The following is a 115,343-nucleotide window of genomic DNA, read 5'->3' as shown; positions in this document are numbered from 1 at the left end:
AAATAAGAAAAGGCTTTCCTACTGCGTAGGAAAGCCTTGTATGCAAGTTATTACAGAATAACATATGCTACATCACTTTAAGTAACTCCCTACGCTGGCATTATCCAGATCAGGTTGAGGGTCGATGTTTACTTACATCCTCTCAGCCAATTGGCTCCCCGGTCCTTAATTCGTTTTCATTGTAGCATGATTTATTTTATTGAACAAACAAAAGCATGCATAATCATTTCATTATTTTTGGAAAATAACCAACTTTTTCACCATGAGCTAATAACTGCTGTATAAATTCTTTATTAATTGCTGGTACTATCAATTCTTTTTTCTTAATCCATTCATTCGTTCTACGCGTACCCATTACAATTTCAGATTGCTGTGCTCCATCTCCTGCAACTTGAGAAGCAATTAACTCTGCTATTACTTCATTTCCCTTCGCTAATGCAAGTCCGATATTTACATATTCTGAAAGTGGAACCATTTCAAGATTGTATCCACACTCTCCAATTAGCTGTATAAATTGTTCAAACTCAATTTGATGTGGATGACAAATATGTAACGTCTCTCCTACAATTTGCGCATCTTGTAAATACGATACAATTGATTTACTAGCAAAATCAATTGGTGTGAAATCAACTTTCCACTTCACATTTGGTGCTTTCCCAATTAATAGCATTGTTTTAATAAGACGATAAAATGCGTTTCCTTCAATATTTTGTTGGAACGAACCTGTTTCTGAATGACATGCTAAATTACCTGCACGATAAATATTTCCGCGCAAACCATTTTTCATTGCTTCACGAACAATGTTTTCCGCTTGTAGTTTACTATTTGAATATACATTCTCTAAGTCTACACTGTAATTAAAATCACCAGTTTTCATGTATGTATCCCATTGATCTACCGCTAATTCTAACGGGATACCAATTGTAGAAATAAAATGGAATGTAGCACCTTTCTCCGCTAATGCTAGCATCCGGCTAGTTCCTTGGACATTTATATTTTCAAATTGTTTTACATCTCCAAAATGTCTTACATCTGCACCGCAATGAATTATCGTATCCATCTTAGAACTGATGAACATAAATTCTTCTTCACTCATCCCAAGATACTCTTCTCCCAGATCACCAGCTACGGCCTGTATACGGTGTAACCATTCTTCACATACATCATTAAAGTAGCCTGTTAATGTATTTATAATTCTTTGCTGCACATCTTTGGTTGGTCTTACTAAACAATAAATAGTAGCAGATGTATCTCTCAACAATTCATATAATATGTGTGATCCTAAATAACCAGTAGCTCCTGTTAAAAAGACATTTGAAATCTGGGTTTCTTCCAAAACGTTTGCATACGTGATAGTATCTGGTTCGTGAATCACTTTATATTCACGAAATACTTCTTCTTTCTCTACTTTTACTTCTCGCTCAATTCGAGCTAATCCATATATCGTTCTTTCTTTAAAGAAATCTTGAATTGTTAAATGTGAGAAATCTTCTTTTAACAATGTTAAGACTCGTAATACTTTTAATGAATGTCCACCAATTGTAAAGAAATCATCATGCACTCCAACTTTTGAAATTCCTAATACTTCCGCCCAGGCGTTCGCGATTTGTTTTTCTGCTTTATTAGAAGGTGCAACATATTCTTGTAGCCGAACCGGTTCATACTTTTCTTCTAACTGAGCTAACTTCTTAACATCAATCTTTTTATTAGGTGTAAGTGGTAATTCATTAATATAAATTAGTTTAGATGGCACCATATAATCTGGTAATTGCTCTTGTAACTGATAAACTAATTCTGGTATTTCTTTTTTATTTAAAGTTGTATAGAACGCGATTAAATATTGGCTACCTTCCTTACTCTTCTTAGCAAAAACAGCATTTTCTTTTATATTATGATTTTGAGAAATTTTACTTTGGATTTCTCCTAGTTCAATACGATGTCCTCTAATTTTTACTTGATCATCTTTCCGATGTAAAAACTCTATATTTCCATCCTCTAGCAACTTAACGATATCACCTGTTTTGTATATATTAACTATAGGATTAAAAGGGTTCGGAATAAAAGCTTCAATTGTTTTATTAGGCTTATTAAAATACCCTTTTGCTAATCCCACTGAATCTATATATAATTCACCAGGTACACCAATTGGACAAAGATTCATATTCTCATCCAAAATCATAACTTGATAATTAGCACATGGTTTACCAATGGGAATACTCGCAACATCCTCATTTAACTGACTAGGTATTTTATAGGTTGTCGTCACTACAGTACATTCTGTCGGTCCGTATACATTATAAATTTCAACATTTGTACCTATTCTTTCTCTCCACAATTTAATAACCTCTACAGGCAACATTTCACCGCCAATCGCAATTCTTTTTAGGGAAGCTAGCTTATATATATCTTCTTCTGCTAAATAAGTTGCTACTTGTCGAACAAAAATTGTTGCTAATGCCAAGATTGAAGTTGCTTTCACTTTATAGATTGCATTTGCAAATGCTTCTACAGACAATCGCTCTTCCTCTAATAGTACATACAAGTTTCCTCCGCAGAATAAAGAAGCAAATGACTCCCATACAGAAGCATCGAAACTAAAGGAAGGAAATTGAGCAAATACATCCTCTTCTGTCAATTCATATTGCTTTTTCATCCAAGTGTACAGATTAACAACGCCTCTATGTGCTAACATCGTTCCCTTTGGATTCCCTGTTGAACCCGATGTATAAATCATATAAGCTACATCATCACAATGAATAGACAACTTTACATCTATATCTTCATAAGTTTCACTATCATACAATGAAACTGTTTGAACCCCATCACATGTTATAGGCGTCTCTTTCATCAATATAACTTTCGCTTGGCTATCTTGAATAATGTACTGTATTCTACTTTCCGGATAATCTGGATCAATCGGAACATACGCTGCACCAGCTTTTAATATAGCTACCATACTTACTACTGTGTCTATGCTACGTTTCATAAATATTCCAACATAGTCTCCTAATTGGACGCCGTTTTTAATTAACATATGAGCTATTTGATTACTTTTTTTATTTAGCTCCTCATAAGTTAAAGTACCTTCCCTTGAAGATAAAGCTATACGATTTGGAAATTGAGTAACAGTATTATAGAACATATCGACGATACTTTTCTCAGGATATACTGCTGTTGTATCATTCACTTGACTATAAAGTGCCATCTCGGCCTCTGTAATAATATTAAAATGTTTTATATACTTATTAGTATTTTGTGATATATCAACTAAAACACCTTGTATTTGTTGTGCATAACGAGTAATCGTTGTCTCTTTCCAATTAACACTATTAAATATTATTTCTACACTTTGCATATTTTTACTAAATACAAATTGTAATGTATTCGTGTCTTTTAGCTCATAATATGTTTCACCAATAATAATAGGTGACATTTCATATAATGTATCACCGTTTTGAAACTCTTCTATTTCTTCCTCATTCATTTCTTTAATTTGCTCCAGTTGCTCTTCAATTTGTAAATTTAAACTTTCATAGGAGAGAAAATTAGAAACTTCAATAGTAATTGGAAATAAATTTCCTCTTACATGATAAAGCACGACAATATGTTTTTCTTTAGAAATATGATATAACCACGTTGCAGTCGCTCCTATTAAATCTACAATGTGAGTCAAATTTGAAAACAGTTCCGTTTTCCTTTTTATCCTAAGTTCTGTTCCTGGCACATCTTTAGGTATTTTAATACTTCCTTCTACTTTTCCTAAAAATTCTTTTACCATCTCATTATAAGAAATTGCTAATTTCATATTTATGTAAATTCCTCTCTTAAATATAATAAAGGTGTGAAAATTCACACCTTTTTCATCCCTTATTAAAGGGCAGATTCGTTCAATTCATAATCAGTAGCGGAGATACCCCCTTGATTAGAATTGAACTTTCTCCTTATTCGCTTTTAAACTCACCAATAAGCTCTTGTAATTCCTGAGAAAGCCAACTTAAAGAAGTCGCTAATTCTGCAATATCTTGTACTGATATTTCTTGCTCTTTCATGCTTTCTTCAACATTACTACTGCTGTTGGCATAAGTATTTGCAATATGTGATAATTCATTTACGACTTGAACAATATTCTGGCTATTTTGTAAAATGTCACTCGAATTACCGGAAACAGCTTTTACTTGATCTGTAACAGATTGCGCTGATTTTGAGATTTTTTCAAAGAAATCTCCACTACTTTGAACAAGCGAAATTCCAGTTTCTACTTCTTTTGAACCTTTTTGCATGGAAACTACAGCATCTTCTGTCTCAGCTTGTGTTTCACCAATCAATTTCGCTATATCTTTTGCAGACGCTTCCGTTTGTTCTGCTAATTTTCGTACTTCATCAGCAACAACTGCAAACCCTCTTCCAGCTGCTCCAGCACGTGAAGCCTCAATAGAAGCATTTAAAGCTAATAAATTTGTTTGATTTGAAATACCTGTAATTACAGTTACGATATCACTAATTTCTTTTGACCTTGTTTCTAACGAATAAATGATGGAAGATAAATCTTGTACTGCATTTTGGATTAAACTCATTTGATTAATAATTTGTCCAATCACTTCATTACCTTCAATTGAATGTTGTTCCATACCTTCAGAAGCAACCGCAACTTGTTTTGCAGCCCCAGTTATTTCTTCTACCTTATCTTCCATTCCATGTACAATTCCTAAACATTGTTGTACTGAAGTTTTTTGAGACTGTGCCCCTACTCTTAAACCTTCAATAGAACTTGCAATCTCTTGAACTGCCATGCTGTTTTCCTCTGTACTCGCCGACAATTCTTGTGAAGAAGAAGAAACTTGCTCAGCAGTTTGCCTTACTTTATCTATAATCCCTTTAAATTTTTCAATCGTGTTATTGAAATAAACATTAATAATTCCAATATCATCTGGTCTTTCTTTTAATTTAATACTTAAGTCACCTTCACCAATTTTACGTAACCCTTCTCGTAAATCTTTTAATGGAGCTAGCGAGTGACGCACGATAAAGAATTGAGTAATAGTCGCAATTGCTAATGAAATAATGATGAAGAGTAAGCCCTGTATCATAAACTTCTCTTTTGTAATAGGAACAATGGAAGCATCTAAGTCAGCCGCAATAATTGCAACAATATTGTTTTCTCCATCTGTAATTGGTTCTAATATTGTCACCCACGAACCTATTTCATCTTCATATACTTCTGTCATTTGAGCCTTTTTCGTATCAATCACTTTATCGTATGCCTTCATCCAATGAGCGGGTTGTTCATAATAATCTCCCGGCTTTATAGGAAACGCATTTGTTAACTCTGTAGTCAAACCAACGAGTTGTAATTCTCGCTTTTCATTCGGCTTTGCTCCTGTAACATACGTTTGTCCAACGCTTTTCAATTCTTTTGATACTTCATCTAATTTCTCTGTTAACTTTTCTTTTTTCACTTTTTCGGCTGTAGGATCTTTCGCCATGTCTCTAACTAATTCTACATCCAGTTTTTTCAATACTATTTCTCCTGTTTCAATAGACTGCCTTTCAAATAAAGACATCATACTATTTTGAAACATGTTGAAACTTAATGCACCCATACTTCCAACAAGTGTCAAAATAACTAATACGGTTAATAAGACGTTCTTTTGAAGGAACGATAACTTATGCCAATATTTTTTCATTAATATCCACCTTCCTTAATCAACATAAACAAAAAAACAAAATATATGAATATTTTGTTTGAAAATGTTTCTCAATATGTTCGAGAATAAAAAAAAGCCAATGTAAAAGCATTGGCCAAGACCAACCCTATCCGTCCGGTAACTGGCTAGCGTAGCCTTTCGACCTTAGCTCCTGTAGTTTTGCGTCCTCATGTTTCCATCAGTTTGCCTTTCTCGCTGAACGAGTTGAACGATATGGGAGTTCTATGAGAATTAATTTATTCTCTTTCAAAGATTACAACATATAAATCAAAATGTCTACTTATTTAGAGATATAAATACAAATTTTCAATGCATTGCTTTTTCAAAATAATTTCAAAAAGTACGTGAATGTTACTTTTTTTATGTTATATAATAAAAAATGTATAAATAACAAGGATTTCTTCGGGTATTTATTTAATTTTCAATCAAATTAAACTATTCGAATATATCTTAACTAATGAATTTCGGAGGTAGTTTATCATGTTTTGGCTACAATTTCTTACCTTGTTACTCTGTATTTTTATTGGTGCACGCCTAGGCGGAGTTGGTTTAGGAGTAATGGGTGGAGTTGGTATGGCAATACTCGTTTTTGTCTTCCACTTACAACCAACGGCGCCTCCTATCGATGTAATGCTTATGATTTTGGCAGTAATTACAGCTGCTGGTGCTTTGCAAGCCGCTGGAGGAATGGACTACCTTGTTCATCTAGCTGAAAAGGCATTACGAAAAAATCCAAAACGCATTACATTCTTTGCTCCAATTGTTACTTATTTATTTACACTTTGTGCAGGAACTGGTCACGTTGCTTATTCTGTACTTCCTGTTATCGCTGAAGTCTCTCGCGAATCCGGAATTAGACCAGAACGACCAATGTCAATTGCCGTAATTGCTTCCCAACAAGCAATTACAGCTAGTCCTATATCAGCTGCAACAGTTGCACTTTTAGCAATGTTAGCTGACTATAAAATCACCTTATTAGATATTTTAAAAGTAAGTATCCCTTCTACTTTCATCGCTTGTATGATAGCTGCATTTGTTGCTAGTAAGATGGGAAAAGAATTAAATGAAGACCCTGAATACTTAAAACGATTAAAAGAAGGATTAATTCCTAAGCTTGAAGAGAAAAAAGAATTTGTAGGTGTAAAGGGCGCAAAATTATCAGTTATCCTTTTCCTTGTAGGAACCTTCCTTGTTGTACTTCTTGGTTCATTTGAAGCACTTCGTCCAGGATGGATAGTTGATGGGAAGTTAGCCCGTCTTTCCATGCCGAACACAATTGAGATGGTTATGTTAACTATCGCGGCTCTTATTATTATTTTCTGTAAACCAAATGTAGAAAGCATTGTATCTGGTAACGTCTTTAAAGCAGGAGCAACAGCAGTTGTTGCTATTTTCGGTATCGCTTGGATGGGAGATACTTTCTTTAATGGAAACTTAAATATGATTCAAGGATCGATTCAGCATTTAGTAACAAGTGCACCTTGGCTATTTGCTATCGCACTATTCATTCTATCTATTTTACTGTACAGCCAAGCAGCAACAGTTCGTGCCTTAATGCCACTTGGACTATCTCTTGGTATTCCACCAGCGCTACTGATTGCGATGTTCCCTGCAGTAAATGGATATTTCTTCATTCCAAACTATGGAACAATCGTTGCTGCCATTAACTTTGACCGTACTGGTACAACAGGTATCGGTAAATACGTATTAAATCATAGTTTTATGATTCCGGGCCTAATTGCAACATTTACTTCTATCGGAATTGGAATGCTCTTAATTTCAATTATGTTTTAAAGAAAAAGCACAAACCTTTATTTAAAAAGGTTTGTGCTTTTTTAATCAAATATTTGTTTAAATTTTGGGCAGTCTATTTCTTCATGTAGCACTTAAAATACTACACTTCCTTCCCTACAAACTTCTCTTTACTTCTTCAACTAATTTTTTCGTACTTTCATACGCAGATTCCGCTAAACTAATTGCTGAAATAACTGAAACACCGTCCGCACCCGCCTCTATAACTGCCGCTGTATTTTCAATTGTAATCCCACCAATACCAACGATTGGCACTGTAATTCCTTGTTCTCTAAAATAAGCTAATCCTTTCGTTCCTTGAACCGCTTTCGTATCTTTTTTCGTACTCGTTGGGAAAATAGGACCAACACCTAAATAATCCGCTCCATTTTCGATTGCAAAACGTGCTTCTTCAATTGTATGAGCAGATACGCCGATAATTTTATCTCCCATTTTTTCACGAACAGATGTAATTCCTTCATCATCTTGTCCAACATGAACACCATCTGCATCTAATTCAATGGCTAATTCTACATCATCATTTACAATGAAAGGAACACTATATTCCTTACAAAGCGTCTGCAATTCTTTTGCAAAGCGCACTCTATCTTCTCCGATTAAAGAACCTTCCCCCTTCTCGCGAAACTGAAAAAGTGTCACTCCACCATCTAACGCTTCTTTCAATACAGCTAAAGGATCCCTCGTGCAGTTATTACTTCCCATAATAAAATACACTTGCAATAGCTTAGACATTTTATCTATTTCAATGCGTGCCATTTCTTTCACTCCCTCTTACTCTAACTCCACAATCTTCCCATACTTCTCAATATCACCTGAAGTTGTATTCGCTAATTGATTTAAAAATTCAATTTGGAAACTACCAGGCCCTTTTTCTACCGCCTTAGCAGCTGCCAGTTCCGAAGCTACACCATAAAACGTTAATGCGGCTACTGCTGCTTTTACATAATCTTTTTCCACTGCTACAAATGCTCCTATTACAGAAGTTAGTAAACAACCTGTTCCCGTAACTTTCGTTAAAATAGGGTGACCATTTCGAATAACAATAGTTCTCTCTCCATCTGTAACAACATCTTCTTTTCCAGTAATGACCGCAACTGTATTTAGTTCATCTGCTGCCTGCCTTGCAATACTTACAACATTGCCATTTCCAGTACCAGCGTCTACCCCTTTAATTTCCCATTTCTCATTAATAACATTTGCTATTTCAGCCGCATTTCCGCGGATAATTGCTAAATCTATTTCGGCTGGAATATGTCTCGCAACTTCTGTTCGATACGAAGTTGCTCCTGCACCAACTGGGTCAAATAGTACTGGCACATTGTTCGCATTTGCTGATTTACCCGCGAGTAACATCGCTTCTACTTCTTCAGGACGAAGTGTCCCCATATTTAATACTAACGCTCCAGCAATGCTAGCCATTTCTGCTACTTCTTCTTTTGCATACGCCATTACAGGCGATGCTCCAAGTGCCAACAAACCGTTAGCAGTAAAATTTGTTACAACAACATTTGTAATATTATGAACGAGCGGATTAGATTCTCTCACCAAATCCACTACTTTACTAATTTCTTTCATATTCATCCTTTTCATCTCCTAACTATAATGATGGGAGATACACAAAAAGACACTTTGCGCGTACGCAAAGTGCCTGAACATGTGCTTTTACACTCTCCCTACGCTGGCATTATCCAACAGGTTCAAATGGTCAATGACGGACTAGTCATACTCTCAGTTTGCATCCACAAACTCCCATGTGCTTATTATTCATCTACTTCAAAGTCTACTCTTATTCTACTAAAATAACAAGTTCTTTACTTTTCTATTTAATATAGAAGCAACCTATATAACAATAAACATAATCAAGTGAAACTTTAATCAGTGAGTGTTTTGTTCATCCCACTAAAAACCGATCAAATATGGAGCGAAACTGAATCTCAAGAAGATGTATGCTATATTTAACTTATGGAAATTTGAAAGGATGTTTTTAATATGTCAAAAAGCGTTGTAATCGCTGAAAAACCTTCCGTTGCACGAGATATTGCTCGTGTACTTAAGTGCGATAAAAAAGGAAATGGCTACCTTGAAGGTAGTAAATATATTGTAACTTGGGCTTTAGGTCATCTCGTTACATTAGCAGATCCAGAAAGTTATGATGTGAAATATAAAAAGTGGAATTTAGAAGATTTACCGATGCTACCTGAGCGTTTGAAATTAACGGTTATTAAACAAACTGGTAAACAATTTAATGCTGTAAAAAGTCAGCTACTTAGAAAAGATGTAAATGAAATTATTGTAGCAACAGACGCTGGACGTGAAGGGGAATTAGTCGCACGCTGGATTATCGATAAAGTTAAGCTAAATAAACCAATCAAACGTTTATGGATTTCTTCTGTAACCGATAAAGCAATTAAAGATGGTTTTGCAAATTTAAAACCAGGTAAGGCATATGACAATTTATATGCTTCAGCAGTTGCACGTTCAGAAGCTGACTGGTATATCGGTCTTAATGCAACTCGTGCTTTAACGACTCGCTTTAATGCCCAGTTAAATTGCGGCCGTGTACAAACCCCTACTGTTGCTATGATTGCTAGTCGTGAGGATGAAATAAAGAACTTCAAAGCTCAAACTTACTACGGCATCGAAGCTCAAACAATGGAGAAGCTCAAACTTACTTGGCAAGATGCAAATGGCAATAGCCGTAGTTTTAATAAAGAAAAAATCGATGGTATTGTAAAAAGTTTAGATAAACAAAATGCTACTGTTGTGGAAATTGATAAGAAACAGAAGAAGTCATTCTCTCCTGGTCTTTACGATTTAACTGAATTGCAACGTGATGCAAATAAAAAGTTCGGTTACTCTGCTAAAGAAACATTAAATATTATGCAAAAATTGTATGAACAGCATAAAGTACTAACGTACCCTCGTACAGATTCACGCTACATTTCATCTGATATCGTTGGAACACTTCCAGAACGTCTAAAAGCATGTGGTGTTGGAGAATACCGTCCCTTCGCACATAAAGTATTACAAAAGCCTATCAAACCTAACAAATCATTTGTTGATGATAGTAAAGTAAGCGATCATCATGCGATTATTCCAACAGAAGGATACGTTAACTTCGCAGCATTCACAGATAAAGAACGCAAAATTTATGATTTAGTTGTAAAACGTTTCTTAGCTGTTTTATTCCCAGCATTCGAATACGAACAACTAACGTTACGCACAAAGGTCGGCAATGAAACATTCATTGCACGCGGAAAAACGATTTTACATGCTGGTTGGAAGGAAGTATACGAAAATCGATTTGAAGACGATGATGTAACTGATGACGTAAAAGAGCAGATTCTACCTCACATTGAAAAGGGCGATACATTAACTGTAAAGTTACTTATGCAAACATCAGGTCAAACGAAAGCACCTGCACGCTTTAATGAAGCAACTTTACTTTCAGCAATGGAGAATCCTACAAAATATATGGATACGCAAAATAAACAACTTGCTGATACGTTAAAATCGACTGGTGGATTAGGTACTGTAGCGACACGTGCAGATATTATCGACAAACTTTTCAATTCTTTCTTAATTGAAAAACGTGGTAAAGATATTCACATTACATCAAAAGGTCGTCAATTACTTGATTTAGTACCAGAAGAATTAAAATCACCTACACTAACTGGTGAGTGGGAACAAAAACTTGAAGCAATTGCAAAAGGAAAATTAAAGAAAGAAGTATTCATTTCGGAAATGAAGAACTATACGAAAGAAATTGTTGCTGAAATTAAATCGAGTGATAAGAAATATAAACATGACAACATTTCAACGAAGTCTTGTCCAGATTGCGGTAAACCAATGCTGGAAGTAAATGGAAAAAAGGGGAAAATGCTCGTATGCCAAGACCGTGAATGTGGTCATCGTAAAAATGTATCTCGTACAACAAATGCTCGCTGTCCGCAATGTAAAAAGAAACTAGAATTACGTGGTGAGGGTGCAGGCCAAATTTTCGCATGTAAATGTGGCTATCGCGAGAAATTATCAACATTCCAAGAGCGACGTAAAAAAGAATCTGGAAACAAAGCCGATAAACGCGACGTTCAAAAATATATGAAACAACAGAAAAAAGAAGAAGAACCATTAAATAACCCATTCGCGGAAGCATTAAAAAAATTAAAATTTGATTAAACAAAAAGGTTCCTACCTCTATCGGTAGGAACCTTTTATTTTAGTGAATGATTTTACTTCCTTTTGCATTCTCAACAAATTTTTCACTTGATTTGTTAATTGGTGTTTTCAGTAATAACGCAGCAACAATCATAACTACTACGAAAGCACTTAACACAAGTAAATCTCGCGTTACGATATCCCAAAGCATTCCACCAACTGTTTCACGAATTGCGCTAATTGCGTATGTGAATGGTAAGAACGGATAAATCGCTTGGAAGAACGCTGGTGTCATTTGGATTGGGAATGTTCCGCCCGATCCTGCTACTTGTAGTACAAGTAAAATAATCGCCATCGATTTCCCAACGTTTCCGAAAATAGAAACGAGTGAGTATACGATACAAACGAAGACTCCACCAATAAATAAACTAAATAACACAAACCAGAACTTATCGACTACGTACGTACCGAGTAAGAATATATCTCCCATCGATACGATAAACGCTTGTGAAAGACCTATCGTTAAGAATGTTAATAAACGTCCGAAGTAAATTTCATGGCTCTTATAATTCGCGCCCTCTTCGTGTACTTCTACCGTTAATAATGAAACCATTAATAATGCGCCTACCCATAATGCAAGCACTGTATAGAATGGTGACATCGCTGAACCGTAGTTCGGCATCGCAAATAATTTATTTTCTTTTAAATTTACTGGATTCGCAAAGTAATCACTTTGCTTTTCAACATCATTTTTCAATAAGCGTATAATGTCTTTTAAATCCTCTTCAGATTCAAAATCACGAATTTTATCTGCTAATTCTTTAATCTTTTTCTCAGTAGCTGGCATTTCAGCTTTAATGTCTGCTAATTTCTTTTTACCATCTACTAAACCTTTTGATGAATCTTCTAGTAATTTTTTAACATCTGGAAGCTTTTTGTCTGCCTCTTTTAAAATTTGAGATGTATTTTTAGACATCTCTTTTGTGCGAGCAATTGCTGCATTGAAATTTGGAGTGATTTCTGAGTCATATTTAGCTAAAATGTCACCAATTTGGCCCGAAACACTTTTAGACACTTGATTAATACTTTCAATAACATCAGCTGCTGGTTTTTGACCTTTATTAATAGCGTCAATTCCTTTATCAGTTAAATCCATTCCTTTTTGCAAACCATCTTTTGCTTTATTTAACTTAGAAATTGTACCATTAAGGTTTTTATCACTATTCACATCAGCTAACACTTTATTTGTACTTTCCAGAACTGGAATCATGTCATTAACTAAATTCCAACTTGCTTTGAACTGCCCATTCAAATCATTTAAGGCTACTTTTGTAGAATCTAATCCGTTAACACCTTTGTTACTTAAGTCTTCTCTTGCTTTTTCAAGCTCCGTTTTTAATCTACTGTAATCATTTACAGCTTTATCATATTTCTCTCTACCATTGTTTAATATCTCATTAGCCTTATTTATATCTTGATTTAAATTGCCTCTAAGCTGCTGTGCATTTTCTTGCGCATTTTCAGCCTTACTTTTCAGTTGCTCAGCTGTACTTACTGCTTTTTCAAAATCAGCTACAAACGTTGCATTATAATCCTTTTCAGCTTGATTTACTAAATTATTTACTGCATCTAATTTTTGATTTACAGCATCTCGCACATCTTGTTTAACTTCTTGTCCGGAACTAATTAAATCTCCTACATGCTTAACCCTATTGTTAGCATCCACCATAGAATTTTTAAGCACCGTTAAACTTTCCACTCTGTTTCCAAAGAACTGTTTACCGAATTCCGTGGAAGCTGATTCCTTGAAAGCTGTAAAGAAATCAATCAAATATGAAACACTATCGATACGCTCTTGGAGGAGCTTTGAAGCATCCTGCACATTTTTCTGTGCTACAGCTGGATCCACGCCTTTATTTTGAAGGCCATCCATAACACTCTTTACATATGCCGTTCCAACACGAGTAGAATTGAAAACAGTGTTTACAGTTTGATCAATATTTTTAGCAATATTTTTATACCCTTCACCATTCACTTGTGGTAATGCTGGAATCTCTGGTATTTGTGGAATAGTTATATTAGGTAAGACTGGTAATTTAGCTGGATCTGGCAATGTCAGATTAAAGTCAAATGCCGGATTTTTTAAGTAATCCGTAATTTTCGCTGCAGCATCCAATCCCTGCTGCATTACAGTTAAATTATTTTTAATAGTTCCCGGAGCGCGATTCAATGTTTCATCATTTCTCGCAAAGAATTTATCTAAATTCCCTAACGCTTCTTGCCCATCATTCATAACACTCTCTACAACCGGCAACTCTTTTTGCGCTACTTTCACAACATCTTCTGCTCGAGTTGCATCATCTAACGCCTTATCCATGAGTGTATTCATTTCTGGGAACTGCGCTTCTAGCTTAAAGACAAGATCTTTTACTTTCTCGATACTTGGTAAGTTTGTTTCTAAATCGATTCCAAGGTCATTGAAAATTTTAAAAATCTCACCGTTTGCTGTTTTAACAAAGTTTTTACTAATTTCTTCTGTAATACCTGATGCACCTTTTGCTGTAATCTTCGGTGCAATCGCGTTTACTTTCTCATTTACATAGTAATCCAGTTCTGGTTTTTTCGGATTTTCATCCAGAACAGTTGCGATTTTTTCAGAGAAGTCTTTTGGAATCGTAATACTTGCATAATAATCCCCACGCTCAACTCCGTAAATTGCTTGTTTTTCATCTACAAATTTCCAGCCAAGATTTTTGTTTTTCTTAAGGGAGTCTACAATCTCTTTCCCGATATTAATATCTTTCCCTCTTAAATTAGAACCTGCATCTTGGTTGGAAACTGCAATGGGAACCTCTTTTGTATTTCCATACGGATCCCAAGAAGCTTTAATGTTAAACCATGCATATAACGATGGTAAAATCATTAATCCTAAAACAATAACAATTGCAGCCCAATGTTTGGCTACATTCCGTAAATCTGTCTTATAAATACGCCAAATTTGTTTCATAGAAGTTATCACCTAATTATATATTTTTCCTTCTTTAGAAAATGATACATACATTTTGCAATTATATCACTTTCTACATCGTGTATTAACCAAAAACGTACTATTTTTTCCCATTAACTTTCACTTACTTCATTATATAACGAAGTGAGTCAAAGTATGAATACAAAATGACCAAATCGGTTTTACATTCAATAATAACAAATATATATGAAATGTCATAAAAAATACAAGTATTTTCTCTTGGAAATACTTGTATTCCTAAAAAAAATCCTCACAGCTTTTATTCTCTGTGAGGATTTCTTCTATTATATATCCAATTGAACCTCTACACCGAAATGATCTGAAATTACATTTCTGTTTGTACCATTGAAAATAACTTTTGAAGAATGAACTTTTTTACTTTGGTTACACAATATTAGATCGATTCGCAAATTATGTTTATTTTCATCCCAACCAGCAATCTCACCTTGGACAGTCGTTCCTTCATCCTTCTCTATTGCTAATTCATATGTGTCATACAACCCTTTTTGCATCATATACTCATAACCTTCGCCTTCCAACCAAGCATTGTTATTAAAATCCCCCATTAAGAAGGCGAGCTTATTGCTATCTACACGCTCCATCAAACGATCAACTTGACCTTTGAATGACTCTTCTTCATCATTCCACCAACCGAGATGGCAAGAGTAAAACGTTATATCCTTACCATTATAAGCAATTGTTGTACTTACAATTTTACGTGTTTTCCAATACGTTGTATCCTCGTTTTTTGAAATGAAGAACGTATCTTCTTTTATAATATTATGCTTCGTTATAATCGCTAATCCTTCTTCATACACGTCATAACCAATATGAGAGAGATCCCAAGTAATATTGTAATCTTTTACATGTAGCGCTTTTAACTCTTCTAATAGTAAAAGTCCAAAATTATCTTCTTTCTTGTTACCGCATACATTTTCAGCTTGTATGGACTGACTTACTTCTTGCAATGCGATGACATCGTACTCTTCTTCTTGAATTACTTTAGCAAGGTATTGTATCTTTTCTATTTGATTCTCTTCTTGCCAAGAATGACAGTTTAAAGTTAGCAATTTCATATTATTACGCACCTAACATATCTTGAATGTCTGACTTTAATACGTCAGCTTTCGGACCATATACCGCTTGTACACCTTTATCTTTTACAATAAGCCCTAGAGCACCATTTTGTTTCCACTGTGCTTCTGGTGCAACAACATCTAAATCTTTTACTGTTACACGTAAGCGCGTCATACAAGCGTCTACGTCAGCAATATTTTCTTTTCCACCTAATAAATCGATAACTTTTGTTGCTAATGAACCGTCTTGTACATTTCCTGTTCCTTCTGATGCCTCATCTTCATTATCAATATAGTTACCTGCACGCCCTGGTGTTGGTAAGTTGAATTTTTTAATTAAGAAATTAAATAGTGTAAAGTTAAGACCGAAGAACACTAATGAAACAATAACAAAGTTGATTAAGTCTCTTGTTAAACCTGCGTTAACCATCATTGGTGTACGAGTAATTAACTCAATAAATCCAAATGCATGAACACGTAAGTTAATTAAATCAGCTAGCGCGAATGCAAGTCCTGTTGTAATAGCATATACAACATATAATACTGGAGCAATAAACATGAACATGAATTCAATTGGTTCTGTTACACCTGTTAAGAATACTGCTAATGCTGCTGATAAAAACATTGGTTTATATTTTGCACGCTTTTCTTTATCCACGTTACGGAACATCGCAAATGCAATCCCCATTAACGCTGCTGTTGAGCCGATAACTTGTCCAGCTTTGAAACGAGCTGGTACAACGTTATTTAATAAATCGTTATATGCCTTCGTATCTCCATTTGCTAGTAAATTATTTAAATCTGTAATCCATGCAAGCCATAATGGATCTTGTCCTGCTACAACTTGTCCAACTTTTGAACCAGTTAACATCGTATATGTTCCGCCTAGCTCTGTATAGTTCATCGGAATCGTTAACATATGGTGTAAACCAAATGGTAATAATAAACGCTCTAACGTTCCATATACAAACGGTGCAACAACTGGTGCGCTATCTTTTGAAGCTGCAATCCAGCGACCAAATTCATTTAACCCACTTTGGATGAATGGCCATAGAAGTGATAATACAATCGCAGTAACTGTAGACCAAAGAATTACAACGAATGGTACAAATCGTTTTCCATTAAAGAATGCTAATGCCTGTGGCAGTTTATTATAGTTATAATATTTGTTATATAAAGTAGCTCCTAAGAAACCTGTGATGATCCCTACGAACACTCCCATGTTTAATGCAGGTGCACCAAGTACAGAAGTAAAGTAATCTTTTACAATTAAATCTCCCGCTATTACTGAAGAAACTTTCGCTTTTGAATCCGCTAACATTTCAGTGTTTACGCCAAATATAGCTCCTGTAATTCGGTTTGTTAAGACGAATGCTAATAGCGCTGCAAATGCACCACCCGCGCGATCTTTCGCCCAAGATCCCCCAATTGCTACTGCGAATAAGATGTGTAGATTTGTAATGATTGCCCAACCGATGTCTTCCATTACGCGAGCGATTGTATGAACTGCGTTAACATCCCCAGCAGACATACCAATTAACTTACCGATGGAAATCATTAAACCAGCTGCTGGCATTACGGCTACAACAACTAATAAAGCTTTCCCGAACTTTTGCCAAAAATCAAAAGACGTAATTTTCATCTGTTCTTCCTCCCCTTTATTTATAACAACATAATGATTTAAATTATAATTTCTGTCCCTTTTATGAAAACGATTCCTCATATCATTTTTCTTTTTTTACGCAACCGTTTTCATAAATCTATTTTAATAAAAGCGTTTTCACTTTGCAATAGAAATTTATTTTTTTTCATAAAAAAAGATGCTCAAAGAGCATCCTTTTTTATTATGAAATGCGATAAACCCTTGTTTCATAAGGTTTTAAAGCAATTGTTGTTACTTCTTCATGTTCCGCAACTTCATAGTTATTTAAAAGCAAACGTTTGCGTTCTAGTGCAAATGAACCCTCATTATACACAGCTTCCTCTTTTGAGATATTACTAATTACAATGACTTTTTCATCCTGTAACGTACGTGTATATGCATAAATTTGTGGATCGTCTTCTAAAAGTAAATCGTACGTACCATAGTTCAGTACATCGTGCTCTTTTTTCAGGGCAATCATTTTCTTATAGAAATTGAAAATAGACTTTTCTTCATTTTTTTGCTTTTCAACATTAATTTCTTTGTAATTTGGATTCATGCTAAACCAAGGTGTACTTGTTGTGAAACCAGCATTCATCTCATCATTCCACTGCATAGGTGTACGTGAATTATCGCGGCAAGAAGCCCATATAATCTCCATCATATCTTGATGTGGTACGCCCTCTGCAATTTTCTCGCGATATAAATTTTTAATTGCTACATCATCGTAATCTTCAATATTTGGTAACTGAACATTTGTCATACCAATTTCTTGGCCTTGATAAATAAACGGTGTACCGTGCATAAAGAAATACATCGCCCCTAGAGCTGTTGCACTTTCACGCCAATATTGTTTATCATCTCCCCATGTTGAAACGATACGTGGTTTATCGTGATTCTCAATATATAAAGCGTTCCATCCTTTATTTTCTAATCCTTTTTGCCATTTCGTTAATACTTTTTTCAATCCTACAACATCAAGGTCTTTCTTCTTCTCTGCATCCCATAAACTTAAATGTTCAAATTGGAATACCATATTGAACTTACCTTGCTCTTCTCCAACCCATAGCTCAGCATCTTCAATCTTAACACCATTTGCTTCACCAACAGTCATAATATCGTACTTAGAGAATGTATTTTCTTTTAGCTCTTCTAATAAAGGTTGAATACCTTTCACATTCATATGTTTATCAAAAGATGGCACATATTTTAACTCTTTTGGATTTGGCATATCCTTGAGGCCTTCTTCTTTTTTAATATGACTGATCGCATCAACGCGGAAACCATCAATACCTTTATCAAGCCACCAATTAACCGTATCATATAGTACTTCGCGAACTTCTTTATTCTCCCAGTTTAAATCTGGTTGTTTACGTGAGAATAGATGTAAATAATATTGTTCTGTTTCTTCATCATATTCCCATGCCGAACCATTAAAAATACTTTCCCAGTTGTTTGGCTCCGCACCATCTTTACCATCATGCCAAATATACCAATCACGCTTCGGATTATCTTTAGATGAACGTGATTCAATAAACCATGGATGTTCATCACTCGTATGATTAATAACTAAATCAATAATAAGCTTCATATCACGCTTATGAACTTCATCTAGTAAAGCATCAAAGTCTGCCATTGTACCAAACTCATCCATAATATCTTGATAATCACTAATATCATAACCATTATCATCATTAGGCGACTTATACATTGGACAAATCCAAATTACATCTATACCTAAATCTTTTAAATAATCCAGTTTTGCAATAATACCTTGTAAATCTCCAATACCATCACCATTTGAATCCATAAAGCTTCGTGGATAAATTTGATAAGCAACCGCTTCTTTCCACCATGTCTTATTCATAGTCATTCTCTCCTTTTGCATCCCATCGGAATTTTATGCAAACGTTTTCGTAACACTATCATAACAAAATATGAACAGTTTGCAACTGTTTTCATTGAACTCTATGTAGATTCTTTATTCTTATGCTTTATTTATTTCTCACAAAGGTAAATCTCATTCTTCACCTCTTCTTGAAACTGGTAGCCCCTCTCTCTTTATAGAAGAAGTTCCTTATATAAAGGCTGTTGAATTTTTTAATGGCGGTAACATCCCTGAAAATTTCAAGCGCTCTGGTTCCTATGTCTATAAACCTATTCCCCTTAAAGGCATTCAAATCATGCAATACTTTCTTTCTCATGCACCGAATAAAGATGCTAGTATTTGGCATCAATCGCTCATAGGTGCTGTTGAAAATATTTCGCCGAATAAAACGGCTTATTTTCATCGTAAAGCAATTATTGCTCAAGAATACATTACCTCTTGGAAATGCGATGATGAAGAAAATCGAAATATACGCTGGGTTAAAGGTTTACGAGAAAGCTTAGATCCTTATACACTAGGTGACTATGTGAACTGGCCCGATATCGACATTAAAAATTGGCAAACTAGTTATTATGGCTCTAACTTTCACAGATTACGTAAAGTAAAAACCATGTATGATCCTTGTGATGTTTTTCATTTCCAACAAAGTATTCCTCCTTTTCATACGTGAAAAAAGGGGATAACATAAAAAAATCATCCAATATACCGTTACCTCGCAGTATGTTGGATGATTCAAGTTGATTTTCTATATCGTTTCAAATTCTTGCTCCTACTCATAAACTTTTACTTACAGATTAATTGTATTTCGTATCATTTTCATGCAATGAATGTAATTTAATATTTGGTACTTTATCTTTTTCAATACCTCTATTATAAGAAACAGGAACTTGAAATTCGAATTGCTTTGTCTCATGTTTTTGTAAATAGACTGGTTTCGGTACTGGATAGCTTTTTGAATTCTCGTTTGCATTATCGTATAAAACAACTTTTAATGCTTGTGAATGATTACGATAATTTTTTAAAGTAACAATGCACTTCGGTTGGATATTCTCTCCATTTTTCTCCATTCTACACTGGCTATCTTCTTTTTTATATTCTATTGCTTCTACCCCTGTTTTTCCTGCGTAGTACCATGTTTTATTCAATGTCTGGAGGATTGTATTTAAAATAAACGGCATCATTACAATCAAAATACTAATGCCTACTACTTTTATCTTATTCGTTTTTCTAAATGTACTAGACTCCTTTTTTCCTAGCCATTTTAAAAATAATATAAATGCAATTACATGTAGTATGAAAGAAACAATCAATATATTTGAGACTTTATAATCCATATAAACATACGTATGTATCGGAACCTTATAGACATTGAATAGTTTTTCCCCAATTAATTCATTATCATTTGGAATTTTTAATAATAACAAAACCCCTATACTGTAACAAATAGCTACTAATCGATCATACTCAATACGAATCATTCTTTCTCCCCTTCACTTTGTATTTTATTATCGATTTTAGCTATTATTACCATACTATACAATCTTTTTATAGAGGATAACGTAAAAAAGTTCCTTATAAATATATAAAGAACCTTATTAATATACACTATGAATTAAAAAATCAATATACAATTTTCACATAGAGATTTCTTCAAAATATGTTGGATCATGTATTGTAATTTTTTTATCTAAAATTGTAACAATGCTATCATTTTTTAATTGTTTTAATACGCTGCTAACTGTCTCTCGAGATGTTCCAGATATTTTGGATATTTCAATTGTTGTAAGTGGACATGAAATTACAATCTTTTCTCCACTCTGTTCTCCTAAATCCTGCATTAAATAATTTAACGTTTGGATAACACGATCTTGTGCATTAGGAATTGTAATATTTTGCACTCGATTTTCGTTCAATTTTAATATAGATGATAATTGCTGAACAACGTACATCAATTGCGTTCTGCTGGACTTTACCATATCTTCAAAGATTACCGTTGGAATATAATATACCTCCACATCCGTCATTGCTTCTGCTGTATAGTTATATCCTCTGTCTGTAAACATACCACCATAAGGAAAAATAGAATATCGCTTCACATAGTCATCGTATAATAAGTTCCCATTTTGATTAACCCGCTCTAACTTTACAAAACCATCTAACATGAAGTAAATTCTTTCTCTTGAATCCCCTTCTAAAAATAAAAATTGACCTTTTTTATAAGTTCGCCAATAAACAAACTCTGTTAAGCCTTTCAATTTTTTTTCTGTTAAATGAGCAAATAATTCGAACTGCTTTAAGTCTTTCACTACGTTCCGTCTATTCATAAAATTCCCTCTCTCTTGCTGTATGTTGGAGCGAAAAATCAAGAAAGCGTATTCAATTTGAATTTTATCATAATTAACTTACATATTCAGATTTCATCATGAAAACTTTATGAACAATGAATACAAAAATATTAATAAATAAAAAGAATGAAGTTACTAACTCCATTCTTTTTTTACTACTAAGTAGCGTACATAAGAATTTAAACATACATGCATACATTCTGTTTTGAAATAATAGTACCAGCTTTTTCTTCTAGTGCTTCATATACTTTTTCTAAAGACGTAATAATTGTTTTTCTTTTTGGATTTGTATTAACAAAATTAATAGCAGCTTCAATTTTTGGAAGCATGCTTCCCGCAGCGAATTGTTGTTCTTCAATATATTCTTCTAATTGATTCACTGTGACATGCTCTAATTTTTTTTGATTCGGTTGATTATAATTTACATACACATGATCAACTGCAGTTAAAATAACGAGCGTATCGGCATCTACTAATTCTGCTAATTTCTGTGCAGCGAAATCTTTATCGATAACCGCTTCAGTTCCTTTTAACCCTTCTTCAGAATCAATTACTGGAATTCCACCTCCGCCAACAGCTATCACTATGTTTCCATCTTCGACCAAAGAATTAATCACTTTATGTTCATGAATACTTACAGGCTTCGGTGATGGAACAACACGTCTCCATCCTCTACCAGCATCTTCTTTAAACACTGCTTTTGTTTCATCCATTAATCTTCTGGCCTCTTCTTCTGTATAAAAAGGACCGATTGGTTTAGTTGGATTTTTAAATGCCTCATCTTTTTTATCCACAACAACGCGTGTTATAACCGTTGCTACGTCTTTTTTTATATTCCGTTTTTTCAATGCCTTTTCAATCGCATTTTCCATCCAATATCCAATCATTCCTTGGCTCATTGCCCCACAAGTATCTAATGGCATTGCAGGTGTCTTTTCCGTTTCTGCAGCTTTTTGCTGTAATAAAATATTCCCCACTTGTGGGCCATTTCCATGCGCAATTACTATATCCACATCATTTTCCATTATTTTCACAAGTTGTTCTGCCGTTTTTTCCAACGCTTCTTGCTGCGCTCCCGCAGTAGCTTCTCCAGACTGTATCGCATTTCCCCCTAGTGCAACTACAATTTTTCTTCGTGCCATATGCCAGCCCTCCAGTTGATTTCGCTTTCACAGCGCTTTATAAAGTAATACTGCCTGTAATTAATCCATAAATCGCAAAGAATGCTAAAGCACCAATTGCTACGGATGATGCTAATTCCACTCGAGTAAATATTTGCTTCGAACTCTTTTGCTTTTGAACATTGTAAAAAATAAAAATACCTGGCGCATATAAAGTCATTGTTAATAATAAATACTCTAAACCAGCTGCATAAACTAGCCACACGCCATAAATACTGGCTATCAAGCCAATTATTATATTTTTATTTCGATCTGCTTCTTCAGACTTTAAGCTATGCTTCAGTTGATAAAACGCTGAAAAAGCATATGGGATTAAAATAGCTGAAGATGCTAAAGAGAATGCAAAGTTATACGCCTGATCAGAAACGACGAATGTTAACAAGAACATTTGTATTAAACCATTTGTTATCCATAATGAATTTACTGGAGCCTTATTTTTATTTTCTTTTGCAAACCATTTTGGAAATACTCCATCTTTAGCCGCTAAATATGGAATTTCAGAAGCGAGCAAAGTCCAACCTAACCAAGCACCTAATACAGAGATGACCAAACCTAAATTAATAAAGATAGCACCCCATTTTCCAACAACACTTTCAAATAAATAAGCCATAGCCGGATTTTTCAAACCTGCAATATCTGCTTGCTGCATAAGTCCAAGAGACAATAATGTGATTAAAATGTAAATGATGAGTGTACCAATTAAGCCAATAACGGTTGCTTTCCCTACATCACTTCTATTTTTTGCTCGACTGGATAAAACAACAGCCCCTTCTACCCCAATAAATACCCATAAAGTTACAAGCATTGTACTTTTAACTTGGCTGCCAACTGCTCCCCATGAAAAAGAACCAGCTTGCCCCCAAAATCCATCTAAGAACGTATCAATATGAAACGCGAAGATTCCTATGACAATAAATACAAATACAGGTACTAATTTTGCGATTGTAGTTACTAAATTCACAAGGGCTGCTGATTGAACTCCACGTAAAATTAACATGTGAACACACCATAATAATACGCTTGCACCAATAATGGATTCTACATTTTGACCGCCTTCAAAGATCGGGAAGAAATATCCTAATGAAGAAAACAATAATGTACCGTAAGCTACATTTCCAAGCCAAGCAGATAGCCAGTATCCCCACGCACTATTAAATCCCATGAAATTACCAAACCCTGCTTTTGCATAGCTAAAAATACCACCATCTAAATCTGGCCGTTTTACAGTTAGATTTTGAAAAGATAATCCAAGTGCAATCATCCCAATTCCTGTTATAACCCAGCCAATAATAATGGCTCCAGCACCAGCACCTTTTGCCATATCACTCGCTAAATTAAAGGCTCCACCGCCAATCATAGACCCAACTACAAGAGCCGTTAGTGTAAACAACCCTAATTTCTTATCTTCACCCATTCCACTCACCTCTCTTAAATTGCAATAACAATACAAAAGCAATAGTGAATGATCGTGTCTAAAGGAGGAGAAAGAAGAAAGGAAGACTCCCTTTCTTCTTTACTCCATATTTCCTAAAGTAGCTGCCATAACCGCTTTAATTGTATGCATTCTATTTTCAGCTTGATCAAATACTTTTGAATGTTTACTGCGGAATACTTCGTCAGTTACCTCCATTTCTTTCAACCCATATTTCTCATAAACTTCTTCGCCATACATCGTTTCAACATCATGAAATGCAGGTAAACAATGTAAGAAAATCACGTTTTCATTCCCTGTTGCTTTAATCATTTTCATATTTACTTGATAAGGTTTCAATAACTCGACACGTTCAGCAAATTTTTCTTCTTCCCCCATAGACACCCATACATCTGTATAAATTACATCTGCATTCGCAACAGCTTCTTCCACATTACTTGTTATCATTACCTGTTCATTATATTTTTTTGCTAAATCAATTACTTCTTGTGCAGGCCATAAAGATTCCGGTGTACAAATACGTACATCCATTCCAACGATTGCTCCACCAACTAGTAAGCTATTAGCAACATTATTTCGTCCATCGCCAACGTAAACGAGCTTCACATTTTTCAATTTCCCTATATGTTCTCTAATTGTTAATAAATCTGCTAGTGTTTGTGTTGGATGCCACATATCTGTTAATCCATTCCAAACCGGCACACCAGAATTTTGTGCTAAAGATTCTACGGTTTCATGATTAAATCCACGAAACTCAATTCCGTCAAACATACGCCCTAACACTTTTGCTGTATCCTCTACAGATTCTTTTTTCCCAAGTTGAATATCACCTTTCCCTAAATATTCAGGATTTGCTCCTAAATCTGTACATGCTACTGTAAATGCACAACGTGTACGAGTAGAAGTTTTTTCAAATAAGAGCGCTACATTTTTACCTTCTAAATAATGATGCGGAATACCATTTTTCTTTTTCTCTTTTAATTCTGCTGCCAAATCTAGAAAATATAATAATTCTTCTTGTGTAAAATCTTTTTCTGCTAGAAAGCTTCTTCCTTTTAAATTTGGTCTAGTCATTAACATAATTCATCCCTACTTTCTCCGTTATTTATACTAAATATCTTTACGAACAATTGGCATACTCATGCAACGTGGACCCCCACGACCACGAGATAATTCCGAACTTAGAACCTCAATCACTTCTATACCGTGTTCCCGTAATAACGTATTAGATACATAGTTGCGATCATATGTAACAACTACACCTGGCGCGATTGCTAATGTGTTCGAGCCATCATTCCATTGTTCACGAGCAGAAGCAATTACATCTCCTCCTCCACATGGAATAAGAACTAATTCACTTAAGCCTAATACCTCTTTTAATGCTTCCATTAAAGACGTACGATGTGTAATTTTAAGAGTTTCCTCACCTGATCCTTTTTCTAAAATATAAATATTCATATTCCCTTTTGGCCCTTGAATGGCTGGGTGAATTGTAAACTTGTCATAGTCAACCATTGTAAATACTGTATCTAAATGCATAAATGCTCGACATTTTGGAATTTCTATTGCTAACACTTTCTTAATTTTATTTTGTCGGCTAAAGAGATTTTTAGCTAAACGTTCAATTGCTTTAGCTGAAGTACGAGCAGATACTCCAATCGCAATTGTTTCTTCATTTAAAATTAGCTCGTCGCCACCTTCAATTGGAAATTTATAATCACGATCTAACCAGATTGGTACATTATGTTTTGCAAATCTTGGATGATATTTAATGATGTACTCCATGAATAATGATTCACGTCTACGCGCTGGTTCTCTCATCTTATTTATCGTTAAGCCATCGCCCACGCTAGCTGCTGGATCACGAGTAAAATATAAATTAGGCATTGGATCTAAGTAAAACGGATAGTGATCTTCCATTAATTCATATAAATGTGTCTTCTTACTTGTTTCAATTTCGTTTTTCCGTACACCGCCCATAATTTTTTGAATTAATTCTTCATTTGAAAAGGAAAGTAAATATTCTTTTAAAGTTTGATGTGCAACATTTACGTCGGCCTGTCCTTCTTTTAAAATACGATCAACAAATTCTTCTCGAAGTTTTTTATCTACTAACGCCTCAGCGGCTAGTTTTTCTAAATAAAGAACTTCAACACCCCGATTGCGTAACGTTTGTGCAAAATAATCATGCTCTTTTTGAATAATTGGTAAGTATGGAATATCGTCAAATAATAATTGCTGCAAATAATCTGGCGTCAAGTTTTCCACTTCTTTACCCGGTCGTTTTAATAAAACCGTTTGTAATTCCCCAATTTCTGAAGTAACATGTATCGGATGTTTCATTTGTTGTACCTCCTTTTAAATATGTTTGATGTCTTACAAGTACATAATAAATGCTCTGCACTTTCATCTTTGTGAAAGTATCCACATTATCATTGTGAAATATTAAACAAGTTATTTTTTTAAAATCATACGAATATGTATTTTTATAACAAACTATCTCGCTTTCTCAATAAAAAATACATATATTACGCATATATGTTGAATATTTAACTTCCGTATTTAAACAAAAATCCTGTTTTTAATTTTATTAAAAACAGGATTTTTGCATCTAAATAATTAAATTTAATCTTTCTTCTATAATCTCCCTATCTGATTTCGACTGTGAAATTATAAGGCATGTATCATTTCCACATATACATCCTATTTTTTCTTTCCAATCTAACTCATCAAATAAAACACCAATAACATGTGCATTACCAGGTAATGTTTTAATAACCATTAATTGATCTACACAATCAATTTTTACAACAACTTCTCGTAATTTTTTCTTTAACTTTATATCAGTTTGTACATGCTCTTCTGAGAAAACTTTATATATCATTAATCCTTCTTGAGAAGGTACCTTCGTTAAGTTTAACTCACGAATATCGCGAGAAACCGTAGCTTGTGTTACTAATACATCTTTTTTTGCTAACAATTCTACTAATCTTTCTTGCTTATCTATTTCATACTCCTTTACAAATTGTTTAATTAACCGTTGTCTTTTTTCTTTTTTCATAAAAGACACCCCTTTTAATATTATAGCTCGCTATAATTTTCATCCGAAAGGGATAGAAAAGAATGTTGCGGAAACGTTCATAGTTTAACTGTAAATATTAAATCAAGCTAAATAAAAAAGAGAAGAACAGCATTCTGTTCTTCCTTTTACATTGAAAATCGTTCAATTGTTTGTTTCAAATCAGTTGCTTGCTTCTCTAAATCCTTTAATAATTGATCGATTACTATCATATTTTTAGACTGTTGTAGCGTCACACGCGCCACTTCTTGCGAACCAGCTGACGTTTCTTCAGCAATTGCTGCTACAGCTTTTGTTTGTGCTCCTGTTTGATGAATGTGGCTCACTTGTTCATTCATATAACTACTAATTTGCTGAGTTGCATCGGCTACTTCCATAACACTTGATGACATTTCTTTTAAAATTAATTCCGTAGCTTCCCCACGTTTCGCCTCTTCTTTAGCTATTTTCACTTGTTCTGTCATTTTCATTGCAACTTGTTGTACTTCATCTTGCATATTCCGTAATAACTGCGATATGTTTCTTGCAGAATGATCACTTTCATCAGCAAGTTTCCGTACTTCTTCCGCAACAACCGCAAAGCCTCTTCCATGCTCTCCTGCGCGAGCTGCCTCAATAGAAGCATTTAGTGCTAATAAATTCGTTTGGCTAGCAATCGCACTCACAACAGACACAATATGTTCTACTTGTTTCATTCGTTCTTCTAACTTCTGTACATTTTGCATTGAATCTTCATTTTCTTTTGCCAATGTTTGAATACCTTGAATTAAAGACGTAAAGACACGAGTACTATGCCCTAAAGCTTCAACCATTTCTGAAGACAATGTATCAGACTGCTTCGCTTTTTCTTCTACTTCACTTGCAATAGAAGTCGTTGTATCAACAGCAGAAACAATTGCTTGAATTGATGCCGCTGATTGCTCAGCGCCTGAAGAAATTTCTGCAAGTGTCTCAGATACACCTTGCGCTTGTCTCGTTGCTTCGCCTGTTTGTTTTCTAATCTGCTGTACTTGATTATTTGTATACGAAAATGTTGTATCAATATTTTTTACCATGCCCCTTAAGTTTCCTAACATCATATTAAATGCAACACTTAAAGATTTAATTTCATCATCTGTCTTCGGTAATGGAACATCTTCACGAATATCACCCTCAGCTGCTTTTCTTGCCGCCTCCTCTAACTTGCGAAGCGGTTTAATTAAAAATACGGCTGCTCCATATGCTAAAATTCCAGACCATACTACCCCTAATAACATAACGATAATATTATATACAGTTTGACTTACATAACTTTGAAAATAATCGTATATCACGTAAATAAAAAAGATACTTGTTGAATATGTAATGAAAGCTAAAACTGTAGTGAATAGCATAAGTTGTGTACGTAATCCAAAAGAAAATGTTTTCCTTTCTTTTTCCATCTTTCCTTTCCCCCTTTTTATAAGCAATATAAATACTACCTATATATTATTATCCATATTTTCATTATAGAAGGATATAGAGATTTTAAAAAAATTATTTCTTTGAATATCAAATTGCACGAAAAAATAAAGGATTCTGACAATTTATGACTAATAACAGAAATAAGGGGCAACATTTGTAAAATATATTTTTAACTGGGGGTTTTGTATGATTCAAGTTCGAAATCTAGTAAAATCATTCGGTTCACTTGATGTGTTAAAAGGAATTGATTTAGAAGTAAAAGAAAAAGAAGTTGTTGTTTTAATTGGTGCCAGTGGTTCTGGTAAAAGTACATTACTTCGCTGTCTTAACTTTTTAGAAATGTACGATGAAGGCGAAATTCACTTACAAGGTGAGCGAATTGATCCAAAGCATTCAAATTTAAATAAAGTCCGTGAAAATGTCGGTATGGTTTTTCAGCACTTTAACCTCTTTCCTCATATGACCTCACTAGAAAACATCATAGAAGCACCTATTCACGTAAAAAAATTAGAGAAAGCAAATGCAAAGGATATTGGAACTCAACTTCTCCAAAAAGTCGGCCTTCAAGATAAAGCAGATGTAACTCCTCATCTTCTTTCAGGTGGTCAAAAACAGCGCATTGCCATTGCACGAGCTCTTGCAATGAGCCCTAAGATTATGCTATTTGATGAGCCTACCTCAGCTTTAGACCCTGAACTTGTTGGAGAAGTATTGCAAGTTATGAAAGAACTTGCTGAAGAAGGGATGACAATGGTTATTGTTACTCATGAAATGAATTTCGCAAGAGATGTAGCTGATCGCGTCATCTTTATGGATGATGGAAAGATTGTAGAAGATGCTCCGCCAGCACAATTCTTTTCAGCTCCATCACATGAACGGGCAAAACAATTTTTACGCAACGTTTTATAATGTAACTTTTGTTTCGAACGAAAAAGAATACATTCATACGGTGCACAACTAATCATCCAAATAAAATATTTCAATAACATACTAAAAAACCATCCGTATGATCAATATATAGGAGGGGTTTTATGAAAAGAAAACTATTAACCATTGTTGCTAGCATTACACTATGTACATCTTTCATACTAGGAGCTTGTAGTAAAGAAAGCTCTACTACTTCAACAAATGGTGAAAAAGAATTTCGCTATGCGATGAGTGGATTATACAAACCTTTTAACTATAAAGAAAATGACGGCAAACTTGTCGGTTTTGATGTAGAAATCGGTGAAGCTCTTGCTAAAAAGATGAACATGAAGGCTACGCCAGTTACAAACCCATGGGAAACGCTGATTCAAGGTCTTCAAGCGAAGAAATATGATGTAATACTGGGTAGTATGGCAATTACAGAGGAGCGCTTAAAAGCTGTTAGTTTCTCAAATCCGTACTATCGCTCTGGCGCCCAAATTTTTGTAGCTAAAAAGAATAACGCTATCTCTTCTCCAGAAGATTTAAAAGGTAAGAAAATTGGTGTTGTAAAAGCTAGTACCTTTAAAAATCTTGTTGCAAAATATACAGATCAAATCACTGAATATGACAGCGATATTACTGCTCTTATGGATTTAGAGCCTGGGCGTGTTGACGCAGTAATTACGGATCAAATGGTTGGTCTACGTATGATAAAAGAAGGAAAATCAAATATAAAAGAAGCCGGAAAACCATTAAATCTTGATGAAATGGGAATTGCTATTCGCAAAGATGATAAAGAAATGGTTGAGAAAGTAAATAAAGCGTTAGATGAAATCATTAAAGATGGTACGTATGAAAAGATCAGTAAAAAATGGTTCGGGCGTAATATTCTCGGTGAAGAGGAAAAAACGAAGTAAGTTAGCCATTCAAAAGATTCATAAACAGTGCCCCACTGATTAAATGTTCATTTTATGTGGGGCATTTCATTCTCTACTAAAATCTATACAATATGAGGTGAAACGCATGTTTGAAATTTTTATCTCTACCTATCCCACACTCTTAAAAGCTACTATTGTCACATTACAATTAACATTAACCTCCCTAGTACTCGGTTCATTAATTGGATTATTATTTGCTTTCTTTCGGATCTCGAATAACAAAGTTTTAAATAGCATTGCTCATATCTATATTGCTATTATTCGTGGTACACCTTTAATCGTTCAAATCGCAATTCTCTATTTTGGCATTACATCTGTCATTGTTTTCTCCCCTTTTTGGGCAGGAGCAATCGCTTTAGCAATTCATAACGGTGCATATATTACGGAAATTTTCCGAGGATCCATTCAATCCGTCGACCGGGGACAATTGGAAGCCGCTCGCTCCTTAGGTATGCCTTACCCTTTAGCTATGCGCCGGATTATATTACCACAAGCATTTCGTCTGTCTCTTCCTCCTCTAGGAAACCAATTTATTATCGGATTAAAAGACTCTTCACTTGTCGCTTACGTAGGACTGTCCGAGTTATGGGGATCAGGTTTATCAATTGCAGCAGGTAACTTCCAACAATTAGATACTTACATAATCGTTGGTGTATACTATCTCGTACTTGTTCTTCTATTTACTTATTTTGTTAATCTCTTAGAAAAACGACTACAACGAAAAGAAACTAACTCCGTCCAATTCCATAAAAAGAACAAAAAGGAAGTTTCTTTATAAGAAAAAGCAAGCCTGAGATGGCTTGCTTTTTCATTGCAAAAATATATTAATTTTTACTGATTTACTTTTTTAATACTCTTTTCTTCCTCTATATGTTCCTCACGATATGAAATATTATGAGGATCTAGTCCATTTCCTAAAGAACCATAGAAATGCTCTCTATGCGGATCCACTAATTCACTTCCTTGATAATACACACGTGGTGTATTCCATAGCGCTGCCAAAGCTTTTGTCATCGGCATCTCATGATAGCGTTCCGGCCACATTTCTTTAATCTTCTCTTTTACTAACGGATAGTATTTAGAACTCATAGCAGGAAACAGATGATGTTCTGTATGATATGAGAAATTGAAATGTAAAACGTCTACCCAGCGCGGCACTGTTACTGACAAACAGTTTGCTAACGGATCATTTACTGGAACAATTGGATTTAAGCGGTGATTTGTTGCGATATATGCCATTACAATAAAGTTAGCAATTAACAACGGAATGACATATGCAAATAACCATTTTCCAGGTCCCATAATAAACAATAAACTAATCCAAACTGTCCAAGGCAAAAGAAGTTGAAGCCATACAGATTTTTGATTGGATGACTTGAACTCTTTTATAAAATGAAAGAACATTCGAGTCGAATGCAATGTAAATTGAATTGTTAGTGACAGAAAACTAAAGAATGAACGTACATGTAAAGGCATACGATATACCCAACTCAAAAACTTACTCTTCTTAAGTTTCTCAAGTGTCGGCCATGCATCCGGATCATTCTCTTCATGCTGTGTATGAACATGATGCGTTGCATTATGCCACTTTCTCCAAAGCTTTGGCCCTGTTGATAATGGCATAAATGCAATCGCGCCTAAGAAGTCACGAAGCCATGCCTTTCTTACAACAGTTCCATGTAAAATTTCATGCCCTAAAAATCCAAGTGAAGCAAAACATAATCCAAGAACAATCGCAATTCCTAGATTCGCCCACACATTCAATTCAAATACACCAATCGATATTAACCCCGCCAATGCCACAAGCAAATAAGCCAGTCCACCAAATAAACGAGTAGGCACTGGTTTAAATGCTTTTTTCGGCAAATGTGGTGATACACGTGCTGCATACCACCCAAACGTATGAAGCTCCTTCATCCTTTTGCTCCTTTCTTATGCCGCGCCTTGCGCAACTTACATATATCAATTCTTGCTTCCAGATTGATTTTACTAGATGATCCAAAAAGCATCTATTATAAGGAAAATATACTCACTCTATCGTCACTTATTTTTCGCTTTTATTATCAATGAAAAACATTTCTCTTTTTACTCTCTATCAACCTTTCCACATGATGAATCATAACAATAGAATTTCTATATTGTCAACACATTTTATGACCTAGTAATAAAAGGTGGTTATATTTTTATAATCATACTTTATTTCACTAAAGAAAATGTATAGATTCCATAAGGATTTACCCACTATATATAGACATTTTCTTAAACGCCATAGACTCTATCTCATTCAATAACTCCCTATGTAATCAACAAACAGAATCACTTGAATTTAGTTTTATATAAATCCTACCACTTCATAATGCCCCATCTAATTAATTATATTAAAATAATTTATAACCTCTTTTAATAAAAATAGACTACTTCTAAAACAACACACATGAATTTCATATATTATGGAAATATTAAAAGGAAAATTGTTCTAAAATCAGGAGGTTTCCGCAATGACAAGTGATACATTTCCACAACTGCCGCTATCTTATTGGATTGAATCTACTCAGTTTCCTACTTTCCCTCGTTTATCCGAAAATATAAAGACAAAAGTTGCTATTATCGGTGCTGGTATTACAGGTATTACTACTGCCTATTTACTTGCAAAAGAAGGCATCGATGTTGTTTTAATTGATTCTGGTCGTATTTTAAACGGAACGACTGGGCATACAACAGCGAAAGTAACAGCACAACATGATCTTATTTATGATGAATTAATAAACCATTTCGGTGTAGAAAAGGCCGGGCTTTACTATGAATCAAATAATCAGGCTCTACAATTCATAAATGAAACTGTTCAAACATATAAAATCGACTGTAATTTCTCAAATGAAGATTCATATTTATATACAACTACCGATAACGGATTAAGAAATTTATCGAAAGAATATGAAGCTTATCAAAAATTAAATATACCTTGTGACTATGTTCAATCTCTATCGATTCCTATTCCAGTACAATCTGCGCTTATAATGAAAAATCAAGCACAATTCCATCCTCTTCTTTATTTAAAAACACTTTTAGAAAAGTTTGTGGAGATGGGCGGAAAGCTCTACGAACAAACAACAGCTATGGATGTGGAAAAGGGAGATCATCCACAAATAATTACAAAAGAGGGCCATCATATCACTTGTGAATATGTCGTCTCTTGTTCACATTTTCCTTTTTATGATGCGAATAGCTTTTTCTTTACGCGAATGTACGCAGAACGCTCCTACGCTCTTGCAATAAAAGCAAAAACGGATTATCCAGGTGGCATGTATTTAAGTATTGATGATCCAAAGCGCTCCTTACGCTATATAACAAACAATGGAGAAAAATTAATTTTGATTGGCGGAGAGAGTCATAAAACAGGACAAGGAATAAATACGATGCTTCATTATGAAGCACTTTATTCTTTTGCTGAAGCAACTTTTGGAATAGACGAAGTTCCTTATAGATGGTCAGCACAAGATTTAATCACTCTAGATAAGCTTCCTTATATCGGACATATTAACGAAAGAAATCCAAATATATTTGTTGCAACTGGATATCGCAAATGGGGCATGACAACTGGAACTGCTGCCGCTCACCTACTGAAGGACTCCATCCTAAAAGTCCACAGTCCCTATAAAGAACTGTATGCACCATCACGCTTCCATGCAAATCCAGATATAAAAACGTTCCTCTCCCAGAACATTGATGTTGCGAAACATTTAATTGAAGGAAAGATTGAAACCGCATTACGTAAGCCAGAAGATCTCGAAGTTGGTGAAGGATCTGTCGTACATGTTAACGGTAAACGAGCAGGTGCTTATAAGGACAAAGAAGGAAAATTACATATCGTCGATACAACTTGTACACATCTCGGCTGTGAAGTTGAATGGAATAATGGTGATTGTACTTGGGATTGTCCTTGCCATGGTTCTCGTTTTTCAATTGAGGGAGACGTTCTTGAAGGCCCAGCAGATCAACCGTTAAAACGCGTTGATAATGAGTAAACAAATAAAGAAGTTCAACAGAATTACGGTTGAACTTCTTTATTTGTTATAAAACCTGTTCAGATAAATTTCGACACAGGAAGGAAAATATTAACATTAAATAAAATAATATATTCATCTACAAATTAAAAGGGGTGAATATTATGCAACCTTCAGCTCCACCTCATCTAGAATCTACAGAAACTATCTTTTCAAGCTCTATTACAAAACTTGTTGTTTTTATTTGTTGGCTAGCCATTTTAGCTGATGGATATGATTTAGGTATTTACGGTGCCGTTCTACCAAAGCTCCTAGAAGACAAAAGCTGGGCGCTATCACCAGCGCACGCTGGTACAATTGCAAGCTATGCTTTATTTGGGATGTTTATTGGGGCTATTCTAGTTGGAACGATTACAGATCTAATTGGGCGTAAATGGACGCTTATATGCTGTTTAGCACTTTTTTCTATCACAATGGGTTTAGCGGCTATCGCTTCTTCTCCTGAGTTATTTGGATTATCTCGATTTATAGGAGGAATCGGATTAGGCGGTGTTATCCCAACGGCTTCAGCACTTACTGTTGAATATTCACCAAAAAAAAGGCAATCTTTTATTTATGCTCTTATGTTTACTGGCTATCCTTTAGGTATCGTATTAGGTGCTATTTTGTCTATGTTTATGTTAGAAGATTTCGGATGGAGAATTATGTTTGGTATCGGAATGATTCCACTACTCCTCATTCCTTTCATTATTCGCTATTTACCTGAGTCCATTCAATTTTTATTATCACGTAATCGCCAAGAAGAAGTGAACCAAATTCTTAATCGTTTTCAAATTGAATTTCATGTAAAAAATAAAACTCATCAAGCTCCATCTACTATACGAAAGAAAAATGGATTTTTTACTTTATTCTCAAAAGAATACATAAAAGCAACACTACTTTTTTGGATCACTTATATAATGGGAATGTTTTTAATATACGGTTTAAATACTTGGTTACCACAGATGATGCGCCAGGCGGGATATCCTCTTGGATCTAGTCTGTCTTTTCTACTTATGCTAAATATTACCGCAGCTGTTGGTGCGTTATTCGCTGGAGCAATTGCTGATCGTATAGGCGCAAAAATTGTTATTAGCATCTCTTATCTTATGGCAGCCATATGTATCGGACTATTAACAATTAAGCCATCTGTTACAATCATTTATCTTTTAATTGGCCTTGCTGGTATTGGATCGGTCGGTATTACTCAAATATTAAATGCATATGTAACACAATACTTCCCATCACATATCCGAGCTACCTCCTTAGGCTGGGGACTGGGACTTGGCCGAGTTGGTGCAATTGCTGGCCCTATTCTCATCGGTATTATTATGACAATGCAATATGACTTAGCATGGAATTTTTACTTATTCTCCTTTGCAGGTCTTATCGCAGCTATATCTGTTTTCTTCATTCCTACAAAATAAAAAGAGCACAAACTTACTTGTGCTCTTTTTCATATGCTTCAAACAGCATGTCTCGAAATAGTGTATTTAAAATTTCAATATCGATCCCTGATCCCTTTTCAATTCCTTTTACATATTGCCCATAGTAATGAATTTGTTCTTCTAAAAATTGATTTAGCACCTTAATTTTCAATCCAACATCTAATTCAGTACCTGCTTTTTTCTTTATTAACAACTTTTCAATCTCATCTAATACACTACGTTCTAATGGTAATTCTGTAATCAATCGATCAAATTCTACAGGTGGTAAAGTTGCTTTCTCTTCTAGCCACTTACAAGCTAAAATAGGACGTAATACATAAAAGTACTTTTTCAGCTTTACATTCTCACCTTGCAAAAATTCACGATAATTTTTCGACGCCATATGTAAATAATGATATATCGTTGCTTTTGGATCAAAATTCTTCTCACTCATCTGTTGAAGTAGTTCTGGAAAATTAGAGTTTTTCGAATAAAAAATTGGTGATCGAATCCACTCAAGTAAAGCTGGGTTCGACTTCGCGAATAGTTGCAACGCCTTTTTAATATCCCAACCACTTATATCTAAATCATCACTAATTGGATATTCAATTACATCACGTTTGTCATGAATTGATAAATACCATTCTACCGGATGTATATAAACAAACCTAACATCATAATCGCTATCTTTCGATGGAAACCCCCAAGCACGACTCCCTGATTCCACCGCAAATAAAATTTTCACATCATTCTCTTTTTCAATTCTTTCTAACTCCAACTCGATTTTCTCTCTCATTTCATAACATCTCCATTTTTTGATTATTTCCTTGGAAATTCGACAATACACTATTAATTTTACTACATACTAAAAAAACTGTCAGAAATTACTGACAGCCTAATAAAACTTCTATTGTTGCTTTTCAATTACAGTAGCAGCAATTCGTTCAAACTCTTTTTGAATCTCCTCTTTATATGCATCTACTATTGAAAAATCCATAGCAGCAATATAAATTCGTTCTAATTTATCACGAACCGATTTTGCTTTCGCTAAGAAAGACATTGCCTCATTCATTTTTGCTTTATACTGAATGGAAACATCACGAATTTCCTTCGCATATTTCTCATCAGTCCCTGGCGTAACAATAAGGGCATACATATCAATAATTTCATCACCCTCACGACTTGGAAAATATTCATGCGGTGCGGTGCTATCAAAAATTGCAAAGCCTAATTCTCTTACGATAACCATATCAAGACTATGCGGGTCAAATCCGCAATGATATACTTCAACTTCAAATCCTTTTTCTTCAGCTGCCTTAGCTAACTTTTTGAGCATTGTTGATTTTCCAGAGCCTGGGCGCCCTTTTATAAAATAACGATGTGGTAACCCTTCTGTTAAATTAGGAACAAAGTCAACTGCTCCTTTCGGTGTTGCAGCTCCTAAAAAACGATGTTTGACAAGCGATTGTCTCCCGCTTTTATCTGCAAATAATTTCTGGATTAGCTGATCGGTTAGTTCATTTGCTTTATTAAAATCTATATTATCAATATATATCTTCTCCCACTCATCATGTATAACCAATGCCTCTTTAAAACGTGCGTAAGCAGACTGAAAAGCTTTGCTTGCTTCTGAAACAAATCTTTCAATTTCTAACTTCTGCTTTCTTAGTTTATCTGAGTCCCAAGCAATTCCTAAATTTATATACTCTTCAACAACTCCTGGCATTTTTGGCTCAATAACATGCGGTGATGTCCCATCAACAATTCCTACTTTTAATTGTGGGATAATTACACCATCAACCGATTTATTGTCAGAAGAACAATGTAAAAATTCAATATCATATCCTTTTCCAACCCATTCACGACCTATTGCCTTTATTAAAGAAGATTTTCCCGTTCCTGGACCACCCTTTAAGATAAATAATCTGTCTAATCCTTTTAAATTCTCTTCGTATAAATTGTGAAATCCCCTAGCTGTATTACCACCAGCATAATAATTCAATACATTTCCTGTCACTGCACTCACTCCTTCGCAGCATTCTATTTACATAAGCTACAATATGCGAGCGGCTTTATTTGGGTGAATACCTATTTTGTATTGCACATAAAAAGGAAATGAATTACAATTTAGCTATCAGAAAATTAAGATTTTGAAACCGAATACTTCTTTATCAAGAGAGGCAGAGGGACTGGCCCTTTGAAGCCCAGCAACCTCAGTTTATACGAACTGAATAGGTGCTAATTCCTGCAAAATGCATTGCATTTTGGAAGATAAAACTCAACTAGCATGTAAAGCTCATCTTTCTTGATACTGAAGGATGAGCTTTTTATTATTTGAAAAACATATATTGGAGGTATGTAAAATGAAAGTAATTGATTTATCACAAACATTTGAAAATAATATGTCTCAATTTCCTGGAACACCTAAAATACAACTAGAAGCTGTTACAAGTGTTGAAGAATCAGGCTATCAAGTTACAGATTTTCATTCTGTCGTTCATGTTGGCACGCATTGTGATGCTCCTGCGCATTTTATTTCAGGCGCAACGACCATCGATCAATTACCGCTGGATCAATTTGTAGGTGAAGCTGTTCTTATTGATGTAACTCATGTACAAGAACGAAAACTACCTAAAGAAGTACTGCACGATGCTGATATAAAAGAAGGAGATATTGTTATTTTCCATTCCAATCTATCTACTAAATGGAACACGGAGGCGTATGAGAAAGAAGCTTTTTATCTTTCTGAAGAATTAGCCGAGGAACTAGTACAATTAAAAGTAAAATCTGTCGGTTTAGATTTTATTTCTCCTGATGAGGTAACGACAGAAACATCACCAATTCATCACATACTACTTGGGAATAATATTTATTTAATCGAAAACTTAACAAACTTAGATGCCATTCACACGAAACGTTTCTTCTTCTCAGCAGCACCTTTAAAAATTAAAGATAGCGACGGTGCTTTTGCAAGAGCATTTGCTGTAATTTTTTAAACAAACTATACAAAAAAGCAAAGATCATCATTGACCTTTGCTTCTATTTTTTTTATTTAAATTAAGAAAGAATTGCTCAACATGAGGACGTAACCAAGCTAAATAATCCTTCTCTTTCTTCTTTGTACAAGCTATTTCTTCCCCATCTACCATTTCAACAAGTTCTAGTTCTAACAGTTGCTTCGTGAATGCTAACATATTCACTTCTTCGGATGGATACTCTTCTTTTAATTTCTCCTCAATTTCCCCCAATAAAAAACCGTCACGCATCATTGCCAATGCATCAATCCAAAGTGGCGGCATTTCATATTTTTCTCCTGTAATTGTGTCTTTTACAGTATAATTCTTTTGCTCTTTTCGAAATTGAATCGTGTGTAAACATACAGTCGAATTTAATGTTAATTCCATAATACCACCTCTTTCATAATATCTGCATAGAAAAAAGGATGCGCGTGCACCCCTTCTTATCTTTTCATAACACTACTGAACCGTTACATGAGCAATCAATCTCATGTCGATATTTTCCTCCATTATAAACGAAGTATTTTATAAAAAAAACCCTTCTTGAAACATTTTATAAAATGTTTATATTTACACAACAAGAACACTTTTCTGAAAAATCTTTTCTCAAATACATTAAACGGTCGGCAGAAAAATTTCTACTTTCGTTCCTACTCCTAGACTACTTTGGATCGTGATACTCCCTTGATGTTCCTTAATAATTTTATATGTAATCATTAATCCAAGTCCTGTACCATTCTCCTTTGTTGTGTAAAACGCCTTACCGATTTTTTCTAACTTCTCATTCTCTATACCACATCCTTGGTCTTCAACAGAAATACACAAATGTCCTTGCGTTTTTTGATATGCACAGATATGAATTTCTCCACCCTCTGGCATTGATTCTATTCCATTTTTAATGATATTTAATAACACTTGTTTTAATTGCTTATCATCACCGTTTATAGCCGGTAAATTTCCATCTACTTGTAAATTACATTTAACTCTATATTGCGTTGCATAACTTTCCATTAGATGCACAACATATAGAAGGGTGTCTCGTATATTACACCTTTCATAATTTGTTGGCTTTGGTTTCCCTAACAACATCAATTCACTAACAAATCCATTAACCCTTTCAATTTCTTGTAGCATAATGTCGTAGCTCATCGTATCAGTTGGATTTCTTTCTTTTTGCATTTGCGTAAACCCTTTTAACGCTGTTAGTGGATTTCGAATTTCATGGGCAATTGTTGTAGACATAGTCCCAATCACAGCTAAATTTTCCGTCTCTTTCATATTGTTCATCATTTCAACCACTGTTCTTACATAAGATTGAAATCGTTTTAATAAAGAATGTGAAATAATGAAATAAAATACACATAAAACAAGTGGAATTATCACTTTTAAATCTTGTAATAGCAATGTGAAAAATACATACTTTCCAATTACACTAAAGGAAACTAAATAAAAGTATTTTCTATTCACGAAAACTGGGGCAAATAAAATTAACAACATTTCTACCATACTACCATGTTCAAAAGGTCTATCCGTTCGCAAATAAATCATTAAATTATTAACAAGATTGATAAACATGTATCCAAATAAAAATAAATATTTTACAGAATATACATACCCTCTTTTTTGAAGATATATAGAAATAGGAAATAATGCTATTACAAATATAGGCACACCTATCCCAAGACTACCTTCTGGCCACCCTACCGCTGTTCCACTAATATTCATAGCAGGATATACAAAATAATATATAGCGTCATATAAAAAGAATATAATATAAAATAATAATATAAATACCTTTAAGGCTCTTCTTTCTTCATAAATCAAGCTCTTGTATTTGTTCATATAAAAACTCCCCTTGATCGATACAAAAAACTTTCATTGTTATCTCCTTAAAGTATAAGTATGAAATTGCTTTCAGGGCAATATTTAACCTTATAATACTAAAAGGAAGGAGATCTCTCCTTCCTTTTAGTAACAACTTATATCCACCTTACCCTATCATGTAACAATCCATCAGTAAAATTATTATGCCCTATTACAAAATCCTTCATATATAAATTTAAATACTCACCGTACTTACTTTCTGTATTTAATAACAACTCCTCGACGTAATAAGCACCTTGTTCAAATTGATCTAAAAGTAAACTAGACAAGCCCGCATAAATTCCGCACCCTACCTGAAAATACGTTGCATTCGTTTTATATTTACGAAAAACTTGGCTACTATTCATTACATTATACATATATGTCTCACTATTTTCATAAACGAGTAACACACCGACCAAGTCCTCTCCAGCAACCTCTTCTTCCGCTGGATTAAACACTTTACGATTCCAGTTCCATAAATCTTCTACTTGATCTAAGTTCTGTCTAATTATATTTGTTGTATACTCATTAATTCGGTAAAGAAAACCAACTTCCATATTGAAGTTTTTCCCTAAAATTAATACTTCCTCATGTGGCATTAAACAACCATAGAATTCTTTTTCTCCTAACTTCACTTTATACTCTGAAGCATATACATCTTCATAAAAGTAAAGAGGCCGATGATGACTCATATACATCGGATAACTCCAGATTGCTTCATCTAAAAATCGCTCTACTGCCCATGAAGCATAAAGTGTATGTGGCTTTATAAGTGCTGTATCATGCAAAAACGACGTGTCATGTTCTACAATATAACATGCTCTTGGCCTTTCATTTGGTCGTTCCTTCATAAGCTCAACAACCATCCATTGAACAACACCTGGATTCATACCTGAACCTATAATCGCTTTTGTATTTGTAAATTTCTCTTTCTCCTTCTCAAACCTTGTATATCTTTCCGTAAGCTGAAAGCCGATTAAGCTGTCGTCCTGATCTACTGCTTCATTTTCCAAGGCTGAATTAATATAACAAATTCCTAATTCATTACAGCAGCTTAATACTCTAACTGTATCTGCCCCTGAAACATCAATCACAACACTCGTACTTTTTTCTTTTAAATGTTGTTTAAATTCCACTACATTTTGAAGGTTTATCTCATATAAATATAATTGATCTTTCAAATTCGAAAACAACTCATCGTAATAATTCCTATCTTTTTGTTTTATATCCACCAAATGAAATTTAGCATTCTTTAATACTTCATAAATTGGATCTTTTTCATTTGCTATCGCTTGATTTAAAATTGCTAAAACTGCTTTTGCTGCTCCACCAGCACTACCAAGCAATGTAATTGATAACGAATTCGGAAACTGCTCCACAAACAAAACCCCTTTAATAAATTAGTTGAGCAGCTCCTCCTCAAAAAATAAATTGAATACATAAAAAGATAGCTCGTACACAATTTTTATAAGTTAGTGCAAAGTTACCTTTTAAAAAATCACACTATACTATGTTTATATTCAATTCATTTTCCCCTCATATCCAAATTAAACTAAAACAAATAGGCTCGACCTTTTCTTCTCCGGATAAAAGAAAAAGCCAGCCCTTTCAACTAATCTACGGACAATGGACGGATTTTACATGTTGAATATTCACATACATTTTTGCATCACGTGCTTTTGATATTTCAATATGACCTTCATCAATTTTCGCCATTTTTCCAATTTTATTGGACTCCTCACCTAAATCGAACACCATAATTTTCCCAGCCATTTTAATAAGCTGTTCTTCAAACGTTCTAGCTAACGTAATATTTAACGGATTTACGGGGAGTTCATTTTTATTGAGGGCATACGGTACTTGGTTTTCTTTATACGGAATTAACCATTTTAAATGCTTTAAAGATATATATACCGTTTTATAAACCGGACTATAAAAAACAATATAGTCGTTCATCACACTTGTAACATAACCATGTATTGGAGCATTTCCTGCTACATAAACTTCTGTAAAAATCCCTTTAGAAGTACTTAATACTTTTCTCAAAGAAATTGAAGGGGATTCCCTCTTAATTACAGAATCAACATCTGGTTTTAGTATGTCTTCGTCATGTGCTCTTAAAAATTTATAGTATTGTACATGATATAAAGATATATATACATAGTCTTGTCCATTGTAAAGAACAATAATGTCATTTCCTACGTCTATTAATATACCTTTAAACCTTTTTTCACCGATTAATTTAACATATATATTTTCCCCAATACTTTTGTTTAACTCATTCATCTATATCCTCCTTCCTATGAATTTCAGCTTTACTATCTTCCATTTCAAAAAAATAATCAGGGCAATGTTCTGTCTTAATAGTAAGTAATTCCTTTTCATACTATCGAAATAAGAAATTGTTCTTCTCTTTCCCTCATAATGCCCCTCTTATTTATTAAACATTATTCATCTTCATTCTTTTTACATTTCACTACTTGACTCACACTCTTAATATGATAATTAATGATATAAATAACTTCATCACCGTTTACTAGCGTAATACATTCTTCATGCACTTCACTTAATAAGCCTTCTACACACTCTGGGCCGCCACGATTAATCTTTACCCACTTATACTTCAAGTCACGTAATACATCGACAAAAGTATCATCATCAGAGCAGAAACATGAAACATAGCCATCGCCACATTTACTTTCTTTCACTTTCTTAACTAGACTTTTCACATGTTTCAATTGGTAATATACTAATTCACCAAGAGGAAGTTGTAATGTAAGGTAATCTCTTCCTAACGATACAAGTACCCCCACTCGACTCTCTGGTCCACGAAGATTTACTTTTACAGTCTCACCGACTAAGCCTTTAATTTGTTCACAGCATAATATACTTTCCAAATTTATATCCTCCTTTCTTATTATCTTCCTCTTCTTGACTGTCTTTGTGCGCGAGCTCGACCTGAATTATTACTTTCACTTTCGCTTTCACTTTCGCTTTCTTCGCTCTCTCTACAAGGTACTGTTACACTCTTAATATGAGATACTGCAACTAATATAACTTCTTCTTTTACAATTAGTGTCACAAATTCACAAGAAACATCTTGTAAAATACCTTCAACTTTCTCTGGGCCACCACGATTAATTTTCACCCAGCAATATTTGAAGCTTTGAAGTAACTTTTCAAAGTCATCTTCACATTCCAACCATCTGCAATCATCTGCTTTACAATCTTTCGCATTTTTTGTAATACTTTTCAGATGACGAATCTGATAGTAATAGAGCTCTCCTTTTTCATTCTTTAATACAAAGTAATCCGAACATACAGCGACTATTGTCCCTTTTTGAGATTCTGGACCACCCCTGTTTACTCTCACAAAAGATCCAATTAAGTCTTTCAGAAAATCACAATGAAATAAACTCACGAGAAAACCCCTTCCATTAATTTATAAGCTTTTGCACTGATAGTATATGTATCTGTACAGGTTACGTTCTCTATGTTTGTCCTAGCTAGAAAAAAATATGCTTTTAACATGGTAGACTACTACCTATCAAAATTTGAAGAAAGGCTAAGAACTCCTTATGTTTTTGATATCTTCAAACAAAAAATCCCTTATGAATATACATTTCTGCATATCTTCATAAGGGATTTTCCATAGTTTAATCTTCGTCTTTAACATCCATATCTTCTGGAATTGGTTCGTTCAATATTTCTTCCACTAATTGCTTATATTTCTCCATTTGTTCTAAATGTGTATTAAATTGTTCTTTATTTACTAAATATTGCTCTCCATCGAATAGCGCACGAATTTTCTTTTGCTGAATTAACTCTTCAATATACGATTTTGGTAAATTCAAATACTCCGCAGTCTCTTCTACTGTTATATACAATGCGTTCATTCCTTTATTATTTTTTCATCTATACTGTATCTTACTTTACTTTATTTTTGTAAACAAATAAAAAAGATTTTGTAAATGCAGTTCAAAAAGCAGGTAGATGCATTCCATATATTGTATAGTATTATATAGTAAGAATTTTTTAAATATAGAATGGTATTACCCATTTACACAAAGGAGAGTTAACATATGGCTACTCGTCACATCATTACAATGTTAGAAAAAACACTACAAGTTGAAACAGAAAACACAATTTCTCATTTAAATGTATCTTTATCTGATCGTTTTCTTTCTCAAAGCACAGCAATACATGAAAACAATTGTTATCATACAATTGGTGAATGGTACAAAAATCATTTCTTATTCCAACAAGATGATTTCCTTTGGGCTAAATATGCCTTCTATGACGCATATTGTGAAGCCATCAAAAAACAAGGTCATCTTACAAAACGTGTTCGCCAAATATTAGAATCATTAGCTCGAATGCATGGAAAACAGTATATTGCTTCTATACTAAATATGCCATTTCCTAATGAACGCGCTAAAGGGACAGCGTAATTTATCCATGTTCTGCGTAAGCAAAACATAGCTAAATTGTTTTCTAGGATGCTTTACCAATAAAATGTTCATATCATATGAACTGATGAAACCGGTGTCATTATAATGATAGAAAATATAGTAAACAGGAAAACCCCCACGTACATCTCTCATCCATTGGAATAGAGAAATACGTGGGGGTATACTTGTTCCTTATTATTTCATCATCTGCTTAATCAGTTCGCGATTTCTCTTCTTAAATACTTCATTATGAGAAGAAACCATTCCATACTCACTTGCATCTGGTTGGATAAATTGTTTTGCTTTATTCACAGCATTTCCAGCATCTTGGAATGCACCTGCAATTAAGTGTAGTTTCCCTTCGTGCTTTAAAATATCTCCAGCAGCATATAATCCATCTACTGAAGACTCACTATTTGCATTACCTGCAATATAATAATTATCTATAATTGCAACGTCTAACTCACTATTTTCTAATAATGTAATGTCGCGTTCATATCCATGATTAATAATAACTTCATCAATAGGTAAATGAGAAACCTCACCTGTTTCATGATTTGTTAATTCTACATATTCGATCGCTTCATGATTATCACCAGCAATTAATTTTGTAATCGATGTATTAAAGAAACACTCCGCTGAGCTGTTCATAAGTTGTTTTACTTGTGCTTCATGACCAGATAATTCTTCTTTTCTATAGGTTACATACACTTTTTTCGCAATTGGTTCTAATTCATTTGCCCAATCAACAGCAGAATTGCCTCCACCGGAAATAATAACTGTTTTACCTTTAAAACGCTTTAAAGATTTAACTGTATAATTTAAATTTGATACTTCAAATCGCTCAGCACCCTCAATAGATAACTTTTGCGGTTTCAATATACCACTTCCTGTTGCGACGATAACTGTTTTTGAAAAGTGTTCTTCCCCAGTACTTGTTTTTAATGTAAAAGTACCATCTTGATTACGAATAATTGATTCTACTTTTGTATCTAATACAACTTCTGGCTTAAATGTTAACCCTTGCTGTACAAGTTGTTCAATTAACTTATCACCTGTAACTGGTAATAGTCCTCCTACATCCCAAATCATTTTTTCCGGATACACATGTATTTTTCCACCTAAATGTGGTTGAAATTCTATTATTTTCGTTTTCATTTCTCTGAGTCCACTATAAAAAGCTGAATAAAGCCCTGCAGGTCCTCCGCCTATCACGGTTACATCAAACAATTCTTCTCGATTCATTCGTGCTCACTCCTCAGCTACTAATCATTGATTATCATTCTCAATAAAATATAACCTGTTTCCGCAAAATTTACAATCAAAATTACTATTGACAATACACCTATATAAAATTATATTATTTAAAGAATCAATAGTGATAATCATTATCATTTTGTTAATAATTAGCAAATTTGAGATTACATCTTCTTTCATTAATATGGTTATTACTATATTATAAAATCTCATATTCAAGATTTTTAATAAATTATTTTGCATTACCACTACTATTTCAAAAAGATTACAGTTAAACAAATTATTGTATACACATATCATCTATGTTAAAGGAGAAAGACGATGAAAAAGTTATTTATTTCACTAACAGTCCTTTTCGTTCTTGTTATGAGCGCTTGTAGCAATGGCTCTACAAACAAAAAGAATGATGCAAAAGGTAGTAACTCAGAAACAATTACATACCAATCTGAAAATGGTAAAGTAGAAGTTCCTGCAAATCCAAAACGCGTTGTTGTTTTATCATCATTCGCTGGTAACGTAATGTCATTAGGCGTAAATCTTGTTGGGGTAGATTCATGGTCTAAACAAAACCCACGTTTTGATAGCAAACTTAAAGATGTTGCTGAAGTATCAGATGAAAATGTTGAGAAAATCGCTGAACTAAATCCAGATTTAATCATCGGTTTATCAAATATTAAAAATGTCGATAAGTTAAAGAAAATCGCGCCTACTGTAACATACACTTACGGAAAAGTTGATTACTTAACACAGCATTTAGAAATCGGTAAGTTATTAAACAAAGAAAAAGAAGCAAAAACTTGGGTTGATGACTTCAAGAAACGTGCACAAGAAGCTGGTAAAGAAATTAAAGCAAAAATCGGTGAAGATGCTACAGTTTCTGTTGTAGAAAACTTCAACAAACAGCTTTATGTATACGGCGAGAACTGGGGCCGCGGAACAGAAATTCTGTACCAAGAAATGAAATTAAAAATGCCTGAAAAAGTAAAAGAAAAAGCATTAAAAGAAGGTTACTACGCATTATCTACTGAGGTATTACCTGAATTTGCTGGTGATTACTTAATCGTAAGTAAAAATAAAGATACTGATAACTCATTCCAAGAGACAGAATCATATAAAAACATCCCAGCAGTAAAAAATAATCGCGTATATGAAGCAAACATGATGGAATTCTATTTCAATGATCCACTTACATTAGATTTCCAACTAGACTTCTTCAAGAAGAGCTTTCTTGGTAAATAATACAAACATGAGGAATTCTTAATTTAAGAATTCCTCTTCCTTTATTCTACGAACAGAAAAGATGTGAAACGAATGACAAAAGATCATGACAATCCACGTTCTATAGCTTTTACATACAAACTAATTTTAAGCTTAATTGCATTCTTTCTTATTTTTATGGTTGCAATGGTATTAGGTGCTGCAGATACTTCGATAAAAGATGTATGGTCAGCACTCACTTCCTCCGCTAAAGGAGACAAAATATCTATTATTCGAGAAATACGTTTACCACGTGAAGTTGCTGCTATTTTTGTAGGAGCTGGATTAGCCGTTTCTGGAGCAATTATGCAAGGATTAACACGAAATCCACTTGCAGATCCTGGATTATTAGGGCTATCTGGTGGAGCAAATGCTGCGCTTGCACTGACACTTGCTTTCAACCCTTCCATCAGCTATCTTTACTTAACATTAGCTTGCTTTATCGGTGCTGCAATTGGCGCAATTATGGTATTTGGAATTGGTATGGTGAAAAAAGGCGGCCTTTCTCCTCTTCGAATTGTATTAGCGGGTGCTGCCGTTTCAGCATTTCTACTCGCAATTTCAGAAGGAGTCGGCATTTACTTCAAAATTTCACAAGAGGTATCACTTTGGACTGCTGGGGGCGTAATTGGAACAACTTGGGGCCAATTAAAAATTATTATTCCAGTCATTTCAATTAGTATCTTTATCGCTATCTTACTAGCAAAAAAATTGACAGTTCTTAGTTTCAGTGAGGAAGTGGCTATTGGACTAGGTCAAAAAATTATTGTTATTAAAACTATTTTATTTATCATTATTATCTTACTTGCAGGTGCATCTGTAGCGCTTGTTGGAAATATGGCATTTATCGGCTTAATGGTACCTCACATGGTACGCCCAATTGTCGGTCCAGATTACCGATTTGTTATACCGATGTCAGCAATTGCTGGAGCTTCCTTTATGCTACTTGCAGATACAGTCGGACGTACTATTAACGCTCCATACGAAACACCAGTTGCAGCAATTGTCGCGATTGTAGGGTTACCATTCTTCCTATTCATTGTACGCAAAGGAGGAAAAACATTCTCATGATGCAATCTATTTTAAGAAAACAGCGTCTCATTATACTCACTTTACTTATAGTAATCATCACAACCATTGTAGTTGGAATGGGACTTGGTTCAGCATCTTTATCTTATGATCGACTACTCCCAACATTAATGGGGCAAGGGACTTTTAAAGAGGAGTTTGTTTTATACTCTTTAAGGCTACCTAGAATTGTCATTACATTATTAGCTGGTATGGCTCTCGCTTTATCAGGAGCTATTCTTCAAGGAATTACTCGAAATGATTTAGCTGAACCTGGTATTCTTGGTATTAACTCTGGGGCCGGTGTTGCTGTTGCTATTTTCTTTTTATACTTTCCAATAGATGTAGGTTCATTTCTCTACTTACTACCTGTAGTTGGATTTATCGGAGCATTTCTGACAGCTGTTCTAATTTACGTATTTTCATATAGTAAATCAACTGGACTTCAACCAATCCGATTAACATTAACCGGTATCGGTTTTGCATTTGCACTATCTGGAACGATGATTGTCCTTATTTCATCCGCGGATCGTATGAAAGTAGACTTTATTTCAAAATGGATTGCCGGAAATATTTGGGGAGATGACTGGATATTCGTTTTAGCAATGCTCCCATGGCTAATCGTATTAATTCCGTTTGTTTTCTATAAAGCAAATCGATTAAACATTTTAGCATTAAACGAACCAGTCGCAATCGGTGTTGGAATTGAAATTGAAAAAGAACGTAGGTACTTATTAGTTGCAGCTGTTGCACTTGCAGCTGCAGCTGTTTCCGTAACAGGAGGAATTAGCTTTATCGGATTAATGGCTCCTCATATCGCGAAATCTTTAGTAGGCCCAAGACATCAAATCTTCATGCCTATCGCCCTTTTAATCGGCGGATGGCTATTATTATTAGCAGATACAATTGGAAGAAATATCGTTGATCCTAATGGCATTCCAGCAGGTATTGTCGTTGCTTTAATTGGGGCTCCTTACTTTATGTATTTGTTGCTTAAAAAAGCTTAAAAGACACCCTCAAGATCTTTTCTTGAGGGTGTCTTTGTTTCATTCTACTGCTGCCCATATCCTTCAAACTTCCTCGCCAAATTCTCCATCTCATCTTCTGGCAATAGCTTTGGTTCCCCAATGCTTTTCGTTTGATAATAAATTTGCGCACAAAACTCAATCTCTTCTGCAACAGTAAATGCCATTTTTATATTATTTGCACCTGCAATTAAACCGTGGTTCGCAAGTAAAACAGCACGGCGATCAATCATGCCTTCAAAAGCAGCCTCTGCTAATTGCTTCGTACCAAATGTTTCATACGGTGCACAGCGCACATTCGGTCCTGCGAAAGCAATTAAATATGACACAGCCGGAAGCTCCCATCCTAATGACGCAATCGTCTTCGCGTAAGGAGAATGTGTATGCACAAGCGCATTTATATCTTCACGCTTCCTATAGTAAATAAGGTGCATATCTAATTCACTTGATGGTTTTCTCTCTCCTTCTACTACTTCACCATTTAAGTTTAATATAACTACATCTTCAGGCTTTGTTTCATAATACTCTAAACCACTTGGGCTAATCGCAACAAGACCTTGTTCACGATTAAAGATACTAATATTACCACCCGTCCCCTTTGTTAAACCACTAGAAATCATTTTCTTTCCATACGCTACAATTTCTTCTCTTTCTTTTTGTAATAACATATACATCCCCCTAAGTATGAAGCTTATGATGACTGACTTTTATATTTATCTACTTATTGAAATATCTTTTTTAAATTCTCCGTAAACGGTGCCTTTACAATCCCTTTTTCTGTAATAATCGCTGTTACATTTTCATGTGGAGTAACATCAAATGCTGGATTATATACTTTACTTTCTTTCGGAGCAGAATATTGTCCGAAGCGATTAATCACTTCAGAAGCATCTCTTTCCTCGATGGGAATTTCTTTTCCTGTCGGTGTTTTTAAGTCAATTGTCGGCGTTGGCGCTGCTACATAAAACGGAATGTTGTAGTATTTCGCTAAAATAGATACGCCTAATGTTCCAATTTTATTTGCTATATCACCGTTCGCTGCCACACGGTCGCATCCAACAATTACAGCGTCAATCTTCCCTTGTGACATGACCATAGCCGCCATATTATCCGTAATGACAGTAACATCAATTCCCGCTCGCTGTAGTTCTAATGCCGTTAACGTTGACCCTTGTAATCTTGGACGTGTTTCATCCGAAAAGATTTTTAAGTCCCATCCTTTTTCTTTTGCTAAGTACATTGGAGCCGTCGCAGTACCATACTTAGTCGTCGCTAACGCACCAGCATTACAATGTGTTAATACTCCCATTCCATCATGGAATAATGTTAATGCATGTTCTCCAATTTGACGGTTAATTTCTTCATCTTCTCTATGAATTTCTTTTGCCTCTTCTAGTAATCTATCTTTCAACTGTAAGATTGATAAATGAATATTATCTGCCGCTACACTTTCCATTCTTTCAAGTGCCCAAAATAAATTTACTGCAGTCGGTCTTGATGTCGCCAAGTATGTACATACCTTTCTTACTTCATCCATAAATCCTTCTTCCGTACTTTCAGCAAATTCCTTTACCCCTAAATACACTCCATAAGCTGCTGAAACACCAATCGCTGGTGCACCTCGTACTTTCATTACTTGAATGGCATCCCACACACTTTCAGCTGTTTTAAATGATTCATAGACAATTTCATTCGGTAATAACGTTTGATCTAACAAAACTAAAGCATCATCTTTCCACTGAATTGGTATTAATTGCTCTTCCATCATATTCTCCCCTTACTCCGCGTAGTGCATTGACTGTTCTTTTAACGTTTCTACAAAACTTGTACCTGTTCTATATTGATTCGCTCGTAAAATAAAACTCTTCGCTACTTTAAGACAAATTCGCTCCGCTCTAGCACGTGCTTCCTCATTCCCAATACAAGTAATATCTTTTACTTTCGCTAATCCAACAATACGGCGGATTAATTCAAGACCTGTCACTGCAGCTGTATCCTCTAATACAGATTGTAAATATACTTCGTTAAAGCCTTCTTCCTTCGCCATAATCTCGGTCACATGAATATCCCAAGCATCTAAAAACTTCTTCTTAAATAAATCAATTACCTCTACCATCGTAGTTTGTAACCAATCCATATACGTATCTTTCTCAGCTCCAGGTGGCATCGTTGCATCTGCATTCACCCAAGCAAACATTAAATTCGCCATTACATTCCCAACGTCATATCCCATAGGTCCATAAAAAGCAAACTCAGGATCAATAACCTTTGTAGAATCATCTCTTACAAAAACAGAACCAGTATGTAAATCACCATGAAGCAATGCCTGTGCATTCGTCATAAAAGAAAATTTACGTTTCGCTACTTCCATACGAAGCTCTTTATCACTATAAATATGCTCCCTAATCCATCCCTCATTTAAAGGAAATAACTCATTACGCTTATTATGATTTGTAAATGGTTCTGAATATACGAGATCCTCTGTAATCTCACATAATTCAGGATTTATATAATTCTTCACAAGTTCCTTCTTCTCTTTATGATTCATTACAACATCAGATGTTAATAAAAGTGTATTTACCATAAAAGTAGTTAAGTCGTCAGCAAGCTGCGGAAATATTTGATGATTTATAAGTGCTGTACGTAATATTGTGTGATCCGATAAATCTTCCATTACGCAACAGTTCATCACACTATCAAATAAATACACCTTAGGAACAAGTCCAGGTGCTAACTCATCCTCTAACTGCAAAACATCTGATTCTATGCGAATACGATTCGTCGACAACTTAAACTCATCTGAAATGCGAGCTGTATCCCCAGCTTGCTTTACGATGACAGAGATGTTCTCTTTTTCATCCCAAACGCGGAACACATAATTTAAATTGCCATCACCTATTTCTTTACACTTTAGCCCCTTTGCATGTTCAAACTTAGATAATTTCTCTTTCACATATGCAATCACATCTTTAGCTTCCATTAAAAAATACTTTGTGAACTTAGACATGGTTTCCCCTCCACACCAATTGTAAGCGTTTTCTAAAAGCTATAAAAAATAATAGGTTGAATTTTTTCATCCTATAAATATGTATTCTTCTTTTTGAAAGGTATATCTAGGTTTTATTATATCTCGTTAGCACTTTGAGTCAATATTTCTAACTATCAGCGTAATATACTTCCTAATTATATATTTGAGATGACAAAAATTGTTCAAAAAGATTTCGATTCATTTTATTTTATTTATCGCACAATTCTTTGTAAAATAGAAATAAGCAGTTCCTTTTCAAATACATAACTTCTAAGAAATATTTCCTTCCTAAGAATTTACACTTACACCATATCTCTAACATACACACTACTCTTTCAAACAATCATTGAAAATTTATAAACTTAAAGTTACCTTTCCATTCCCTGTTAGCCTTAATTGAGAATAAATATTAATTAAATCGGTATAAAGTTGGTTTATTCTCTTGACAAAATAACCACTTCTATATGATAATTAATATCGAATTAGAATTATTATAGTTAATTAAAAAATATATTTTATGAGCACACTATTTTTTGATGCTCAAAACCAACATTTAGGAGGAATTTTAATATGTTATTAATCGGCACAGAAGTAAAACCGTTTAAAGCTAATGCTTACCATAATGGAGAATTTATCCAAGTTACTGACGAAAGTTTAAAAGGAAAATGGAGTGTAGTTTGTTTCTACCCAGCTGACTTCACATTCGTTTGCCCAACTGAACTTGAAGACTTACAAAACCAATACGCAACTCTAAAAGACTTAGGCGTTGAAGTATACTCTGTATCTACAGACACTCACTTCACTCACAAAGCATGGCATGATAGCTCAGAAACTATCGGCAAAATCGAGTACATCATGATTGGTGACCCAACTCGCACAATCACTACAAACTTCAACGTTTTAATGGAAGAAGAAGGTCTTGCTGCTCGTGGTACATTCATCATCGATCCAGACGGCGTTATCCAATCTATGGAAATCAATGCTGACGGTATCGGCCGTGACGCAAGCATTCTTGTTAACAAAATTAAAGCTGCTCAATACGTACGTAACAACCCAGGTGAAGTTTGCCCAGCTAAATGGCAAGAGGGTTCTGCAACACTTAAACCAAGCCTTGACCTTGTAGGCAAAATCTAAGGAGTTCGATCAAAATGATACTAGATGCAGATATAAAAACACAACTATCCCAATACCTTCAATTAATGGAGAACGATATTTTACTTAAGGTAAGCGCAGGAGACGATAACGTATCTAAAGATATGTTAGCTCTAGTAGACGAATTAGCTACTATGTCATCTAAGATTACAGTAGAAAAAGTTGAATTAGAGAGAACACCAAGCTTTAGCGTAAACCGCCCTGGTGAAGACACTGGTGTCGTATTCGCTGGTATTCCATTAGGACACGAATTTACATCATTAGTGTTAGCTTTACTACAAGTAAGTGGACGCGCTCCAAAAGTTGAACAAAAATTAATCGATCAAATTAAAAACATTCAAGGCGAATATCATTTTGAATCTTATATCAGCCTAAGTTGTCATAACTGTCCTGATGTTGTACAAGCTCTTAACGTAATGAGCGTTCTTAACCCTGGTATTACACATACTATGATTGATGGCGCTGCATTCAAAGAGGAAGTAGAAAGCAAAGACATCATGGCAGTACCAACTGTTTACCTAAACGGCGAATCTTTCGGAAGCGGTCGTATGACACTTGAAGAAATTTTAGCTAAAATGGGTAACGGTCCAGATGCATCAGAGCTTTCTGATAAAGATCCATACGATGTTCTTGTTGTTGGTGGGGGCCCTGCTGGTGCAAGTGCAGCAATTTACGCAGCACGTAAAGGCATCCGCACTGGTATCGTTGCTGAGCGCTTCGGTGGTCAAGTAATGGATACTATGGGCATTGAGAACTTCATCAGCGTAAAAAAGACTGAAGGTCCTAAGCTAGTAGCAAGCCTTGAAGAACACGTAAAAGAATACGACATCGATGTAATGAATCTACAACGTGCGAAACGTTTAGAGAAAAAAGAACTTATTGAAGTGGAACTTGAAAACGGCGCTATTCTGAAAAGTAAGAGCGTAATCGTTTCTACAGGTGCTCGCTGGCGTAATGTTGGCGTACCAGGTGAAGCTGAGTTCAAAAATAAAGGTGTAGCATATTGCCCACACTGTGACGGTCCATTATTCACTGGAAAAGACGTAGCAGTTATCGGCGGAGGTAACTCTGGTATTGAAGCAGCTATCGACTTAGCAGGTATCGTTAAGCACGTAACTGTTCTTGAATTCATGCCAGAATTAAAAGCTGATGCTGTATTACAAGAGCGTCTTAACAGCTTACCAAACGTAACTGTTCTGAAAAACGTTCAAACGAAAGAAATCACTGGTACTGATAAAGTAAACGGTATTTCTTACATCGATCGTGAAACTGAAGAAGTTCATCACGTTGAATTACAAGGTGTATTCGTACAAATCGGTCTTGTGCCAAACACAGACTGGTTAGGCGAAACAGTTGAACGCGTTCGCGGTGAAATCGTAACAGACAAGCACGGCGCTACAAACGTACCAGGAGTGTTTGCTGCAGGTGACTGTACAAATAATCCGTACAAACAAATCATCATCTCTATGGGTTCAGGTGCAAACGCAGCTTTAGGTGCATTTGATTACTTAATCCGTAACTAATAAAAAACAGGTGCCTTGGCACCTGTTTTTTTATTACCCTAATGTATAAACTAAAAACCTCTCATTCCCATTCTTCTCATAAGCACCTGGCAATCTAACTTCTTTCTTCAGCTCAAACGCAGTCTGATTTTCTAAGAAGAAAATATAGTCCTCAGAAGGATAATATAAAATAATATCCACTTCTCTCCCCGTATTTTCTACTGAAAGCAAAATGTTATTTACTACATTCATAAACACTTGCACAGAAAACGGATTAAAGAAATAAAACCTATTATCATGTGGATCAATCTTATATTCCTGCGCTAAACAACATTGGAATTGAATTTTCCCCTTACTGTTTCGTTCCTTTCGGGCATAACGATCTCGATTATCCATCGCTTCTTTATAAAATTCTTCATTCATTTCAATTCCAACTGCTGAAGCCCCACATTTATGATGCATATAAAAGTTTAATCGCCCTTTTCCGCACCCAAAGTCTACAATTCGGTCGCTACTTCGTATTTCATATTGATTCAATAACTCATCTAACCCGCTATACGGCGTCGGTTCGTAGCGGTGATAATGCATAGACTTGTTAAACCCTTTTTGCTCACCGACTGTTTTTATATGTAAAACTGCATCGTAATATTGTTCGTTCATTCGTTTTCTCCTATTAAAAAATGGTACTTATTATTATACACCATGCACTGGAGGCTCATTTTTCATCAAATTAATAGGTACGTGAAATTATATTAACGATTTTCTTAATATATCTATCGTAACTTCAAATATATCAACGATTTTCTCAATATATCGATTTACCGACAATTCACGACAAAAAAACAGGAGCTCTTTAGCCCCTGTCTTCTAACACTTTCAATACAGTTTGTTTCAATATTTCTACCCCATCCATAATACAACTATGATCAAATCTCATATACGGATGGTGTAATCCAGGTTGTAGGTCTGCTCCTAGTCCAAGCATGACAGCTTTTAAATGTGGTCTTTTCACTGTATAGTAATGGAAATCATCGCTTCCTGTCGTATAGAGAGGCCCTGTGCATCTCTCTTCCCCATACACTTCGAGAATACCTTTACGCATAAAGCGCTCTGCTTCTTCGGAAACCTCTGCTCCTGGTGCAAGATCCATCCATTCGTATGAAGTTTTTGATCCCATCGATGCAGCTGATTCTATTACATGCTCAATCTTTTTCTTTAATTCTTCTAATAGTATATTACTCTCTGCTCTTACATCTAAACTGAAATGACCATTTCCCGGAATAATATTTAAATTATCACCACCAGCTTGGCATCTCGTCATTTTTACTGAATAAGAACTTTGCGGTGGCAGCCAAATATTTTTCAAACCGACATTAATCATGGAAATGACATCAATCGCATTCACACCTTGGTGTGGTCTTGCCCCGTGTGCATCCTCCCCATGAATCATACCCTCTAAAAATCCTGCTGCTCCATGGCGAATAGATGAGGCTGCTTGTTTCAAAGATAGTTCTTCAATTGGTCTTAGATGGACGCCAAATAAGAAATCGGCATCATCTACAGCACCTTTCTCCACCATCTTCAAAGCACCATTACCCTTCTCTTCTGCCGGCTGAAAAATAAATCTAACCGTACCACTTTTCCATCTCATATTTTTCAATTGTAAAATAAGTCCCATTACAATGGTCATATGAGCATCATGGCCACATGAATGGTTCGCTTTAAATTCTCCATTTACTTCTTGCCAAAGTGCATCCATATCAGCACGAATCGCAATAACTGGATTCCCGCCTCCAATCTCAGCAATTACACCTGGACAATCATCAAATGTTCTATATGAAATTCCTTCTTCTTTTAAAAAGTCAGTAATATACGTTGTCGTTTCATATTCTTTCCAACTTACTTCAGGGTTTTCGTGTAAATGCTGAAAAATCTCCGTTAAGCGCTCTTGTAGTTCTAATGTTTTCAACGTTCCAGTCTCCTTCCCACATTACAAACGATTCGGGTTAATTATACTTATGAAAAACAGATGTTTTTATGAACATATTGAATTTTAAGAAAAAAGTCAATTGTTTATTTTTAAATACTTAAAAACCTTACTCTTCAATTATATTACAAACTAAACAAACAACTAGAACATTCCTTATTTTCTGTTTTTTTATGTTTACGCTTACATAAACTTTTAGTTATCATAACCTAATAAACGTCTATTTTACGACAATTCTAAAAATACAAACAAACATACGTAACAAGGAGGAACTTTATGAAAAAAGAAATACCTTTTGGAATAGCGATTATCCCTATTATCATTACCGTTGCAGTTATGATGGTTACAATTGTTGTATTAAAACAAAGCCCTCACGTTCCACTTATTATCGGTACAACCGTTGCTTCTATTGTCGCTTGGCGTTACGGTTACAAATGGAATGATCTTGAAGAAGCAATGTATAAAGGGATTCGTCTTGCATTACCTGCTATCGTCATTATTATTCTTGTTGGCTTAACAATTGGTGCTTGGATTGGCGGTGGAATCGTCGCAACGATGATTTATTACGGTTTAAAACTTTTAACTCCATCACTATTTTTAGTTTCCATTACCGTCATTTGTTCTATCGTTGCATTAGCAATTGGTAGCTCTTGGTCTACAATGGGGACAATTGGTGTTGCTGGAATGGGAATTGGCCTAAGTATGGGAATCCCAGCTCCAATGGTTGCTGGTGCCATTATTTCAGGCTCTTATTTTGGCGATAAAATGTCACCGCTTTCAGATACAACTAACTTAGCCGCAGGATTAACAAATACAGATTTATTCGCACACATTCGTCACATGTTATTTACTACAGTTCCAGGTTTAATTATTACTCTTATCGTCTACGCAGTCTTAGGAAGAAGCTTCGGCGCTAACAATATTGATGCGAAAAGCATCGATCAAACGTTACAAGTATTGCAACAAAACTTTGTTATCTCACCTTTCCTACTCATTATACCCGTAGTCGTTATGGTATTGGTCGCTAAAAAGGTCCCTGCCATACCAGCGATTCTCGTCGGTATTATTTTAGGATTCTTATCACAAGTCTTTATTCAAGGTGGCTCTGTCTCAGCATCTGTCGGTGCACTCCAAGCTGGATTTGTTATAGACACTGGAAACAAGCTAGTAGACGAACTATTTAACCGCGGTGGCTTAGATTCGATGATGAATACAGTCTCTATGACAATTGTCGCTATGACTTTCGGAGGAGTATTAGAACATACAGGTATTCTTCGCTCAATTGTAAATCAAATTTTAAAGTTAGCGAAATCAACAAAAGGGCTTATCGCTTCTACTATCGCATCTTGTTTTGCAACAAACCTTACTTGCTCTGAACAATATATTTCAATTGTTGTCCCTTCAAGAATGTACGCAAATGCATACACAGAAAAAGGACTACATTCAAAAAACTTATCCAGAGCATTAGAAGATGGCGGAACATTAACTTCTGTCTTCGTTCCTTGGAATACGTGCGGTGTATTTATTCTCGCTACACTTGGCGTAGGTGCATTTGAATATGCCCCTTATGCTATTTTGAATTTCATCGTACCTATTATCTCAATCATTTATGGCATAACAGGCTTCACAATTGTAAAACTATCAGACATTGAAAAAGCAGAATTACTAAAGAAACAAAAAGCTCAACTAGAAGCTTAAAAATAGCGGTAAATTCAGTTCATATAGTGCGCGAGGTCGCCCTTGTTGATAGGGCATTTCCTCGCCACAAATATGAGCATACCCGTAATCAACTAATTTCTTTAACAACCTTTCTGTCGATCTTCGAGTCACTTGTAAGTACTCAGAAAGGTCAGCTGCTGTAAACTTCAATGACGGATGCGATTGACTAAATTGAATGATTTTTGACAAGTTGGCCGGACTAAGCTTCGTTTCCTTCGCTATTTTCATTAGTTCCGGATTATCATTTTTCAAACTTTGTACTCTCTGTTCTTTCGGGAACGGACCAAACAAATCTTTATCACTTGTTAGTATATAAAAACAACGATCTATTGGATTATTCTTTGCAAAACTTTGAGCAATTTTTGCATTTTGCTCCGCCTCTTTCACGGTTTTTCCATAACCAAATCCAATAGCTATCGTTCCTTCTACGCTTGCAAACAAGTTATTTATCGCATTTGTTTTAATAATCGATTCGATATCACCACGAGTTGTATACAAAATACATGTCATTTCATCCACTTGTTTAAATGAACCACGTAGTTCTTTTGAAATGACATCTAGTTTTTCAAGCAAACTCGTTCGTAATTCTAGGGAAGAAATAATACAAGCACCAACAGTAGCTGAATAGCTTTTTGCTAACTCAGCTTTTATTTTTGCATCTTTTAGCCCATGTATAATAGACTGTGTTGGATCAATCATACGCTCTGAAGGAACACCTATTTTTTGAAGCTCATCGTAAACAGCGTGAATACTAGTTAAAGCTAAATGAGCCTCTCCAGATTGATATTTAGCTACATGAAAATCGATAACTCTATTTATTTCATCTTTACTCCACAGCATATTTTCATAATCCAACACTTGCGGGCTTTCTTTTATACCAATATCATGGAACACATTTGTAATAAACGAGCAGTCTACTAAATCGATGGAAATGTTATGTGGTTGAATACTTTGATGATACATGATAGAAAGAATTGAAGATGCGACAGTTGTCTCGTCTTGCTGTAAGTATGTACTTGGAATTCGTAATTGTTCTCTTATTTCTTTTGCCATATAATAAGGTAAAGCACCTGAGAAAAAGATGACATCACAAGGCTTTAGACACTTTAATAGTTCAGAAGATTCCGTCGGATGAAGGTAAATATATGGATCAATTTCTATTCCTTCTAATTTTTGAGCAATAGGAAAAAGGTTCTCCATAAACTCCTTTGAACCGACAACTGCAATTTTTATCATCATTTTCTCTAACTCCTTATCATTAATTAACGACCATTTAACGTCAACTATATCAAATGTACAAAACTATTGTAAACAGGAAGGGGTTTCTATTCAATGAAAATTATAGCTATTCATCTTTACGCAATTCGTTTACCGCTTCGCAATCCGTTTGTTATTAGTTATGGATCTTATTCTGATATGCCCTCTATTATCGTCAAAATGGAAACAGATGAAGGTATTATCGGTTACGGTGAAGGCGTTGCTGATGATCACGTCACAGGTGAATCATGGGAAAGTACTTTCCATACTTTAAAACATACGCTAACCCCTGCTCTAATCGGGAAAAATCCAATGAATATCGAAAAAATACACGACATGATGGACAATACAATTTACGGTGTTCCAACAGCGAAAGCTGCAATTGATATTGCTTGTTTTGATATAATGGGCAAAAAACTAAATCAACCTGTATATCAATTAATTGGCGGGCGCTATCATGAAGAATTCCCTGTCACTCACGTTTTAAGTATTGCCGATCCTGAAGATATGGCTGAAGAAGCTGCTTCTATGATTCAAAAAGGTTACCAATCTTTCAAAATGAAAGTTGGTACGAATGTAAAAGAAGATGTGAAACGTATTGAAGCTGTACGAGAACGTGTAGGAAATGACATCGCTATTCGCGTTGATGTAAACCAAGGCTGGAAAAATAGCGCAAACACATTAACAGCACTGCGTTCATTAGGACATTTAAACATTGACTGGATTGAACAACCTGTTATCGCGGACGATATTGATGCCATGGCTCATATCCGTTCTAAGACAGACCTCCCGCTTATGATTGATGAAGGACTAAAAAGTTCTCGTGAAATGCGCCAAATTATTAAATTAGAAGCTGCTGATAAAGTGAATATAAAACTAATGAAATGCGGTGGCATACATCCAGCTGTAAAGCTCGCTCATCAAGCTGAAATGGCCGGCATTGAATGCCAAGTGGGATCAATGGTCGAATCATCTGTTGCCTCTTCCGCAGGATTCCATGTCGCTTTCTCAAAGAAAATCATTACGAGCGTAGAGCTAACAGGACCATTAAAATTCACGAAAGACATTGGAAACTTACATTACGATGTACCATTCATTCGCTTAAACGAAAAGCCCGGACTCGGCATTGAAATAAACGAAGATACACTACAAGAACTAACCGTCTTTCAAGACGTTGTACGCTAAAGGAGGACTATCATATGACGGTTCTATACGAAGGAACATTAAAACAAAATAACGAATCATTTCACGTTACATTACTATCACTAGAGCACATCGAACAAATTTTATCACTACAAAACATCGTAGTTGAAGCACTAGAAGATAAAAGTCGTTTACAACCACTCTCACAAGAAGAATTTCAATACATTCTAGAAGGAAACGGCATGATGATCGGTGCTTTTATCGAAAACGAACTCATCGCATTTCGCGCTCTACTCGTCCCTCCTATCGACGATGAACATTTAGGGCTTGATATTGGTTTGCCAGAAAGTGAACTACACCGCGTCATCTATCAAGAAATCTCAAACGTTCATCCGAACTGCCGAGGAAATGGTATGCAAAAAATATTAGCAAAAGTCATTATGGAAGAATTGCAAAAAGAAGACAGCAAATATGATTATGTATGCTGCACCGTTGCTCCTTTTAACATTCCAAGTTTGAAGGATAAATTTGCGCAAGGGATGGAGATTGCTGCGCTGAAAGAGAAGTATGGTGGTAGTCTGCGGTATGTTTTTGTGAAGAAATTGCGCGGAGATAAAGAAAGCGATTTGACGGATGTTCAAAGTATTCTAATGAGTGATGCTAGTGGACAGCAGGCTTTGCTTTTGGAGGGGTATCGTGGGTATGAGATGGCGAAAGTGGATGGGGATTTTGTTGTGAAGTTTGGACGATAATCTATATACTCGAAAAGAGGAGATGTCTGCTGTGACCTCTCCTTTTACTTTCTCTTCATTGAACATATCGATTGCAACTCCAAATATATCAGCGGTTTTCGAAATATATCGGCGCAACTCCGAATATATCAGCGATTTTCGAAATATATCGGCGCAACTTCAAATATATCAGCGATTTTCGAAATATATCGACTTACCGACAAAGATTGACAATAATTGCAACCTATACAAAGCGCAACATTAAACCGTCATCTTCCAACTAGATAAAGCTAACCAGTTCTCCATTTCCTTATAGTCAGGCATTATCTTCCCGACAAGACGCCAAAACGATCGATCATGATTTAAATGAACCATATGACACATTTCATGAACGACTACATAGTCAATTACTCGCTGTGGTGCCATTGCTAGCTTCCAATTGAATGTTAGTTGTAAATTCGAATCGCAAGTACCCCAAGTACGACTACTATCTTTAATACGAATAGAACGTGGTTTTGTTTTGAAATTACTTTGATGCGCTTTAATGCTTTTCTCTACTAAAGCTTTACACTGCTTATAATAAAATCGTTTTAAAGCTTGCTGTATTTTCTCATCCTTTAGCTCTTTTACATAAATATGTAACTTATCCCCTTCAAAAATCGCATTGTCTTGCTCAATGCTTACATCTTGGGAAATCTGTATCGGATACGTATTCCCTAAATACAAAAAGCCTTCTCCTTGATCGTAATCCTTTTCCTGTGGTCCACGCGCTCGCTCCGCCATTTCCTTACGAGTTGTCTGAATCCAATCCCACTTTTCCTCTAGCAACTGGACTAAGTATTCAACAGGTGTCCCTTTCGGAGCCTGTACTTCCACATTTCCGTATGAATCTACAAAAAGACGCACGGACTTTTTCTTCTTATAAGTTATATGAAAATTAATTGTCTCACCTAAATATGTATGTATCATTTCATCACCTAGCATAGTATTTTTACAAATAAAAAAGAGTAGGATACAAACGTCCTACTCTACCTATTATATCATTGACTGCTTTAACGAACTCATTATCCTCTATACTTTACAGCTAATCCTTTAATGAAATTCCTTGCGTATCTATCGCCGCACTCTTTGTAATTTTTATGGCCTTTTTTTCTTAACAGAGCGCCTAACTCTCCTTTTGTTACCGTAACGCCCACGCTATCTAATATATCAAGTACATCCTCACTCGTTAAAGATAGTGCGATTTTCATTTTCTTTAGAAGAAGGTTATTGGCACTCTCCTTGCTCTGTACAGGTGCTGGTTGTCCTGGTTTCGGATCTTGCTTTCCTCTTTTTAAAGTAATAAATCCATTGAAAAATGCCTCTAACATCATCATATCGCATGTTTTTACGTACTCATCTTCAGCTACCTCATCATTTTCAGCTTCATGCTGAGGAGCCCTCTTTATTTTTGTAAGCATATCAACTACGTCTTCTTTCGTTACTTCCATCCCGCCAAGTTTAAAGATTTCTACCATATCTATATCTCTTATGTCTAAAGCGTATCGTACTCTTTTTAATATATCGTTGTTGCTCATTGCCATTGGGTTTCCTCCTGAAATGTTGATTATTTATTCAGCGGTTAAAGTTTATGCTATAACCTGCTTTAAATTATCATGTTTAATCTAACCTTTTAGTTATTGTCCGCTAAATTAATACTTTAACATTTTAAAGATATGTTTTATAGTCTTACCCGAACTTTTCTCTATCATTGTATCTACAGAGCTCTTACATGTTTTTTATATGCCTATAAAAAGATTTCTCTCTTAACATTAACTAAAAGAAAAAAACAGTGCTTTGATTTCTCAAATACACTGTTCTTTTCCAGCTCTGCACTTATTTTCAACTCACTCATGTCATGCACTACATATGAAATGATTTAACTGCTTAAAAGTTAAACCATCTCACTATCCTGAGCCTCACCAACACTATCCTCAAACTTATCCAACAAAGCACGCACCTCATCCGTCGACTTCGTGCTCATCAATTGATTTCTCAATTCAGCAGCTCCAGGGAAGCCTTTTACATAAATTTTGAAGAAGCGGTGAAGCCCTGTGATTGAGCGTGGCAGTACTTCTGCATATTGATCTTGTAAATCAAGTTGTAGTCTTAAAAGATCTAGATGTTCTTTACTGCTATGCTCTCTTGGCTCTTTTTCAAAAGCAAATGGATTTTTGAAGATGCCTCGTCCGATCATTACGCCATCAATGCCGTATTTTTCAGCAAGTTCCAGTCCCATTTTACGATCAAGGATGTCTCCATTGATTGTTATTAACGTATTGGGTGCAATGCGGTCACGTAATTTTTTAATTTCCGGAATTAGTTCCCAGTGCGCATCTACTTGGCTCATTTCCTCTCTTGTACGTAAGTGAATAGAAAGGTTTGCAATATCTTGTTTGAAAATGTGCGTTAACCAATCTTCCCACTCGCTTAACTCTTTAAAGCCAAGTCTTGTTTTTACGCTGACAGGTAGTCCACCCGCTTTTGCTGCTTGGATAAGTTCTGCTGCAACGTCTGGACGTAGAATAAGGCCACTACCTTTTCCTCTTGATGCAACGTTCGGTACTGGGCAACCCATATTAATATCGATGCCTTTAAATCCTAGTTCTGCCATACCGATACTCATTTGACGGAAGTATTCGGGATTGTCTCCCCAAATATGTGCCACCATCGGCTGTTCGTCTTCTGTAAAAATTAAACGGCCACGTACACTTTTCATACCTTCTGGATGACAATAGCTATCCGAGTTTGTAAACTCTGTGAAGAATACGTCCGGACGACCTGCTTCACTTACTACGTGACGGAAAACAACGTCTGTCACATCTTCCATTGGTGCAAGTACGAAAAATGGTCGTGGTAATTCACGCCAAAAATTATCTATCATTTCAAATTCAAATCCTCTCACTATGAATACAATTTCAAAATCTCAATTTATAATTTGTGAAAATCAGCAATATTTATTTTAACTAAAATCGCTTATGAATGGTATTTTTGTAAACCAAAAAGCAGGTGGTATAGATTTTTTCTATATCAACTGCTTTCCTATTATACTAACTTAAGCCAAGCCACACACTCCACATGAGTCGTATGCGGGAACATATCAACAGGTTGTACTTCCTGTGTTTTATATCCGCCTTCTTCTAGTACTTTTAAATCACGTGCTAATGTTGCTGGGTTACATGATACGTATACGACACGGTTTGGCTTCATGTCGATGATTGTGTTTAGTAATGCTTCGTCACAGCCTTTACGCGGTGGGTCTACGACCATTGTGTCAGCAATTACGCCTTCTTTGTACCATTTTGGAATGACTACTTCTGCCTCTCCTACGCCAAATTCAGCGTTTGTCATGTTGTTTAGTGCTGCATTTCGGTTTGCGTCTTCAATTGCTTCTGGGACGATTTCAACGCCGTACACTTTTTTCGCTTTTTGCGCTAGGAATAACGAGATTGATCCGATTCCGCAATAGGCATCAATTACTGTTTCGTTACCGTTTAATTTTGCGTATTCTAACGTTTTATCGTATAGCACTTTCGTTTGTTCTGGGTTTACTTGATAGAATGAACGTGCTGAAATCGCAAATTTAATGTCACCGATAAAGTCATAAATATATTCTGATCCGTACAGTACTGTCGTTTTATCTCCGAAGATTACATTCGTACGCTTCGTATTTACGTTTTGAACAATGGATTTTACTTCTGGGAATTTCGCTGCAATTTCTTCAATGATTGCGTTTTTGTTCGGCAATTCTGCTGTACGTGTAATGAAGACAAGCATAATTTCCCCTGTTACTTGTCCGTAACGAGCCATTACGTGACGAAGTGTTCCTTTGTTACGCTCTTCGTTGTACGCAGTGATACCGTGCTTTTCACAAATACGTTTTACTTCTTGAATTAATGTATCGTTTTCTTCTGCCTGAATTAAGCATGATTCCATATTAATGATGTCATGTGTTCCTTGGCGATAGAAACCAGCTACAAGTCCGCCTTCACGTTCTCCGATTGGTACTTGTGCTTTATTGCGATATACCCACGGATTTTTCATGCCAAGTACAGGATGAACAGGAACATCACCTAGTCCTCCGATACGTTGCATAACGTCACGTACTTGTTTTTCTTTCGCCTGTAATTGTCCTTCATAAGTTAAGTGTTGAAGCTGACAACCGCCGCACTGATTATATACTGGACATTCAGCATCTTTACGATATGGACTTTCTGTATGAAGCTTCATTAAACGACCAAATGCGAAGTTTTTCTTCACTTTAATAATTTTAATTTGCGCTTCTTCACCTGGTAATCCGTTTTTAACGAAAATAGGATAGCCCTTTACTTTCGCAACACCGGCACCATCATGTGTTAAATCTTCAAATACTACATCTATAAACTCGTTTTTCTCAACTGGTGGCGTCATTTTAGTACTCATTTTCCGACCTCTCTTTTTCATAACACTGCGTTACATTTTATCATACTTATATGGTCTTTTTCTATTGGAAGAAAAAAAGCTATTGACGATAGTTCTCTGTTAATGTTACGCTACTACTAATTTAATACGGACGATGTTACCTCATATATACTTGATGATATGGATCGAGAGTTTCTACCCGGCAACCTTAAATTGCTGGACTATGGGGAAAACTAATGAATATTAGCCTATGCGCAAAAAAGGACTCATATTGATTAGCTTTCTCTCATAGATGAAAGTGAATCCATATGGGTCTTTTTTTATTTTTATTTTTCTAAAAGGTCGGACATCTTACGTATGACATAAAACCTCATTCCTTTATTTTTAGTAATATAACGAGCGTTTTATGTACAAACTTTATACGAACTTCTGAAAGGGGCAACTACATGCAATATGTAATGAGCATTATCGGTATTATTGCCGTGTTAGGTTTATGTTTTGCTTTGTCAAACAACAAAAGTAAAATCAACTTCCGTGCAATTGCAATTATGATTGGTTTCCAAATTTTAATCGGTTGGTTTATGTTTGCTACAAAGATTGGTCAACAAATCATTATTTTCATTAGTAAGGTTTTCAACAAACTAATTAAACTTGGTACGACAGGTGTCGATTTTCTCTTTAATGGAATTCAAAGAGATTTTGTCTTTTTCTTAAACGTATTATTAATTATCGTATTTTTCTCAGCACTACTTTCAATCTTTAGTTATTTAGGTGTTTTACCATTCATCGTTCGCGTTGTCGGCGGTGCAATTTCAAAAATTACTGGTTTACCACGCGTTGAGTCATTCCATGCAGTAAACTCTGTATTCTTCGGTTCAAGTGAAGCGTTAATCGTTATTAAAAACGATTTACAGCATTTCAATAAAAACCGTATGTTTATCATTTGTTGTTCTGCGATGAGCTCCGTTTCTGCTTCTGTTACAGCATCATACGTAATGATGTTAGATGCAAAATACGTACTAGCAGCTCTTCCGCTAAATTTATTCTCAAGCTTAATCGTTTGTTCGTTATTAACACCAGTTGATACGAAGAAAGAAGATGAAGTGATTCAAAAATTTGATAGAACGCTATTCGGGGACAGCTTTATCGGTGCAATGATTAACGGTGCGCTTGATGGTTTAAAAGTAGCTGGTATCGTTGCCGCATTAATGATCGCCTTTATCGGTGTGATGGAAGTTGTAAACTACGTAATTAGTGCAGCTTCAGGCGCAATGGGACATGCTGTTACTTTACAACAAATCTTCGGTTACGTACTTTCTCCATTCGCATTCTTAATGGGTATTCCAACTCAAGATATTATCCCAGCTGGTGGTATTATGGGTACGAAGATTGTTTTAAATGAGTTTGTAGCAATCCTTGATTTAAAAGACACAGCTACAACATTAGCTCCACGTACAGTTGGAATCGTTACAGTATTCTTAATTAGCTTCGCAAGTATTAGCCAAATTGGTGCAATCGTTGGTACAATCCGTGCCCTTTCTGAAAAACAAGGAAGCGTTGTTTCTAAATTTGGTTGGAAAATGCTATTTGCATCAACACTTGCTTCTATTTTATCTGCGACAATCGCTGGATTGTTTATTTAATAAAAAATCACCTTACTTTAACGAGTAAGGTGATTTTTTTGATTCTTTATGAAACCGAGTGAAATTCAACTGCTTCTTCTGTATTGATAATCCTATCTTTATATATACCTTTTATTGAAATGTAAATGATAGATTTGTTTATGTTTTTTAACTTTCCTAATGAAAAATGATAAAGCAATCCATTGCTTTTTAAAGTCCACATCTTCCCACTCCATGGACCAGTAGCTTTTTGTTCATCCGACGCCTTGATCTCACCTTCATATTCGCATTCTCCCAAAGGAGTTTTAATTGTATTCTTCTCTGTATCAATTCGAATATTTTTAATTAGATTCAAATTTTCATCAGAGAGAATTTGAATTTCATGATCTTTCTTTTTAAAAAAGAGTTTTCCGTCTTTGGTATTTATATATTCTGCATTATCCATTTTATCTATCATAAAATCATATTCTTCTTTTGTAATACCTAAGTTTTGATGATAAGGAAACGTTTTTTTCGGTATAATTTCTTCCTCGGCATACTTCAAATACCAATCTAAATTATTTGTAATACTATCGCTCATTTTATTTCCGATTTTCTCTAATTTCTCTTTTATCTCATAAGGAAATTCAAGTGTCATAATATCCGCCGTTACTTCCGCATTCATAAGATGCGATGGAATATACTCTTCCACGCTATTCGCTTTACTCACTTCACTTTGACAACCAACTATAAATAGCGATATGAAAAAGATATATATTATTTTTTTATATTTCATTTCTATTCTCCACTCCATACATTATTCTTACTTAGTTTTATAGCGGCTTTCATTATAGTATAAAATCTTTATATTTTAATAAAATACATACCCTTATGCAAAATTGCATATTAATATGTATTCTTCTTACTTTAAAATTAGCTTAAATAACTTTCCAAATTATACAAATAACAAGTTTAAAATGTTATAATTTTCAAAAAACCATTGGAGGATATTATGAAAGCTCACGCAATTTTCGATTTCTTACATTTACTAGTCTTAACGCTGAAAAGCTATTATGTATGGGGAATGCCTATCTATGTCTTCATTATTCCTCTTATCTTTGTAGTCGGTTATATTATTATTAATTCTAATAAGAAACAAAAAAATACATCTATTCAAAGTCACTAAACTATTACATTAATAACCTCCTAAAAATCATATTCCCCTCATTTTCTTCAAATGATATGATGAACAAGGGTATATCCCCACCACTCTTATAGCGGTGGGGATTTTAATGTCAATATGCAACATACTACACAATAGAAGGTGATTTTCATGAGAAAATATGCAGCAATTGCTTTATGTACGTCTGCCATTCTAGCAGGCTGTAATACTAACAATGTAAGTCCAGAACCTAAAAAAGAGAAAAAGGTTCAAGGGATTAAGAAACAAGAAGAGACTGTGCAAGAACAAGGTAAAATCTCATATAATTCAGTTACACACGAATCTACAAACACAAGTATTCATATTACAGACATAAAAGATTCTTTAAATGAAGTACAATATAAAATTTGGCGCACAGCTGATGGCAAGGAAAGTGCTAAATCTTTTTCTTCTAAAGAAAAAGAGAAACAATTCACACTTCCTTTTGATATAAAGGAATTTGAAGGAAAACGCGGTGAGTTCCAAATTGAAGCAACAGGAATGAAAGAAGATGGGAAAACAATCCCGCTTACGAAATCTACTATTACTTTCGAACAAAAGGTTCCTGTTCTTATGTATCACGCAATTGATGATTATCATGGTCAAGGCATTAAAGACTTATTCGTATCACCAGCTAACTTTGAAGCACAAATGAAACATTTAAAGGACAATGGTTATACGCTTTTAACGTTTGAACGCTGGGGCGATATAAATAAAGTAAATAAACCGATTTTCGTTACATTTGATGACGGTATGAAAAATAATATGAATGCATTTCGCATTTTACAAAAGCTAAAAGATGATACTTTTAAACCGGCAGCAACAGAATATATGATTGTTGATAACGTTGATATAGAAGGAGCATTGTCTACTTCTGAAATAAAAGAAATGGTTGATTCCGGCATTTTCTCGGTGCAATCTCATACTGCAACACATGCAGACTTACCGAAAATTACAAACTATGAGGAAGAGTTAAAAGGTTCAAAAGAAAAGCTAGAAAAAATAACAGGTAAGCCTGTTATCGCGATTGCTTATCCATTCGGTCATGTAGATGATAAGGTTGTTGCAGAAACGAAGAAGTATTATCAATTTGCGACGACGACAAAGCCTGGGCAATTCATTACGAAGGGTGAACCTGATGAATTGTTAAAGATGAAGCGCGTTCGTATACACCATACAACGACTGTAGAGCAGTTTGCTTCTTCAATTAAGTAAATATAAGGGCTCAATACATTTTGAGCTCTCTTTTTACTTTATATTTATATATATTTTTAGAATTTTCTTGTATTATATATAGTAAGAAATCTTTCAAATTAAAGGAGATTATACATATGTCATTTGAACAAACGTTAGAGAAATATGCTGCTCTTGCAGTTAATGTTGGTGTTAATATTCAACCTGGACAAACTTTATCAATTAGTGCACCTCTTGAAGCTGTACAATTTGTACGCCTCGTTACAGAAAAAGCATATAAATCTGGTGCAAAACACGTATATGTAGATTGGAATGATGAGACGTTAACACGCTTAAAATTCGATCTAGCTCCTGAAGAAGCTTTCGCTGAATTTCCATCTTGGAAAGCACATGCTCGTGAAGAATTAGCAAAAGAAGGCGCTGCATTTATGTCTATCTATGCAGAAAACCCTGATTTATTAAAAGGTGTAGAACCATCGCGTATCGCAACAGCTCATAAAGTAGCTGGAGAAGCAATGAAAGTATACCGTGATTACGTACAAGCAGATAAAGTAAGCTGGTGTGTCATTTCTGTTCCTACGAAAGAATGGGCTGCGAAAGTATTCCCTGACGTAGCGCCAGAAGAACAAGAAGCAAAGTTATGGGATGCTATTTTCAAAGCTACTCGTGCTGATTTAGAAAATCCTGTAGAAGCATGGAAAGAACATGATGAAACATTACATACAAAAGTGGATTACTTAAACGAAAAGCATTATAAAGCTCTTCACTATACAGGTCCTGGAACAGATTTAACAATCGAACTTCCAGAAAAACATGTATGGGCTGGTGCTGGTAGCTTAAATGAAAAGAACGTACCATTTATGGCTAATATTCCAACTGAAGAAGTATTTACAATGCCACTTAAAACAGGTGTAAACGGCCAAGTTTCTAGTACAAAACCGTTAGTATTTGCAGGTAATATTATCGATAATTTCACGTTAACATTTGAAAACGGACGTATCGTAGACTATAAAGCTGAAGCTGGTGAAGAAGCTTTAAAACATTTAGTAGAAACAGATGAAGGTTCTCACTTCTTAGGGGAAGTAGCTTTAGTACCTCATGACTCACCAATTTCAAACACAAATGTTTTATTCTACAATACACTATTTGACGAAAATGCATCTTGCCACCTTGCGATTGGAAATGCTTACGCATTTAACTTAGTTGGCGGAAAAACAATGTCTAAAGAAGAACTTGCTGAAAACGGCGCAAACGCTAGTATTACACACAACGACTTCATGATTGGATCAGCTGAGCTTGATATTGACGGTATTACTGCTGATGGCAGACATGAACCTATCTTCCGTAAAGGTAACTGGGCGTTTTAAATTTATTACCATAAAGAAACACATTGGATAATCCAATGTGTTTCTTTATTTATTTGGTTTCAATTCAAATTTTATTGTTCTATTTTCACGCGTAAACTCTGGTCTATACGTAGCGATATACGTATTTTCTTTCGCTACGTCAAATAGCATGATATCTTGAATTTTTTCTTCTGGTGCTAACTTTTTACTAATAAAGCTATCAGGGTTATTATATTCTTTAAATCTTGTACCTTTCTTATCGGTAATCTCAAATTCATAAAATGCAAAAGGTATTTCCTTTTTACTATTATTTTCTACTTTGAAAATAATCCCCAAAATCTCCTCTTTCTTTTTATCCTCATCATAATCCGGATATCCTAATTTAACTGAATCGATAGTTACTTGCAAACCATCTACGTCTACTGTCTCCCCTATTTTATACACTTTATCTTGAACATCTTCTTGTTTACTTTCATTACTATCTTTAGTCTCAGTGCAAGCACTTAAACTAAAAGCTATGCCAAAAATTAAAACAATTTGACTCACCTTTTTTAACATACTCTTTCCCCCACATAAGACAATATTTCATATGTATCATAACAAAATGCTTTACGCTTTCTTGTCATATTTTGTCGTATTAATTGCTAACTGCACAAATAGAAAAAAGCTATCTTCTACAAAAGATAGCTTTCATGATGCCGATGAAACCTTAAGCCCAATGACACCCAAAACAATAAAAAGAATACAAAATGCTTGAAATAAACTAATATGCTCTTTAAAAAAGTACACACTAATGATTGTAATAAGTAATGTTCCAACGCCAGACCAAATAGCATAAGCAATACTTAAATGAATCTTTTTAACGACGATGGCGAACACGCTGAAACAAATTCCATAAAACACGAAAATCAGTACACTTGGAACGAGCTTTGTTAAACCATTTGATAGTTTCATCGCAATTGTTCCAGCTACTTCAAAAATAATTGTAACAAGTAATAATAGCCAATATACCATACTAGAATCTCCTTCTCTGTTACCTTATAGAGATTCTAGTATACTACTTATAGTCCCAATGAAATATATTTAATTTCTAAATATTCCTCGATGCCGAAATGGCCTCCTTCACGACCGATACCACTTTCTTTAAAGCCACCGAATGGTGCTTGTGCAACTGATGGAAGACCGTCGTTTAGACCGATAATACCGTACTCTAACGCTTCACTAATTTGGAATGCTTGGCTAATGTCTTTCGTGAAAATATACGCAGCTAAACCGTATGGTGTATTATTTGCACGTTCGATTACTTCATCAACTGTTTTAAATTTCGCAACTGGTGCCACTGGCCCAAATGTTTCTTCATTCATACAAAGCATCGTATCATTTGCCAATCCAATTACAGTCGGTTGAATGAAATGTCCCTCTAACTCTGCGACCTTTTGACCACCATATAAAACTGTTCCACCTTTTTGAATAGCATCTTCAATATGTTCTTGTACTTTTGAAACTGCATTCTCATCAATAAGTGGTCCGACAGTCGTTCCGTCACCGAAACCGTCTCCTACTTTCAACTGCCCTACTGCCTTTTGGAACTTCTCTACAAATACTTCGTATACTTCTTCTTGAACGAATACTCGGTTTGTACATATACACGTTTGTCCTGCGTTACGGAATTTCGAGCCAATCACCGCTTCTACTGCTTTATCTAAATCCGCATCATTCATTACGATAAACGGAGCGTGGCCACCTAACTCAAGCGAAACTTTTTTCATCGTTTGTGCAGCACTAGCCATTAACTCTTTCCCGATTTCCGTTGACCCTGTAAAGGATACTTTTCGAACGCGACTATCTTCCATCCATGTATCAGCAATTGCTTTTGCACTACCTGTTACGATATTGATTACGCCCTTTGGAATATCTGCTTCATGGGCTAATTCCGCTAATTTCAATGCAGTTAGCGGCGTTTGACTTGCCGGTTTCACAACGGCTGTACAGCCTGCTGCAAGCGCTGGGGCTACCTTTCTCGTAATCATAGCAGCTGGGAAGTTCCAAGGTGTAATAGCTGCCATAACGCCAACTGGTTGCTTCATAACTAAAATGCGCTTATTCGGATGAGAAGCAGGAATCATTTCACCATATACACGTTTCCCTTCTTCTGCATACCATTCAACAAAACTATTTGCATAATTTACTTCACCAAGCGCTTCTGCAAACGGCTTTCCTTGTTCCTTCGTCATAAGCGCTGCGATCTCTTCTTTATTTTTATCAATAAGCATGAACCACTTTTTTAACTTCGTTGCACGATCTGCTGCCGTTAACTTAGACCACGTTTTAAAAGCTTCATGTGCAGCATCAACAGCTTGCTTTGCCTCTGTTACTCCGCCTTTTGGTACAGTTGCAAATATTTCCTTCGTCGCAGGATTATTTACTTCAATTTGTTCTTGTAGTGTAATCCACTCACCATTTATATACATCGCCTTTTTATCTATACTTACGAAAGTCGCCTTTTTATCCAATGTTTTCTTCCTCCTCTATGAACTTCTTAATTTTCCTAGTAGCAGCAGATTGACTAATTTGCAAAAACTCAGCTACTTTATAACTTGATCCATACGTTTTATACGCTTTAAGAATAATATTTCTCTCTACCTCTTCCAGCATTTTATAAAGGCTTTGCCCCGATTGTTCAACTGCAACCTCTTGCATAGAGAGTGGCAAATCCTCTACCGTTACAACATCATCGACAGTAATAACAATTCTCTCAATTACATTCTCTATTTCTCTATTGTTTCCTTCCCACGGATATCCAACAAACATTTGTAACGTACTCGGCGCTAGTTTCACATCACGTCCGTATTTTTTATTAAAGTGCTGCAAGTAATGATAAATAAGCGGTAAAATATCTTCTGTTCTTTCCCTAAGCGGGGGAATTGCAATTGGAATGACATTCAAACGATAGTATAAATCTTTCCGAAATGTTCCTTGTTTCACCATCATACTTAAATCTCTATTTGTTGCCGCCACAATTCGAACATCCACTTTTTTTAATTCTCTTCCCCCTATAGGACGAAATGTTTTTTCTTGCAATACTTGCAAAAGCTTTGCTTGAATTTCAATCGGCATTTCACCGATTTCATCTAAAAAAAGAGTTCCTTTATGCGCGGATTCTAATAGTCCTTTTTTCCCTTCACGATTCGCACCTGTAAAAGATCCACCTGAATATCCAAAAAGCTCTGATTCAATTAAATTAGTTGGCAATGCTGCACAATTAATTTCATAGAAACTTTCATGCTTACGGTGACTCACTTCATGTAAATGGCGTACCAATCGACTTTTTCCTACTCCAGTCTCGCCTAAAACGAGAACAGTACTATCCACTACAGATACTTTTTTGATTGTATCGACTATTTTTTGCATAGCTAGACTTTTAAAAATCAGTCCTTCATGCTCATATGTTTCTCTTAATTCTTTTTTATATGTTTTTAGCTGATTATCCATTTCCTCTACCTTTTGACGTAATTGATAGAGTTCAGTAAGGTCCCGAGAATAACTAATCACTCTTCTTAAATTTCCCTCATCATCAAAAACAGGCCTTGTACGAACGTGTAAATACTCTCCTGATTTTGTAGTTTGAACGAGTTCAATTGGCCTCTTTTTTTCAATCACTTCTAATGTCGCTGATGGATAAAAGATTCCATCCTTTTGTAGTTCTTTTACATGCTTACCAACTAACTCTTCGGCAGCTAGTTGGTAGTGCCTTTCACATGTACTATTTACACGCACAACGATCCCTTGCTCATCTGTAACAAAAATTTCGTCAAACGCATATTCAAATACATCTTTTAAATCCATTAACACTCGTTCCTTTTCTGCAACCATCCTAGCCACCCCTAACTTCAAATCCATCGATCCACTTCACTACCTTTATTATAAAGTGAATTTTCTGCATTTAATATAGAGTCAGCTAGAATGTTTGCTATTTATACTTCAGTTTTTAAACACGAGCGATGTTTGTTTGTTCATAACAAGCTTGCAACGATTCTTCAATTATTGTTAATCCTTCTTCAAGTTGCTCATCTGTAATAACTAAAGGCATTAACACACGGATAACATTTCCATATGTTCCTGCTGATAATAACAGTAACCCACGCTTATTTGCTTCTGTACATAGATTAGCTGTTAACGCTTTGTCAGGTGCTTTCGTCTTACGATCTTGAACGACCTCAAATGCACACATTGCTCCTAACCCACGCACATCACCGATGCAATGATATTTATTTTTCATCTCTTCGAATCGGTTCATTACGACTTTTCCTAATTCTATCGCTCTATCATTTAATTTCTCATTTTCTATTACATCGAGAACAGCTAATGCAGCCGCACATCCTAATGGACTTCCTGCATACGTTCCACCAAGTTCACCTGGTGCAGACTCATTCATAATTTCTTTACGTCCAATGACACCACTTATCGGTACACCAGCACCTAATGATTTAGACACTGTAATTAAATCTGGAACGACATCATAGTGATCAATTGCAAAATATTTTCCTGTACGACTAAAGCCTGTTTGTATTTCATCCGCTACAAATAAGATGCCGTTCTCTGAACAAATGCGGCGTACTTCTTGAACAAATTTCTTACTTGGGACGATAAATCCACCTTCCCCTTGAACAGGTTCCATTACAACAGCTGCGATTGTTTCTGGTGCTACTTCCGATATGAAGAAGTTCTTAAACTCTTCAATAATAAAATCATCATACTGCTCTTCCGTTAATCCCTCTGGGCGACGGTATTCGTATGGAAATGGCGCTTTATATACTTCTGGAGCAAAGGGACCAAACCCAAATTTATATGGCTTCACTTTACTTGTCATCGTCATTGTCATTAATGTACGCCCGTGGAAACCTTTAGAAAATGCGATAATACCAGGTCTCTTCGTATATTTACGAGCGATCTTCACCGCGTTCTCAACTGCTTCTGCACCACTATTTAAAAAGAGGACTTGCTTATCGAAACTTCCTGGTGCCAATGCCGCAAGCTTTTCCGCTAATTCAATATATGGCTCATACATCATGACATTAAATCCAGTATGAATGTATTGATCGACTTGTTTATGGAGCGCTTCTTTAACCGCTGGATGACAATGCCCTACGTTAATTGTCCCGATTGCTCCTGCAAAATCAATGTACTGATTACCATCAACATCCGTTACAAGAGCACCATTTGCAGATTGTACAAACGTTGGGATGCCGTTACTTACTCCTTTTGGTACTATATTTTGACGGCGTTCTAATAAAGATGCCGCTTTCGGTCCTGGAATTTGTTCATTTACTTTAGCAAATTTTTTTGTGTTCATTGCGTACCCCATCCTTTTCTTTACATTGTTTTCTCTTTTTATTGCAAAATGTATGCCAACTTTCTTTTCTAGCATTTATCCTATATTCTTTGTATCCAGGCATAAAAAATAAGTCTATAAAGACTCATTAAGAGTCTTTATAGACTTATTTTCCTTACACATTAGACTTTTCTTTCTCCCAGAAAAACTCACCCGATTGAGAAATAAACTCTCCAACAGAATCTAACACTAAATCAGCAAGTGGTTCTAATGTTGGACGGTCTCCCGTACCAGATAGCACCCCAATTGCATAGCAATCGCCATTTTTGGCTAAATGTAAATCAGTTGGCGTATCTCCAACAACCGCAACCTCACATGATGCTAAATTAAATTTCTCACAAAACACTTCTATAATCTTTTTATCTGGTTTTTGCGCAGGGAATGTATCCGAGGCTATAATATAATCAAAAAAGTTCTCCAACTTATATTGTCTTAAAAATAATTCTGTTGGTGCGAAATCATCCGCCGTGACAACCCCTAATATAAATCCTTTATCTTTTAATGCCTGTAACACTTTCGGTAAATCTGCTGTCATTTTCATATGCGAACGATGCTCATACATAAGGGAAAATAACTTCTCACTTACCCAATGATGCATCTCTTCTTCTCTAGCAGACTCAATATAATTACAAAGCCCCTTCGCTACATCAAGGCTTGTTCCAGCAGCTATTGCACTCCTCGGATTAACAAATGCTCCCTCTACACCAATCTCTTCTAATAAGGTCTGCCGCATTGTACTTGGTAAATGATATAAACTTATACATTCAGCTACAAGTTCTTCAGCTACTTTTATCCATATTGAATGAAAATCCATTAATGTCCCATCTTTATCAAATAATATCGCCTTTACCTTCTCCATAGCACCCTACCTCTCATTTCTTATCTCTTCCAGTGTATCAATAAAGTATGGATGTAAAATAAAAGAATTGTAAAAATACCATAAAAATCAAACTAACTCCCAATTTACAATTCATTTTAACAAAGTAAAAAGGATGCCTTTACAGGGCATCCTCTTGATGTTCAGGAACAAATAGTTCTAAACAATGATATATATTTTCGAATTCCATCGGTGCATCTCCACCATACTCACCATCTAAATTAATCATTAGTTTATCTGGTGAATGTACTTTAATTCGGTTCGCTTGTGTATATAACACTTTTGGATTATTAATATGTTCACCACGTTGTGCTTGTGTTGCTGCTTTAATTAAATCAGCGATAGAACCTTTTTTCAGTACTAATAGGTCAAATAACCCATCGTTAATAGATGCATACGGTGCTACCTTTTCAAATCCACCTACTGAACGGGTATTCGTAATTAAAAACATCGTAATTTCTTCTTGTAGTAACTTTCCATCATACTCAATTTCAACATATGTCGGATGCAATGATGGTAACATCTCGATACCTTTTAGGTAATAAGCAAGTTGTCCTAATACTGTCTTTAACTTACTCGGTACTTCGTATGTTAATTCTGTAATACGACCGCCACCAGCGATGTTAATAAAATATGTATCGTTCGCTCTACCAAGGTCTAATGGCACTGTTTTTCCTTCGCAAATAATATCTGCTGCCTCTTCAATAGAACGAGGTACACCAATTGCACGTGCAAAGTCATTTGTCGTTCCAACTGGAATAATTCCAAATTTCGGACGGAATTCATGCCCAACTAAACCGTTTACTACTTCATTTAATGTACCGTCGCCACCAGCCGCAATAACAACATCAAACTTACGATCCGCAGCTTGCCTCGCCGCCACAGTAGCGTCTCCAGGACCCGTTGTCGCATGACAAGATGTCTCATAGCCAGCTTGTTCTAATTTTTGTAATACTTCTGGTAAGCTCTTCTTAAATAGCTCACGCCCCGAAGTAGGATTATAAATAATTCTTGCTCGCTTCATCATTTATTAGCACAGGAAATTTCTTTATGTATCGAAAAAGAACATACTGAACTTCTATTCAGTATTCCCATGCCTACCTCCTCTCATCTTGCTATCCTTCTTTTATCCCGCTCAAACAGGCAGTAAGAACCCGATTCGTGTAGTCCATCAAAAGTAAATATTCATTTCAATGGTTTTTTATTTGACTCCAAAATTTATCCCGCTATTTGCGGGCAGTAAATGCCCGATTGGTGAGGGCTAATAATCAATGGTGGATGAACCTCCTACTGATTAAAGTTTCACTTTATTTCTATCCATTCTTCCATAAAAATTTACATATAACGAATAATAACTATCTATTATTTCATGAGATGAAAAAAACCTCTATGTTTAGATTTATCATTATTCCCACCTTTTTGCAACTATCATACCATAGTTGCTATACAAACATTTTTCCACTTTTGACAGTTAATCAAACGTTTGTTTAAACGATTTTGTCTCATTTAAACAAACGTTTGATTAACCTAGAAAAACACCCATGTACGGGTGTTTTTCTGCTTAATCTTTAAAAGTCACTACTATTATCGCTTATTAATCTCTTCAAGTAAGATTTTGTTAACAAGTGGTGGATTTGCTTGTCCTTTTGTAGCTTTCATAATTTGACCAACTAAGAAGCCAATTGCACGGTCTTTACCGTTTTTAAAGTCTTCGATAGATTGCTCATTATTATCAAGAATTTCTGTTACAACTTTACGAAGTGTACCCTCGTCAGAAATTTGAACAAGACCTTTCGCTTTAACGATTTCTTCTGGGTCTCCACCTTTTTCAATTAATTCGTTAAATACTTTCTTCGCGATTTTAGAAGAAATTGTACCTTTTTCAATTAATTGAACCATTTTAGATAAACCAGCAGGCGTTAATGCAACGTCTTTTAATTCTTTTTGTTGTTTGTTTAAGTATGCAAGTACTTCACCCATTAACCAGTTCGATGTTAATTTCGCATCAGCACCGTCTGCAACAGTTGCTTCAAAGAAATCAGACATCTCTTTCGTTAATGTTAACACGTGTGCATCATAAGCTGGTAAGCCTAATTCTGCAACGTAGCGAGCTTTACGTGCATCTGGAAGTTCTGGAATAGAAGCTCGAACTGCTTCTTTCCACTCATCATCGATGTAAAGTTCAACTAAGTCTGGCTCCGGGAAGTAACGGTAATCGTCAGATCCTTCTTTCACACGCATTAAGATTGTTTTCTTTGTTGCTTCATCATAACGACGTGTTTCTTGTTGGATGATGCCACCAGATAACAGTTCTTTTTCTTGGCGCACTTGCTCATGCTCAAGACCTTTTTGTACGTAAGTGAATGAGTTTAAGTTTTTCAGTTCCGCTTTTGTACCGAACTTCTCTTGTCCAACTGGACGAAGGGAAATGTTCGCATCACAACGTAAGGAACCTTCTTCCATCTTACAATCAGATACACCAGTGTATTGAATGATTGATTTTAACTTCTCTAAGTATGCATATGCTTCTTCTGGCGTACGCATATCTGGCTCAGATACGATCTCGATTAAAGGCATACCTTGACGGTTGTAGTCTACTAATGAACCATCAGCTGTATGCGTTGATTTACCAGCATCTTCTTCTAAATGAAGACGTGTAATACCGATACGTTTCTTTTTACCGTCTACTTCGATTTCAATCCAACCATTTTCACCAATTGGCTTATCAAATTGAGAGATTTGGTAAGCTTTCGGGTTATCTGGATAGAAATAGTTTTTACGGTCAAACTTCGTTTCCGTTGCGATTTCACAGTTTAATGCCATTGCAGCTTTCATTGCAAAGTTAACTGCTTCTTTATTTAAAGTAGGAAGTACCCCTGGGTATCCTAAGTCAATTACACTTGTTTGTGTATTTGGCTCCGCTCCGAATTCTGTTGGACTCGCAGAGAAAATTTTCGAATTTGTTTTTAACTCAACGTGAACCTCTAAACCAATAATTGTTTCTAAATTCATCTATGCTCGCCTCCTTACAGACTTGCTTTTTTTGTATGATAGTCTGTTGCTTGCTCAAACGCATGTGCAACGCGGTAAATTGTCGCTTCATCGAAGTGTTTACCAATGATTTGTAGACCAAGTGGCATGTTGTTAGCACCGAATCCACATGGAACAGAAATCGCTGGAACACCCGCTAAGTTTACTGGGATTGTTAAAATGTCATTTGCATACATTGTCATTGGATCATCAACTTTTTCGCCCACTTTAAATGCCGGAGTTGGCGTTGTTGGTCCAATAATAACATCATAGTTAGCAAATACATTTTCAAAGTCGTTTTTAATTAATGTACGTACTTGTTGTGCTTTCTTGTAATATGCATCATAGTAACCAGAGCTAAGCGCAAATGTACCAAGCATAATACGACGTTTAACTTCATCACCGAAACCTTCACTACGTGTGTTTTTGTAAAGATCTAATAAGTTATTTACATTATCAGAACGAACACCGTAACGCACGCCATCAAAGCGTGAAAGGTTCGCAGATGCTTCAGAGGAAGATAGTAAGTAATACGTTGCTAGAGCGTATTTAGAGTGTGGAAGCGATACTTCCTCCCAAGTTGCGCCCATACCTTCTAATACTTTTAAAGCAGCTAGTACTGACTCACGAGCTTCTTCGCCAACACCTTCGCCTAAGTATTCTTTCGGTACAGCAATGCGTAAACCTTTAACATCGCCTGTTAAACCAGCTAAATAGTTTCCAACTTCAACGTTTGCAGAAGTTGCATCCATGCGGTCAATACCTGAAATAGCTTGTAATAAGTATGCATTGTCTTCTACTGTACGTGTAATCGGTCCGATTTGGTCAAGTGAAGATGCGAATGCTACTAATCCGTAACGAGATACGCGTCCATAAGTTGGTTTTAAACCTACAACACCGCAATATGCAGCTGGCTGACGGATAGAACCACCCGTATCAGAACCTAGAGAGAATAGTACTTCTCCTGCTGCTACAGCTGCTGCAGAACCACCACTAGATCCGCCCGGAACGTAATCTAAGTTCCATGGGTTTTTCGTAGCGTAGAATCCTGAGTTTTCATTTGAAGAACCCATTGCGAACTCGTCCATGTTTAATTTACCGATTGTAATTGTGTCAGCAGCTTTTAGCTTTTGCACAACTGTCGCATCATAAATTGGATCGAAGTTTGCTAACATTTTGCTCGCACAAGTTGTACGAAGACCGTTAGTTACAATGTTATCTTTTACACCAATTGGCATACCGAATAATAAACCATTATCTTCAGCGCCGATTTTTGCATCTAATTCTTTCGCTTTTGCGCGTGCATTTTCTTCATCTAATGTAAGAAAAGCTTTTACGTTATCTTCAACATCCGCAATACGTTTGTAAGATTCTTCTACTAAATCCGTAACGGAAATTTCTTTGTTGTTTAACTTCTTATGTAACTCTGATACTGAATGATCAAATAATGACATCGAAATCCCCTCCTCTATTCTAATACTGCTGGAACACGGATTTGATTATCTTTGTGATCCGGTGCATTTTTTAATACTTCTTCGACTGGTAAACCTTTTTCTGGTACATCTTCACGCATAACATTTTTCATAGTTAATACATGAGTTGTTGGTTTTACATCTGTTGTATCTAATTCATTTAACTGTTCTGCAAATGTAACAATTGCATCTAGTTGTTTTTGAAATTTTTCTGCTTCTTGATCAGTAATTGCAAGACGTGCTAAATGTGCTACGTGCTTTACATTCTCAACGGAAATTCTTGACACGGCTAGGCCACCTCCATAATATATCGTTCAATCTACAATACTATTGATGATACCAAATTTTCAGTACTTCAAGCAAGTCAACACAGAGTACTTACGCCATTTTTACATAAAAAAAGAAAGGCAAATGCCTTTCTTTACAATTTACTCTTTATCTAACGGTTTATTTTTCGGAAATCTCTCGTTATCTTCTTCATTATCACGAATTGTTTTTTGTAATACAAAACAAGACATCGTTAAAAATAATGTTCCAATTAAATAGTATCCTTTTACACTAAGCGTTTCATCTAACGTATAAATCCCAATTAGCATACCTGAAAGCGCACAAACAAATGAAGTCCATGCTAAAAACGTGAACGCTTGCGTATTACGTCTTCTCATCGTTCTCCCCCTCGTTAGCTGCATACCCATTATAGATAAGTATATTTACCATGATGGATTTTTATGTAAATTCTCGTTTTATATTTATAAATCTATCATAAAAGAATACTATTTTAAAGAAAGTTTTCTGCCTAATCTGAAAAAACAATTAAAATCATTGACAATTATTTCTATTCTACATAAAATAAAAATAAATATTACGAACCTCGAAATATACGGGAGTGGAATTAATTGTTGCAATATGAACATTTTTTAGACTTACTGCTAGATAACGCCAAGAAACTTTTCTATCCTGAAGAATGGGTAAGCCTAGATTTAACACTTTCTAAAACAGAAGTATTTTGTTTACTTTGGATGGAACGAAATACAGATATTACAATGACGAAAATTGCTGATCTTCTTGATATACCGATGAGTACAACAACGGGCGTTGTAAATCGCCTTGTAAAAAAGGGATATATTGAACGCTACCGTGATGAAAATGACCGACGTATTGTATTAATTCGGTTAACAGAAAACGGCGTAATGCTCGTTCAAGAAGTAAAACAAAATGCGGCCCATTACTTTAGCTTAGTAACAGAAGCATTATCAGAAGAAGAAAAAGCATTCTTACTACAAATCTTCCAAAAAATCATGAATCACATCGCTACGTCACAGCAAAAAACAGAAGAAAAGATTTCTACACCTAAAATGAAAAACATTCCGATTGAATAAAACCCTATCTGGGTTTTTATTCAACCATTTACTTCGACACTCGTAATATTCGACATTCGAAACAAAGGGGATATGAATGATGAGAATTATCTTGTATACAGGTAAAGGCGGCGTAGGAAAAACTAGCATTTCAGCAGCAACAGCAATTCAAAGTGCGAAACAAGGATTAAAAACATTAGTAATGAGCACAGATCCTGCTCATAGTTTAGGAGATTCATTTGGTATAAAGCTATCTTCTGAACCACTAGAAATTCGTGAAAATTTGTGGGCACAAGAAATTAATACGATTTATGAAATGGAAAAAGGCTGGGGAAAATTACAGAAATATATTACACTACTCTTCACTTCTAAAGCAGCTGATGATATTACAACAGAAGAATTAACGATGTTTCCCGGTATGGAAGATTTAATTAGCCTACTTCGCGTACTCGATTATTATAAGCAAGACACATATGATGTTATCATTATTGATTGTGCCCCTACAGGAGAAACATTAGCAATGCTAAGCTTTCCAGACATGCTCGGCTGGTGGATGGAAAAATTATTTCCTATTAAAAGAAAAGTTTTAAAAGTCGTTCGTCCTGTAGCTCAACCACTCCTTGGTGTCCCTCTTCCAACCGACGATATTATGGACGAATTAACAAGTACACTTGAACAGCTCGGAGAAATGAGAGATATTTTATCAAATCGAGAAGTAACAAGTATCCGCATCGTTGTAAATCCTGAAAAAATGGTCATTAAAGAAGCCCAGCGCAGCTTTACTTATTTGAATTTATACGATTATAACGTAGATGCCATTATGATTAACCGCGTCATCCCTAACACTGTCACCGATCCTTATTTTCAGGCATGGAAAGATACACAGAAGAAATATAAAACATTAATTAAAGATAGTTTTCAACCCCTTCCTATTTACGAAGCTCCAATGTTTGAACAAGAAGTTGTTGGTTTGTCTATGTTAGAACGTGTAGGAGATTCTTTATTTAAAACTGATCATTCCCCTACAGAAGTAAAATTTAACGGGCGCACTCAATATGTAAAAAAGGATGGCGATGAGTATATTTTCGTTCTGTCCATTCCCTTCTCAAACAAAAGTGAACTTTCCTTAAATCAAAAAGGTGATGAACTTATTATTCGAGCGGGTTCTGTTAAACGGAACATCACGTTACCAAAAACATTAACACACCTTTCTATTCAAGGAGCAAAATTTGAAGAAGATGTACTAAATATTCGGTTTGGAGGTGTAGTACATGCATGAGGAATTACTACGAAGGGTAATTCGTACAAAAGTAAAAGTCGGGATGCATATATTAGAAGAGCTACCTAATCCAATCCAACAATCAGCTAAGCAAATATTAAATATTTTACAAGAGGAACTAGCTGCTTATCTGAAAGAACGAGAGCATCATGAAGTTAATTTAAAAAATATCATAATTGAATAACCATCTCTGTATAGAGGGCCTTTTTTTAGGCTTTCTATACTTTATTGGAGTGATGTAAATTGATGAAAAAACATTCCACTACTATATTCTGGATCATTCCCTTATTATTTTTCATTCATAACCTTGAAGAAGCTTTCCAAATGCCACAATACCTTGCTAATCAATTTTCAATCCGTCTTATAACTAGCCAACAATTTTTCATCGCCATTTCCGTATTAACAATCTTTGTATTACTTATCGTCTTTCTATATCAACTTAACTTCTTGTCTTCTATATGCTGGATTATTTTTATACAAGGGGCCATCTTCTTCAACTCTGTTCAACATATTATTTTGTTTTTCATTTATCGCTCTTATAACCCCGGCGTAATATCAGCATTTTTCATTACTCTCTTTTCTATTTTCTTTTTTTTATCAAAAAAACACTTAATTCATCCAAAGCAATTCGTAATTACACTCCTTTTCAGCTTATTTTCTTATCCCATTATAATTTGGATCACCTTACTGTTCGCTAGCTACTTTCATTCATAAAAAAAGACCAGGAAAATTCCTGGTCTATCACTCTACTTAACAAACATTGGATTCTATGTTATACAAAATTGGAAGGTACAGAATTAGGGTTTGTTTGTTAAGTTTATATGTTGAACGAACTAACAGCGGAGGGGTTCCTTCTGTTAGTCCATTAAACCCAATGATTATTTTACGATTTTTTCAAGCTCATCAAGTGAAAGATCTACTGAAATGGAACCATCATTTGTTTCTTTCTTAATTGCGTCTGTTACTTCTTTTGAATGATATAGTTCAATTACTTTTTTCAATGTTGGATCATCTTTATCTTTCGTACGAGCTGCAAAAATATTAATATATGGCTTTGCATTTTCATTCTTTGGATCTTCTAAGAAAATAGGATCCTTCGCTGGATCTAATCCAGCTTGACCAGCAACACCGTTATTAATAACTGATGCCGCTACATCTTTTAACACACGAGGTGTTTGCTGTGCGATAACCGGTGTAATTTTTAATTTCTTCGGATTTTCAGCAATACCACTTGGATCTCCAAATAGACCAAAGTCTTTTTTAAGCTTTAATAATCCAGCTGCATCAAGAAGTTTTAATGCCCGTGCTTGGTTCGTTGGATCGTTTGGAATTGCAATTTCTGAACCATCTGGGATTTCATTTGCTTTCTTATATTTTTCAGAGTATAAACCCATTGGCGCAATTTGCGTTGTACCAACAGCTGTAATATCTAACTTATGCTCTTTTTTAAATTGCTCTAAGAAAGCAATATGCTGGAATGAGTTTAATTCAATATCTCCATCAGCTAACGCTTTATTTGGCGTTGTGTAATCAGAGAACTCGACCAGTTTAATCTTAATCCCTTCTTTTTCAGCTTTTTTCTTCAAAATTTCCCAAGCGTCTCCATCCGTTCCAGTTACACCGACGCGAACTACTTTTTCTTTCGCTCCTGCACCCGTGTCTCCACTTGAGCAGCCGCTTAATGCTGAGACTCCTACAATCGCTGATAATGCAAATGCTAAAATTTTCTTCATTTTCTTTTCCTCTCTTCCTTTTTATGATCTGCGTAACAAGACTTTCGCAAAGTAGTTTCCTAAATTTTGAGCTATCTGTACGAGAATGATAAGTAACACGACCGTTACGAACATAACTGATGTATCAAAACGTTGATAACCATATGTCATTGCCAAGTCACCAAGACCGCCACCACCGACAAGCCCAGCAACTGCAGAAAATTCAATTAAACCAACTGTCATAAATGTGACACCTAAGATTAATGGTGCTAACGCTTCTGGTACAAGGATTTCAAAAACAATTCTAATTGGCGAGGCGCCCATTGCTTGCGCTGCTTCAATTACTCCTTTCGGAACGGAAACAAGGTTTGTTTCAACCATTCTAGCAATACCAATTGATGCGACTAACGTCATCGGGAAAATTGCCGCTGCTGTTCCAATCGTCGTTCCGATAACACTTCTTGTTAGCGGACTTAAGGCTACTAAAAAGATAATGAATGGTACCGGACGAATTGTATTAATTATGATGTTAAGAATAGAAAAGACCCATTTATTTTCTAAAAAGTTTCCTTTTCTCGTTACATATAAAAGTAAACCTAGAGGTATACCCAGAATTGTAGCGAATATAAGGGTTACAATTACCATTAAGAGGGTATCCCCCGTCGCATCTAGTATGCGCGGCCAAAATATACTCCAATCAACTCGCATGAGCTTCTACCTCCTTCAGCTGCACTTGCAGTCTTAGATGTTGTAATGCTTTTTGAATTTCCCTCTGCTCACCTTGCAACTCTACAAGAAGATTTCCAAATAGCACATTTTGAAGTTCAATAATATTTCCGTACAGTACATTTACATCGACGTTATAGTTTTTTGCGATATATGATAGTACCGGCTGTCCTGTCTCCTCACCAGTAAATGTTAGACGATAAATTTGACCACCATTTTGAATTTTCGCTAGAACACTTTCCGGTAAATGATCATTAATGACAGAACGTACAAAGTTTTGAGTCGTCTTTGTTTTTGGTTGCGTGAAAACATCAAACAGTTTTCCTTCTTCAATAACTTTTCCCTTCTCCATTACAGCTACACGGTGACAAATTTCTTTCACAACATGCATTTCATGTGTAATAAGAAGAATTGTTAAATTGTATTCTCGATTTACTTTCTTTAATAAGTTTAGAATTTCTGTCGTCGTTTCTGGATCTAAGGCTGATGTTGCCTCATCACATATAAGAATATCTGGCGATGTCGCAAGTGCTCTAGCAATGCCCACACGCTGCTTTTGTCCACCTGATAGCTGCTCTGGATAATAGTTTGCTTTATCTTCTAACCCTACAAACTTCAGCAGTTCATTTACTCTTTCTTTTATCTCATTCTTTGGTACTTTCGCTAACTTTAATGGATAAGCAATATTTCCAAATACTGTTCTTGAATTAAATAAATTAAAACTTTGAAAAATCATTCCGATTCTTTGTCTTAGTTTACGCAATTCTTTCGTCGATAATGATGTAATATCTTTATCATCTATTGAAATCGTTCCTGCCGTCGGTCTCTCTAACATATTTACTAAGCGTAATAACGTACTCTTTCCAGCGCCACTAAAACCGATAATGCCAAAAATTTCGCCTTTCTCAACTGATAATGTTACATCCTCCACCGCATGAACAGATTGGCCAGCTGATTCATACACTTTACTTACATTGGTAAAAGAAATCATTTTTTTCCCTCCTATATGCTGTAAAAACTTGAAGCAGAGCTTTCGAGGTAAAATAAAAAGTGCCCTCCTTCTTATCAAACATAAAGATAAGAAGGAGAGCACTTATATGTACTCGTTCACATCTTCTCATCTTCCAAGCCTTTATATGGCTTGCTGGAGTTAGCACGGTATTAAAAAACCCGTTGCTGAGGTATCGTAGGGCCAGTCCCTCCACCTCTCTGGATAAGAATGTATCGATTTAATTGTCGTTTAATTAATTCTCATTATAGAACTCAGAATAATAAGAGTCAATACATTTTTTAGAAAAATATTAATTATTCCTTTATTAAAATTTTCAGATGAATATTCATCTGAAAAATAGTAACTTTCAAGGTTATTTAAAATTCTTCTTCCTCATATTTTTAAACAGGAGAATCCTCTCTACGAATTGAATAAATTTATTTGAATATGAAACTCGGAGGAAGATAAATATATGAAAACAGCTCTTTTACTCGTCGATATTCAAAACGATTATTTTCCAAATGGAAAGATGGAATTGCGTAATCCAGTAGAAGCAAGCGAATATGCTAATCAGTTATTACAACACTTTAGAACAAACAGCGAACCTATTTTTCATATCCAACACGTAGCTATAAAAGATGACGCTACTTTTTTCCTACCTAATACAGAAGGTGTACATATTCACGAAAGCGTACGTCCACTTAGAGAAGAAACAGTTATAGTCAAACATTATCCAAATAGCTTCCGAGAAACTAATCTTCTAGAGCAATTAAAACGTTTTAATATTGAACATGTCGTTGTATGCGGGATGATGACTCATATGTGTATCGATGCAACAGTAAGGGCTGCATTCGATTTTGGCTTTCAATGTACCGTTATACATGACGCTTGTGCTACAAAAGACCTTTCTTTTAAGAACGCTACTATACCAGCTGTTTATATTCACAATACAATTTTAGCTAGTTTAAATGGCGTATATGCAAATGTAATAAGCACGCAAGAATTTTTAGCTACATAAAAAAACACTCCTTTCAGTGAGCAAAACCGAAAGGAGTGTTCCTTGTCGAACCATAGATTTTCTTTCAAATTGTATTATACAGGAAATTCTCAAAATGAATACTAAAAAATATGACTAATAAGTCAACTTTTCTCATTATTTTATTTCTGTTTACATGTTTATCCCGCTATTAATAGGTTTTAGCTCATTCTCTTCGAACGACGGTAATATATGGGGGTTCAATTTTAAAAGGAGCTCTTCACATTCTGTGAAGAGCTCCTCTACTATTTCTTATAAAGTTTCAGAAGTAGTTTTTGCTTGCATGTGAAGTGCTAAGTAATCAGGTCCACCAGCTTTAGAGTCTGTACCAGACATGTTAAAGCCACCGAATGGTTGGTAACCTACGATTGCACCAGTACATCCACGGTTGAAGTATAAGTTACCAACGTGGAAGTCTTCGCGTGCTTTTTCAATATGGTCACGGTTGTTAGTAATAACAGCACCTGTTAAACCGTATTCCGTATTGTTTGCAATTGCAAGTGCATGATCGAAGTCTTTCGCTTTACAGAATGCTACTACTGGTCCGAAGATTTCTTCTTTCATTAAGCGAGCATCTTCTGCAACGTCAGCAACGATTGTTGGTTGGATGAACCAGCCTTTAGAATCGTCTCCTTCGCCACCTGCTAAGATTCTACCTTCTTCTTTACCAATTGCAACATAGCTCATTACTTTATCAAATGCAGCTTGGTCATTAACAGGACCCATGTTTGTACCTAATACTGCTGGATTAGCAACTGTTAATTCTTTTGTTAATTCAACAGCACGATTTAATACGTGATCGTATACATCTTCATGGATTACTGCACGAGAACATGCAGAACATTTTTGTCCTGAGAATCCGAATGCTGATGCAACGATAGACTTAGCTGCTAATTCAAGATCTGCTTCTTTATCAACAACGATTGTGTCTTTACCGCCCATTTCAGCGATAACGCGTTTTAACCAAATTTGTCCTGGGTTTACTTTCGCTGCACGCTCATAGATGCGGATACCTACATCACGAGATCCCGTGAAGCTTACGAAACGTGTACGAGGATGATCTACTAAGTAGTCACCAACTTCAGAACCGTTACCTGGAACGAAGTTTACTACGCCAGCTGGTAAGCCAGCTTCTTCTAATACTTCCATAAATTTCGCTGCTACTACAGGAGTTGTACTAGCTGGTTTTAGTAATACTGTGTTACCAGAAACTAAAGCAGCTGTTGTCATACCTGCCATAATTGCGAATGGGAAGTTCCAAGGAGAAATGATAACACCTACTCCTAATGGAATGTAAGAGAAACGATTATATTCAATCGGACGGCTTTCTACTGGAATACCGTCTTTTAATTTTAACATTTGACGACCATAATATTCCATAAAGTCGATTGCTTCTGCTGTATCAGCATCTGCCTCATTCCATGGCTTACCTGCTTCTTTTACAAGAATAGCAGAGAATTCATGTTTTCTGCGACGAACGATTGCTGCAGCACGGAATAAAATGTCTGCACGCATTTCTGGCTTTGATTTTCTCCAAGTTTGGAATGTTTCATCCGCTACTTGCATTGCTTTTTCAGCTAACTCACGGCTTGCTTTTGAAACACGACCAACAAGTTCCTCTTTATTTGCAGGGTTTACAGAAACAATTTTGTCTTCTGTAGTGATTTTTTCTCCCCCGATAATTAATGGATAGTCTTGTCCAAGATAAGATTCTACTTTCTTTAAACCTTCTTCAAACGCTAATTTGTTAGCCTCCACTGAAAAATCTGTAAATGGCTCATGTTTGTATGCTACTACCATTTTTTTAGCCTCCCCTTAGAAAAACGTTTACATTTTACAACATTATTCTACACGATAATTTAGATTTATTCAAATATTCCTAGACTTATATTTTAAAAATTAATAAATTTTTAAAATATAATAAAAAAAGAGATTCATACATGCGTATGAATCTACAAAATATGAGTATATTCCAAAACATTTTTCCCGATCAATAATATAGTAACTAATAAAAATAAAGTCCTTACATATCCAACACCTTTTTGAACCGCAAACTTCGATCCAAAATAAGCACCTAAGATCATTGATAATCCCATGATAATACCGTATTCAAAATGAATTATGTCTAAGAATAAAAAAGTAATTAAAGATACAATATTACTAACAAAGTTCAAAAGTTTTCCAGATGCTGCCGCTTGAATAAAATCCAAGCCAATTAATAAAAATGCAAAAATTAAAAACGACCCTGTCCCTGGTCCAAAAAACCCATCATAAAATCCTATCATTAAAATAGCAAAGAAAAATATTAATGTTTTTCTTTGCGTCATCTTCTTATAGGTAGACACACTTCCCCAATTCTTTTTTGCAATAATATAAATAGCAATAAATACCAACATTACAAGTACTAATGGGCGTAAAATATCCGATGGAATAAATTTTACTACTAAAGCACCTGCAACAGCTCCAACAATAGTTAACGGGATTAACTTTCCTACAATTTTAAAATCAACTTTTCCTGATCGAATGAAATACATCGCACTCGTAAACGTCCCCATTGTTGCCGCTAATTTATTCGTTGCAATTGCCGAAGCTGGCGATAGGCCAACAAACATAAGTGCAGGAAGCGAAATTAACCCTCCTCCTCCAACAACGGAATCAATAAAAGCTGCTAAAAAACCGAATGCAATTAATAAAATAATGACTTGAAAACTTAATTCTTCCATGAGCTTTACCCCTTACCCCTATTTTTTACAACATTTTAAATTATAACAAAATTACATAAGAAAAAAAGCTGTTCCATAGAGGAACAGCCTTCATATTTAATCTAAAATTTTCACAAGTGGTTCATCTTGTTTTGCTTCACGTATAATAATAGCTTCTGGGCGTTCTACAGATTTAATCGTTACTTGTACTTTCATATAATTCGGGAAGTATTCCATAACAAGCCCTGCCACATATTGTGTAAAACCAACTATTTCCGCTTTTCCATTAAACTGGACAGGAATATCAAGCTTCATTTCTCTTAATTCATCATCTCTATACATACCAGTACCAATAACAGCTGTATAGTCGCCTTGGAAATAATCGCTTAGTTTTGCCTTAAAGTTGGATACTCTTGCAAGATCTTCACGTTTATTATCTGTTTTCGCTTGCTCTGATGGGAACAAATAATATTTTTCATTAATTTGTTTCCAATCTTCAACCGTTTCACTACCTTTTTCGACATTTGCATAAGAAACAAAATTACCTGGCACGAGCGAAGACTTTGGAGCTTGGCGATAAATCGCAAATGTTATCGGAATATTTTTTGTTTCAGGTTCTTTTTGATGTATGACTTTCAAAATTTCTTGCGCCATTTTTTTCCCTTCAGCTAACATCTTTTCATCTGGGATTGCAGCTTCACGTGGGTAACCATGCTCTTCGTTAAAATATTGAACAGAATTCATCGCTAATCCAACTACCATACCAACACGTTCCTCGCCGTTATCGCCTTTTTTCACATAATAATCATGCTCTAAAATATTTGAAATATATATTGGATTTTTTTTATTTTTCACTTCTAGTGATTCGGATCCTGTTCCTAATGCAGGATTTAATCCTATATTTGGAAATTTAACTGCATCTTTTTTTAATTTTTCCTCTAGTTCCTTTTGTTCAGCATCTGTACGTTTTCTTTTAACAAGCATCTGTATAGTTTGAGTATCTAGAGCTTTTCCGCCTTTTAAAAAATTATCTTTCGTACTAAATGATTCTTTTGCAATTCGCATTAATCCTGTTTCAAATTCATCTATATCAAGGCGACTATTTAACCCTTGCACCACTAAACCACGTGCCTTTCCACCATCAAATGGAATAGTCGTCTTATAATATTCATCCGAAATAGCGTATTTTGGAACAACTGATTGTTCTTTTGCTTTCCCCGATTTCCCAGCCACTTTTTCATCTTTGTCGGCACCTGCACTACACCCACTTACAAGTAGGCCAAGGCTTAATACCGCTAATGCTATTTTTTTCATGGTAAGTTTGCACCTCTTACTTATTTAGCTCTTGTAAGAACCTCTCTTCATTCCAAACCTCAACATTATGTTTCTCCGCTTGTGCTAATTTCGAACCAGCTGCTTCACCTGCAACAACTAAATCCGTACTCTTACTAACACTTCCTGTTACTTTTCCACCTAATGCCTCAATCTTCTTCTTCGCTTCACTTCGTCCCATAACTTCTAGCTTACCTGTTAAAACAACCGTTTTTCCTGCGAAGTAAGATTCAACATTTTGTAAATCTGCAATTTTTATACCTTTGTATGTCATATTCACGCCATACTCTTTAAACTGCTGTAATAACTCTAATACATCTTCATTATCAAAATATGTCACAACAGATTGAGCCATTTTTTCGCCAATTTCATTAATTGCTTTTAGTTCTTCTTCCGTTGCTTTTACAAGCTCATCCATCGTTTCAAAGTGCTCTGCAAATGTACGTGCTGCTTTCGCTCCAACGTGGCGAATTCCAAGACCAAATAATAATCGCTCTAACGAGTTTTCTTTAGAATTTTCAATTGCTTGTATTAAGTTTGTTGCTGATTTTTCACCAAAACGTTCCAACTGTAATAATTGCTCTTTCGTCAATGCATATAAATCAGCAAATGTACGAATGTAATCTGCATCAAAGAGTTGTGTAATGACACGTTCTCCAAGTCCATCAATATTCATCGCATTTCTTGAAACGAAATGGATTAATCCCTCTCGAATTTGAGCCGGACAAGTCGGATTTATACATCGAAGTGCTACTTCTTCTTCTAAACGAACAAGTTCACTCTCACATGCTGGACAATGAGTTGGCATGCGGTATTCTTCTTCCTCACCAGTACGCTTATCAAAAATAACGTTCACAACTTCAGGAATAATATCTCCAGCCTTCTTCACAACAACGTAGTCACCAATTCGAATGTCTTTTTCACGAATTAAATCTTCGTTATGTAAAGAAGCACGACGAACAATCGTACCAGCAACTCTCACTGGCTCTAGTTCTGCAGTCGGTGTTACAACCCCTGTTCGGCCAACACTTAATTCAATGCCTGTTAATCTCGTTACAACTTCTTCAGCCGGAAATTTATAAGCAATCGCCCACCTTGGACTCTTCGCTGTAGTTCCTAGACTTTCTTGAAGAGCAACATCATCTACTTTTATAACGATTCCATCAATCTCATAATCAAGATGCGGACGTTTTTCTTGCCATTCTTCTACATAAGCTATAACTTCTTCAATTGTTTCACATGTACGGCGATTTGGATTTGTCTTAAATCCAAGTTCACCTAAGAAATCCAGCGATTCACTATGTGATGAAATTGTTTTTTCTTCTACATTCGCAAGACCATACACAAACATAGATAAGTTACGCTTCGCTGCAATTTTCGGATCAAGTTGACGTATTGAACCTGCTGCTGCATTACGCGGATTCGCAAATACATCTTCTCCATTTTGCTCTTTTTCTTCATTTAGTTTAACGAATGAACGCTTCGGCATATAAGCTTCGCCTCGTGCTTCTAACGTTACTTCTTCATTTAAACGAAGTGGGATAGCTTTAATCGTTTTTAAATTTTGAGTAATATCTTCACCCGTTACACCATCACCACGTGTTGCCCCTTGAATGAAGCGTCCTTTTTCATAATGAAGCGAAACGGCAAGCCCGTCAATTTTTAATTCACATATATATCTTACATTCGCACCATCAATTCCTTGACGTACTCTTCTATCGAAATCACGTAAATCTCCTTCGTTAAATGCATTTCCTAAACTTAACATTGGTGACTTATGTGTTACTTTTTCAAATATATCAAGAACAGTCCCCCCAACGCGAACGGAGGGAGAATCTTCACTCATAAACTCTGGGTTCTCTGCTTCTAATTTTATAAGCTCCTGCATATTACGGTCATATTCCGCATCAGAAACAGAAGGATTGTCTAATACGTGATATTGATAGTTAAATGTATTTAACAAGTCACGTAATTCTTCTATACGTTTTTTTACTATCTCTTTTGACATATCCTCATTCCTTTCCTATTGTTTCGTCACAGGTGCAAATTTTGCTAACAAACGTTTAACACCAATTGGGCTTGGGAACGCAATATCTAATTCTTTTGCATCACCTTCACCTTTTACACTTACAACTGTACCGACTCCCCATTTTTGGTGGGAAGCTTTATCTCCTACTGCCCAGCCAATTTGTTCGCCGCCTGTCGTCTTAGCCGCAGGGCGCGCGAAAGCTGAACGAGAGCGTGTTGCTGTTGTGATTGTCGTTTTGCCGCTACTTGCCGTTCTGCCTTTTGTACCAAACGATGTTTCACGCTTCGGCGCTGTTTCATTTAATGATTCCACTAGTTCTGTCGGGATTTCTGTAATAAATCGAGACGCAGCGTTCATACTTGTTCTACCAAATAATGTACGCATTTGCGCGTTAGATAAATATAGCTCTTCTTCTGCACGAGTAATACCTACATAAGCAAGACGACGTTCTTCTTGCATTTCATCCTCTTCCATAAGAGAACGAGTATGAGGGAATATCCCTTCCTCTAAGCCAACAATAAAGACAACCGGGAACTCTAATCCTTTCGCCGAGTGCATCGTCATTAAAATAACTTCTTCACCAGCAGTTGGGTCTTCATCTACACGATCAATATCAGCAACAAGTGCTAAATCTGTTAAGAATGCAACAAGGCTCTTATCTTCGCTTTGAGATTCAAATGTTTGCGTAACAGATAAGAACTCGTCTAAGTTTTCTAAACGACCTTCCGCTTCTAAAGAACGTTCATTTTTCAACATATCGCGATAGCCTGTTTTTTCAATAACTTCTTCTACTAATTCTGTAACAGATAAATACTCTTGCATATTTACCCAGTTATTTAATAAATTCGCGAATTCTTTTACTGCCTTTGTAATTTTTGCACTTACTCCAACATGCTCAATCTCATCAAATACAGCAGTTAATGAAATTCCATTTTGCACACCGTAATTAATAATTTTATCGATAGAAGTCGCACCAATGCCACGCTTTGGCACATTTATAATACGTGCAAAACTAATTTCATCATCTGGATTACCGATTAAACGTAAGTACGCCAAAATATCTTTAATCTCTTTACGATCGTAGAACTTCGTACCCCCGACAATTTTATACGGAATGTTAGATTTAAGGAAAATCTCCTCGACCATACGAGACTGAGCATTCGTACGATATAGCACTGCAAAATCAGTATATTTTCGTTTCCCCATTTGAATATCGTCACGAATTTTTTTTGCAACAAAATACGCTTCGTCCTTTTCAGTTGCAGCACGATAATACGAGATTTTACTTCCAACTTGATTGTCTGTCCATAATTTCTTCGGCTTACGATTCGTATTTTTTTCAATAACAGCATTCGCTGCATTTAAAATATTTTGTGACGAACGATAGTTTTGTTCTAACAGAATTACTTGTGCATTCTCATAGTCTTTTTCGAATGACAAAATGTTAGAAATATCTGCACCACGCCAGCGATAAATAGACTGGTCAGAGTCACCCACAACACAAAGATTTTTAAAACGCGCTGCCAAATGTTTAACAAGAAGATATTGCGCTTTGTTCGTATCTTGATACTCATCAACATGAATATATTGGAACTTACGCTGATAAAACTCTAATACTTCTGGAACACGTTCAAATAGCTGAATCGTCGTCATAATTAAATCATCAAAGTCTAATGAATTATTTTTCAAAAGACGTTTTTGATACTCTGTGTATACATCGCTCGTTAATTTTTCATATGGATCAGCCATTGTAATTTTTTTTGCATATTTATCCGCAGATAACAGTTCATTTTTCGCATTACTAATACCCGCTAAAATAGAGCGCGGCTCAAATTTCTTCGGATCAACATTGCGCTCTTTCATAATTTTTTTGACTACAGTTAGCTGATCACCTGAATCTAAGATTGTAAAGTTACGATTAATACCAATACGATCGATATCGCGTCGTAAAATACGTACACACATAGAGTGGAACGTCGAAATCCAAATATCTTCTGCTTCTGGTCCCACAAGTGTATCAATACGCTCACGCATTTCACGAGCTGCTTTATTTGTGAAGGTAATAGCTAGTACATTCCATGGTGCTACACCTTTTTCACCAAGTAAATACGCAATACGATGTGTTAACACACGTGTCTTACCACTACCTGCACCTGCCATTAATAGAAGTGGTCCATTCGTTGTTTGTACTGCTTTTTGTTGCTGTGGATTTAAACCGTTTAATAACTTATCTGTCATACTCATATACGCCTGCACCTACTCTCCTTTTACTGCTTTAACTGTTTTTAACGCCGATTTTATATCATCATAAATAATATTTCCAACAACTACTGTATCAGCATATTGTGCCATTTCTTTCGCCTGTTCTGCATTAGAAATACCACCGCCATAATATAACTTAGCTTGTTTCAATTCTGCTTTTACATTTTTAACAAGTTCAACATCTCCATACGTACCGCTATATTCTAAATAAAATATCGGTAAACGTAATAGCTTGTCTGCTAAACGAGCATATGCAATAACGTCATCTTCTGTTAAATCACATTTCGCTTCTGTAAGCTGGGCTACTTTCGCTTCTGGATTTAAAACACAATACCCTTCCATAAAAATTTCGTCCCAGTCCATAATATCCCCAAATTCTTTCAATGCCTCATGATGAACACCTGTTACCCATTCTACTTTTCGGCTATTTAAAACACTTGGGATGTAATAAAAATCAAATCCTGGTGTAATTGCTTCTACATCAGAAACCTCTAATACACAAGGAACTGCATATCTACGAATGCTAACTAGCATGTGTAATACGTTATCAATTGTAACTCCATCACTTCCGCCTACAATAACCGCATCAGTTCCAGACTCACAAATCATTTCTAAATGTTCATCGCTTAACTCCTTATTTGGATCAAGCTTAAATACATGTTTCCATCCGGAAATATCGTACATGAAAACACCCTTCCTTTTCTCTAGTTATATATATTTCTGTTCAAAATAACAGTTTATTTTCATCATTATTGTTTTAACTTCATCTTAAATATTTGTTTAAAACGGAGAATTAAGTTTGGAATTACCTCTTCCATATTTTTTAAACTAGAGGATTTAATTTTGAAGTTCCTTTTATGCATTCTTTCATTATAACAAAAAAAGTTACTTACACACACGCACAATCCAACATCTTTTTCCACGTCAAATGTTGGATTACATATCCCAAAAATCAAACGGGATACTAATAAGAGAAATAGTATTATCTATTTCAACTTTCATAAAAAGGAGTGTTTTTCTAATGAAGCAAAATATCGGGACAATAAACGCTCTAATTCGAATTACACTTGGGCTCGTCCTCTTCGGATGTAGTGCAACTAAACTTGTACGCAAGCCGTGGTGCACTTGGTCTAACATTTTTCTATGGATTGGTGCAATGAAAGTTGCAGAAGGAATTGTTCGTTTCTGTCCTGTTGTTGAAATGTGGAAATTCGGAAAATACATGAATATGGGGGCATTTAAAATGCCTAGCATGAATTTTGGTGAAAAAGGACATGCTAAAGAAGAAGTGAATCAAACTTCCACTCATGACAAGCCAGAGTCAAAAGGAAGTTATGACGCTTCTGACAAAGAGATTGAGTCAGCGATTGAAGATATAATCCTGGCAAAACCGCTTTGAATCATTTGTCACGATGCAAGATGCTCTCAAAGGGACTTAGCTGCTGCAGTGGGCGGTTAAGTCTTCTTTATTTTACCATAAAACAGAACGTATATTCTCTTTTTGAACCTTAAAATGTATATAAAAGATATCAACCAATAAAATTCAGAAAATTAGATGCATACCTCTTGCTTAAAATGATATAAAAGTGATATCATTTTTATATCAGGAGGCGATCATATGAAAGAAAAACAAGTATTTTATGTAAATGGTTTTCTCGGTATTATTGGAATTTTGATTTTAGCTGCTATCGGTGTATTTTTCCTTGCACAAGAAATTTTCATAGGAGCGGCACTAACTATTATATTAGCCGCAGTTCTCGCTACAGGTATCGGTATTGTTCAACCGAATCAAGCGAAGGTTATTACGTTCTTCGGTAATTATTTAGGAACAATTCGTCAAAACGGTTTATTTTTAACGATTCCGTTCGCATTCCGTCAAACTGTATCTTTACGTGTTGAAAACTTTAACAGTAAAAAATTAAAAGTAAATGACGTTGATGGAAATCCAATTGAAATTGCAGCTGTTATCGTATATAAAGTTGTTGATTCTGCAAAAGCAATGTTTGGTGTTGAACATTATGATCGATTTGTAGAAATTCAAAGCGAAACGGCAATCCGCCATGTTGCAACAAAATATCCTTATGACAATTTCCAAGATGAAACCTGCGTTACGTTACGCGGAAATACTGAAGAAATCTCTGAAGAATTAAAACGTGAGTTAGAGGCGCGTCTTGAAATTGCTGGTGTAGAAGTATTAGAAACTCGTTTAACGCACTTAGCTTACGCAACAGAAATTGCCCATGCAATGCTACAACGCCAGCAAGCAAAAGCAGTATTAGCTGCTAGAAAAGAAATTGTTGAAGGTGCTGTGAAGATGGCGAAAGATTCCATCCATATGTTAGATGAAGAAGGCGTACTAGAACTCGATGACGAGCGTAAAGCAAATATGGTAAACAACTTATTAGTTGCCATCGTTTCAGATAAAGGTGCGCAGCCAGTTATTAATACAGGAAGCCTATACTAAGGGCTATAAGTAATTATGGCTAAAAAGAAAAGCTTTCCATTACGTATTGATCCTGAATTACACGCAGTCATCGAAAAATGGGCAAATGATGAATTTCGTAGCGTCAATGCACACATCGAGTATTTACTTCGAGAAATGGCAAAGCAAAAAGGGAAATTAAAAAAAGATAAAGATGCATAAAAAATCCCGCTGATTCCTCAGCGGGATTTTTACATATTAACTTTTCGTCATCTCATGCCCAATTGCACGATATCCTATATCACTTCGATAAAATAGACCATCACTCTCAATTTTACCGATTTCTTTATATACTTTATCTTTTGCTTCTTGTAAACTATTTGCCTTACAAGCAACAAATAATACACGGCCACCGTTCGTTACAAAGTCCCCATGTTTCATTGCTGTACCTGCATGGAAAACAATCACATCTTGCAGTGCATCTAGTCCGCTAATAATATCACCTTTTTTATATGCTTCTGGATATCCTTTAGAAGCAAGTACAACACCGATTACCGCTTCTTCTGACCATTGTAACGTTAGTTCACTTTCATCTAATACAGCGTTACATACATCAACTAAATCGTTTTCTAATCGAGGTAATACAACTTCTGTTTCAGGATCACCGAAGCGTGCATTAAATTCAATTACCTTCGGACCATCATTTGTTAAAATAAGACCTGCGTATAAAATACCTGTAAACGAACGGTTTTCTTCAATCATCGCCTTAGCAGTTGGATGCAATACGGTTTGAATCGCTTCTTGAACTGCTGATTCTGGAATTTGTGGTACTGGAGAATATGCACCCATTCCGCCCGTATTTGGTCCTTTATCACCATCAAAAGCTCTTTTATGATCTTGGGCGATTATCATTGGATGTACAGTTGTTCCATTCACGAATGCCATTAATGAAAATTCTTGTCCATCTAAAAACTCTTCAATAACGACCTTCTTACTTGCCGCGCCGAATTTCACATCTTGCAGCATTTCTTTCACAGCTTGTAATGCCTCTTCAAGCGTCATCGCTACCGTTACACCTTTACCAGCAGCTAGGCCGTCAGCTTTAATAACGATTGGTGCACCAACTTTTTGAATGTACTGTACTGCTTCTTCATAATCTGTAAAAGTTTCGTACGCCGCAGTTGGAATATCATACTTTTTCATAAGCTCTTTTGTAAAAGCTTTACTACCTTCAATAACAGCAGCCGCTTTATTCGGACCAAATACGCGAAGTCCCTCTTCTTTAAAACGATCAACAATTCCATTCATAAGCGGAATTTCTGGTCCAACGAAAGTTAACTCAACATTATTCTCTTTTGCAAATAAAACTAATGCATCAAAATCATTTTCATCAATATCAACTGGTGTTGCAACATCTCTCATACCTTCATTACCTGGTGCTACATATACCTTTTCTACTTTTTCAGATTGTGCAAACTTCCAAGCTAAAGCATGCTCACGCCCACCGCGGCCAATTACTAAAACATTCATATTTCATCCCCCAATAATTAAATAAGTACAAACTAGAAGCTATGCTCCTAGTTTGCTTTTTCATATCAATAAAAGGTTATCTCGACCAGACTTTTTAAACATCCATATCAATAAAGGTTTAAAAAGGAGGATTAAGAGAACCGAGCAGGTCGAGGCGCATTTGCCAGGAGGACACGGAGTGTAGCTTTCCTACATGAGTACCGCACTGGCGATGCAACGACGACATGCGAAGGTTATCTTAACCGGACTTTTTAAACATCCTCTATTAGTGTTTGAAATGACGTACGCCAGTGAACACCATAGCAATCCCATAAGTATCTGCCACTTTAATAGAATCTTCATCACGGATTGATCCGCCCGGTTGAATGATTGCTGTAATTCCTGCTTTTGCTGCTTCTTCTAATGTATCTGGCATTGGGAAGAAAGCATCAGATGCAAGCGCGCTACCTTGTGCTTTTTCACCAGCTTGTGTAATTGCGATTTTTGCAGAACCTACACGGTTCATCTGTCCCGCACCGACACCAATTGTCATGTCATCTTTCGCTAAAACAATTGCGTTTGATTTCACATGTTTTACAACTTTCCAAGCTAGTTTTAAATCTTTCCATTCTTGCTCTGAAGGTTCACGTTTCGTTGGAATTGAAATTGTACTTTCATCTAATGATAACGTATCTTCCTCTTGAACAAGAAGTCCACCTTGTACAGAAGTTAGTTTTTTGCTTGCACTTGTCGCTTTTTCAATATTTATAGTTAATAAACGTAAGTTCTTCTTACTTTGCAACACTTCTAAAGCTTCTTGCGAGAACGAAGGTGCGATAACAATTTCTAAGAAAATTTCATGTAACTTTTCTGCTGTAGCTTTATCAATTTCACGATTTGCTGCAATAATACCGCCGAAGATTGATACTGGATCTGCTTCATAAGCACGAGTATATGCTTCGTGAATATTAGTTCCTACTCCAACACCACATGGATTCATATGCTTTACTGCTACTACTGCTGGTTCTGTAAATTCTTTTACGATGCTAAGCGCTGCGTCTGCATCATTAATATTGTTATACGATAATTCCTTACCGTGTAATTGTTCTGCGTATGCAACAGAAGATGTTGCTGCGAATGGCGCTTTATAGAAAGTTGCTTTTTGATGTGGGTTCTCGCCATAGCGTAAGTCTTGCTTTTTCTCAAATGTCACAGTTAATGTTTCTGGACTTTCTTCACCCATTTGCTCTGTTAAGTAGTTAGAAATTAACGCATCATACGCTGCTGTATGACGGAATACTTTCGCTGCTAGTTTACGTTTTGTTTCCTCTGCTACTTCACCGTTCTCTTTCAGTTCTGCTAACACAATATCATAATCTACTGGATCTACAATTACCGATACGAATTTATGATTTTTCGCAGCAGAGCGAATCATTGTTGGGCCACCGATATCAATATTTTCAATTGCATCAGCAAATGTTACATCAGGCTTAGCGATTGTTTCTTTAAATGGGTATAAGTTAACAACAACAAAGTCAATTGGCTCTATACCTAACTCATTCATTTGTGTTACATGTGTTTCATTATCACGAACTGCTAATAGACCACCATGAATATTTGGATGTAATGTTTTCACACGGCCATCCATAATTTCAGGGAAACCAGTTACCTCAGAAATGCCGATTACTTGTAAGCCATTTTCTTCTAGTAACTTTTTCGTACCACCTGTTGAAATAACTTCAATCCCTTGTTCTAGTAACCCTTTAACAAATTCTACTACTCCTGTTTTATCTGAAACACTTACTAATGCACGCTTTTTCATTTATCCTTCACCCCTGGTTGTATGTTAGTTAACAGTTGATTCTTTCACAGACTGAACAATTTGATTCACTGTATTTACGTATAATTTATGTTCAACTTGTTGAATTTTCTTTTGTAAGCTTTCTCTCGTATCCCCTTCAGAAACAACCACTGCTTCTTGTGCAATAATTGGCCCTGTATCCATACCTGCATCTACATAATGAATTGTTACTCCAGTTACTTTCACACCTGCTTCTAACGCTTGACCGACAGCATCTTTACCCGGAAAGCTCGGTAGTAATGATGGATGAATATTAATAATCTTCCCGCCGTATGCTTCTAGTAACGTCGGCCCGATTAAACGCATATATCCAGCTAAAATAACATAATCAATTTCATATTCTTCTAGCTTCTTTAATATCTCTTTTTCAAACGCTTCTTTTGACTCATATGCTTTCGCTGAAAAAGCAAAACACGGAATATGATGATAATTTGCCCGTCCAACAGCTCGTGCTTCTGGTTTATCACATACTAATAAACTAATTTCTGCACCCAATCTTTTTTCTTCTACCGCATTAACGAGAGATTGAAAGTTAGATCCACTTCCAGAAGCAAAAACTGCTAATCTACTCATAGTGCTGTGCCCCCATTAAAAGTAACGCCAGCTCCTTGTATAGTACGTCCAATAATACGAGCCATTTCTCCTTGCTCTTCAAGAAGACGAACAACATCTTTTGCATCTTCTTCCTTCACTGCTACTACCATACCAATACCCATGTTAAAAATATTGAACATTTCTTTCTCTTCCAGTTTTCCAACTTCTTGAAGCAAACTAAAGATCGGCTGAATTTCCCAAGATCCTAGTTCAATCTCAGCACCGATTCCTTCTGGCAACATGCGTGGAATATTTTCAATAAATCCACCACCTGTAATATGCGCCATACCGTATACTTCATGTTTCTTCAATAGTTCTAAAATAGGTTTGACATAAATTTTCGTTGGTTTTAATAATTCTTCACCAAGAGGTAGTTCTAAGCGGCCATAAATACGCTCTAAAGATAGTTCCCCATCTTCTAATAACACTTTTCGTACTAAAGAGTAACCATTGCTATGAATACCGCTAGATGCTAAGCCAATTAGCACGTGACCAGCTTCAATCTTTTCACCTGTTACAATTTTCTTTTTATCAACAATCCCAACTGTAAAACCAGCTAAATCATATTCTTCCGTAGAATACATTCCTGGCATTTCAGCTGTTTCTCCACCGATTAATGCACAACCAGCTTGGCGACAGCCCTCTGATATACCTTTGACGATGTTTTCAATTTTACTAGGTTCAGCTTTACCACAAGCAATATAATCAAGGAAGAAAAGCGGCTCTGCTCCTTGGACAACAATATCATTTACACACATTGCTACTGCATCAATACCAATTGTGTCATGTTTATCTGCCATAAAAGCGAGCATCAATTTCGTTCCCACGCCATCTGTTCCAGATACTAATACAGGTTCTTCTAATGCAAATTTTGATAGATCAAACATACCTCCAAAACCGCCTAAACCGCCTAGTACTTCTTTTCTCATAGTTGTTTGTACGTGTTTTTTCATGCGAGATACCGCTTCATATCCAGCTTCAATATCTACTCCTGCTTGCTTATATGCATTCGCCATCGTTATTTACACCTCGTCTTTTAATTTCTCCCCATCCAGGGCGGGCTATTTTAAGAAAGGATCTAGCTCCTACATCAAAAGAAGTAGAAGCTTTTCTCACTTTTCTTATTTCATACTTTCTAAAAGCTCTTGCTCATAATCATAAAGAGCTGTTGGATAGTCCCCATTAAAGTAAGCCATGCATAGGCCGCCATATTTCCCTTCATATGGACGTCCAATTGCATCTACTAATCCATCTTCACTTAAAAATGTTAAAGAATCTGCTCCGATCATTTCACGGATTTCTTCTACTGTATGATTTGCTGCAATTAATTCTTTTCTCGTTTGAATATCAATGCCATAGAAACATGGATATTTCAGAGGTGGTGAAGCAATTCTTACGTGAACTTCTGTCGCTCCAGCCTCACGAAGCATACGAACAATTCGTTTACTTGTCGTTCCTCTTACGATAGAGTCATCAATCATAACAACTCGTTTCCCTTCAACTACACCTCTTACTGCGGAAAGCTTCATCTTAACCCCTTGCTCGCGCAGTTCTTGAGAAGGTTGAATAAACGTACGTCCAACGTAACGATTTTTAATTAATCCTAACTCATATGGAATACCTGTCGCCTCCGCATAGCCAATCGCAGCTGAAATACTAGAGTCTGGTACACCAGTAACAACATCTGCTTCAATAGGAGCTTCTGCCGCTAAACGTTTCCCCATATTCTTACGTGCTGCATGGACGTTAACACCAGCAATATTAGAATCTGGTCGTGCAAAGTAAATATATTCCATACTACAAATTGCATGTTCTACATCGTTTGTGAAACGATCTACGTGAATTCCTTCATCATTAATGATAAGTAATTCACCCGGTTCTACATCGCGAATGTATGTTGCACCTACTACATCAAAAGCACATGTTTCAGATGCTACAACGTAAGCATCCCCCATCTTTCCAATTGAAAGCGGACGGAACCCATTCGGATCTAATGCAACGATCATTTCATTTCCAGTTAGTAAAAGATACGCAAACGCACCTTTCACTTTATTTAAAGCCTCTTTTACACTTTCAATTAAAGAATCTTTCGTGCTACGTTTAATAAGATGTAAAAGTACTTCTGTATCTGAACTAGTTTGAAAAATACTGCCCTCTGCTTCTAATTCACGACGAAGCATTTTTGCGTTAATTAAATTTCCGTTATGAGCTAACGCCATACTATGATCGGAAAAACGGAACAACAATGGTTGAACGTTAGCAACTTCACTTCCACCAGCTGTTGCATATCGTACATGTCCGATTGCTGATTTTCCATTTAATCCTTCTAGCTCACCTCTTGAAAACACTTCTGATATTAAACCTAACCCCTTGTGACCGACGATTTTTTCCCCATTATTTACGACAATGCCTGCGCCTTCTTGCCCACGGTGCTGTAAACTGTGCAATCCGTAGTATGAAACTTGTGCTGCATTTTCATGCCCCCAAATTCCGAAAACGCCACATTCTTCGTTTAACCCCTTTATTTCAGCAAGCATGGGATTGCCCCTTTCCAAGCCTTTCTCATTTCATCTACATTTGCTGTAAGTAATACTTCATTTTCTTCATTATGAATTGTTACTTCATTTGTACTTGTTACTTCTCCAACTTGGATTGCTTCTACCACTTTCTCAAACGCCTCTTTATTTTCACGTTTTACAGTTATCACGAAACGAGACTGTGATTCAGCGAATAATGCTGCTGTTGCTTCTCCATCTAATTTCACAGTAGCACCTAAGCCTTTAGCACCAATTGCACTTTCTGAAATCGCAACTGCTAAACCACCTTCAGCAACATCATGTGCAGATTGAACAAGACCAGCTTGAATTGCTTCTAATACTTGTTTTTGGCGTTTTAATTCTACATCTAAATCGATACTTGGTGATTGACCGAAAATTTTGCCGTGAATCATTTTCTGTAATTCACTTCCGCCAAACTCAGCTTTCGTCTCACCAATTACATACACTAAATCACCAGCTTGCTTAAACTCTTGTGTTGTTACATGTTTTAAGTCATGCACAAGTCCGACCATCCCAACAGTTGGTGTTGGATATACAGCTTCACCACTACGCTCGTTATACATCGATACGTTTCCGCCGATAACTGGTGTTTGTAATGTGCGACAAGCTTCACTCATACCGTCTACTGATTTCTCAATCTGCCAGAAGATTTCTGGTTTTTCTGGGTTCCCGAAGTTTAAGCAATCTGTAATTGCAAGTGGCTCTCCGCCAGAACATACGATATTACGCGCTGCCTCTGCTACTGCAATTTTACCGCCCATCTCTGGGTCTAGATAAATGTAGCGAGAGTTACAATCTGTCGTCATTGCTAATCCTTTTTCTGTACCGCGTACACGTACAACTGCAGCATCTGAACCTGGCGTAACAACTGTGCTTGTGCGAACTTGGTAATCGTATTGATCGTATACCCACTCTTTACTTGCAATTGTTGGTTGCTGTAATAAAGCGAATAACGTTTCTTTATAATTTTCTACTTTTGGCGTTTCCATTTTCATTGCTTGGAATTCAGCAAAGTATGCTGCTTCTTTTGATGGCTTATGATAAATTGGTGCTTCTTCTGCTAAAGCATCTGCTGGAACTTCAGCTACCTTTTCACCTTTATGGAATAAACGAAGCATTTTATCTTCTGTTACTTTCCCCATCGTAACCGCTGCAAGACCATACTTCTCAAATAAATCTACTATTTCTTGTTCTCTACCTTTTTTCACGACAATTAACATACGCTCTTGTGATTCAGATAGCATCATTTCATATGGTGTCATTCCTGTTTCACGCTGTGGTACATCATCTAAGTACATTTCAATACCCATTCCTGCTTTACTTGCCATTTCTGCAGATGATGATGTTAAACCAGCCGCACCCATATCTTGAATTCCAACAAGTGCATCGGATTGAATTAATTCTAAACACGCTTCAATAAGAAGCTTTTCCATAAATGGATCCCCTACTTGAACCGCTGGACGTTTCGCTTCTGAGCTTTCAGATAGTTCTTCCGACGCGAATGTTGCACCGTGAATACCGTCACGACCAGTTGATGCTCCTACGTACATTACTGTGTTACCAGCACCGTGCGCTTGCCCTTTTTTAATGTCTTCGTGGTTAATCAAACCTACGCACATTGCATTTACAAGTGGATTTCCTTCATAACATGGATCAAATTGTACTTCGCCGCCAACAGTCGGAATACCGATGCAGTTACCGTATCCTGCAATTCCTGCTACTACTTCTTCGAATAAATATTTCACACGTGGTGACTGTAATTCACCGAAACGAAGTGAGTTTAATAGAGCTACCGGGCGTGCTCCCATAGAGAATACGTCACGAATAATACCACCAACACCTGTTGCAGCTCCTTGATATGGTTCAATAGCTGAAGGATGGTTATGACTTTCCATTTTAAATACAACTGCTTGATTATCACCGATATCTACAATTCCAGCACCTTCTCCAGGTCCTTGCAGAACGCGCTCACCTGTAGTTGGAAACTTACGAAGAACTGGTTTCGAATTTTTATAACTACAATGTTCAGACCACATTACAGAGAATAACCCTGTTTCTGTATAATTTGGCAGACGACCTAAAATCTTTTCAACCATGGCAAACTCTTCGTCTGTTAGCCCCATTTCCGCATATATACGCTCTTCTTTAATTTGTGTTGGATTTGGTTCAAGCATTAACGACATATGTTTCCCTCCACTGTTTTAAGATAGATTGAAAGACTTTTAACCCTTCAGCACCGCCAAGTAATTCATCTACAGCACGCTCTGGATGTGGCATCATACCAAGTACATTTCCTTTTTCATTTACAATACCAGCAATATCTGAAACGCTACCGTTAGGGTTTTCTACGTAACGGAATGCGATTTGATTGTTCTCTTCTAATTGTTTAAGCGTCGCTTCATCACAATAGTAATTCCCCTCACCATGCGCGATTGGAATATTAATTACTTCATCTTTTCCATATTGTGATGTAAACATCGTTTCATTATTTTCAACACGCAACTGAACAGTGCGACACATAAATTTTAAGTTTTCGTTTCTCATTAACGCTCCTGGTAGTAATCCTGATTCAACAAGAATCTGGAATCCATTACATACACCTAAAATCGGCTTTCCTTGCTCAGCAGCTTTTTGCACTGCTTTCATTGCATTAGCAAAGCGAGAGATAGCACCGCAGCGTAAGTAGTCACCATAAGAAAATCCACCTGGTAGTAGAATTGCATCATATTCATCTAGATTCTCTGTATCGTGCCAAACGTAATCTACTTCTTCGCCAAGCTCATCTTTAATTGCATGGAACATATCGACATCACAGTTCGAACCCGGAAATACTATTACGGCAAATTTCACTGTGCGACAACCTCCTCAACTTCATAACGGAAGTCTTCCATTACAACGTTCGCTAATAGTTTTTCACACATTTCCTTTACCTTGCTATCTAAATCAGATACAGATTTATCAATTGTTAGTTCCATGTACTTTCCGATTCGAACATCTTGTACTTCTGTGAATGAAAGACTATGAAGTGCTCCTTTTACTGCTGTTCCTTGTGGATCTAATACGCTTTCTCTTAATGTTACATATACCTTAACTTTATACATGTGAAATTCCCCCTAAACGTTTTAAAATCTCTTCATAAGCATCTGTTAAATTTCCAAGATCGCGACGGAATACGTCTTTATCAAACTTTTCATTGCTCGTTTCATCCCATAAACGGCAAGTATCCGGTGAAATTTCATCCGCTAAAATGATTTCTCCTTCTTCCGTTACACCAAACTCTAATTTGAAATCTACTAATCTTACACGACAGCTTGCGAAATGATCAATCAACACTTGATTGATTTGTAGAGCCATATCTCGTAATACACTTACTTGCTCTGGTGATGCAACGTTTAATACACGAATATGATCTTCCGTTACAAGCGGATCTCCTAAATCATCATCTTTGAAGTAAAATTCTACGATTGGTTCTGCAAGTACAGTTCCCTCTTCCATTCCTAATCGTTTTGAAAGACTTCCTGCAATTACATTTCTTGTGACAACTTCTAAAGGAATAATACTCACTTTTTTAACAAGTTGTTCTGTTTCAGATAACTTCTCAACAAAATGTGTTTTAATTCCCACTTCTTGTAACTTTCTGAACAATAAAGTTGTAATTTCATTGTTCAAACGACCTTTTCCTGTAATCGTCTCTTTTTTCTCCCCATTGAAAGCAGTCGCACTATCTTTGTACTCTACCCAAACCATATCTGCTGATTCTGTACGATAAATTCTTTTTGCCTTACCTTCATACAGCAATTCTAGCTTTTGCATTTCGCAAGCCCCCTGTAGTTTGAAAAATGTGAATAATGTTTTTATAAAGAATGGCACAGAATGACTCTATTCTGTGCCATATGAAATTTTACGCTTCGTTTAATCCAAGGCGTTCAAAGATTGTATCAACGTGTTGCATATGATGCTCATAGTTGAAGCATTCATTAATTTCTTCTTGTGTTAACTTGCTTGTAATACGCTCATCAGCTTCTACAAGCTCTTTAAATTGTACTTGTGTTTCCCAAGCTTCCATCGCTTTAGGCTGTACGATATCATAAGCTTCTTCACGTACCATACCTTTGTCGATTAGTGTAAGCATTACGCGCTGAGAATAAATTAAGCCGTATGTTCTTGTCATATTGCGTTTCATATTCTCTGGGTATACAGTTAAGTTTTTAACGATATTACCAAAGCGATTTAACATGTAATTTAATGCGATTGTAGCATCTGGTAAAATTACACGTTCTGCCGAAGAGTGAGAAATGTCACGCTCATGCCATAATGGAACATTTTCGTAAGCTGTCATCATATAACCGCGGATAACACGCGCTAAACCAGTCATATTTTCAGAACCAATTGGATTACGTTTATGTGGCATTGCAGAAGAACCTTTTTGACCTTTTGCGAAAGCTTCTTCAACTTCACGTGTTTCACTCTTTTGTAAACCACGAATCTCAACTGCCATCTTTTCGATAGATGTTGCAATTAGTGCAAGTGTTGACATGTAGTGTGCGTGACGATCACGTTGCAATGTTTGTGTTGAAATTGGTGCTGCTTCTAATCCTAAGTTTTCACAAACATATTTTTCTACGAATGGATCGATATTTGCATATGTACCAACCGCACCAGATAGTTTACCAACACGAACTGTATCAGCAGCTTGTTTGAAACGCTCTACGTTACGTTTCATTTCTTCATACCAAAGACCAAGTTTTAAACCAAATGTTGTTGGTTCTGCATGAACACCATGTGTTCTTCCCATCATGATTGTGTATTTATGCTCTTTCGCTTTGTTAGCTAAAATGCTTACAAAGTTTTCTAAGTCTTTTAATATGATTTCATTCGCTTGTTTTAAAATGTAAGATAACGCTGTATCTACTACGTCTGTAGATGTTAAACCGTAATGAACCCATTTACGTTCCTCACCTAATGCTGGCGTTTCGGATACAGCACGAGTGAATGCAACTACGTCATGACGTGTTTCTTTTTCAATTTCATAAATACGATCAATATCAAATGATGCATGCTCACGAATTTTCTTAACATCTTCTTTTGGAATATCGCCAAGCTCAGCCCATGCTTCACAAGCTAAAATCTCAACTTCTAACCATGCTTTAAATTTGTTCTCTTCCGTCCAAATTGCACCCATTTCTGGGCGTGTATAACGACTAATCATCTTTTTCCCTCCAACAGTTGTTCTTGATGGTCCCAAATATGCAAACTCTTCGCTTTTTCTAGAGCGACTTCAATATTATCATTTAAAATATTAACATGCCCCATTTTTCGCTGTGCTTTTGCTTCTTCTTTTCCATACAAGTGTAAATAGCACCCGGTTAATCTATTCACTTGTCTTAGGACCCCTTCTATATGTTCGCCTAAAATGTTTACCATGACAACTGGTTTTAACAAATTTGTTTCTCCTAGAGGTAAATTACAGATTGCTCGAATATGTTGACCAAATTGACTCGTCTCACATGCATCCTGTGTATAGTGTCCTGAATTGTGAGGTCTTGGCGCTAATTCATTAATATAAATCTCACCATTATCTGTAGCAAACATCTCTACAGCTAGTGTTCCCACAAGTTCTAATTCATCCGCAAGTACCTTTGCATAAGCAATTGCTTTTTGAGAAAGCTCTTCTGTAATGCGAGCTGGAACGATAGATTCATGTAAAATGTTATTTACATGAATATTTTCTGCTACTGGAAACACTTTTGTTTCACCACTTACACTACGAATCACAATAACTGATACTTCTTTTTCAAAAGGCACCCATTTCTCTAAAATACATTCTGCTTTATCCACAAGATTTCTTGCTGTCTCAACATCAGCTTCACTTCTTAAAACAACTTGTCCTTTCCCATCATATCCACCTGTCGTCGTTTTTAAGACGGAAGGGAATGATAACTCAGCAATTGCTTCTGTAAGCTGATCTTGATTTTGAACTAATCTATACGTTGCTACTGGTAACCCAGCCTTCTCAATCGCATTCTTTTCTGTAAAACGATTTTGCGTTGTATTTAACAACTGACTACCTTGTGGTAAGTACGCATGTTTTTCAAGCCATTGTAAACATCTATAATCAATATTCTCAAATTCATATGTGACAACATCACTTATCTCTGCTAAATGCTGAATTGCTTTTAAATCATCATATAGTGCAACAATTTCAATATCAGCAACTTGTGCACATGGTGAATGCTTTGTAGGATCTAAAACAGCAATTTTATATCCCATTTCCTTAGCTGCCAATGCCATCATTCTTCCTAGCTGGCCGCCTCCAATAATACCGATTGTTTTTCCAGGTAAAATGATCCTCGTCATACTAGCTCACTACCTTCACGCACATCTTTTTCAATCGCTTCTCGTCTCAATTCTAATGCATCATGTATATCATCATGGAATGATCCAAGTATTTGTGCGGCAAGTAATCCAGCATTCGTTGAACCGGCTTTACCAATTGCAACAGTTGCAACTGGAACACCTCCTGGCATTTGGACGATGGATAATAATGAATCTAAGCCGTTTAATGCTTTTGATTGAACTGGAACTCCAATTACAGGAAGATTTGTCTTCGCTGCAACCATTCCTGGTAAATGTGCTGCTCCACCAGCTCCAGCAATAATAACTTTCAATCCACGTTCACGAGCCGTCTCTGCATATTCAAACATATAATCCGGAGTCCGATGAGCGGATACAACTTTTTTCTCATACGGTATATTTAATTCATCTAAAATGTCACAAGCATATTTCATTGTTTCCCAGTCTGACGTGCTTCCCATTATGACTCCAACTAGTGATTTCATATTAGAATCCCCCCGATTCAAATAAAAAAAGCCTGAAATAGAACAGTTTCTCTTTTACTATGAGAGAAAGCGCTCTACTCAGGCATACGTATCCCTTGTGAATAGAAAAATACCGAGTGACTTTCCCTCATAGTCTAACGAATAACGGTCGTTAGGTAGAGACTTGCAGGCCATATCCCCGCGATTATATGAGGTCTTATATTATTGTTTCTATGGTTATATTAACAATATTTCATAAACAATGTCAATAAATAATCGAATGTTTTTTTATTAGTAGTCAATAACGTTCGTGTTTTAGTTATATTCAAAAGAAGAATTGCAACTATATGCAAGAAGAAAAGGGAATTAGAATATATATTTCTAGAGATCTATTTTACGTATAATCGTTTAAATGGCACTTCAGTATGTTTTAAATCAATATATATACACTCTTGTATTATTATAACGATTTAATTTCTAAGGAGGATAACTGTTAAAGAAAGAACTATGCTATTATCCTATTTATTTTTCTCTATTGCAGTAATTTCTGTAATTATTAAATACTTATTTATAGCATCTCATTATTTAAAATATATACTTATGATAGTAATAATTTTTCCTATTTTAAGTATTACTTTAGCGACATTAGGAAAATCAGGAACACAAAAAATCATTGCTATTATTTTAAACAGTCTCTATTTCATTCTTTTTTCGTCTTTAGCTTTATTAAATTTATGGATTATAGCCTTCGGTAAATAAAAATAAACACAAAAAAACCTAAGTCGAAACGACTTAGGTTTTTGCTTGGCGACGTCCTACTCTCACAGGGACAAGGTCCCAACTACCATCGGCGCTAGAGAGCTTAACTTCCGTGTTCGGTATGGGAACGGGTGTGACCTCTCTGCCATCATCACCAAACTATGAAGGCATATTCCTTCAAAACTAGATAACATTGCTACATATTATATGGTTAAGTCCTCGATCTATTAGTATTCGTCAGCTCCACATGTCACCATGCTTCCACCTCGAACCTAT

General features: G+C 35.7%; 99 protein-coding genes, 1 rRNA gene, 3 pseudogenes and 7 riboswitches. Of the genes and pseudogenes, 31 read left to right on the top strand and 72 right to left on the bottom strand.

All coding sequences use genetic code 11. The annotated features are described in order from the left end of the window. Positions 1-69: 69 nt before the first annotated feature. A riboswitch (TPP riboswitch) is annotated at positions 70-171 on the bottom strand. A gap of 52 nt (positions 172-223) precedes the next feature. Further along, complete coding sequence (locus HFD78_RS21975) at positions 224-3,805, bottom strand: non-ribosomal peptide synthetase family protein (RefSeq protein WP_000761457.1); 3,582 nt, start codon at positions 3,803-3,805, stop codon at positions 224-226. A gap of 136 nt (positions 3,806-3,941) precedes the next feature. Then, complete coding sequence (locus tag HFD78_RS21970) at positions 3,942-5,684, bottom strand: methyl-accepting chemotaxis protein (RefSeq protein WP_000761081.1); 1,743 nt, start codon at positions 5,682-5,684, stop codon at positions 3,942-3,944. 134 nt (positions 5,685-5,818) lie between these two features. After that, positions 5,819-5,903, bottom strand: a riboswitch (cyclic di-GMP riboswitch). Between the two features lie 282 nt (positions 5,904-6,185). Here HFD78_RS21970 and HFD78_RS21965 point away from each other — a divergent pair. Continuing rightward, complete coding sequence (locus tag HFD78_RS21965; protein WP_000498691.1) at positions 6,186-7,499, top strand: anaerobic C4-dicarboxylate transporter family protein; 1,314 nt, start codon at positions 6,186-6,188, stop codon at positions 7,497-7,499. A 114-nt stretch (positions 7,500-7,613) separates the two neighbouring features. Here HFD78_RS21965 and thiE read toward each other — a convergent pair whose 3' ends face one another. Together thiE and thiM are read right to left on the bottom strand one after the other, a co-directional pair. Then, a complete protein-coding gene (thiE, locus tag HFD78_RS21960) occupies positions 7,614-8,273 on the bottom strand; it encodes a thiamine phosphate synthase (RefSeq protein ID WP_000090965.1) in 660 nt (219 codons plus the stop codon). Positions 8,274-8,288: 15 nt separating this feature from the next. Beyond that, positions 8,289-9,098 carry a hydroxyethylthiazole kinase gene (gene thiM / locus HFD78_RS21955; RefSeq protein ID WP_001056095.1) on the bottom strand — a complete coding sequence of 270 codons (810 nt, stop codon included), beginning with the start codon at positions 9,096-9,098 and terminating at the stop codon, positions 8,289-8,291. Between the two features lie 72 nt (positions 9,099-9,170). Then, a riboswitch (TPP riboswitch) is annotated at positions 9,171-9,280 on the bottom strand. A gap of 226 nt (positions 9,281-9,506) precedes the next feature. Between thiM and topB the strand changes: the two genes are divergently transcribed. Next, positions 9,507-11,696 (top strand): DNA topoisomerase III, encoded by a 2,190-nt coding sequence (gene topB / locus HFD78_RS21950; RefSeq protein ID WP_000047299.1) that lies wholly within the window; start codon positions 9,507-9,509, stop codon positions 11,694-11,696. A gap of 40 nt (positions 11,697-11,736) precedes the next feature. Here the strand turns inward: topB and HFD78_RS21945 are convergent, their stop codons facing one another. The 4 genes from HFD78_RS21945 to HFD78_RS21930 all read right to left on the bottom strand — a co-directional run bounded on the left by HFD78_RS21945 (position 11,737) and on the right by HFD78_RS21930 (position 19,288). Then, positions 11,737-14,682: a YhgE/Pip domain-containing protein gene (locus HFD78_RS21945; RefSeq protein ID WP_000810092.1), complete on the bottom strand. Its 2,946-nt coding sequence runs from the start codon at positions 14,680-14,682 to the stop codon at positions 11,737-11,739. A 305-nt stretch (positions 14,683-14,987) separates the two neighbouring features. Continuing rightward, positions 14,988-15,779 carry an endonuclease/exonuclease/phosphatase family protein gene (locus tag HFD78_RS21940; protein ID WP_000771992.1) on the bottom strand — a complete coding sequence of 264 codons (792 nt, stop codon included), beginning with the start codon at positions 15,777-15,779 and terminating at the stop codon, positions 14,988-14,990. A gap of 4 nt (positions 15,780-15,783) precedes the next feature. Then, entirely contained in the window at positions 15,784-17,421 is a 1,638-nt protein-coding gene (locus HFD78_RS21935; protein ID WP_000705571.1) for a PTS transporter subunit IIBC, read from the bottom strand. A 202-nt stretch (positions 17,422-17,623) separates the two neighbouring features. After that, positions 17,624-19,288: a glycoside hydrolase family 13 protein gene (locus HFD78_RS21930; RefSeq protein WP_001044703.1), complete on the bottom strand. Its 1,665-nt coding sequence runs from the start codon at positions 19,286-19,288 to the stop codon at positions 17,624-17,626. Between the two features lie 154 nt (positions 19,289-19,442). Here HFD78_RS21930 and HFD78_RS21925 point away from each other — a divergent pair. Continuing rightward, positions 19,443-19,979 (top strand): annotated as a pseudogene (locus tag HFD78_RS21925) (BBE domain-containing protein); the annotation flags it as partial. A 124-nt stretch (positions 19,980-20,103) separates the two neighbouring features. Here HFD78_RS21925 and HFD78_RS21920 read toward each other — a convergent pair. The 9 genes and pseudogenes from HFD78_RS21920 to HFD78_RS30130 all read right to left on the bottom strand — a co-directional run. Continuing rightward, a complete protein-coding gene (locus HFD78_RS21920) occupies positions 20,104-20,787 on the bottom strand; it encodes a hypothetical protein (protein ID WP_000619194.1) in 684 nt (227 codons plus the stop codon). A gap of 156 nt (positions 20,788-20,943) precedes the next feature. Then, on the bottom strand, positions 20,944-21,633 hold the full coding sequence (locus tag HFD78_RS21915; protein WP_001081905.1) for a Crp/Fnr family transcriptional regulator: 690 nt from the start codon (positions 21,631-21,633) through the stop codon (positions 20,944-20,946). 200 nt (positions 21,634-21,833) lie between these two features. Next, on the bottom strand, positions 21,834-22,796 hold the full coding sequence (gene arcC, locus HFD78_RS21910; RefSeq protein WP_000113948.1) for a carbamate kinase: 963 nt from the start codon (positions 22,794-22,796) through the stop codon (positions 21,834-21,836). 37 nt (positions 22,797-22,833) lie between these two features. After that, the gene (gene arcD / locus HFD78_RS21905; RefSeq protein ID WP_000503410.1) at positions 22,834-24,249 is read right to left on the bottom strand and encodes an arginine-ornithine antiporter; all 1,416 of its coding nucleotides are present in this window, start codon (positions 24,247-24,249) and stop codon (positions 22,834-22,836) included. Between the two features lie 99 nt (positions 24,250-24,348). Then, positions 24,349-25,347, bottom strand: a complete 999-nt coding sequence (gene argF / locus HFD78_RS21900) for an ornithine carbamoyltransferase (RefSeq protein WP_000930289.1) — start codon at positions 25,345-25,347, stop codon at positions 24,349-24,351. Positions 25,348-25,377: 30 nt separating this feature from the next. Next, positions 25,378-26,610 carry an arginine deiminase gene (arcA, locus tag HFD78_RS21895; RefSeq protein ID WP_000682332.1) on the bottom strand — a complete coding sequence of 411 codons (1,233 nt, stop codon included), beginning with the start codon at positions 26,608-26,610 and terminating at the stop codon, positions 25,378-25,380. 268 nt (positions 26,611-26,878) lie between these two features. Further along, complete coding sequence (gene argR / locus HFD78_RS21890) at positions 26,879-27,328, bottom strand: arginine repressor (protein ID WP_000711827.1); 450 nt, start codon at positions 27,326-27,328, stop codon at positions 26,879-26,881. Between the two features lie 146 nt (positions 27,329-27,474). Further along, positions 27,475-28,047, bottom strand: a pseudogene (locus HFD78_RS30135) (methyl-accepting chemotaxis protein); the annotation flags it as partial. 369 nt (positions 28,048-28,416) lie between these two features. Then, positions 28,417-28,602: pseudogene (locus tag HFD78_RS30130) on the bottom strand (HAMP domain-containing protein); the annotation flags it as partial. Positions 28,603-28,975: 373 nt separating this feature from the next. Between HFD78_RS30130 and HFD78_RS21880 the strand changes: the two are divergent. The 3 genes from HFD78_RS21880 (at position 28,976) to HFD78_RS21870 (ending at position 31,414) form a co-directional block, all read left to right on the top strand. After that, complete coding sequence (locus HFD78_RS21880) at positions 28,976-29,698, top strand: amino acid ABC transporter ATP-binding protein (RefSeq protein WP_000616925.1); 723 nt, start codon at positions 28,976-28,978, stop codon at positions 29,696-29,698. A 122-nt stretch (positions 29,699-29,820) separates the two neighbouring features. Next, entirely contained in the window at positions 29,821-30,615 is a 795-nt protein-coding gene (locus tag HFD78_RS21875; protein WP_000823768.1) for an ABC transporter substrate-binding protein, read from the top strand. Positions 30,616-30,658: 43 nt separating this feature from the next. Next, entirely contained in the window at positions 30,659-31,414 is a 756-nt protein-coding gene (locus tag HFD78_RS21870) for an amino acid ABC transporter permease (RefSeq protein ID WP_002004337.1), read from the top strand. A gap of 53 nt (positions 31,415-31,467) precedes the next feature. Here HFD78_RS21870 and desB read toward each other — a convergent pair whose 3' ends face one another. Continuing rightward, positions 31,468-32,553 (bottom strand): Delta(10) desaturase DesB, encoded by a 1,086-nt coding sequence (gene desB / locus HFD78_RS21865; protein WP_000661226.1) that lies wholly within the window; start codon positions 32,551-32,553, stop codon positions 31,468-31,470. Positions 32,554-33,134: 581 nt separating this feature from the next. On the opposite strand from desB, the gene HFD78_RS21860 reads away from it, so the two are divergent. Then, the gene (locus HFD78_RS21860) at positions 33,135-34,661 is read left to right on the top strand and encodes an FAD-dependent oxidoreductase (RefSeq protein ID WP_000199977.1); all 1,527 of its coding nucleotides are present in this window, start codon (positions 33,135-33,137) and stop codon (positions 34,659-34,661) included. A gap of 143 nt (positions 34,662-34,804) precedes the next feature. After that, positions 34,805-36,106 (top strand): MFS transporter, encoded by a 1,302-nt coding sequence (locus HFD78_RS21855; RefSeq protein ID WP_001183092.1) that lies wholly within the window; start codon positions 34,805-34,807, stop codon positions 36,104-36,106. Positions 36,107-36,119: 13 nt separating this feature from the next. Here the strand turns inward: HFD78_RS21855 and HFD78_RS21850 are convergent, their stop codons facing one another. Both HFD78_RS21850 and HFD78_RS21845 read right to left on the bottom strand, forming a co-directional pair. Beyond that, a complete protein-coding gene (locus tag HFD78_RS21850; RefSeq protein WP_001208232.1) occupies positions 36,120-36,902 on the bottom strand; it encodes a nucleotidyltransferase domain-containing protein in 783 nt (260 codons plus the stop codon). Between the two features lie 111 nt (positions 36,903-37,013). Further along, on the bottom strand, positions 37,014-38,123 hold the full coding sequence (locus HFD78_RS21845) for a PRK06851 family protein (RefSeq protein ID WP_000147485.1): 1,110 nt from the start codon (positions 38,121-38,123) through the stop codon (positions 37,014-37,016). A 148-nt stretch (positions 38,124-38,271) separates the two neighbouring features. Continuing rightward, a riboswitch (SAM riboswitch) is annotated at positions 38,272-38,384 on the top strand. 85 nt (positions 38,385-38,469) lie between these two features. On the opposite strand from HFD78_RS21845, the gene HFD78_RS21840 reads away from it, so the two are divergent. Beyond that, entirely contained in the window at positions 38,470-39,102 is a 633-nt protein-coding gene (locus tag HFD78_RS21840) for a cyclase family protein (RefSeq protein WP_000862983.1), read from the top strand. Between the two features lie 27 nt (positions 39,103-39,129). Here HFD78_RS21840 and HFD78_RS21835 read toward each other — a convergent pair whose 3' ends face one another. From HFD78_RS21835 to HFD78_RS21805, 7 genes are all read right to left on the bottom strand, one after another. Then, positions 39,130-39,510, bottom strand: a complete 381-nt coding sequence (locus HFD78_RS21835) for a hypothetical protein (RefSeq protein WP_000424119.1) — start codon at positions 39,508-39,510, stop codon at positions 39,130-39,132. A 228-nt stretch (positions 39,511-39,738) separates the two neighbouring features. Further along, positions 39,739-40,965: an ATP-binding protein gene (locus tag HFD78_RS21830; RefSeq protein ID WP_001046105.1), complete on the bottom strand. Its 1,227-nt coding sequence runs from the start codon at positions 40,963-40,965 to the stop codon at positions 39,739-39,741. 137 nt (positions 40,966-41,102) lie between these two features. Further along, positions 41,103-42,368, bottom strand: a complete 1,266-nt coding sequence (locus HFD78_RS21825; protein ID WP_000434717.1) for a hypothetical protein — start codon at positions 42,366-42,368, stop codon at positions 41,103-41,105. Positions 42,369-42,606: 238 nt separating this feature from the next. After that, positions 42,607-43,275: an LSm family protein gene (locus HFD78_RS21820; RefSeq protein WP_001004265.1), complete on the bottom strand. Its 669-nt coding sequence runs from the start codon at positions 43,273-43,275 to the stop codon at positions 42,607-42,609. A gap of 161 nt (positions 43,276-43,436) precedes the next feature. Then, positions 43,437-43,886 (bottom strand): hypothetical protein, encoded by a 450-nt coding sequence (locus HFD78_RS21815; RefSeq protein WP_000443836.1) that lies wholly within the window; start codon positions 43,884-43,886, stop codon positions 43,437-43,439. Between the two features lie 20 nt (positions 43,887-43,906). Beyond that, the gene (locus HFD78_RS21810) at positions 43,907-44,410 is read right to left on the bottom strand and encodes a hypothetical protein (RefSeq protein WP_000051535.1); all 504 of its coding nucleotides are present in this window, start codon (positions 44,408-44,410) and stop codon (positions 43,907-43,909) included. A gap of 235 nt (positions 44,411-44,645) precedes the next feature. Then, positions 44,646-44,885, bottom strand: a complete 240-nt coding sequence (locus HFD78_RS21805) for a helix-turn-helix domain-containing protein (RefSeq protein WP_001998970.1) — start codon at positions 44,883-44,885, stop codon at positions 44,646-44,648. Positions 44,886-45,071: 186 nt separating this feature from the next. Here HFD78_RS21805 and HFD78_RS21800 point away from each other — a divergent pair, with 186 nt between their 5' ends. Next, positions 45,072-45,440, top strand: coding sequence for a hypothetical protein (locus HFD78_RS21800; protein WP_000235475.1), 369 nt, complete (start codon positions 45,072-45,074; stop codon positions 45,438-45,440). A 195-nt stretch (positions 45,441-45,635) separates the two neighbouring features. On the opposite strand, the gene HFD78_RS21795 is transcribed toward HFD78_RS21800, so the two are convergent. Then, positions 45,636-46,685 carry an NAD(P)/FAD-dependent oxidoreductase gene (locus HFD78_RS21795; protein WP_001078268.1) on the bottom strand — a complete coding sequence of 350 codons (1,050 nt, stop codon included), beginning with the start codon at positions 46,683-46,685 and terminating at the stop codon, positions 45,636-45,638. A 333-nt stretch (positions 46,686-47,018) separates the two neighbouring features. Here HFD78_RS21795 and HFD78_RS21790 point away from each other — a divergent pair, with 333 nt between their 5' ends. The 3 genes from HFD78_RS21790 (at position 47,019) to HFD78_RS21780 (ending at position 50,029) form a co-directional block, all read left to right on the top strand. Then, positions 47,019-47,936: an iron-hydroxamate ABC transporter substrate-binding protein gene (locus tag HFD78_RS21790; RefSeq protein ID WP_000732590.1), complete on the top strand. Its 918-nt coding sequence runs from the start codon at positions 47,019-47,021 to the stop codon at positions 47,934-47,936. 72 nt (positions 47,937-48,008) lie between these two features. Beyond that, positions 48,009-49,025: a FecCD family ABC transporter permease gene (locus HFD78_RS21785; RefSeq protein ID WP_000158994.1), complete on the top strand. Its 1,017-nt coding sequence runs from the start codon at positions 48,009-48,011 to the stop codon at positions 49,023-49,025. Beyond that, positions 49,022-50,029: a FecCD family ABC transporter permease gene (locus HFD78_RS21780; RefSeq protein WP_000983759.1), complete on the top strand. Its 1,008-nt coding sequence runs from the start codon at positions 49,022-49,024 to the stop codon at positions 50,027-50,029. The genes HFD78_RS21785 and HFD78_RS21780 overlap by 4 nt, the downstream gene beginning before the upstream one ends. A gap of 44 nt (positions 50,030-50,073) precedes the next feature. Here the strand turns inward: HFD78_RS21780 and HFD78_RS21775 are convergent, their stop codons facing one another. From HFD78_RS21775 to mtnK, 3 genes are read right to left on the bottom strand one after another with little or no spacing between them, the layout of a single operon-like run. Next, on the bottom strand, positions 50,074-50,715 hold the full coding sequence (locus tag HFD78_RS21775) for an L-fuculose-phosphate aldolase (RefSeq protein WP_000926566.1): 642 nt from the start codon (positions 50,713-50,715) through the stop codon (positions 50,074-50,076). A 53-nt stretch (positions 50,716-50,768) separates the two neighbouring features. Continuing rightward, on the bottom strand, positions 50,769-51,815 hold the full coding sequence (mtnA, locus tag HFD78_RS21770; RefSeq protein ID WP_002196141.1) for an S-methyl-5-thioribose-1-phosphate isomerase: 1,047 nt from the start codon (positions 51,813-51,815) through the stop codon (positions 50,769-50,771). A 9-nt stretch (positions 51,816-51,824) separates the two neighbouring features. Continuing rightward, entirely contained in the window at positions 51,825-53,054 is a 1,230-nt protein-coding gene (gene mtnK, locus HFD78_RS21765; protein WP_000033218.1) for an S-methyl-5-thioribose kinase, read from the bottom strand. A gap of 591 nt (positions 53,055-53,645) precedes the next feature. Between mtnK and ahpC the strand changes: the two genes are divergently transcribed. Then, positions 53,646-54,209 (top strand): alkyl hydroperoxide reductase subunit C, encoded by a 564-nt coding sequence (gene ahpC, locus HFD78_RS21760; RefSeq protein WP_000924420.1) that lies wholly within the window; start codon positions 53,646-53,648, stop codon positions 54,207-54,209. A gap of 14 nt (positions 54,210-54,223) precedes the next feature. After that, positions 54,224-55,750 carry an alkyl hydroperoxide reductase subunit F gene (gene ahpF, locus HFD78_RS21755; RefSeq protein WP_000599501.1) on the top strand — a complete coding sequence of 509 codons (1,527 nt, stop codon included), beginning with the start codon at positions 54,224-54,226 and terminating at the stop codon, positions 55,748-55,750. A 33-nt stretch (positions 55,751-55,783) separates the two neighbouring features. On the opposite strand, the gene HFD78_RS21750 is transcribed toward ahpF, so the two are convergent. Both HFD78_RS21750 and HFD78_RS21745 read right to left on the bottom strand, forming a co-directional pair. Continuing rightward, positions 55,784-56,389, bottom strand: coding sequence for an SAM-dependent methyltransferase (locus tag HFD78_RS21750; protein ID WP_001005633.1), 606 nt, complete (start codon positions 56,387-56,389; stop codon positions 55,784-55,786). Positions 56,390-56,582: 193 nt separating this feature from the next. Beyond that, positions 56,583-57,698, bottom strand: a complete 1,116-nt coding sequence (locus HFD78_RS21745; protein WP_000853546.1) for a M20 peptidase aminoacylase family protein — start codon at positions 57,696-57,698, stop codon at positions 56,583-56,585. 294 nt (positions 57,699-57,992) lie between these two features. Here HFD78_RS21745 and nhaC point away from each other — a divergent pair, with 294 nt between their 5' ends. Next, a complete protein-coding gene (gene nhaC, locus HFD78_RS21740; protein WP_000711516.1) occupies positions 57,993-59,414 on the top strand; it encodes a Na+/H+ antiporter NhaC in 1,422 nt (473 codons plus the stop codon). Here the strand turns inward: nhaC and HFD78_RS21735 are convergent. After that, the gene (locus HFD78_RS21735) at positions 59,403-60,674 is read right to left on the bottom strand and encodes a hypothetical protein (RefSeq protein ID WP_000972817.1); all 1,272 of its coding nucleotides are present in this window, start codon (positions 60,672-60,674) and stop codon (positions 59,403-59,405) included. The genes nhaC and HFD78_RS21735 overlap by 12 nt on opposite strands. Before the next feature lie 93 nt (positions 60,675-60,767). Between HFD78_RS21735 and HFD78_RS21730 the strand changes: the two genes are divergently transcribed. Together HFD78_RS21730 and HFD78_RS21725 are read left to right on the top strand one after the other, a co-directional pair. Then, a complete protein-coding gene (locus tag HFD78_RS21730; protein ID WP_000691017.1) occupies positions 60,768-61,877 on the top strand; it encodes a mandelate racemase/muconate lactonizing enzyme family protein in 1,110 nt (369 codons plus the stop codon). Positions 61,878-61,891: 14 nt separating this feature from the next. Next, positions 61,892-62,587, top strand: a complete 696-nt coding sequence (locus HFD78_RS21725) for a hypothetical protein (RefSeq protein WP_000217547.1) — start codon at positions 61,892-61,894, stop codon at positions 62,585-62,587. A 240-nt stretch (positions 62,588-62,827) separates the two neighbouring features. On the opposite strand, the gene HFD78_RS21720 is transcribed toward HFD78_RS21725, so the two are convergent. The 4 genes from HFD78_RS21720 to rlmD form a co-directional block, all read right to left on the bottom strand. Beyond that, complete coding sequence (locus HFD78_RS21720) at positions 62,828-63,535, bottom strand: M48 family metallopeptidase (RefSeq protein ID WP_000582099.1); 708 nt, start codon at positions 63,533-63,535, stop codon at positions 62,828-62,830. 95 nt (positions 63,536-63,630) lie between these two features. Then, the gene (locus HFD78_RS21715) at positions 63,631-64,149 is read right to left on the bottom strand and encodes a YehS family protein (protein WP_001251727.1); all 519 of its coding nucleotides are present in this window, start codon (positions 64,147-64,149) and stop codon (positions 63,631-63,633) included. A gap of 350 nt (positions 64,150-64,499) precedes the next feature. After that, positions 64,500-65,489, bottom strand: coding sequence for a tRNA dihydrouridine synthase (locus HFD78_RS21710; RefSeq protein ID WP_000566705.1), 990 nt, complete (start codon positions 65,487-65,489; stop codon positions 64,500-64,502). 161 nt (positions 65,490-65,650) lie between these two features. Then, complete coding sequence (gene rlmD / locus HFD78_RS21705; protein WP_000105039.1) at positions 65,651-67,027, bottom strand: 23S rRNA (uracil(1939)-C(5))-methyltransferase RlmD; 1,377 nt, start codon at positions 67,025-67,027, stop codon at positions 65,651-65,653. A gap of 121 nt (positions 67,028-67,148) precedes the next feature. Further along, positions 67,149-67,250: riboswitch (purine riboswitch) on the top strand. 202 nt (positions 67,251-67,452) lie between these two features. On the opposite strand from rlmD, the gene HFD78_RS21700 reads away from it, so the two are divergent. Continuing rightward, positions 67,453-68,649, top strand: coding sequence for a NupC/NupG family nucleoside CNT transporter (locus tag HFD78_RS21700; protein ID WP_001200485.1), 1,197 nt, complete (start codon positions 67,453-67,455; stop codon positions 68,647-68,649). Between the two features lie 46 nt (positions 68,650-68,695). Here the strand turns inward: HFD78_RS21700 and HFD78_RS21695 are convergent, their stop codons facing one another. Next, positions 68,696-69,403 (bottom strand): hypothetical protein, encoded by a 708-nt coding sequence (locus tag HFD78_RS21695; RefSeq protein ID WP_000875595.1) that lies wholly within the window; start codon positions 69,401-69,403, stop codon positions 68,696-68,698. A 216-nt stretch (positions 69,404-69,619) separates the two neighbouring features. Between HFD78_RS21695 and HFD78_RS21690 the strand changes: the two genes are divergently transcribed. From HFD78_RS21690 to HFD78_RS21680, 3 genes are all read left to right on the top strand, one after another. Beyond that, positions 69,620-69,793: a hypothetical protein gene (locus HFD78_RS21690; protein ID WP_000643592.1), complete on the top strand. Its 174-nt coding sequence runs from the start codon at positions 69,620-69,622 to the stop codon at positions 69,791-69,793. A gap of 147 nt (positions 69,794-69,940) precedes the next feature. Further along, positions 69,941-71,023 (top strand): polysaccharide deacetylase family protein, encoded by a 1,083-nt coding sequence (locus HFD78_RS21685; RefSeq protein WP_001233708.1) that lies wholly within the window; start codon positions 69,941-69,943, stop codon positions 71,021-71,023. A 116-nt stretch (positions 71,024-71,139) separates the two neighbouring features. Then, the gene (locus HFD78_RS21680; RefSeq protein WP_000007357.1) at positions 71,140-72,369 is read left to right on the top strand and encodes an aminopeptidase; all 1,230 of its coding nucleotides are present in this window, start codon (positions 71,140-71,142) and stop codon (positions 72,367-72,369) included. Positions 72,370-72,414: 45 nt separating this feature from the next. On the opposite strand, the gene HFD78_RS21675 is transcribed toward HFD78_RS21680, so the two are convergent. The 11 genes from HFD78_RS21675 to HFD78_RS21625 form a co-directional block, all read right to left on the bottom strand. After that, entirely contained in the window at positions 72,415-72,906 is a 492-nt protein-coding gene (locus HFD78_RS21675; protein ID WP_000915105.1) for a DUF4352 domain-containing protein, read from the bottom strand. 132 nt (positions 72,907-73,038) lie between these two features. Continuing rightward, positions 73,039-73,362 (bottom strand): DMT family transporter, encoded by a 324-nt coding sequence (locus HFD78_RS21670; protein WP_000263262.1) that lies wholly within the window; start codon positions 73,360-73,362, stop codon positions 73,039-73,041. A gap of 47 nt (positions 73,363-73,409) precedes the next feature. Next, positions 73,410-74,861 (bottom strand): NADP-dependent succinate-semialdehyde dehydrogenase, encoded by a 1,452-nt coding sequence (gene gabD, locus HFD78_RS21665; protein WP_000358130.1) that lies wholly within the window; start codon positions 74,859-74,861, stop codon positions 73,410-73,412. Beyond that, positions 74,854-76,221, bottom strand: a complete 1,368-nt coding sequence (locus HFD78_RS21660) for a sigma-54 interaction domain-containing protein (RefSeq protein WP_000225133.1) — start codon at positions 76,219-76,221, stop codon at positions 74,854-74,856. Before HFD78_RS21660 ends, gabD begins: the two co-directional genes overlap by 8 nt. A gap of 115 nt (positions 76,222-76,336) precedes the next feature. After that, complete coding sequence (gabT, locus tag HFD78_RS21655; protein ID WP_001093007.1) at positions 76,337-77,701, bottom strand: 4-aminobutyrate--2-oxoglutarate transaminase; 1,365 nt, start codon at positions 77,699-77,701, stop codon at positions 76,337-76,339. A 154-nt stretch (positions 77,702-77,855) separates the two neighbouring features. Continuing rightward, entirely contained in the window at positions 77,856-78,599 is a 744-nt protein-coding gene (locus tag HFD78_RS21650; RefSeq protein WP_000416668.1) for an HAD family hydrolase, read from the bottom strand. A gap of 139 nt (positions 78,600-78,738) precedes the next feature. Continuing rightward, entirely contained in the window at positions 78,739-79,644 is a 906-nt protein-coding gene (locus HFD78_RS21645) for a diacylglycerol kinase (RefSeq protein ID WP_000977679.1), read from the bottom strand. A gap of 557 nt (positions 79,645-80,201) precedes the next feature. Further along, positions 80,202-81,629 carry an Asp-tRNA(Asn)/Glu-tRNA(Gln) amidotransferase subunit GatB gene (gene gatB, locus HFD78_RS21640; protein WP_001047685.1) on the bottom strand — a complete coding sequence of 476 codons (1,428 nt, stop codon included), beginning with the start codon at positions 81,627-81,629 and terminating at the stop codon, positions 80,202-80,204. Positions 81,630-81,643: 14 nt separating this feature from the next. Further along, a complete protein-coding gene (gene gatA, locus HFD78_RS21635) occupies positions 81,644-83,101 on the bottom strand; it encodes an Asp-tRNA(Asn)/Glu-tRNA(Gln) amidotransferase subunit GatA (protein WP_000051441.1) in 1,458 nt (485 codons plus the stop codon). Between the two features lie 14 nt (positions 83,102-83,115). After that, the gene (gene gatC, locus HFD78_RS21630; protein ID WP_000086999.1) at positions 83,116-83,406 is read right to left on the bottom strand and encodes an Asp-tRNA(Asn)/Glu-tRNA(Gln) amidotransferase subunit GatC; all 291 of its coding nucleotides are present in this window, start codon (positions 83,404-83,406) and stop codon (positions 83,116-83,118) included. A gap of 141 nt (positions 83,407-83,547) precedes the next feature. Further along, positions 83,548-83,784 carry a YiaA/YiaB family inner membrane protein gene (locus tag HFD78_RS21625; RefSeq protein WP_001254393.1) on the bottom strand — a complete coding sequence of 79 codons (237 nt, stop codon included), beginning with the start codon at positions 83,782-83,784 and terminating at the stop codon, positions 83,548-83,550. Positions 83,785-84,015: 231 nt separating this feature from the next. Here HFD78_RS21625 and HFD78_RS21620 point away from each other — a divergent pair, with 231 nt between their 5' ends. The 4 genes from HFD78_RS21620 (at position 84,016) to HFD78_RS21605 (ending at position 86,470) form a co-directional block, all read left to right on the top strand. Continuing rightward, complete coding sequence (locus tag HFD78_RS21620) at positions 84,016-84,498, top strand: MarR family winged helix-turn-helix transcriptional regulator (protein ID WP_000942481.1); 483 nt, start codon at positions 84,016-84,018, stop codon at positions 84,496-84,498. A gap of 76 nt (positions 84,499-84,574) precedes the next feature. Next, positions 84,575-85,756 (top strand): ArsA family ATPase, encoded by a 1,182-nt coding sequence (locus tag HFD78_RS21615; RefSeq protein WP_002100673.1) that lies wholly within the window; start codon positions 84,575-84,577, stop codon positions 85,754-85,756. Continuing rightward, entirely contained in the window at positions 85,749-85,940 is a 192-nt protein-coding gene (locus HFD78_RS21610; protein ID WP_000544105.1) for a DUF3926 domain-containing protein, read from the top strand. The genes HFD78_RS21615 and HFD78_RS21610 overlap by 8 nt, the downstream gene beginning before the upstream one ends. A gap of 62 nt (positions 85,941-86,002) precedes the next feature. Further along, the gene (locus HFD78_RS21605; protein WP_001986283.1) at positions 86,003-86,470 is read left to right on the top strand and encodes an HXXEE domain-containing protein; all 468 of its coding nucleotides are present in this window, start codon (positions 86,003-86,005) and stop codon (positions 86,468-86,470) included. A 164-nt stretch (positions 86,471-86,634) separates the two neighbouring features. Here HFD78_RS21605 and HFD78_RS21600 read toward each other — a convergent pair whose 3' ends face one another. Genes HFD78_RS21600 through HFD78_RS21590 form a run of 3 tightly spaced genes read right to left on the bottom strand, consistent with a single transcriptional unit; the run spans position 86,635 to position 89,185 of the window. Next, positions 86,635-87,489, bottom strand: a complete 855-nt coding sequence (locus tag HFD78_RS21600) for a MetQ/NlpA family ABC transporter substrate-binding protein (protein ID WP_000721595.1) — start codon at positions 87,487-87,489, stop codon at positions 86,635-86,637. Between the two features lie 21 nt (positions 87,490-87,510). Beyond that, positions 87,511-88,176 carry a methionine ABC transporter permease gene (locus HFD78_RS21595; RefSeq protein ID WP_001261865.1) on the bottom strand — a complete coding sequence of 222 codons (666 nt, stop codon included), beginning with the start codon at positions 88,174-88,176 and terminating at the stop codon, positions 87,511-87,513. Further along, the gene (locus HFD78_RS21590; RefSeq protein ID WP_000623013.1) at positions 88,166-89,185 is read right to left on the bottom strand and encodes a methionine ABC transporter ATP-binding protein; all 1,020 of its coding nucleotides are present in this window, start codon (positions 89,183-89,185) and stop codon (positions 88,166-88,168) included. Before HFD78_RS21590 ends, HFD78_RS21595 begins: the two co-directional genes overlap by 11 nt. A 123-nt stretch (positions 89,186-89,308) precedes the next feature. Further along, a riboswitch (SAM riboswitch) is annotated at positions 89,309-89,414 on the bottom strand. Positions 89,415-89,657: 243 nt separating this feature from the next. Here HFD78_RS21590 and HFD78_RS21585 point away from each other — a divergent pair. Further along, positions 89,658-90,203 (top strand): cysteine hydrolase family protein, encoded by a 546-nt coding sequence (locus HFD78_RS21585; protein ID WP_000844906.1) that lies wholly within the window; start codon positions 89,658-89,660, stop codon positions 90,201-90,203. A gap of 270 nt (positions 90,204-90,473) precedes the next feature. On the opposite strand, the gene pruA is transcribed toward HFD78_RS21585, so the two are convergent. The 6 genes from pruA to pcrB all read right to left on the bottom strand — a co-directional run bounded on the left by pruA (position 90,474) and on the right by pcrB (position 99,230). Further along, on the bottom strand, positions 90,474-92,021 hold the full coding sequence (pruA, locus tag HFD78_RS21580) for an L-glutamate gamma-semialdehyde dehydrogenase (protein ID WP_000259555.1): 1,548 nt from the start codon (positions 92,019-92,021) through the stop codon (positions 90,474-90,476). 152 nt (positions 92,022-92,173) lie between these two features. Beyond that, complete coding sequence (locus HFD78_RS21575) at positions 92,174-92,944, bottom strand: TSUP family transporter (protein WP_000391975.1); 771 nt, start codon at positions 92,942-92,944, stop codon at positions 92,174-92,176. Between the two features lie 96 nt (positions 92,945-93,040). Beyond that, positions 93,041-94,237 (bottom strand): CamS family sex pheromone protein, encoded by a 1,197-nt coding sequence (locus HFD78_RS21570; protein ID WP_000717034.1) that lies wholly within the window; start codon positions 94,235-94,237, stop codon positions 93,041-93,043. A 16-nt stretch (positions 94,238-94,253) separates the two neighbouring features. Then, positions 94,254-96,263: an NAD-dependent DNA ligase LigA gene (gene ligA, locus HFD78_RS21565; protein WP_000031613.1), complete on the bottom strand. Its 2,010-nt coding sequence runs from the start codon at positions 96,261-96,263 to the stop codon at positions 94,254-94,256. Between the two features lie 15 nt (positions 96,264-96,278). Continuing rightward, the gene (gene pcrA / locus HFD78_RS21560; protein ID WP_002100669.1) at positions 96,279-98,528 is read right to left on the bottom strand and encodes a DNA helicase PcrA; all 2,250 of its coding nucleotides are present in this window, start codon (positions 98,526-98,528) and stop codon (positions 96,279-96,281) included. A gap of 12 nt (positions 98,529-98,540) precedes the next feature. Beyond that, complete coding sequence (pcrB, locus tag HFD78_RS21555; RefSeq protein WP_000272102.1) at positions 98,541-99,230, bottom strand: heptaprenylglyceryl phosphate synthase; 690 nt, start codon at positions 99,228-99,230, stop codon at positions 98,541-98,543. Positions 99,231-99,567: 337 nt separating this feature from the next. Here pcrB and HFD78_RS21550 point away from each other — a divergent pair, with 337 nt between their 5' ends. The 3 genes from HFD78_RS21550 to HFD78_RS21540 all read left to right on the top strand — a co-directional run bounded on the left by HFD78_RS21550 (position 99,568) and on the right by HFD78_RS21540 (position 101,190). Next, positions 99,568-99,945, top strand: a complete 378-nt coding sequence (locus HFD78_RS21550; RefSeq protein ID WP_000812348.1) for a YgaP family membrane protein — start codon at positions 99,568-99,570, stop codon at positions 99,943-99,945. Positions 99,946-100,164: 219 nt separating this feature from the next. Further along, complete coding sequence (locus HFD78_RS21545; RefSeq protein WP_000660669.1) at positions 100,165-101,010, top strand: SPFH domain-containing protein; 846 nt, start codon at positions 100,165-100,167, stop codon at positions 101,008-101,010. Positions 101,011-101,025: 15 nt separating this feature from the next. Next, positions 101,026-101,190 carry a type II toxin-antitoxin system antitoxin gene (locus tag HFD78_RS21540; RefSeq protein WP_001085171.1) on the top strand — a complete coding sequence of 55 codons (165 nt, stop codon included), beginning with the start codon at positions 101,026-101,028 and terminating at the stop codon, positions 101,188-101,190. Between the two features lie 36 nt (positions 101,191-101,226). Here HFD78_RS21540 and purD read toward each other — a convergent pair whose 3' ends face one another. The 12 genes from purD to purE all read right to left on the bottom strand — a co-directional run bounded on the left by purD (position 101,227) and on the right by purE (position 114,329). Beyond that, positions 101,227-102,498, bottom strand: a complete 1,272-nt coding sequence (purD, locus tag HFD78_RS21535) for a phosphoribosylamine--glycine ligase (RefSeq protein ID WP_001101975.1) — start codon at positions 102,496-102,498, stop codon at positions 101,227-101,229. A 265-nt stretch (positions 102,499-102,763) separates the two neighbouring features. After that, the gene (gene purH, locus HFD78_RS21530) at positions 102,764-104,299 is read right to left on the bottom strand and encodes a bifunctional phosphoribosylaminoimidazolecarboxamide formyltransferase/IMP cyclohydrolase (RefSeq protein WP_000745434.1); all 1,536 of its coding nucleotides are present in this window, start codon (positions 104,297-104,299) and stop codon (positions 102,764-102,766) included. 24 nt (positions 104,300-104,323) lie between these two features. Further along, the gene (gene purN, locus HFD78_RS21525) at positions 104,324-104,911 is read right to left on the bottom strand and encodes a phosphoribosylglycinamide formyltransferase (RefSeq protein WP_000088596.1); all 588 of its coding nucleotides are present in this window, start codon (positions 104,909-104,911) and stop codon (positions 104,324-104,326) included. Then, positions 104,908-105,948 carry a phosphoribosylformylglycinamidine cyclo-ligase gene (purM, locus tag HFD78_RS21520; protein ID WP_001262439.1) on the bottom strand — a complete coding sequence of 347 codons (1,041 nt, stop codon included), beginning with the start codon at positions 105,946-105,948 and terminating at the stop codon, positions 104,908-104,910. Before purM ends, purN begins: the two co-directional genes overlap by 4 nt. Before the next feature lie 105 nt (positions 105,949-106,053). Further along, complete coding sequence (gene purF, locus HFD78_RS21515; protein ID WP_000879025.1) at positions 106,054-107,469, bottom strand: amidophosphoribosyltransferase; 1,416 nt, start codon at positions 107,467-107,469, stop codon at positions 106,054-106,056. Then, positions 107,454-109,673, bottom strand: a complete 2,220-nt coding sequence (purL, locus tag HFD78_RS21510) for a phosphoribosylformylglycinamidine synthase II (RefSeq protein ID WP_000055564.1) — start codon at positions 109,671-109,673, stop codon at positions 107,454-107,456. Before purL ends, purF begins: the two co-directional genes overlap by 16 nt. Further along, positions 109,657-110,340, bottom strand: a complete 684-nt coding sequence (gene purQ / locus HFD78_RS21505; RefSeq protein ID WP_000666787.1) for a phosphoribosylformylglycinamidine synthase subunit PurQ — start codon at positions 110,338-110,340, stop codon at positions 109,657-109,659. Before purQ ends, purL begins: the two co-directional genes overlap by 17 nt. Beyond that, positions 110,337-110,591: a phosphoribosylformylglycinamidine synthase subunit PurS gene (purS, locus tag HFD78_RS21500; protein WP_000278823.1), complete on the bottom strand. Its 255-nt coding sequence runs from the start codon at positions 110,589-110,591 to the stop codon at positions 110,337-110,339. The genes purQ and purS overlap by 4 nt, the downstream gene beginning before the upstream one ends. Then, positions 110,584-111,303, bottom strand: coding sequence for a phosphoribosylaminoimidazolesuccinocarboxamide synthase (gene purC, locus HFD78_RS21495; RefSeq protein WP_001170544.1), 720 nt, complete (start codon positions 111,301-111,303; stop codon positions 110,584-110,586). The genes purS and purC overlap by 8 nt, the downstream gene beginning before the upstream one ends. Positions 111,304-111,391: 88 nt before the next feature. Next, on the bottom strand, positions 111,392-112,699 hold the full coding sequence (gene purB, locus HFD78_RS21490) for an adenylosuccinate lyase (RefSeq protein ID WP_000625682.1): 1,308 nt from the start codon (positions 112,697-112,699) through the stop codon (positions 111,392-111,394). Further along, the gene (gene purK / locus HFD78_RS21485; protein ID WP_000196765.1) at positions 112,696-113,847 is read right to left on the bottom strand and encodes a 5-(carboxyamino)imidazole ribonucleotide synthase; all 1,152 of its coding nucleotides are present in this window, start codon (positions 113,845-113,847) and stop codon (positions 112,696-112,698) included. Before purK ends, purB begins: the two co-directional genes overlap by 4 nt. Beyond that, on the bottom strand, positions 113,844-114,329 hold the full coding sequence (gene purE / locus HFD78_RS21480; RefSeq protein ID WP_000839367.1) for a 5-(carboxyamino)imidazole ribonucleotide mutase: 486 nt from the start codon (positions 114,327-114,329) through the stop codon (positions 113,844-113,846). Before purE ends, purK begins: the two co-directional genes overlap by 4 nt. Before the next feature lie 110 nt (positions 114,330-114,439). Beyond that, positions 114,440-114,541: riboswitch (purine riboswitch) on the bottom strand. Between the two features lie 274 nt (positions 114,542-114,815). On the opposite strand from purE, the gene HFD78_RS29610 reads away from it, so the two are divergent. After that, complete coding sequence (locus tag HFD78_RS29610; protein ID WP_098005687.1) at positions 114,816-115,067, top strand: hypothetical protein; 252 nt, start codon at positions 114,816-114,818, stop codon at positions 115,065-115,067. Positions 115,068-115,110: 43 nt separating this feature from the next. Here the strand turns inward: HFD78_RS29610 and rrf are convergent. Continuing rightward, a 5S ribosomal RNA gene (gene rrf / locus HFD78_RS21475) occupies positions 115,111-115,226 on the bottom strand. Between the last annotated feature and the right edge of the window lie 117 nt (positions 115,227-115,343).

Origin of the sequence: Bacillus sp. EKM501B (assembly GCF_011800505.1) — a bacterium.
GTDB classification, from domain to species: domain Bacteria; phylum Bacillota; class Bacilli; order Bacillales; family Bacillaceae_G; genus Bacillus_A; species Bacillus_A cereus.
Note: the sequence above shows the minus strand (reverse complement) of the source record. Positions and strands in the feature narration are given on the sequence as shown.

What these genes read in the sequence shown, in the direction of transcription:
- HFD78_RS21975 (WP_000761457.1), bottom strand. Translation starts at nt 3,805, where the DNA reads ATGAAATTAGCAATTTCTTATAATGAGATGGTAAAAGAATTTTTAGGA.
- HFD78_RS21970 (WP_000761081.1), bottom strand. Translation starts at nt 5,684, where the DNA reads ATGAAAAAATATTGGCATAAGTTATCGTTCCTTCAAAAGAACGTCTTA.
- HFD78_RS21965 (WP_000498691.1), top strand. Translation starts at nt 6,186, where the DNA reads ATGTTTTGGCTACAATTTCTTACCTTGTTACTCTGTATTTTTATTGGT.
- thiE (WP_000090965.1), bottom strand. Translation starts at nt 8,273, where the DNA reads ATGGCACGCATTGAAATAGATAAAATGTCTAAGCTATTGCAAGTGTAT.
- thiM (WP_001056095.1), bottom strand. Translation starts at nt 9,098, where the DNA reads ATGAATATGAAAGAAATTAGTAAAGTAGTGGATTTGGTGAGAGAATCT.
- topB (WP_000047299.1), top strand. Translation starts at nt 9,507, where the DNA reads ATGTCAAAAAGCGTTGTAATCGCTGAAAAACCTTCCGTTGCACGAGAT.
- HFD78_RS21945 (WP_000810092.1), bottom strand. Translation starts at nt 14,682, where the DNA reads ATGAAACAAATTTGGCGTATTTATAAGACAGATTTACGGAATGTAGCC.
- HFD78_RS21940 (WP_000771992.1), bottom strand. Translation starts at nt 15,779, where the DNA reads ATGAAATTGCTAACTTTAAACTGTCATTCTTGGCAAGAAGAGAATCAA.
- HFD78_RS21935 (WP_000705571.1), bottom strand. Translation starts at nt 17,421, where the DNA reads ATGAAAATTACGTCTTTTGATTTTTGGCAAAAGTTCGGGAAAGCTTTA.
- HFD78_RS21930 (WP_001044703.1), bottom strand. Translation starts at nt 19,288, where the DNA reads ATGAATAAGACATGGTGGAAAGAAGCGGTTGCTTATCAAATTTATCCA.
- HFD78_RS21920 (WP_000619194.1), bottom strand. Translation starts at nt 20,787, where the DNA reads ATGATTCGTATTGAGTATGATCGATTAGTAGCTATTTGTTACAGTATA.
- HFD78_RS21915 (WP_001081905.1), bottom strand. Translation starts at nt 21,633, where the DNA reads ATGAATAGACGGAACGTAGTGAAAGACTTAAAGCAGTTCGAATTATTT.
- arcC (WP_000113948.1), bottom strand. Translation starts at nt 22,796, where the DNA reads ATGGCACGAAGAAAAATTGTAGTTGCACTAGGGGGAAATGCGATACAG.
- arcD (WP_000503410.1), bottom strand. Translation starts at nt 24,249, where the DNA reads ATGGGTGAAGATAAGAAATTAGGGTTGTTTACACTAACGGCTCTTGTA.
- argF (WP_000930289.1), bottom strand. Translation starts at nt 25,347, where the DNA reads ATGTTAATGACTAGACCAAATTTAAAAGGAAGAAGCTTTCTAGCAGAA.
- arcA (WP_000682332.1), bottom strand. Translation starts at nt 26,610, where the DNA reads ATGAAACATCCGATACATGTTACTTCAGAAATTGGGGAATTACAAACG.
- argR (WP_000711827.1), bottom strand. Translation starts at nt 27,328, where the DNA reads ATGAAAAAAGAAAAAAGACAACGGTTAATTAAACAATTTGTAAAGGAG.
- HFD78_RS21880 (WP_000616925.1), top strand. Translation starts at nt 28,976, where the DNA reads ATGATTCAAGTTCGAAATCTAGTAAAATCATTCGGTTCACTTGATGTG.
- HFD78_RS21875 (WP_000823768.1), top strand. Translation starts at nt 29,821, where the DNA reads ATGAAAAGAAAACTATTAACCATTGTTGCTAGCATTACACTATGTACA.
- HFD78_RS21870 (WP_002004337.1), top strand. Translation starts at nt 30,659, where the DNA reads ATGTTCATTTTATGTGGGGCATTTCATTCTCTACTAAAATCTATACAA.
- desB (WP_000661226.1), bottom strand. Translation starts at nt 32,553, where the DNA reads ATGAAGGAGCTTCATACGTTTGGGTGGTATGCAGCACGTGTATCACCA.
- HFD78_RS21860 (WP_000199977.1), top strand. Translation starts at nt 33,135, where the DNA reads ATGACAAGTGATACATTTCCACAACTGCCGCTATCTTATTGGATTGAA.
- HFD78_RS21855 (WP_001183092.1), top strand. Translation starts at nt 34,805, where the DNA reads ATGCAACCTTCAGCTCCACCTCATCTAGAATCTACAGAAACTATCTTT.
- HFD78_RS21850 (WP_001208232.1), bottom strand. Translation starts at nt 36,902, where the DNA reads ATGAGAGAGAAAATCGAGTTGGAGTTAGAAAGAATTGAAAAAGAGAAT.
- HFD78_RS21840 (WP_000862983.1), top strand. Translation starts at nt 38,470, where the DNA reads ATGAAAGTAATTGATTTATCACAAACATTTGAAAATAATATGTCTCAA.
- HFD78_RS21835 (WP_000424119.1), bottom strand. Translation starts at nt 39,510, where the DNA reads ATGGAATTAACATTAAATTCGACTGTATGTTTACACACGATTCAATTT.
- HFD78_RS21830 (WP_001046105.1), bottom strand. Translation starts at nt 40,965, where the DNA reads ATGAACAAATACAAGAGCTTGATTTATGAAGAAAGAAGAGCCTTAAAG.
- HFD78_RS21820 (WP_001004265.1), bottom strand. Translation starts at nt 43,275, where the DNA reads ATGAATGAGTTAAACAAAAGTATTGGGGAAAATATATATGTTAAATTA.
- HFD78_RS21805 (WP_001998970.1), bottom strand. Translation starts at nt 44,885, where the DNA reads ATGAACGCATTGTATATAACAGTAGAAGAGACTGCGGAGTATTTGAAT.
- HFD78_RS21800 (WP_000235475.1), top strand. Translation starts at nt 45,072, where the DNA reads ATGGCTACTCGTCACATCATTACAATGTTAGAAAAAACACTACAAGTT.
- HFD78_RS21795 (WP_001078268.1), bottom strand. Translation starts at nt 46,685, where the DNA reads ATGAATCGAGAAGAATTGTTTGATGTAACCGTGATAGGCGGAGGACCT.
- HFD78_RS21790 (WP_000732590.1), top strand. Translation starts at nt 47,019, where the DNA reads ATGAAAAAGTTATTTATTTCACTAACAGTCCTTTTCGTTCTTGTTATG.
- HFD78_RS21785 (WP_000158994.1), top strand. Translation starts at nt 48,009, where the DNA reads ATGACAAAAGATCATGACAATCCACGTTCTATAGCTTTTACATACAAA.
- HFD78_RS21780 (WP_000983759.1), top strand. Translation starts at nt 49,022, where the DNA reads ATGATGCAATCTATTTTAAGAAAACAGCGTCTCATTATACTCACTTTA.
- HFD78_RS21775 (WP_000926566.1), bottom strand. Translation starts at nt 50,715, where the DNA reads ATGTTATTACAAAAAGAAAGAGAAGAAATTGTAGCGTATGGAAAGAAA.
- mtnA (WP_002196141.1), bottom strand. Translation starts at nt 51,815, where the DNA reads ATGATGGAAGAGCAATTAATACCAATTCAGTGGAAAGATGATGCTTTA.
- mtnK (WP_000033218.1), bottom strand. Translation starts at nt 53,054, where the DNA reads ATGTCTAAGTTCACAAAGTATTTTTTAATGGAAGCTAAAGATGTGATT.
- ahpC (WP_000924420.1), top strand. Translation starts at nt 53,646, where the DNA reads ATGTTATTAATCGGCACAGAAGTAAAACCGTTTAAAGCTAATGCTTAC.
- ahpF (WP_000599501.1), top strand. Translation starts at nt 54,224, where the DNA reads ATGATACTAGATGCAGATATAAAAACACAACTATCCCAATACCTTCAA.
- HFD78_RS21750 (WP_001005633.1), bottom strand. Translation starts at nt 56,389, where the DNA reads ATGAACGAACAATATTACGATGCAGTTTTACATATAAAAACAGTCGGT.
- nhaC (WP_000711516.1), top strand. Translation starts at nt 57,993, where the DNA reads ATGAAAAAAGAAATACCTTTTGGAATAGCGATTATCCCTATTATCATT.
- HFD78_RS21735 (WP_000972817.1), bottom strand. Translation starts at nt 60,674, where the DNA reads ATGATGATAAAAATTGCAGTTGTCGGTTCAAAGGAGTTTATGGAGAAC.
- HFD78_RS21730 (WP_000691017.1), top strand. Translation starts at nt 60,768, where the DNA reads ATGAAAATTATAGCTATTCATCTTTACGCAATTCGTTTACCGCTTCGC.
- HFD78_RS21725 (WP_000217547.1), top strand. Translation starts at nt 61,892, where the DNA reads ATGACGGTTCTATACGAAGGAACATTAAAACAAAATAACGAATCATTT.
- HFD78_RS21720 (WP_000582099.1), bottom strand. Translation starts at nt 63,535, where the DNA reads ATGATACATACATATTTAGGTGAGACAATTAATTTTCATATAACTTAT.
- HFD78_RS21715 (WP_001251727.1), bottom strand. Translation starts at nt 64,149, where the DNA reads ATGGCAATGAGCAACAACGATATATTAAAAAGAGTACGATACGCTTTA.
- HFD78_RS21710 (WP_000566705.1), bottom strand. Translation starts at nt 65,489, where the DNA reads ATGATAGATAATTTTTGGCGTGAATTACCACGACCATTTTTCGTACTT.
- rlmD (WP_000105039.1), bottom strand. Translation starts at nt 67,027, where the DNA reads ATGAGTACTAAAATGACGCCACCAGTTGAGAAAAACGAGTTTATAGAT.
- HFD78_RS21700 (WP_001200485.1), top strand. Translation starts at nt 67,453, where the DNA reads ATGCAATATGTAATGAGCATTATCGGTATTATTGCCGTGTTAGGTTTA.
- HFD78_RS21695 (WP_000875595.1), bottom strand. Translation starts at nt 69,403, where the DNA reads ATGAAATATAAAAAAATAATATATATCTTTTTCATATCGCTATTTATA.
- HFD78_RS21690 (WP_000643592.1), top strand. Translation starts at nt 69,620, where the DNA reads ATGAAAGCTCACGCAATTTTCGATTTCTTACATTTACTAGTCTTAACG.
- HFD78_RS21685 (WP_001233708.1), top strand. Translation starts at nt 69,941, where the DNA reads ATGAGAAAATATGCAGCAATTGCTTTATGTACGTCTGCCATTCTAGCA.
- HFD78_RS21680 (WP_000007357.1), top strand. Translation starts at nt 71,140, where the DNA reads ATGTCATTTGAACAAACGTTAGAGAAATATGCTGCTCTTGCAGTTAAT.
- HFD78_RS21675 (WP_000915105.1), bottom strand. Translation starts at nt 72,906, where the DNA reads ATGTTAAAAAAGGTGAGTCAAATTGTTTTAATTTTTGGCATAGCTTTT.
- HFD78_RS21670 (WP_000263262.1), bottom strand. Translation starts at nt 73,362, where the DNA reads ATGGTATATTGGCTATTATTACTTGTTACAATTATTTTTGAAGTAGCT.
- HFD78_RS21660 (WP_000225133.1), bottom strand. Translation starts at nt 76,221, where the DNA reads ATGGTTGCAGAAAAGGAACGAGTGTTAATGGATTTAAAAGATGTATTT.
- gabT (WP_001093007.1), bottom strand. Translation starts at nt 77,701, where the DNA reads ATGAACACAAAAAAATTTGCTAAAGTAAATGAACAAATTCCAGGACCG.
- HFD78_RS21650 (WP_000416668.1), bottom strand. Translation starts at nt 78,599, where the DNA reads ATGGAGAAGGTAAAGGCGATATTATTTGATAAAGATGGGACATTAATG.
- HFD78_RS21645 (WP_000977679.1), bottom strand. Translation starts at nt 79,644, where the DNA reads ATGATGAAGCGAGCAAGAATTATTTATAATCCTACTTCGGGGCGTGAG.
- gatB (WP_001047685.1), bottom strand. Translation starts at nt 81,629, where the DNA reads ATGAATTTAGAAACAATTATTGGTTTAGAGGTTCACGTTGAGTTAAAA.
- gatA (WP_000051441.1), bottom strand. Translation starts at nt 83,101, where the DNA reads ATGTCATTATTTGATCATTCAGTATCAGAGTTACATAAGAAGTTAAAC.
- HFD78_RS21625 (WP_001254393.1), bottom strand. Translation starts at nt 83,784, where the DNA reads ATGAGAAGACGTAATACGCAAGCGTTCACGTTTTTAGCATGGACTTCA.
- HFD78_RS21615 (WP_002100673.1), top strand. Translation starts at nt 84,575, where the DNA reads ATGATGAGAATTATCTTGTATACAGGTAAAGGCGGCGTAGGAAAAACT.
- HFD78_RS21610 (WP_000544105.1), top strand. Translation starts at nt 85,749, where the DNA reads ATGCATGAGGAATTACTACGAAGGGTAATTCGTACAAAAGTAAAAGTC.
- HFD78_RS21605 (WP_001986283.1), top strand. Translation starts at nt 86,003, where the DNA reads ATGAAAAAACATTCCACTACTATATTCTGGATCATTCCCTTATTATTT.
- HFD78_RS21600 (WP_000721595.1), bottom strand. Translation starts at nt 87,489, where the DNA reads ATGAAGAAAATTTTAGCATTTGCATTATCAGCGATTGTAGGAGTCTCA.
- HFD78_RS21595 (WP_001261865.1), bottom strand. Translation starts at nt 88,176, where the DNA reads ATGCGAGTTGATTGGAGTATATTTTGGCCGCGCATACTAGATGCGACG.
- HFD78_RS21590 (WP_000623013.1), bottom strand. Translation starts at nt 89,185, where the DNA reads ATGATTTCTTTTACCAATGTAAGTAAAGTGTATGAATCAGCTGGCCAA.
- HFD78_RS21585 (WP_000844906.1), top strand. Translation starts at nt 89,658, where the DNA reads ATGAAAACAGCTCTTTTACTCGTCGATATTCAAAACGATTATTTTCCA.
- pruA (WP_000259555.1), bottom strand. Translation starts at nt 92,021, where the DNA reads ATGGTAGTAGCATACAAACATGAGCCATTTACAGATTTTTCAGTGGAG.
- HFD78_RS21575 (WP_000391975.1), bottom strand. Translation starts at nt 92,944, where the DNA reads ATGGAAGAATTAAGTTTTCAAGTCATTATTTTATTAATTGCATTCGGT.
- HFD78_RS21570 (WP_000717034.1), bottom strand. Translation starts at nt 94,237, where the DNA reads ATGAAAAAAATAGCATTAGCGGTATTAAGCCTTGGCCTACTTGTAAGT.
- ligA (WP_000031613.1), bottom strand. Translation starts at nt 96,263, where the DNA reads ATGTCAAAAGAGATAGTAAAAAAACGTATAGAAGAATTACGTGACTTG.
- pcrA (WP_002100669.1), bottom strand. Translation starts at nt 98,528, where the DNA reads ATGAGTATGACAGATAAGTTATTAAACGGTTTAAATCCACAGCAACAA.
- pcrB (WP_000272102.1), bottom strand. Translation starts at nt 99,230, where the DNA reads ATGTACGATATTTCCGGATGGAAACATGTATTTAAGCTTGATCCAAAT.
- HFD78_RS21550 (WP_000812348.1), top strand. Translation starts at nt 99,568, where the DNA reads ATGAAGCAAAATATCGGGACAATAAACGCTCTAATTCGAATTACACTT.
- HFD78_RS21545 (WP_000660669.1), top strand. Translation starts at nt 100,165, where the DNA reads ATGAAAGAAAAACAAGTATTTTATGTAAATGGTTTTCTCGGTATTATT.
- HFD78_RS21540 (WP_001085171.1), top strand. Translation starts at nt 101,026, where the DNA reads ATGGCTAAAAAGAAAAGCTTTCCATTACGTATTGATCCTGAATTACAC.
- purD (WP_001101975.1), bottom strand. Translation starts at nt 102,498, where the DNA reads ATGAATGTTTTAGTAATTGGCCGCGGTGGGCGTGAGCATGCTTTAGCT.
- purH (WP_000745434.1), bottom strand. Translation starts at nt 104,299, where the DNA reads ATGAAAAAGCGTGCATTAGTAAGTGTTTCAGATAAAACAGGAGTAGTA.
- purN (WP_000088596.1), bottom strand. Translation starts at nt 104,911, where the DNA reads ATGAGTAGATTAGCAGTTTTTGCTTCTGGAAGTGGATCTAACTTTCAA.
- purM (WP_001262439.1), bottom strand. Translation starts at nt 105,948, where the DNA reads ATGGCGAATGCATATAAGCAAGCAGGAGTAGATATTGAAGCTGGATAT.
- purF (WP_000879025.1), bottom strand. Translation starts at nt 107,469, where the DNA reads ATGCTTGCTGAAATAAAGGGGTTAAACGAAGAATGTGGCGTTTTCGGA.
- purL (WP_000055564.1), bottom strand. Translation starts at nt 109,673, where the DNA reads ATGTCGTTAATGCTTGAACCAAATCCAACACAAATTAAAGAAGAGCGT.
- purS (WP_000278823.1), bottom strand. Translation starts at nt 110,591, where the DNA reads ATGTATAAAGTTAAGGTATATGTAACATTAAGAGAAAGCGTATTAGAT.
- purC (WP_001170544.1), bottom strand. Translation starts at nt 111,303, where the DNA reads ATGCAAAAGCTAGAATTGCTGTATGAAGGTAAGGCAAAAAGAATTTAT.
- purB (WP_000625682.1), bottom strand. Translation starts at nt 112,699, where the DNA reads ATGATTAGTCGTTATACACGCCCAGAAATGGGTGCAATTTGGACGGAA.
- purK (WP_000196765.1), bottom strand. Translation starts at nt 113,847, where the DNA reads ATGACGAGGATCATTTTACCTGGAAAAACAATCGGTATTATTGGAGGC.
- purE (WP_000839367.1), bottom strand. Translation starts at nt 114,329, where the DNA reads ATGAAATCACTAGTTGGAGTCATAATGGGAAGCACGTCAGACTGGGAA.
- HFD78_RS29610 (WP_098005687.1), top strand. Translation starts at nt 114,816, where the DNA reads ATGCTATTATCCTATTTATTTTTCTCTATTGCAGTAATTTCTGTAATT.